The sequence below is a fragment of the Rhodococcus sp. IC4_135 genome (genome assembly GCF_011602025.1).
Classification (GTDB): Bacteria; Actinomycetota; Actinomycetes; order Mycobacteriales; family Mycobacteriaceae; genus Rhodococcus_F; species Rhodococcus_F baikonurensis.
In genome coordinates, this window is record NZ_JAAOLG010000005.1 from 113789 (window position 1) to 229131 (window position 115343).

A 115343-nucleotide genomic window follows, 5' to 3' on the forward strand; every position below is an offset into this window, starting at 1 on the left:
TCCCGGGCACTGTCGAGCCTGAAGTACGACGACCTGAGCCTGCAGCTGTGGGAACTCGCCGAAGCCGAGAACGCATTGACTTCCGTCGGCAAGGAATTCGGACCGGCGCTTCGCGATCTCATGGCCGCGAACAAGAAGCTGGGATACGGCAACCTCAGCGGACTCGGAGTCACCGAACATCGACAACTCGGAGCACGGGTCACCGAGCGCCTCCCCCAACTGTTCGACGCCATCGCAGCGCAACAGGGAACCATCACGTTGACCTCGTCGGGTGTCGACCGTGCCGTGGACAGCGCCGAGAACTTCGCCCAGGGCCTGACCGGTGCGTTTCCGGCCGTCGCCGGCGATGTTGCGCCGGTGACCACGGATGCCGACCTTCTCTACTTCCACGACTTGGATGCAAACGCCGACTACAAGGACTACGAGGATTCCGATCCGCGATTGAAGGCCGTCGACGATCAGATTGCCGATCTTCCCCGCACCCGCGAGGTCTCGCGGCACATGATGCTCAGGCTCTACTCCGAGGACTTCGTGAACCGCCTGAGCGCGGGCGAGTTCTCACTCGTCGACCGCGGCAAGGGTTCCAGCACGATCGACAACGAGGTCGACGCCGCGTACATGCTGTACAACACGTACATCATCACTCCGGGCATGGCCGAAGAAGGCAAGTGGAATTTCGAGCGGTTCATCGAACCTGCGGACGCGCAGTGGCTCGCATACACGAACGATGCCGAGGACTTCTACGCCAAGGGCCCGGGCTTCACCGGTGAAGACGTCACCTACCGGATGGCAACCGTCTTGCGCGACGAGTTCCTGCGCGGCTTACAAGAACACACCGGGGCCGCCGCCGTACCGGGAGCGGACTTCCGGTTTGCACACGCAGAAACGATCATCCCCTTCGCCGCGCTCTTGAAACTGCCGGGAAGCACCGTCTCACAGGCCGAGGGTGACCTGTACACCTATGCGAACAACCCCTGGCGCGGAGCGCAGGTCAGCCCGATGGCCGCCAACGTGCAGTGGGACGTGTTCGGCGGACCGGACGGTAAGCGCCTGGTCCGAATGCTCTACAACGAGCGCGAGACAGCGTTTGCTGCCCCGTGCGCTCCGGTGAGCGCCGGAAGTTTCTTCTACACGCCGGACGAACTGGCCCGCTGCCTACCGGAGATTTCACCGGCAGCCTGAGATCCGGACCGAGGTCGACGAGGGCGCGCCCATGCCTGGTGCAACGCCAGCATGCGCGCCTTTTCGTCGTCTTCCATCAACAAGGCGTCGCAGATACGAACGATGACGGGAGCCGAAACACCAACGGACGTACCCTGTTCCAGCCGTTGGTAGTGATTGAAACTGATGTCGGCGATCTGCGCGACATCACGCCGGCTGAGGCCGTGCATGCGGCGAGCACCCTCGCATCGCATGCCGACCTTCTCGGGCGCAAGACTGTTTCGTTTCTCGACGAGCATCTGGCTCATCAACTGACGCGCGCTCGACCCATTCACGTCGCCACCTTTTCCATCCCTGAAATATGCTTTCAAATAACATGTTTCAGAATATGGGATGACGCGGACACAGCGGTATCTCCGAGATGACAGATAATCACGCGATACCGCCAACCCTGTGCCCGTTCACGCCGTGAAGATCAGGCTGTGAAGATCAGGCTATGAACCTGCCGATCGTCGGATTCGACTGGCAGATGGGACTACTGCCCCAGTTGATCGAACCGAATGCCGTCGCAACGACATTGCCGACGCCGGTGTTCACCGTCGCGGACAAGTACGGGTAAGTACCGACCAGGTCGACGATTCCGGACTTGCCCGTGTCGGTGTTGACCCACGCAACGGTCACCTGACCCGCCGCCGGGATGGGCGCAGCTGCCGGGAACGAATCGAAGCGGATGTCACCCTTGGCGATGGGCGGATTGGACTCTGGCCCGGACTGGCCGGTGAGTCCGGTCAGCGATGCCAGCGACCCCTGATTCGGACACCCGATGGTGACGGCGGCGCCACCGAAAGGATGGGGCGGATCAGCCGAGGCGACTCCGGCGAACATGACGCTCGCGGCAATCGGTAGTCCGATGGCCGCGAAAACCCCGGCCGTGCGTGTGACGCTCATAGCTGCTCCTCGGGTCGACAACACTTTCCGGATACCCCTGGTACAACGCCCGAAACGATGGACAGTCGACTATTCACACCCCCTAGACAACGCGTGTTGTCAGAACTACAGTCGGTGGTGCAGCTCACACCTACCTCTGCCGCGCGCAGACCAGTCCCAGGGAGTGTTCAGATGAAGCGCTACGACCTCCGCAGTCGCACGGATCGACTCGATCCCGAAACCGATTACGAAGAGATGTCGCGCATTCTCGCGGCGCAAGAGTTTCCCTGGGACATCAATCAGGCGCTCAGCTTCGCCCTTTTTCGCACGTACGCCGTTCCCTCGATCGGCAAACTTCTCTTCTCCACCGGGGAGTTCACCGACAAGGTTCAGAAGCGCTACGACGACACCAGCCTGATCCTCGACGCCATCCTCGAGCACGGCCTCAGCAGCACCGAAGGCCGCAAGAGCGTGCGTCGAATGAACCAGATGCACGGTTCGTACGACATCTCCAACGACGACATGCTCTACGTTCTGGCCACCTTCGTCGTCACCCCGGTCAGATGGCTCGACGAGTACGGCTGGCGGAAGATGACCGAGAACGAGATCGTCGGGTCGACGAACTACTACCGCCACTTGGGCAGGTACATGAACATCAAGGACACGCCGGACACCTACGAGGGGTTCGTCAGACTTCTCGATGACTATGAGCGCAAACACTTTTCATTCGACCCCGGCGCTCGGGCGGTCGCCGACTCCACTCTCGACCTGATGTGCACCTTCCCGCCCAACAATCTGGCGCCGAAGTCTCTGGTCAAGGGATTCGCCTTCGCCCTCATGGACGATCACCTACTCGACGCCTTCCACTACAAGCACCCGAGCACCGCGATGCGCGTCGTCTCACGCGGCGCGCTGAAAGTCCGCGCGCGTCTGCTGCGGTTCTTCCCGGTGCGCACGAAGCGGAAATTCGCCCGCGAGCTGCCCAACATCCGCAGCTACCCGAGCGGTTACAAGGTCGAAGACCTCGGCACCTTCCCCACGGGGTGCCCGGTCAAGCACCTGCAGGCAGACCAGCAAGCCCAAGCGTAGACGCGTTGGGATACTCGAACGGTGGCGCAACTCTGGATGCTCGAGGATCTCGAACCGTGGCGCGACACCCCCATGCCTGGCGATACTTGCGAACCGACGACCTACTGGGCCAGTCCCGAAATGCTGGACCTTCCTGCCGAGGTGTGCTGCGAAATCGATGCACGCATCGCGACCGTGACAATCGACGGCCGCACTGAGCACATAGCCCATCTCGGACACGGATTTACGACGCTGATCGGCGACGATGTCGGAAGCGTCGGCGAGGTGCGGTTGAGAGGTTGCCTGGTGTGGGATCGCTACCTCTGGACGCAATACCGCACAGAGCCCACCGGGCGCGTGCGGGTGAAAGCGCGGCCCGGCCACCTCGTTCAACACGAAACACTCTTGACGACAATACATTCCGGTCTCTTCAACGTCGTCTTCGACGGGCCGACGGTGTACTGCGAGACGGGTCAGGTCCCCACAAATTTCGGCGTCCGCTGGAACACGCTGGTCGTCGAACTCGAGACTTGGCCGTGATCGGTCGTCAGTGCCAATACGGCGGAACGATATCCGGGTCGTCGAGGACGGCATCGATCCGCGAATCGGCCACAATTCGAATGATCGCTTCCTCGGGGGCGGCGATGATCGCGAAATGTGGGTCGACATCATTGGTTATGCACCATGCATGATCCGCCGGCCAGATGAAGGCCGGATCAGGGGAAGAACCCCACGGCCAACGAGCTGAGTTCTCCACACTCCAATCGGCGTAGTCGGCAAGCGTTCCACGCAAGAGCCAGTAGTCACGATTTGGGATCTCGAACCGCGGAACGTCATCACCGACTGCCGACCCCCACCCGGTCCACATGCAGAAATAGCACTCGTCGGGTGTGGTTGTGTAACTGGACAACACATCCAGGGCAAAGCCGATCAGCACTTTCTCTTCCGGCCCGGTCTGATCGAAATCGACATCATTCGATTTCTGACCGGGAAAGCTCGGATCTGGGATGAACCGTAAGCGCGCATACTTCGGAAATCCGATCGGGCCGCGCCCTGCCAACTGATACCAAGGCAGATCCTGATCGACCAGCCATTCGGTAGCCGTCAGATCTGTGCACAATGTCAGGCCCGTGCTGGGCTCATCCGTATCCCTCATGGCCGAGTGACGGAGGAGTCTCGCGCCGTACGACGCAGGGTGATCAATTCATGGTTTGTCTCGTCGTCGAGTCGACGCCCCTCTTCTTCGAACTCCATCAGCGCATAGAACCTGCGGGCCCGATCGTTGAGTGTGTAAACCTCGAGTGTCACCTCGTCGTGCATGGTGGTGGCGTGTTCGACCAACGCCCTCCCGACTCCCAACCCCTGTGATGCCGGCGCGACGAACAGTCCCCCGATTTCGGAGCCGATCATTCCCAACAGGCCGACAACTTCGGAGTTGTGCTCAGCCACCCAATTATCGGCCTGGATCAGATAGACCTCTCGCATCTTCTGCTCCCGATCGCCCGTTCCCTCACCCACAAGGAACGGATGGGCTTCACGGGCAGCATTCGACCACAGGTCGACGACCACGTCCTCATCCGAGGGTAGGTAGCGGCGAATGATCAGATCCTGGTTCACAATCCGACCATACCCTCCGGCATCAGAGCGATAGCTGATGCTGGAAAGCACCGATTCTCGAATCACGCACGACGGCCTCGACATAAATCAGTGGGAATTCGATTCGTTGCCACCCCACAATTACCGCCTTGTGCAAGGGTTGTCCGATGACCGACGGTGATCCGACAACTGAGCGTGGAAGTCCGGCATCCTGGTGGAAGGTGACAGCGATTGTCACCGCAGCGCTTGTCGCTCTCACATGCGGCGTCATTGTGTGGTCCTTCATGCCGCCGGTTGTGTACTTTCCATTCTTTGCACTCGCCGCCTCAGTGTTGCTCGGTTTGGGTGGAGTGTGGTTGATACTCAGCCTGATTGGATGGATGAAGTACAAAACCTTGCGTTTGAGCACGATCGCGCCGGTGATAGTCCTCGTCACCGGCGCGCTCGTGACGTTGTCCGTCCCTTCGCATGTTGCGTTTGCACTTTCGAAAGACTCCCTCGAAGCAGTGGCCGCGGATTGCCAGAAGTCGTTGGAAAACCAAACAATTGGCGTCTACCGGGTCCTGCAGGTATGGCCCGTCGGCAACGGGTGCCGCTTCCATATCGAGGGTGGTCTGATCGATTCGATCGGATTGGCATACTTACCGGACGGCGCACCATATCTCGGCAAGCCCCGCCATGACGGCGACATCGGCTACCAGGAGTTCGACGGCGACTGGTACTCGTTCGTTCAACGGTTCTAGCAGCGTGAAACTAGCCGACTAGCTTGACCTTCAGAAGTGCGATCGTGTCCGGAGTGAGTCCCAGACCTTCGGTGAGGTAGCTGTCGACGGTTCCGTAATCGCTGGTTATCTGCGCGAGTCCCGCTTCCAAATACGACGCGTCGACACCGAGGGCCGGCTCGAGATTGGTCGCTACCTGCGGGCTCAGGGCCTGAGAGATCTGCGCAAGGATCTTCTCGTTGGTCGCCTGAAGGTAGGTGTTGCTCAACAGATAGTCGTCCATGATCGTCTGGGCGGGGACACCGGCAATGGACTGCAACAGCATCGCGGTCCAACCCGTGCGGTCCTTACCTGAAGTGCAATGGAACAACTGCACCCCGTCACCAGCAGCGATGTCCGAGAGAACCTGCTTGAAGCCGGCGCGGCGCACGGGATCGGTGACAAAACTGCGGTTGGTATCGACCAGGAACTGCTTGGCCTCCTCCGGCGACTTGATCGTCGTCGCGAGCTGGGTCAGATCCTTGAACTCGATCGGAATGTTCGTGTACGTCACGCCGTCCGGGAGCTTGTCCGCGCCACCGATGAACGGGTTGGAGATCTCGGTTGCACCACGCAGGTCATAGGCGTCGGCAAGTCCGAGGCCGGTGAGCGTCGCCTTGTCTGCGTCGCTGGTCGCGGTCAGCGCATTGGATCGGTAGATGACGCCGCGCTTGAGGTGTGAGCCGTCGACGGTGGCGTATCCCCTCCCGTCGTTGCCGGCGACGTCGCGAAAGTTGGCCACGGAGGCCAAGTTCGGCGTCGGCGCGAGGACAGGATCGAGCGAGCCGAGATCGACGGATCCGAGCGATCCCGTGTTCAGAGAACCCAGGTCGAGCGGGATGGCCGTGGCGGGAGCAGCAAACAACAGACCTCCGGTGACAACAAGGGCGGCGGCCTTCGCGGTGCGAGCGAACGACATTCGTGAGCGTATGAACATGTGGCAGTACCTCTCTTTGTGGATGGTGAGCTGTGGTTACGGTGCGACGTCACCGATTCCGGTGAACCCGTATCGCTGGTGGGGCCCAATGACTGCTACCTCGAACAAGCCTGTCCCGGTGCGAGTTACGCCGTCTTCCACAAGGGTGAACCGGGCCAAATTGTCGACCGGGCACAGCATCTTCTTCCACGGTTCGATGTCCGAAACTTTTTCTCGCAGGCCTTGAACCACCAGTTCGCCCTGCCACATCCCGTGGCGCCAATCCTGCTCGAGTCCGTAGCCCGTGCCGACACCGATGTAGTTGGGCAGAATCGGTTCGCAGGTGATCTCCAGGATGTGGTCGGATTCGCCTGGTGCACCGGGGCGCCGGAAGTACAGAGTTCCACTTTTCACCTCGCGGGTACCGGAAATGAAGGTGAGCTGGTGGTCCGGTCGACCCAACCACTCCGGCTCCCGCGAGCGATCTGCCCAGACGCGCGTCGCATCCTCCAGAATGCGGCGTCCCTGCTGATCTTCTTGAACGACCGTGACGACGGTGAAGTCACCGAATTGCATGATCGAGTAGATCCAGAAGAAGTTCTGGCTGCCGGCGATCGACGGATCCGCCTTGCGTCCAGGAGGTTCCGCTTCACCGACCGGTCGAACACCCCAGGATCGGTCGCGATTACCCCGCCACGTCTCCGGGGTGACCGGGATGACGTCGCCGTCGACGGTCAGGGATCCGGACCATGTTCCGGTCTGCACGAATCGTTGAGTGTCGAAGGTGACTCGTTCCAGCTGACGGTGGAAGTGCCTGGCCTCGAGATTGGCGGGGCCGTCGGACTCGAAGGTGAGGTCGAAGCTCAAGTCCGGCGCTTCGGGACTCGGGTCCAACACCACACGTAGGCGATGCAGACCCTCGATGATCTCGATCCTCAACGGGCCTACTGACAGGTCCACGCGGTCGTCACCCAAGGCACGGGATGCTCGGAAGACGATATGGTCGTCGCCGCGCCGAAGAACCGCAAAGCCATCGCACACACCGAGATTGGGGTACTGACCGAGACCGATGATGAGAAACAGCGGCTCGCTGTCGCCGTCGACGCCGGCATGACAGTTGAAGTAGTAGCGGTCGTAGAAGTTTCGATCCGAGGTGCCCACATGGCGGATGGTCTCGGCGATCTGATGTACGGGGTAGTCGTCGAGCGGGGACAGTGTCATCGTGCTTCTCCTGGTGCGACCGGGGCCGTAGCGAGCGATTCCCAATAGGTGCCGTCGAGCATGGCTTCGAGTGTCTTGTGGTGCAGGATCATCTCGTCCGGGTTGTCGGGGCGTTCGGCCTGACCGAAAGCCACTGCGCGGCTTTGTACTCGGAACATGATCACCGCGTGCCGCAGCGCGGCGTAAAGGATGTAGAAATCCAGATCCGCAACCTGGTGGCCGGAAAGCGAGCCGTAGGCATCGGCCACGTCCTCACGACGCAGGAAGTCCGGCATTCCGGGGAGGCCTGCCATGGCAGCGAGATCCTCGAAGAACCTGTGCTGGAAGATCATCCAGCCGAGGTCCAGCTCACGCGGCCCCAGTGTGGCCATCTCCCAGTCGAGGACCGCCGCCGGCTCGAAGTCGCGGTAGATGACGTTTCCGATCCGCGAGTCACCCCAGCAGAGCACTGCGGAGCCGGCATCGGTGGGAAAGTTCGCCTCGATCCAGTCGAAGCCGCGCTCGATCAACGGAGATCCTGGTCCGTCGGCGGTTGCCCACTCGTAGTAGAGTCTCTGTTCCTCGAGGTGCGCTCGAAGTGCTTCTGCCCCAGTCGGTTCGGCACCGACGCCGCACAACTCGGGGAGGGCCAGGTGCGGATCGGCCATAGCGTGCAACTCCGTGAGCACCCGGACCGATGACTGCTGGAGTCGAGAACAGTCGTCCTCTGAAGCCTCCGAGAGCCAGGATCCGAACGTGTACGGCATGACGTCTGGCGGAATTTCGCCGTCGCGCCGTTCCATTACGAAGAACTCACCGCCGAGCGCGTCCGGGTTGCTCTCGGACCAGTACACCCGCGGGACCGGCACCGATGTGTGAGCCGCGACGGCGCTCATGACCCGAAACTGCTGGTCCAGGTTGTACGACGGGAAGATCGGTACCGCACTGTCGCGCGGGGCGATGCGGGCGACCAGGCGATGCTCACCTCGAACCCCGTCCTCGATCCACGTCGCGTCGAAAAGCACAGTTTCGTTGGACATGCCGTTCGCTGCCGGTATCTCGACGGAGGTCACGGAAGGTTTCGAGCCTCGCCACAGCACGGTCGCGAGCCAGCCTTCGAGGCTGCGTCGCATCTCTGCCGGGTCGTTGCGGGATTCGCCGGGCCTGGCGAATTCGGCGTAGTCGGGATCTTCGCCTGAGGTTTCTGTTTCGGTTCGAAGGTTCATCACCACTCCTCGTGGTTCGGTGGCGCCGATGCGCACGTGCCGATAGTCGATACAATATGTATCGACTAAAGCCGTGACAGAATGTAACGGCCATCACAGCGATACCGCAAGGGATTTGCCCAAAATGTCCAAAGATTTTGAGACTCAGCACCGCCTGGGCCCGCAGCGAAACCCTGCAATCGACGACGCAGTACTGGACGCGACCAGGCAACTGTTGGAAGAAAAGGGGTACGCGGGCACGTCCATCGACGCCATCGCCACGCGTGCCGGAGTGGGGCGTCCGGCCATCTACCGTCGGTGGCCGTCGAAGGCACACATCGTCAACGACGCGATCTACCCGGTGCTCGACATCGAACAAGGCGCGGACATCGACACCGAACTCGGCACCGAGGGGACGATCGCGGATCAAATTCGCGCGCTTGTGCAAGGCGCGGTGGCACTATTCGCCGCTCCTGCCACCCGGGCCGCGGCGCCCGGATTGATGAGCGAGGTGCGGACGAACAGCGAGCTGCGTGAAGTTCTGGTGGTGCGGCAACTGGCCGGAGTCAGAGTCGAGCTGAACCGTCGACTGGAGGCGGCGAGGGAGCGCGGCGACATCCGAAGCGGCGTCGACGCCGACGCTCTTCTCGACATCATGGCGGGCGCGGCCATCTTTGCGATGTCGGTTCGCGACGTCTCGGACCCGGGACCGTTTGCCGATTCTCTCGCCGACATAGTGCTGAACGGCATACTCCCCGAGGCTCACTGAACCGTTGGTTTGCGCTGCCATACACGGCACGATGGGCACAGCCATGCTCAGGACCAACCGACAGCTCGCTCAGTGTTCATCCATCGAGTGGGACAGTCTGTCGCTGCCTCACTTCTGCGATGTATTCACGGATGGCGTCGCGGTTTTTCACAAGAAAGCTGATCTTCTCGTCAAGTCCCGACGCCTCCGCCTCGAGCATCGACAGCATCTCCGGTGTCACATCGCTCATGTGAATGACGCGTTCTTGGTCCAGGCAAGGAAGGATCTGCCGGATCACCCGCGTCGGGAAACCCATGTCCAACAATCCACGTATCTGAAATACCCTGTCAACCATTCGTTCGTCGTAGTCGCGGTAACTGTTTTCGGATCGTCTCGGAGCAATCAAGCTCTGTTCCTCGTAGTACCGCAAGAGGCGGCGGGACACCCGTGTCGCTTCTGACAGCTCGCCGATCTTCATTTGGTCGCCGATGTTTCGAGCGACGCTGCCTGGAGTCGCTCTCTCAACGTGCTCACCCGGGTGCTCGCCCCGAAGACAGCGGCAAGCTGTTCGAGGACAAGTGGGATGTCCCGGCCGTTGACCGCCGGCCGCAGTCGCACACCGTGTGCGCCAGCGGATACGAGTTCGTCGATCCGGTGGATCAGCTCATCTACCGAACCGACAAAGATGTCGGTGTCGGACGAGTACGGTGCGCCTGACAGCTCGTCGAGGGCACGCTTCTGCTGTACAGCCTCGCAGTGGGTCGTGCCGAGGAAAACCACGAGATCCACCAGGATCGCGAGCGGTTCATCGATCAAATTTCTTCGCACTGCATCACATTCAGCGTTGACGGCATCGAGTACATCGCCGATGGTGACGCCATTAGCACTCGGAGTGGGTGTCACCAGGATGGCATCAGCCGACGCAACCGCCAACCGATAAGGAACTTGGGCGTGATGTGCGAGCGCGAGAACGACAGGCTTCAAGCCTTCGACGACAGGGATGGCGAGTGGTCCGGCGACCTCGAAAGTCTTTGTCACAATCAACTTGTCAGAGATCTTGTCGATATCGACAAATCGGCCATCGGCGCCTTCTTGGAGTGCGCCTTCCGACCAGGTCGACCACAATCCTCGGAGTATTTCGATCGACTCGGTTGCGCTCGAGAAGACCGGTTCGAGTCTGGTTCCAATCCGTTCAGGGAAGTAGATGTCGGACTCTTTCAGCTCCGGCACCGGTTGCGGGCGAACGAAATGACGTCTGTCGATGCTTCGCGAAGTGACCTGGGCACGGAGGCCGACTCGGCCCCCGCTCAAGAGATTGAGCGATGCGATTTCGGTGGCGATACTGTATGGCTCACTGTGAGTCAGATTTCTCGTGGCGATCACGCCGAGTCTCTGCGTCTCGAAAACAGCCAGTGCCGTCAGCGCTACCGGCGACAACCGACCACGAACCTGGTCTTCCTTGTCATCGATTCTCCTGAAATCCGACGACTGCAACCCAATCGATTCTTCGAAAGTGACAAAATCGACAACAGATGAGTCAATGTCGCGCAACAACTCCGACCAGTAACGAGCACTGAAGAGTTCGGCGGGGGCAATTCCCTGCAATCTCCAGGCCGCTGGATGCCAGCCGGCTGGTTCCAGCGCGATGCCGATGATCGGTGACCGATGGATCGACGGCGTTGTGTTCATGCGTGTGCCTGACCTTCCTGATGGATTTGGGCCGGAGATCGGAACCCGTCTCCGCGGGCGGTCCACATGATCACCACGGATAGCAGCGCGAGTGCTACCGTCCACCACGGGAGAGATCGAGCACCGTTGAGAGACAAGAGAACTCCACCCATCACTGCACCTGCTGCCATGGCAGCGTTCCACAGCGTCGTGAGAACCGCCTGAGCCTCGTCTGCGTGTGAGCCCGCAGCAACCGCTGCTGAGGTTTGCAACAGAGTCGGAATTCCGCCCCACCCCAATCCCCATACGGCAGCTGCTATGTAGACGAGCACCGCATCCTCAGTGGTGACTGCCAGTGCGGTTGCGGCGACTGAAATCAGGACGGCGCCGACAAGAGCAAAAGTCCGTAGTCGCGCGTAGATTTTTTTGCCCACAACAACAATGCTGATTAGACATGCGACTCCGAAGGTCAACAGAACGAGGTCATTGTCATCTCCCATTCCTATCGATTCGAGAAACGGAGCGATGTACGCATACAGGATGGTGTGACCCAACACGACGGTGAACGTCACGATCAGAACTGCGTCGACACCGGGAATGCGTGCCGCCTCGAGCATGCTTCGACGTTTACGGTCGCGGGGCCGACCCGGACGATCGGGAACCGACACCGCGATTGCAACGAGAAGCGCAACAGCCAGTATCGACATGAGATAGAACGGTGCCCGCCACCCGGTAGCGTTGCCCAAGTATGTCCCGAACGGAACGCCGAGCGCGAGAGCGAGCGGAATTCCGGCCATCGCGAACGCGATGGCGCGACCCTCGAGATGTTTCGGGGCAAGACTTCTGGCGTATCCGGCGAGCAATGCCCAGGCGATACCTGCAGCAACTCCCGCAATGAACCGGGCGGTCATCGTCAGAAGGTAGTCGGAAGAAAATGCAGTGACCGTGTTGGCGAATGCAAACCCGAGAATCGAGTTCAGCAGTAACACCTTTCGCGACCACGACGCCGTCACTGCGACGAGGGGAATTGTCGTCAGAGCCGTCCCCAGCGCGTAGATCATGATCGTCTGCCCGGCGGCTGATTCACTGACATCGAGGCCTTCACTCATTGCCGGCAACACTCCCGCTGGGAGGGTCTCCGTCAGGCTGGTGATAAAGACGGACGCGAACAACGCCAGCAGGGGAACGAGTGGAAGTGCGTCCCCGCGATCCTGTTCCGCAAGAAACTGTTTCGCTCCTGATGTGTGGTGCTTTGAATCGATGTCGTCTGCCATGGAACGATTGTCAACCTTCACATCAATGTGAAGGTCAAGCCCTTCGCGAAGATCGGACCGCGAATCAATCAATCTGATGCCGTGCAAGTTTGGTCTATCCAGTCGAGGAACTGCCCATGTCCACCGACTAGCCCGTGAGGTGTGCCGTCAAGAGAAACAACGAACTTCCCACGGCGCGCCTCTGGTGATGCCGTCAACTTGGCATCGACTTCGGGCAGAACCCCGAGACCTTCGTTCGCTATCCAGCGACATGGCAAAGCGTGAACAGCTTCTGCGAATTCATCTCTGGCAGTTGGGATCAGATAGTTGAGTACTGCACTGTGAAAGACCACGATCGTTGTTTCCCGTGGCGCACGTTCGACGAGATCGGTAACAGCCGACGTGAGATCTCCGCGAACCAGATGAGGCGGATCCACACGAGCGAGTGCCGCTGCGTCGCGCAATCGCCGCCGGCGGTGGTCCTGTTCCGGCCACACAAGACTCTCCAACCATCTCATGTCGTCTGTGTCGCCTACATCGAGTGGGTTCAGGTCGATGCCCGCCCGGTACACCACGTCTGGGACTCTCTCCGGAATTGGCGGACTGCCGGTCGTCGCACACTCCAGCAGAACGGTGGACGGACCATCGACTGGATGCAGATACTTTGTGCCGTCGTAGAGGAAGCTGTAGCGGTCAGGGTAAAGGCACAGGCCCGCCGAAGCACCGACTTCGATGAGGGAGAGCGGGCCCTTCAACAACCCGAGGACGGGAAGCAACACGGCAGAGCGGCCAGCTTCATTCGTCTGTGTAGTCCTGGTCTGCGCGAGTTGTTCCACCTCGGACCAGTTGTCGCTCAGCCACCGGCGAAACAACGCATACGGCGCGACCGGGGCACCGAGGTGACGGCACGCCCCGAATATCAGGTTGGGTTGCCTGCGGGGTTCTGGGAGCCGATCTATCAGAGCGAGGACTGCTGGATCCTCCGATACGCCGGTGCCCCATTCCTCGTAGATCGCGGAGTTCCCTCGAGCCTCCACTTCCGCGAACGATCGGTACCAACGCGAAGTGTCCACCGTCGATGTCTACCGGATGGCGCGTGGTGCTGAAAGGTTTTCGATCAAGCCGTCGCGTAACTCGCAGACGTCCCCCACGTCAGGCGTACTAGCCTGAGAACCCTCCCCGAGGCCCACTAGGCCCGAACCCTGCCGACTATCCTGTGGGGCATGACCGAGCCTGTAGCGACCGCTGACCTTGCCGACGAGATCGGACCCGACATCCGTAGCTGCGACACGCAGTTCACCCAGTTCGGTGGACGTGAAGTGTTTGCCGGCCCCATCACCACCATCAAGTGCTTCCAGGACAACCTGCTCGTGAAGCAGACCCTCAGCGAACCGGGCAACGGCGGAGTCCTCGTCGTCGACGGTGACGCGAGCATCCACACCGCGCTGGTCGGCGACATCATCGCCGGCCGCGGCGTCGACAACGGCTGGGCCGGCGTCATCGTCAATGGAGCCGTCCGCGACTCGGCGATCCTGCGCACCCTCGACATCGGCGTCAAGGCTTTGGGGACCAACCCGCGCAAGAGCACGCAAACCGGTTCGGGCGAGAAGAACGTGCCGATCGAAATCGGCGGCGTCACGTTCAACCCCGGCGAGATCGTCTACAGCGACCACGACGGCGTCGTCGTTCGCGAAAGCTAGTCGGAAGTCGCGGGATCAGGCGGGGGCTTCCACTTTGGCGGCCATCCCGCCGATCTCGACGACATCGCCGTCACGAAGCTGACGGCCACGACGATCTTCGACCTCACCGTTGACCGACACCATGCCGTCGGCGATCACTTCCTTGGCCTCCGCGCCCGATTCGATGAGGTTCGCGAGCTTGAGAAACTGACCGAGCCGAATCATTTCGTCGCGGATGGGTACTGCTGGAATGTTGTCGGTCATGTCAATCATCTTCCTCCTCCCACAAAACTGGACACGACAGACCACACTTAGCGTGAGGATCTGATCGACCGGTAGGAGAGGAAGCTCGATGGCACCATTGACCGAGGTATCGGACACCACTGCAGAGTTGGTGGAATCGCCACCCGAAAATCCGCGCCAGGCGCGTCGATTCCGCAAAGGGCGGTTCAGCCAGGTTCCCCATATCTCGGGACTGATCCTCGGAGTCTTCTCCGTACTGGTCTTCCTGTGGAGCATCTCGCCGGTACTGCGGCACATCCTCCGCGTCCCACGCGAATACATCGACAGCTACTACTTCGACGCACCGGATACGAGCCTGTCGTGGGCGCTCGTCGTCGCCTTGCTCGCCGCCGCCCTCGCGAGCCGCAAGCGCATCGCCTGGTGGCTGTTGACGATCTACCTGTCGCTGATCACCCTCACCAACATCGCCTCCGCGATCGTCGACAAGAACCCGAACAACGCCGTGGCCGTTGTCGTTCTGCTTGTCGTGATCGGAATCCTCATCGCGGCGAGGCCCGAGTTCTACACACGCGTACGACGCGGCGCCGGCTGGAAAGCGCTCGGCGTACTGATCGGCGGCATGGCCGTCGCGACCGTGATCGGTTGGGGCCTTGTCGAACTCTTCCCAGGTGACCTACCGCAGAACCAACGATTCCTCTGGGCTTTGAACCGCGTCACCGCAGCCGCTTCGGTCGACAACGAGGTGTTCGACGGCCACCCGCGCGTCTTCGTCAACACGGTCCTCGGTCTGCTCGGCGCCATCGCGCTACTCGCCGCGGTCATGACGCTCTTCCGCGCGCAACGCTCCAACAACGCCCTCACCGGAAACGACGAGTCCGCGATCCGCGGGTTGATCCAGAACTTCGGTGCCGACGACTCCCTCGCTTACTTCGCCACCCGCCGCGACAAGGCCGTCATCTTCGCGCCGAGCGGCAAGGCAGCGATCACGTACCGCGTCGAGATCGGCGTCTGCCTCGCCAGTGGTGATCCCATCGGCGATCCCGAAGCATGGCCGCACGCGATTGAAGCGTGGCAGGGGCTCGCGTCGCAGTACGGCTGGGCGACGGCCGTCATGGGCGCCAGCGAAACCGGGGCGACGGCGTACAAGAAGGCAGGCTTGAGCGTCCTGCAACTCGGCGACGAAGCGATCCTGCGCACGCGCGAGTTCAACCTCAACGGACGCGACATGCGCCCGGTGCGTCAGGCCGTCACCCGCGTGAGGCGCCACGGCGTCACCGTCCGGATGCGACGCCATCGCGACATCCCGCCCGAGGACATGGCGGCCGTCATCATCCGCGCCGACGACTGGCGCGACACCGACACCGAGCGCGGCTTCTCAATGGCACTCGGCCGACTGGGCGATCACCTCGACGGCGACTGCCTCCTCGTCGAAGCCGTCATGGGTGAAGGCACCGAGGACGAAAGCGTCGTCGGCATGCTTTCGCTCGTGCCGTGGGGACCGAACGGCGTTTCGCTCGACCTGATGCGTCGCAAGCCGACGGCGCCAAACGGTGTCGTCGAATTGATGGTCTCGGAGTTGGCCACACGTTCGGACGAGATCGGCGTCGTGCGGGTCTCACTCAACTTCGCCGTGTTCCGCTCGGTGTTCGAGGAAGGTTCGCGCATCGGCGCCGGCCCGATCCTCCGCATCTGGCGCTCGGTGCTCGTCTTCTTCTCGCGCTGGTGGCAACTCGAAGCGCTGTATCGCTCGAACGTGAAGTACCAGCCGGATTGGGAGCCGCGCTTCCTCTGCTTCGAGGACAACCGTGAGCTGCCGCGGGTCGGATTCGCGTCGGCCATCGCCGAAGGCTTCGTGGTGCTGCCCAGTTTCGGGCGCAAGTCGAGCCAGGTCGTCAAGCACACCGGAACGCATGCGGCGGTCCCTGCAGCTCTGGTGACGTCCGAAGGACTGCATGCCGACGGCAGCCCACCGGACTCGGCGCCGTCGTTCACGACCAACGGTCCGCGTCGACCCGAGCAGGTTCGAGTGCGTATGAACAAGCTCGCGCAACTGGCCGACGAAGGGATCGCCGCCTACCCCGTCGCCTATCCGCCGACGCACACGATCGCTGCCGCAGCGAAGTCGCCGGAGGGCACCCGCGTACGCATCGCGGGACGCCTGCTGAGGGTTCGCGACTATGGCGGAGTCGTGTTCACGGACGTGCGCGACTGGTCCGGCGACATCCAGGTTCTGGTCGACCAGGACAACGTCGGCCGGGAGAAGCTGGCGGAGTTCGCAGCCGAGTTCGATCTCGGTGACCTGATCGAGGTCAGCGGAACCATCGGGCGCAGCCGCAAGGGCGAGCTGTCGCTCATCGCCGTCGAGTGGCGCATGAACGGCAAGTGCCTGCACCCGTTGCCCGACAAGTGGAAGGGCCTCTCGGATCCCGAGACTCGCGTCCGCCAGCGGTACCTCGACATCGCCCTCAACCCGAAGGCCCGCGAACTTCTCGAGGCTAGAAGCGCCGTCGTGAAGTCGCTGCGCGATTCACTCGGTGGGCGCGGATACCTCGAAGTCGAGACCCCGATTCTGCAGCAGGTGCACGGCGGCGCGAACGCCGCCCCGTTCCTGACACACATCAACGCCTACAACCTGGACCTCTATCTCCGCATCGCACCCGAGCTGTACCTGAAGCGCTTGTGCGTCGCAGGTATGGAGAAGGTGTTCGAGATCGGCCGCGTGTTCCGCAACGAGGGCGTCGACTTCAAACACAACCCCGAGTTCACGATCCTCGAGGCCTACGAAGCCCACAGCGATTACGAGGGCATGATGCGGATGTGCCGCGAGCTGATCCAGGCGGCGGCCGTCGCAGCCTTCGGTCGCGAGATCATCATGCGACCCGGCCCGGACGGCGAACTGGTCGAGGTCGACATCTCCGGCGAATGGCCGGTGAAGACGATGCACGGCGCCGTCGCGGAAAAACTTGGTGTCGACGTCTCCCCCGAGACAAGTCTCGAAGACCTGCAGAAGCTGTGCGACGCCAACGAGATCCCGTACCAGTCCAGCTGGGACACCGGTGCCATCGCGCAGGAAATGTACGAGCACCTGGTCGAGGACTACACCGAGTTCCCGACGTTCTACACCAACTTCCCCACCTCGATGTCGCCGCTCACCCGGCCGCATCGCAGCATCCCCGGCGTCGCCGAGAAGTGGGACCTGGTGGCGTGGGGCGTCGAACTCGGCACCGCGTACAGCGAGCTGACCGACCCGGTGGATCAGCGCAACCGGCTCACCGAGCAGTCGATGCTCGCGGCGGGCGGCGACCCCGAGGCGATGGAGTTGGACGAGGACTTCCTCCAAGCCCTCGAACACGCGATGCCGCCGACGGGTGGTCTCGGGATGGGCGTCGACCGAATCGTCATGCTGATCACGGGTGGCAGCATCCGCGAGACACTGGCCTTCCCCCTCGCGAAACCGCGTCAGTAGTCCGGATTCTCGCGTGCCGGAATTGTTCCACGTGAAACCACCGGGCGAGATCCTGCAGGTCGGCGAGAGCCGACTGCACGTTCTCGCCGAGGGCGACGGCCCCGTCGTCGTCCTGTGCGGCGGGCTGGCGGGCAACTGGTTCGACTGGGATGACTGCGCACGTCATCTTCAGTCGGACCACACCGTCGTCCGCTTCGATCGACCGGGCTTCGGCCTCAGCGAACCGTCGTCCGACGTGCCGACCGTCCGCGGCGAAGCTCAGCGGATCCGCGATGTCCTCGACACACTGGGACTGACTGGTCCGGCCGTCGTCGTCGGCCACTCCATCGCCGGCTTCTACGTCGAAGGCTTCGCCCGCTTGTTCCCGGACCGGGCAGCGGGCATGCTGCTTCTCGATTCGAGCGCCGAGAAAGAGCCGAAACGTCTCTTCCCCCGCGACCTTCTGCTGATCGCCTCCCGGGCTGCCGCGGCCTCCTTCAGCACCACCGGACTTCAACGCCTCCTCGGCACCACGACGCGCAAAATCCTCAACCAGTCCGTGCCGCCCAGCGGCTCGTCCGAAACCACCCTCGAGTGGGTCCGGAAGATCTACCGCGAACCGCACTACCTCGAAGCGGCGATGATCGAATACGTCGCGTACACCGATATGGCGCTGGAACTCACCGCTTTACGACGGTCGAGCAAGCACCCCTTGCCCGATATCGACCTCAGCGTCGTTGCCGCTCACACGGGCCACACCACTCCCTGGTCCATCGCGTGGATGGCAAAGCAGCAGAAACTCGCCACCTACCTCGGCGGGAGCTTTCACGTCCTACGCCCGGCGCATCACCACGCCATGATCGACCAACCCGAGGAGTTGGCGAACTTGATCCGGCACCTCACGCAGCCGAACCGTCGGGATGACACTTAAAGTTACAACTCGGACAGTAGCCGGATCATTGCTAGTCTCGGACAGCTTCTGCTTTCTACGACAGGCTGACCATGGACCGTTCGACACGTCAGGTGCGCTCGTGCCTGATTTTCGTGGCGATCCTCGTTGTCGCTCTGGCGGGCATCGCCGCCCGTCCGCCCGGGTTTCTCTCGACCTTCTGGCCCGCCAACGCGATCCTTCTGGGCATTCTCCTTCGTAACCCTCGCTCGTTCGCGCCGATCGGGCTGGCTGTCGGCGGTGCCGCGCTGATGACAGCGGATCTTGCGACCGGAAGCCCCGTACAGCGGGCCTTCGAACTGAATGCGATCAACCTGGTCGGAGTCACGACGGGATTGATCGCCGCGAACTTGCTCGGCTGCTTTCCACAGCGAGTCTCCGAAGCGAAGTACACCACCAGAATCTTTCTCGTTTCGGTTCTGGCATCTCTGACGGCCGGGTCCGCCAGCGCACTCCGCACTCAACTCCACGAAGGAAGCGGTGCGGCAACGGAATTGGTGGGGTGGTTCTTCGCCGACCTGTGTACGTATCTGATCGTGCTGCCGATCGTTCTTTCGGCACCGACGCTCGAACACATTCTTCGCACTCTCGGGCCCTCCGTACGTCAAAGCCTCCGGCTCAGGCGGCTCGCACAGATCCTCGCGCCGCTGGCCGCACTCCTGGTCTGTCTGCCGCTCGCGTTGGAGGTGCAGGGCGCCCTCGCGTTGCTGCTTCCGATGCCGGCGCTCCTGTGGTGCGCGATGCGCGTCTCGCTGTTCAGCACCTCGCTCCTGGCAGCCGGATGGAGTGCGTGGGCGCTGGTCATGGCGGGCAAGGGGCGCCTGGCATTGGCAGATCCGGTTCACCTGCTGAGCGAAGGCGTGACCACCAGAATCTCCGTCATCTTGATGGCACTCTCCCCCATCGCCGTAGCCGTCGCCACGGGAGCGCAGCGGCGCGCTGAGCGCGAACTCCAACGCATCGCCGAATGCGACGCCCTGACCGGAACACTGAGTCGGCACGCATTCTTGACCCGGTCGCAGGAACTCCTCGACACCCAGCACACAGCGCAACGATCGATCGCCGTCATGATGCTCGATCTCGACCACTTCAAATCGATCAACGACAACCTCGGCCACCTCACCGGCGATTCAGTCCTCGAACAATTCGGGAACACCCTCCTCGCCACCACCGAAGGGCTCGGGCTCTCCGGCCGCCTGGGCGGTGAGGAGTTTGCCGTCGCGATGGCCGATTGCACCTTCGAGGAAGCCATCCAGCTCGCGGAGCGTATCCGGCAGACCCAGGAGACCCACGCCCGTTCCATTCGCGGCTTCGCGGGGACGGTCAGTATCGGCGTCGCCTGGGTAGACCGGGCGATGCCGGGGATGGAGACCTTGCTCGACATCGCCGACAACGCGATGTACCAGGCGAAACGCGAAGGCCGAAACCTCGTGGTGGCGTTCGATCTCTACATGGCAAGGTGACGTGGGTGCAACTACTCCTGATCCGACACGCGCTCCCCGAACTGGCCGAGGTCACCGAAGGCCGCGCCGATCCCTCGCTCACCGACGAAGGCCGTGCCCAGGCACTTCGGCTGCCCGCAGCACTGGCGCCGTACCGGATCACCGGACTGTTCAGCAGCCCGCAGAAGCGTGCGCTCGAGACCGCGGCCCCGGTAGCGCAGGTATTGGAACTTCCGGTCACCCAGCTCGAAGGTCTGGCGGAATACGACTACGAGCAGCCCCACTACATCCCGATGCACGAGGTCTTGGAACGCGCACCGGAAACGTATGCGCGCATCAAAGCCGGCTGGCTACCCGAGTCGGTGGACGCCGACGCTTTTCGCGAGCGAGTACTCGGCGCGATCGACGACGTGGTCGCGGCGACCGACAACGACGCCACCGTGGCGATCTTCTGCCACGGCGGCGTCGTCAACATCGTTCTGCAGGAACTGCTCGGGCTGGAGCGTCCGTTGACCTTCCCGATCGAGTACGTCTCCGTCACTCGAATTCTTGTTTCCCGGAATGGAAGCCGAAGGGTCGGGTCGATCAACGAAACCGGTCACGTGCGAAACATGTTGCGCGTCTAGCTCAACTCACACGTTGTGGCACGCCACCTGGTGTCCACCCTCGACGAGACGAAGTTCGGGAACTTCCTCCGCGCAGAGATCGGTGGCCAGCGGGCACCGCGTGCGGAACCGGCAGCCACTGGGCGGATTGAGCGGCGACGGCAGTTCGATGACCTTCTGCTCGACGTTCTGCGCCGCGGTGACGGTGGCGTCAGGATCGGGAATCGACGACAGCAGTAGCTGCGTGTACGGGTGCAACGCACGGTTCTGCATGTCTTCCGCCGGAACGATTTCGCAGACCCGGCCCAAGTACATGATCATCACGCGGTCGCTGATGTTCTTCACGACGGCCATGTTGTGCGCAATGAACAGCAGCGACAGCCCGTGACGCTTCTTCGCGTCCTCGAGCAGGTTCAGAATCTGCGCCTGCACGGAGACGTCGAGGCTCGAGACCGGCTCGTCACAGATCAGGACCTTGGGGTCGAGCATCAATGCGCGGGCGATGCACACGCGCTGGCACTGTCCACCCGAGAGCTCGCGCGGGGTTCGGTCCCACACCATGTCCGGGTCCAACCCGACCTCGGCAAGAACCTCGCGCGCCCGAGCTTCGATGGCGGCCTTGTCTTTTCCGCCCCAGATCGACGGACCCTCGGTGATGAGAGCCTTGACCTTGCGTCGCGGGTTCAGCGAGGAGATCGGGTCCTGGAAGATCATCTGCAACTGAGTGCGACTGCGACGCAATTCCTCCGCGCCCAGTGCCGTCATTTCCGTCTCACCCAGGCGAATGGAACCCGACGTCGGTGAGGGCAGCTGCATGATCGCCCGGCCCGCCGTGGACTTGCCACAGCCGGATTCACCGACCACGCCCAAGGTTTCACCCGGAGCGACGGTGAAGCTGATCCCGGACACCGCGTGAACGGTCTGCCCTTTGCCGACGTTGAATTCGACGACCAGGTCCTCGACCGTCAGGGCCGCGTCCACCGTCTCGGGCTTTCTGGTATCGGTTGCTGCAGTCATCAGACCATCTCCTTCACCGCGAGCGAGAGGCCCGCTGCGGTAGTACCGGCCTTCTCGTTGGCGACCAATGCCGTTGTGCCTTCCGGGGTATCGACCGGGTAGTGGCACGCGAACGTGTGGCTTTCGGTTGTGTTGTCTCCCGGACCGCCGGGTGCCAGAGCCGGGTCGCCGGTCAGGCAGTCGTCCTGGGCGTAACGGCAACGGGCAGCGAAGCGGCAGCCGGTGATCGGCTTCGTCATGTCCGGGAGCCCACCCGGGATTGTCTGCAGCACTGTGTGCGTCGGCGATTCGAGTCGCGGAATCGCGGCCATCAGCGCTTCGGTGTACGGGTGACGCGGACGAGTGAACAGCTCTTCGGTTGCCGACGTCTCCACGACGGAACCCGCGTACATGACCGCGACGCGATCCGATCGACCCGACACCACTCCGAGGTCGTGACTGATCAGGATGACGGCCATGTTGAGCTTGTCGTTGAGCGAGGCGAGCAGGTCGAGGATCTGCTTCTGCACGGTCACGTCGAGAGCGGTGGTCGGCTCGTCGGCGATCAGCAGTTTCGGCTCGCAGGCCAGCGCCATCGCGATGACGACGCGCTGTCGCATACCGCCCGACAGTTCGTGTGGGTACTGATCGAGCCGACGCTTCGGCTCGGGGATACCCACCATCGACAGGAGTTCCGCAGCGCGATCGCGGGCCGCGTCCTTCTTCAGTCCCAGGTGGAACTTCAAGGATTCGGTGATGTGGGTACCGATGCGCTTGAACGGATTGAGCGAGGTCATCGGATCCTGGAAGACCATGGCGATCTCCGGCCCCCAGAAATGCTTCATCTCCGACTTCTTCATGGTCGACATGTCGCGGCCGGCAAACGTCACCGTTCCGGTGATGTCGAGAGCCGGACCCTTCTGGAGCAATCCCATGATGGTGCGTCCGAGAACCGACTTGCCGGAACCGGATTCACCGACGATGCCGAGAGTCTCGCCGGCGGAGACGTGGATCGAGACGCCGTCGACTGCTCGCAACTGGCCACGGGGAGTGGCGAATACGGTTCTGATGTTGTCCGCCTGCAGCAGCGGAACGCCGTGCTGAGCTGAAGTGGTCACAGCTTACTCCGATACTTCTCGCCGATGAGGTTGAAGGAGAACACCGTCAGGAAGAGGAAGACGCCTGGTACCAGGACGATGAACGGATGCTTCTCCACGATCCCGCCCTGACCTTCCGCAATCATGTTGCCCCACGTCGGATCAGGTTGTGCGATACCGAGTCCGAGGAAGCTGAGTGACGCTTCCGCGACGATCAGGCCGGAGACGGCCACCAGGCCGAGCGCGGCGACGGGGACGAGGACGTTGGGAACCAGCTCGCGCCAGATGACGCGCCATTTGGTGGCACCCATGGCCCTCGCGGCAAGCACGAACTCCCGTTGGGCGACGACGATGGTGTTGGCCCTGGCGATTCGAACCATGCTGGGAATGCAGAGAATCGAAAGTGCGAGGGTGATGTTGCGCAGGTTCGACGTGAGCACGGCGGCCAGTGCGATCAACAGCACCAGAGAAGGGATGGCCAGCAGGGAGTTGGTCAGGATTCCGACGACTGCGTCGACCTTGCCGCGGAAGTAACCGGCCATGACGCCGATGGTGCCCCCGATGATCATGCCGATCAGTACGGCGCAGATGGCCACGGTCAAGGATGCTCGAGCACCGAACAGAGCGCGGGCAAGCAGGTCGAGACCGAAGTTGTTGGTACCCAACGGGTGATCTGACAGCAGGCTCGGCGAGGCGAAGCCCGGCTCGGCCAAGGTCTTGACCGTGTCCTTGTACTCACCGAGCGGCAGCAGCGGTGCGAAGATCGCGGCCAGAATCAGTGCGACCAGCCAGATGCAAGCCAGCCAGTACGAGAGATCGAACTGACTGCCCCACTTGGACGTACCGAGTTTGCCGAGACCTTTGAAGAGGAAAACCAAGGCAACGAGCGCGAGCACGATGCGGACGGTCATCATGATGGCCGAACCGAAGAGTGCGGTGCCGAGCAGCGCAACGCCGATCACTGTGAGAATCGATCCGATCAGGACCAGATTCTTGGGCTGTTCCAACGTCTCGACGGGGCCGGGAGCCAGCAGGACTGTCTGCTGCCGGTATGTCATCACCTCGGACGGGGCCGGCGACGGGGCCGCTCCGTCTGGCGTCACTTCAGACATGGACACGACGACTCCTCGGGTCAAGATAGGTGTACAGAACATCGATCGCACTGTTGACGAGGACGTAGATGACCGCGATCACGACCACCGCGCCCAGCAGCATCGGCGAATCACCTTGCTGCGCTGCGCGGACGATGAGCGTGCCCATTCCGGGCAACGAGAAGAGCGTCTCGACGATCACGGTGCTGCCGATCATGCCGCCGAGAGCCAGACCCATCATCGTGATGAGCGAGAACGACGACGGGCGAAGCGCGTCACTGAAAAGCACTCGCAGCGTGGGCATTCCCTTGGCCTTCGACGCGAGGATGTAATCCTCACGGAGCGTCGTCACCAGGTCGGAGCGGAGAACGCGAGTGAACATCGCCATCTCGAGGAGGCTGATGGTGATCGCGGGAAGTATTGCGTGTGAGAGGTTTCCGGAGAGGCTGTCTCCGATGCGCACCCACTGTGATCGGGGGAACCAGCCGAGCCAGTTGACGGTGACCATGATCAGCAACAGACCGGCGAGGAAGCTCGGGACGGACAGAACACCGAACGTCGCGGCGCTGATGACGCGGTCGATGACGCCACCCTCGTGGTGCGCCGACCAGAGTGCGAGCGGAACTGCGACGACGAGGGCGATGACCAGACCCATCACTGCCAACTGAACGCTGACGGGGAGAGCGGAACTGATCGCGGTGAGGACGTCCTGCTGCGGGGGAACGAGCGAGTTGCCGAGGTCGCCCTGGAGAGCGCTGGTCAGCCAGTCCCAATAGCGAACCAGGAGTGGGTCGTTGAGCCCGAGCTGCTGGCGAACTTCCTCGTACTCGGCAGGCGTTCGACCTTCCCCGAGAACGGAGACAGCGGGATCGCCGGGGATCAGTGATGCCAGCACGAAGGTTCCGAAGCTGACGATCAGGATCACAATGACGAGCTGGCCCAATTTCTTACCTATTGCGCCGATGTTCATCGATTTCGTCTCCTTCGGACAGCGAGCTCGCAATACACAGCAGTTCCTCTGATTTCATTTCTTCGTTCGCAGCCGGCCCCGATCCGCTGCGATGTGGGCGCGGGGCCGGCCGTGAACTTCAGGCTCTCTAGGACTTCCAAGCTCCGTCGAAGAGCACGATTCCGTCGAGGCTCTGCTCGAGACCGTGAACGTTCTGGTTCCAGACATCGAGTGCGGCGACGTTGCCCCACACCTGCCACGGGACGGTCTCGTTGGCGCGCTCCTGGATCTGGGCCAGGACTGCCTTCTTGTCGTCGTCGGTCGTTGCGACGCCCAACTTGTCGAGGAGAGCGTCCATTTCGGCGTCGGAGTAGCCGGTCGCGTTGTTACGGCCGCCGGACTTGATGCCCGTGTACAGACGCTCGTAGGGATCGGCCTCGGCGAGGCTCAGTGCTGCGGTGCTCATGTCGTAGTCGTGATCGGCATACATCCGCTTGACCAGATCACCTGCACCGGTGACGTATTCGATCTGAGCGTCGAAGCCGACTGCGTTGAGCATCGCCTGGATCGCCAGTGCCGTTGCCTGCGCGGACGGTTCCTGGATGGAGAGGAAGGTGATCTTGCCGTCGTAGCCGTCGGCCTTGGCCTGATCGAGCAGTTCCTTCGCCTTCGCGGGGTCGACGCCGATCGGTGCGACGTCGTTGTGCCAGCGCGAGGTGTCCTGGAAGATCTCCTGGCCGGGCAGTCCCTTGCCGTTGTTGACGCGGGTGTTCAGCGTCTCCGGGTCGACGGCCAGCGCCATCGCCTGGCGGACACGGACATCCGATCCCGGGCGGCCCGGGGCCATGTTCACGTTCGCGATGTAGCCGAGCGACGGGATGTCGACGAAGCCGGGGTAACCCGACTCGATCAGATCCAGGATCGGAGTGAGCGTACGCATGTACGCGGCGTCGATGCCGCCCGTCTTGAGAGCTTCAGCGGTGGGCTGAGCGCCGACGATGCTGATCAGCTTGAGCTTGTCGATGTTCGGTGCGCCGTCGTAGTAGTCGGGGCGAGCAGCCAACAACAGTTCCTCGTTGGGAGCGAACTTCTCGAGGGTGAAGGCACCGGCACCGATCGGGGTGAACTGGTCACCCTGCTGGGCGCTCGGGGCGACGATCATGCCGGGTCCGGTGGCGAGCATCGACTGGATGCCCGTCCACGGATCAACGAGATTGAATACAACGGTCGTCGCATCGGGGGTGTCGATCGAGGCGACCTTGGAAGCCCACAGGCTCGACTGCGGTCCCTTGTTGGTGACGTAACGGTTGATGCTGTCCGCGACGGCCTTCGAATCGAAAGCCGTTCCGTCGCTGAACTTCACACCGTCGCGCAACTTCAGCGTCCAGGTCTTGCTGTCCGAACTCGCTTCGAGCGACTGGGCGAGCTTGGGCTCGAACTTCTGCGCGATGGGGTCGTAACGCATGAGCACGTCGTAGATGGCGCTGAGTTCGCTGCCACCGGTGGCGCCGGCAACCTGAGCCTTCGCGGGATCGAGAGTCGTGACTGCCGAGTAGCCGCTGAACGTCAGCGTGCCACCCTTGGTGGGAGTACCGGGATCGGCCTGCTCGTTGACCATGCCGATCTTCAGCGAGGAACCGGAATCAGCGGATTCGCCGCCGCCATTGCTCGAGCCGTTGTCGGCGCACGACGCCAGGAACATACTTGCGGTGATCGCCAGCGCAGCCGCAGCCAATCTGCGACTTCCGCGGCGGGAACTACGACTCATTCGAATGCCTCCAAGGCGGGGTAAGACCGTGACGTGATGTTGAACACGAAACAGTCTGTGACGGGAGGCACAGAAAATTGGATCGAGTCTCGCTCAGTGGAATCGGTTAAGTTGCAGGCCTCAACGGTCAGGTAAACCGACCCTGGCCAGCGAATACCCTCACCGACATCAGACCAGCCGGTCTAGTCCCGGTCGAGCGTGGCTTCCTCGAGATCGAGCTCTCGAAGCACCTTCCGAAGAACCTCGTCGTCGATCCGGCCGGCATCGCGCTCGGCGATGAACACACCTCGCTCGGCGTCGATCATCTCGAGGCGCAGCGAGCGGAAGGCATTCGACGGGCTCTCCCCCAGATCCTCGTCGCTGCGTCCGAGCCGCTCCCACGCCGAGTTCGCGCGGTGAGTGTTCCAGCTTCGCAAGATGTCGGCGGCGCGATTCCGGACCTGAGGGACATCGTCGGCGTCGGCTCCGACCAACTCGTCCAGCCTCGCCGCAGCCGCGCGGGCAGCCTTGTCCTGAGCCGCCGCCTCGGCGCGTGCGTCGGACTGCTCCTCGTCTCCTTGCACACCGAGGACACGGATGACCCACGGCAACGTCAGGCCGTGCAGCAACAGCGTGCCGACCACGACGACAAACGTCAGGAACAGGATCAGCGAACGGCCCGGGAAGTCTTCACCACTGTTGACCGTCAACGGAATGGCGAAGGCAGCAGCCAGCGACACGACCCCTCGCATACCGGCCCATGACACGACGAACACCGCCCGCGCGGAAATCTCCGGTTCTCTCGCTCGGATGCGGGGAGACAGCCAGCGCGGTACGTACGTGAACGGGAACACCCAGGCGATCCGGACCACCACGACGGTCACGAGAACGGCAACCGATGCCCAGACGACGATCGAGGTGCTGTACCCCTGCAATCCGTTGACGACACTGGGCAATTGGAGCCCGATCAACAGGAAGACGAAAGACTCCAGGATCAGGTCGACGGCCCTCCACACTGCCGTGTCCTGCAGACGCGTCGCATAGCTCGCACGGGTGGAGCGCTGGCCGAGGAACAATCCGGCTACGACGACGGCGATGACGCCCGACGCGTGGACCTCTTCCGCAGCCAGGTAGGTGAAGAACGGCACCACCAATCCGATTCCGCTCTCCATCACCGGATCCTGGAGTTTGCCGCGAACCTTCGAGATGACGAAGCCCACCGCCAGGCCGATCACCGTTCCACCGACCGCTGCGACGAGGAAGGTCTCGAAGCCGCCGATCAGCGTCGCACCAGTACCCACGGCGGCAGCGAGAGCAACCTTGTACGCCGTCAGAGCGGTGGCGTCGTTGAGCAGGCTCTCGCCGCCCAGCAGGGTCATGATTCGGCGCGGCAGACCGAGCTTGCGTCCGATTGCGCTCGCGGACACCGCGTCCGGCGGCGCCACGATGGCGCCGAGAACCAGAGCAGCCGCTATCGAGAACTCCGGCACGATCAGGTAGGCGACAAAGCCCACCGCTGCCGTCGTCGCGAGGGGCAGCCCCACCGCGAGAAATCCGATCGGACGCAGATTCGAGCGCAAAGCCAGGTATGAACTGTCCAGTGCTGCCGAGTACAGAAGTGGAGGCAACACGACGAACAGGACGAGGTCGGGATCGAGTTCCAATTCCGGAACACCCGGTATCTGACAAGCGATCAAACCGACCAGGACGAGGATCAGCGGCGAAGACAGCCCGAACCTTCGCGCGACCGCCGCCACCAGCAACGCCGCTACTACAACCCCCAGTAATATGCCGTTCACCCTGGCAGCATGCAGTATGGAAGGCGATGAAGAAAATCCTGAAGCGAGCAGCAGCTCGCACACAGCAGCCCGCACCCGCTCCGACCGGTTGCGAGGAACTAACCAATGCGCCCGAAACGGACCCGGCGGCGCTGACGCCCGGCGTCTGCCAGGAGTGCGCCGAGTTGGGCGAGGATAACTGGTCTCACCTGCGTATTTGCCTGTCCTGCGGCCACGTCGGATGCTGCGATTCCAGCCCTCATCAGCACGCCACAAACCACTACCGCGAAACCGGGCATCCGGTCATGCGCTCGCACGAGCCCGGCGAATCCTGGCGCTGGTGCTACGTCCACGACCTGATGGATTGACCGCGCGCGACTCGCAGTGCACTGCGCATAGTGCCCACCTGTCACGGCGCACAGCCCTCGGTGTTGCGCACATTGCTCAATCCGTCGGGTAGCTATTGCCCAATCTGTATGCCGATGATGGACTTTGACGCAGAATCTGCACAACAGATCGACAGGTGCGGCTGGACTTTGCCGCACCGAACGGTTCGGCCTCAGGAAGTCCTGCCAAACATCACAACCACATCGTCGGCCCCACGATCTGGGGTACAGGCGGTGCGGTGATCGATGTCAACTATTGAAGGCAGGACCGGCCGTGAACAGCCCCAGCATCAACCAGAACGCTCCCGAATCACTTGCGGAGATCGAGAAGCGCGTTCTGTGGTTGTCGACCGCGATGATCCATCACGCCAACCGGGTTCGGCCGAATCCCAGCGGGCTCAAGGTCGGCGGTCATCAGGCCTCGTGCGCGTCGATGGTCTCGATCATGACGTCCCTGTGGTTCGGCCAACTTCGTTCCGGCGACCGGGTTTCCGTCAAGCCGCACGCGGCTCCGGTGCTCCACGGCATCAACTATCTGCTCGGTGAACTCGACGAGTCCTACCTGACAACGCTGCGCGAGTTCGGGGGCCTGCAGAGCTACCCGAGTCGATCAAAAGATCCTGATCCGGTGGACTATTCGACCGGTTCGGTGGGTATCGGCGCGACGGCTCCCATCTGGGGCGCCATCGCACGCCGATACGTCGACGCCTCCCTCGGCGGCGCCGGAACCGGACGTCAGTACTCCCTCGTCGGTGACGCCGAACTCGACGAGGGCGCTGTGTGGGAAGCAGTTCTCGATCATTCGGTTGCCGAACTGGGTGAGATCGTGTGGATCGTCGACCTCAACCGCCAATCACTGGACCGGGTGGTCCCGAACATCGCGGCAACCCGCCTGGAGCGCATGTTCTCGGGCGCCGGCTGGCAGGTCGTCACCGTCAAGTTCGGCGCACTGCTGGAATCACTGTTCACCCGGCCAGGCGGCAGCGCGTTGCGCGAACGAATCCTGGACATGCCCAATCCGGAGTACCAGCGTCTGCTGCGATGCACGGCAGACGAGGTACGTCTGAGACTGCCCGGCGACGCGGCGGACGCCGACGCGATCACGTCGCTGATCAACGACCTCGACGACGCGACGGTGCTCGCGGCCATCCGCAATCTCGGTGGCCACGACCTCGACGCCCTGCGAGAGGCGTACGCGCAGATCGACGACACCCGTCCCACCGTGATCATCGCGTACACGATCAAGGGCCGGGGCCTGCCGACGCAGGGTCATCCACAGAATCACTCGTCGCTGCTCACCATCGAGCAGTACGAGCACCTGGCGGCGGAACTCGGCATGAATCCGTCGAAGCCCTGGGAACGGTTCGAGGCCGACAGCCCGTCGGGCCGCATCTGCGCCGAAACCGCTGGGCGCCTGGCTCGCCCCAAGGTGGAGCACCTGGTGCCTCCGGCAGTTCCGAAAGATATCGGCCGCACTCCCTCCGGCACGTCCACCACTCAGGCAGCTCTCGGTCGGGTGCTGCTCGACCTCAGCCGCGAAGCGCCGGACGCCGCGAAACGTGTTGTCACACTGAGTCCGGACGTCAGTTCCACCACGAACCTGGCAGGCTGGCTGAACAAGGTCGGGGTGTGGTCCCCCAACGAGCGGCACAACTGGTTTGCCGACGACGCCGAAACGATCATGCACTGGCGTGAGAAGCCCACCGGGCAGCACATGGAACTCGGTATCGCCGAGACCAACCTGGTCGGACTGATGGGCGAACTCGGTGCAACCTGGAGTCGCTGGGGCCAGCCGCTCTTCCCCATCGGCGTGATGTACGACCCGTTCATCGAGCGGGCTCTCGAACCGTGGTCGTACGGCATCTACGCCGGTGGACAGTCGATCATGGTCGGCACTCCGTCAGGCGTGACCCTGGCTGCCGAAGGTGGTGCGCACCAGTCGATCAAGACCCCCTCCATCGGACTGGAACAGCCGGGTTGCGTCAGTTTCGAACCGGCGTTCGCCGTCGACGTGGAGTGGACGCTCCTCGACAGCATCGGACGCCTCGGCCGCCCCGACGGCAGCTCGTCGTATCTGCGTCTGTCGACCCGTCCGGTCGATCAGGCCCTGGCCGCGGTACCGACCGATCCGGCTGCGCGAGAACGCCGTCGACGTCAGGTGGTCGCCGGGGCATACATACTGCGACACAACCCTGATCCTGCCGTCACTCTGGTCGGCATGGGTGCCACTGTCACCGAAACGCTGGTTGCAGCCGAAAGACTCGGCGAGCAGGGCATTTCCGCCGACGTGGTGTGCGTGACCAGCCCGGGCTTGCTCTTCGAAGCACTCCAGTCTCGGCGCGGCCTCGCGGACGGTCCATCGTGGATCCTGGATCAGGTCTTTCCGAGTAGCCGGTCCGCGCCGATGGTGACCGTTCTCGACGGACACCCGCACACCCTCGCGTTCCTGACGGGAATCAACAACGTTCCGGGTGCTGCGCTCGGAGTGAGCCGGTTCGGTCAGGTCGGTTCACTCGAGGACGTCTACCGGTACCACGGCCTCGACTCCGACAGCATCGTCCGCGCTGCCCTCGATCTCACTTCTTGACCAATCACACTCTCCGATGCCGAGAAGCGTCCCCGCAGGGACGCTTCTCGGGTCTGGTCAGTTCTTCAGGTTTCTAGTTCTTCCAGGCCTTGTCGAAGAACATGATTCCGTCGAGGCTCTGCTGAATGCCGTGGACGTTCTGTCCCCACACACCGAGCCACGGAGTGTTGCCGTAAACCTGCCACGGCACAACCTCATTGGCGCGCTCCTGAATCTTGGCGAGCACCTCGATCTTCGCGTCGTTCGACGTCGCTACACCCAGCTGGTCGAGCAGCGTATCCATCTCGGGGTCGGAGAAACTCGCGGCGTTGTTTCGCCCACCGGTCTTGAGGTTCGAGTACAGACGCTCGAACGGATCAGCTTCCGCGAGGTTGGCGGAACCTGTTGCCATGTCGAAGTCGCGGTCGGCGTACAAACGCTTGACGACGTCGGCAACCGAGTTGACGTACTCGATCTGGAAGTCGAAACCGACGGCGTTGGCCATCGACTGCAGAGCCAGAGCCATCGCCTGCGCCGAATTCTCCTGCAGCGTCAGGTAAGTGATCTTGCCGTCGAAACCGTCGGCCTTGGCCTCGTCGAGAAGCTGCTTCGCCTTGGCGGTGTCGACTCCCATCGGAGCGACGTCGTTGTGCCAGCGAGAGGTGTCCTGGAAGATGACCTGCCCAGGCAGACCCTTACCTTCGTTGAGTCGGTTGTCGAGCGCGACGGGATCGGTTGCGAGGGCCAAGGCCTGGCGTACTCGCACGTCGGCACCGGGACGACCGGGAGCCGTGTTGACCAGCGAGAGGTACGACAGCGACGGGATGTCGACGAAGCCCGGGTAGCCGGAATCGATCAGATCCAGCACGTTCGGTAGCGACCGCATGTACGCGACGTCCGTGCCGCCGCTCTTGAGCGATTCGGTGGTGGACTGCGAACCGACGATGCTGATCAACCGCAGCTTGTCCACGTTCGGGGCGCCGTCGAAGTAGTCCTCCCGAGCGTCGAGGATCAATTCCTCGTTGGGAGCGAACTTCTCGAGAGTAAACGCACCGGCACCGATCGGGGTGAACTGATCGCCCTGCTGGGCGCTCGGCGCGACGATCATGCCGGGACCGGTGGAGAGCAGTGACTCGATACCGGTCCAGGGGTCGACGAGATTGAAGACGACCTTCGACGGTTCCGGAGTGTCTACCGACGCGACCTTCGACGCGTACAGACTCGACTGCGGTCCCTTGTTGGTGACGTAACGATTGAGGCTCGCCGAGACGGCCGCCGAATCCACCGGGGTGCCGTCGCTGAACTTCACGCCGTCGCGCAGTTCGAGGGTCCATGTCTTGAAGTCCGAACTCGGCTCCATCGATTCGGCGAGCTTCGGAACGAATTCCTTGGACGCCGGGTCGTACCGCAGGAGCGTGTCGTAGATCGCGCCCAACTCCGAACCGGCGACCGAACCGGCGATCTGAGTCTTCGCGGGGTCGAGATTCGTGACGGCGGAGTACCCGCTGAACGTGAGCGTGCCACCCTTGACCGGGTCACCCTCGCCGGATTGCTCGTTGACCGGGCCGATGGACAATCCTGAACCGGAGTCCGGTGCGTCGCCGCTCCCACCCCCGTTCCCGCTGTCAGCGCACGACGAGACGAACAGGCCGGCGGAGACTGCCAGCGCGACGGCGGCAACCTTGCGGTGACCGCGCCGAGAACTGCGACTCATTCAAAACCTCCAGGTCAGAAACTGTGATGTGAAGCATTGTCGAGACAGTTTGTGACTTAAGGCACAGGTATTAGTCGCAGGTCCCGCTCAGTGGAATGAAGCGCGACAATTGGTCAGTTTTCGAGCGACATTCGCAGGTCAGACCCTTAGCGAAGGTCAGGAATTCATTCTGATTCAGGCGCCTTTCAACGGATGAATCGCCGGAGCGCCGTCGAGGAGCGGACCAGCAGCGGCAAGCGCTGCCTGCAAATGCGGGGACTGCATATGGGCATCCAACTCCTCTTGCCCGCGCCAAGTTTCGATCGTGACGAAGGTGCCGGGCGCAGCCGCTGACTCGAACAGTTCGTACGACACACAGCCGTCCTCGGACCGACTCGCCTCCGCGAGAGTTGTCAGAGCCGATCGGACGTCGTCCTCGGAACCGGACTTGGCCGGGATGGTTGCAACTACACGAAGCTCGCTCATCGGATACCTTTCGCAGAGAGGAAGTCAGCTAGAGACGCACGCCACAAACGTACACACGAAAAGGGCAACCAATGGGGCTACTGAAGGACGTCACCGGCTGGCGACGCGGATCGAAGTTGCAGCGTCGACTGCGCGATCTCACCGGCACGCTGGTGGTGATCACCGGTGCGGGCAGCGGCATCGGGCGTGAAACGGCCCTCGCCTTCGCGGCCCAGGGAGCTATCGTCGTCGTCTCCGACATCAACCTCGAAAGCGCGCAGGACACTGCGGCGCTCATCAACACACCCACTCAGGCCAGCGGGGCCGAAGCGGTGTTCGGTGGCGGTTCGCACGCCTACCAGGTGGACGTGTCCGACGAACAGGCCGTGATCCGGTTCGCGGAGACCGTCGCGGCGCATCACGGCGTGCCGGACATCGTCGTCAACAATGCCGGGATCGGGTTCTCAGGGACGTTCGCCGACACCGAGCAACGCCAGTTCGAGCGCGTCATGGACATCAATTTCTGGGGAGTTGTCTACGGCTGCCGGGCATTCACCCCGATGATGATCGACCGGGGAACCGGCGGACACGTCGTCAACCTGTCCTCGGCTGCCGCGTACACACCCCAGAAGGCCCTCACCGCATATTCGACAAGCAAGGCAGCAGTATTCATGCTCTCGGATTGCCTACGGGCAGAGCTGCTTCCACACGGCATCGGCGTCAGCACCATCTGCCCCGGCCTCGTGCACACGAACATTCTCAAGACCACCGAGTTCGCCGGGACCACCGCCGAAGAACAACTCGAGAATCAGACCAAGGTCGACAACTTCTACCGCAAACGCAACTTCACCCCCGACCGGGTGGCCAGTGCGATCGTGAAAGCAGTTCGCACGAACAAGGCTGTGGTGCCCGTGACCGTCGAAGCCAAGCTCGGACGCACGATCAGCCGGTTGTCTCCCGGGTCGATGCGCGTCGGAGCTCGGTTCGAGATCTAGATCAGCTTCCGAAACTCAGGCTGCCCGTGAAACCCTGCTGCACATCGGCTTCCGAACGGGGAAGAACCTCGTAGGTGCTGGCGTACTGGCCGCTGAAACCGGTGACGGTGATCGGGCGTCCGACCGCAATGGCGTCGACGTCGATGCCGGTCTGGGTGTTGACGAAGATGACGGTGTTTCCTTCGACGCCGGACACCAGGATCTTGTGGCCGTACGGCAGATCGTCGACGACGGGTCCGCTCACGATCCCGGACACCGTCACGAGACGACCTTCGCTGCCCTCACCGATTGCATTGAGGGGCACTCGCGCCGGGCTGATCTGGGTGGTCGTGCCGATTACCTCGACGGCAGTCGGGCGGACGACGAGCAGGCCTTCCTGATCCGCGAGGACTCCGGTGACCTGAACCTGATCGCCGAGAGCAATCCCGGAGTTGTTCGGATCGCTGATGTAAATGCCCGAATTGCCGCTCTGGAGACCAAAGCCCTTGTCGTAGAAGCTGGATTCGAATACTCCGGACGGCGTAGTCGCGGTTCCCACGACGGTGACCGTCGTTCCGATGGCCTGCGCACGGGCTGCCGCGATGGAGTCCGCGGACACCTCACCGACAACTGCTGCCGGCTCCGCCGTTGCTGCGGTGCCGACAAACATGGTGGCCGCGGCTGCAACTGCCAGCGCCGTCACACCTCGACGCAGGACCGGACCGGCAAGAACGCTGTCTCGAAACATGTTTGAGGACTCCCCTGTGATTTCGTGGCCGCGCAGGTCCTCCTGATGGAGTGCCGCCTTCGCCCACCCTGAGGCACAGGTTATTACAGGTCGGACGCCGCAGCGGTGGTGACATTCCGCCACCACCGCTGCTTCAAGGCATCCGATTTTTCAGGAACCGGAGCTTCCGGACGAACCGCTCGAGCCACTGGAACCGCTGGATCCTGTTCCGCCACCGAGATCGTCGAGAGGATCGCTACCGGTGAGGCCGCCCGGGTACAGGTAGGCGTCGGAGATCGTGCTGAGCGAGGTTCCGGACGTGGCCGGTACCTTTGCTCGCCAGTTGACGATCGGGTTCAGCACTCCGAACGGTCCGCAACCACTGGCGGCGGGCAGCGCGAAGCCGGTTGCCTGGTTCCCGACCGGGCTCACCTTCAGCGCATTGTCCGGGAGCACCGTGTAGGTCGGCACCACCGACGGGTCAGGCGCGAGACGAAGATTCACCGGCGCAGCCGCGGAGCCCAGGTAGCAGTTGTCACCGAGGAACGCGTTGTTGATCTTCATCCGCACCGGGATGCTCAGATCCATGTCGGTGATGATGCCGTTGAGGGTCGGCGCAGCCGTCGCCTCCACCTCGGCGGTGACTGCGGCGAGGCCGAACAGATTGCCGAACGGCAGGTCGATTCCGAGGACTCCACCCGGAACGGTCAACGGCTTGGAGTAGACACCGTGGTGTCCGTCGTCGCGCGGGAGAAGAACGGTGGACTCACCTTCACCGGAGCCGGCCTCGGCGGCGATGATCATGTCGCCTTTTCCGATCGGGAGGTTGAAGCCGTTGTTGTCGAAGGTTCCACTCTGAACCACTACCGACACACAGGATTCGGCCGTGGGCGGGCACACCGCGGCACCGGGTATCGAATTGTCGACCGGATCCTGAGCCGAGGCCATCGGCGCCGCGAACGCGAGGACCGCACCTGCGGTACCTGCAATGACGGCCACGCGCGTGCCGAGACGTCTGTTGCCGTTCTTGTGAGATTTCTGCACTGATTTCTCCCTGCCGTTTATGTGATGGGGGACGAAACTCGCAGTCATTGCTTGTGTTTCGACCGCCGCCGACAAGGTCTTTGCGGTGTGCTTCTACTCACAAGTAACAACTGAACAGATGTATATCACAGGACTTCGACTTAAAAACAGGGCAAAAGGGAGTTTCCTTAAAACGGACAAACTAAGCGGTACGGTGTGTAACACTCACGGGTGATGAACACGAACAGACTGGTCCTCTGCGTCGCGGCAGCGGGCCTACTCCTCAGCGGCTGCAGCAGCCAATCCGACAGCGACGCATCGGAATCCACTTCTGCGGCCACCAGCACGTCGGTTGCGGCGACGTCGAGTTCGACTGCCCCCAGTACGCTTTCCGAGCTGCCGACCAGCCCGCTCGCCGCACCTGCGGAAGCAGCGCCGAGCGTCGTCGAATCGACTCCGCCGGCGGTGTCACTACCGGTAGCGCCTCCGGCGAACGCACCGATCGACGCACGCTCACCGGAAGAGATCGTCGCGAACGCGGGCGAGAAGGGACAGCGGTACATCGCCGCTCTGCGTCTGGCCGGGATCCCGCCCGCCGGAATGGATTCCGCAGAGATCCTCTACGCCGACGGCACCTGCAAGGCTCTTGCCGACGGCATGGCGCGGTCCGACGTACTCGCGGAATTCAACTCCGTCGGCGAGGTGTACTCACAGATCACGCCGATGTCCTCGCAGCGCATCGCCGAGATCTACGTCGACACCGCGGAGCAGACGTACTGCTGATCAGGCTTTGCCGGCCAACCAGTTGTGCAGCCAGGACGTCGCCGAATTGCCCGCGCCGTCAACGACGTAACGCGTGTAGTCGGTGTGGACCTGTGAGCCGTAGAAGTCGACCAACTGATCGATGCGCCGCGAGTTCGCGCCCGGATCGAGCTGGGCCATCAGAGCGGGGAGTCCGCCTGCGGTGATCAGATCGTTGACGATCACGGCGGCTTCGTCGCGCAGCGCGAGCGCACTGGCCGGAGTGGGATCGGACGCCTGAGCCATGAATCCGGCCAGACGCATCACGAAGTCATCCTTGGGCGTCGAGCAGTACAGGTCACCGACCGCGCACAGCGTCACCGTTTTGCCTGACAGCCAACCGAATCCACCGATGCGCGGGCCACTGGCACCGTTACCGCCGACAGCGGGGCCGATCAGGACGTCGGACTCGGAACGACGGGGATCGGACAGCAAGCCGACGCCCTCCACGCGAGTCGGGGGAACAACGCCGATGCCGGTTCCGATCTCGGCGGCGAGATCGCCTGCCGCGTCGGCACCCTGGCTGTATCCGACGATCGCGAAGCGAGTGTCTCCGCACGAGGCAGCCATGGCACCGATCATGCCGCGGGCATTGTCGACTGCCTGCTGCTTCGACTTGGCGTAGACGTTGGACTCCCACGGGAAGGCCGTGGCCGAGTAGGTGACGTAATCGGTCCGCACGGAGCCCGGAAGCCCGTTGGTCACCGGGGCGAGCATGCCGGCGCCGGGCCTGGTGCCCGAGGGCTCCCACGTTCCCGGGATGGCCACGACGTACAGGCTGGGGCAGGGATCAGCCGACGCCACGGGAGAACTGACAACCGGTACCACTACTGCTGCAGCTAGTGCCGACAACACCGCAACGAGACGCCTCGCACGCATGAAACTCCCCTGATTTACCTTCAGCAACCCATACACCACTATCGGTGCTCCGGAATCATACTGTCTGGGCGTTGTGTCTGTCCGATGCACGATTGATGAAGGTTTGTTACAGATCGTGCGAATTGCTTGCAGAAACAAAGCCGCACCCCACCGAATGCGGTGGGGTGCGGCTTTGTGAGAGCCTCTAGCGCTGCGGAGCCGCTGTCGGGTGGATCGGTGACGGAAGGGCCGTGACGCCCTCGAGGTAGGTGTCCACAGCGGCTGCTGCGGAACGTCCCTCGGCGATGGCCCAGACGATCAGGGACTGTCCGCGGCCCATGTCGCCGGCCACGAACACACCGTCGACGTTGGTGTTCCACTGGGACGTGCGGGCGACGTTGCCACGCTCGTTCAAGTCGACACCGAGATCGGTGAGCAGACCCGGCTTCTCGGGACCGACGAAGCCCATGGCCAGGAGCACGAGATCGGCTTCGAGCTCGAAGTCCGAGCCCTCGACCTTCTCGAAGCGACCCGACTTCATCTCGACCTCGTGAGCCTTGAGACCGGTGACCTTGCCGTTTTCACCGACGAAGTTCTCGGTGTTGACGGAGAACAGACGCTCGCCGCCTTCCTCGTGAGCGGAAGCCACGCGGAACATGAGCGGGTACGTCGGCCACGGAGTCTGCTCGGCGCGAGTCTCCGGCGGACGCGGCATGATCTCGAACTGGTGGACGCTGGTCGCGCCCTGACGGTGCGAGGTGCCGAGGCAGTCGGCTCCGGTGTCGCCGCCGCCGATGATGACAACCTTCTTGCCCTCAGCGGTGATGGTGGGAGCGTCGAGGTCACCCAACTGCACGCGGTTGGCGATCGGCAGGAACTCCATCGCCTGGTGGATGCCGTCCAGTTCGCGGCCCGGGATCGGCAGATCGCGAGCTGCGGTGGCGCCGCCGGCCAGAACCACTGCGTCGAACTGCTCGCGCAGCTCGTCCGCGGTGATGTCCACGCCGACATTGACGTTGGTCTTGAAGACGGTGCCTTCGGCTTCCATCTGCTCGAGACGGCGGTCGATGTGCCGCTTCTCCATCTTGAACTCGGGGATGCCGTAGCGCAGCAGGCCGCCGATGCGGTCTGCCCGCTCGAAGACCGTCACTGCGTGACCGGCGCGGGTCAGCTGCTGCGCTGCAGCCAGACCGGCCGGACCACTGCCGACAACTGCGACCTTCTTGTTGGTGGCGTGCGCGGCGCGAACCGGCTTGACCCACCCTTCGTCGAAGGCCTTGTCGATGATCTCGACCTCGACCTGCTTGATGGTGACCGGATCCTGGTTGATGCCCAGGACACAGGACGCCTCACAGGGTGCGGGGCACAGACGACCGGTGAACTCCGGGAAGTTGTTGGTCGCGTGCAGACGCTCGATGGCGTCGTGCCAGTGGTCCTTGTAGACCAGGTCGTTCCACTCGGGAATCAAGTTTCCGAGAGGGCAACCGTTGTGGCAGAAAGGAATTCCGCAGTCCATGCAACGGCTGGCCTGGGTCTTGAGGGTTTCCTTCGGGAACTCCTCGTAGACCTCTTTCCAGTCGAGCAGGCGCAACGGCACCGGCCGGCGAACCGGAAGTTCGCGCGACGTGTGCTTCAGGAAGCCGCTTGGATCACCCACGAGCTGCCTCCATAACTGCCTCGTCCACGTTCTTGCCATCCTTCTCTGCGGCCGCGATGGCCAAAAGAACCTTCTTGTAGTCGCGGGGCATCACCTTTGCGAAGTGACCCACCTGCTGCGACCAGTCAGCGAGGATGCGCGTGGCAACCTCGGAGCCGGTTTCGTCGCGATGACGTTCGATGGCGCCCTTCAACCAGGTGAAGTCGTCGCCCGAAAGATCCTCGAGGTCCACCAGTTCGGTGTTGAGGTTCTTCTCGAAAGCCTTGTCGGGGTTGTAGATGTACGCGACGCCACCGGACATGCCGGCGCCGAAGTTACGTCCGGTGGCTCCGAGGATGACCACCTTTCCACCCGTCATGTACTCGCAACCATGATCGCCCACACCCTCGACGACGGCAGTGGCGCCGGAGTTACGGACTGCGAAGCGTTCGCCGACGACACCGCGAAGCAGAGCCTCGCCACTGGTGGCGCCGAACAGGATGACGTTGCCACCGATGATGTTGTCCTCGGCGACAAAGCCTTCCGCTGCATCGAGCGGCGGGCGTACGACGATGCGTCCACCCGAAAGGCCCTTGCCGACGAAGTCGTTGGCGTCGCCGTGCAGGCGCAGGGTCATACCGCTGGGCACGAAAGCACCGAAGCTGTTACCGGCGGAACCGGTGAACGTGATGTCGATGGTGCCCTCGGGCAAGCCCTCTCCACCGAACGCCTTGGTGACCTCGTGGCCGAGCATGGTGCCGACCGTGCGGTTGACGTTGGTGATCGCGGACTCGAAGGAGACCGCCTCACCCTTGTCGAGTGCGTTGCGGGCCGAAACGATCAACTGCTGATCGAGTGCCTTGTCGAGACCGTGATCCTGCGTGCCGGTGCAGTGGACGTCCTGGTCCATGAACGCGGACTCGACCTGGGTGAGGATCGGCGACAGATCGAGATTGCCTGCCTTGCTTCCCTTCCAGTGATCGAGAGCGCGTGTGGTGTCCAGCATGTCGACCTGGCCGACGGCTTCGAGCAGCGTGCGGAACCCGAGTTCCGCGAGAAGCTCGCGAACCTCTTCGGCGATGAACATGAAGAAGTTCTCGACGAATTCCGGCTTGCCGCTGAAACGCTGACGCAGCAACGGGTTCTGCGTCGCGACACCGACGGGGCAGGTGTCGAGGTGGCAGACGCGCATCATGATGCAGCCCGAGACCACCAGCGGTGCGGTGGCGAAACCGAACTCCTCGCCGCCGAGCAGGGCAGCGACGACGACGTCGCGACCCGTCTTGAGCTGGCCGTCGACCTGCACGACGATGCGGTCACGGAGACCGTTGAGCAGCAACGTCTGCTGGGTCTCGGCGAGGCCGAGTTCCCACGGTGCGCCCGCGTGCTTGACGGAGGTCAGCGGGGTGGCGCCGGTGCCACCGTCGTGACCGGAGATCAGAACGACGTCGGCATGCGCCTTGGAGACACCGGCCGCGACGGTTCCGACGCCGACCTCGGAGACCAGCTTCACGTGGATGCGGGCCTGCGGGTTGGCGTTCTTCAGGTCGTGGATCAGCTGAGCGAGATCCTCGATCGAATAGATGTCGTGGTGCGGCGGCGGCGAAATCAGCCCGACGCCAGGCGTGGAGTGCCGAACCTCGGCCACCCACGGGTACACCTTGTGAGCCGGAAGCTGGCCGCCCTCACCGGGCTTGGCTCCCTGCGCCATCTTGATCTGGATGTCGGTGCAGTTGCTCAGGTAGTGCGAGGTGACACCGAAGCGTCCCGACGCGACCTGCTTGATGGCACTGCGTCGCAGATCGCCGTTCTCGTCCGGCGTGAAGCGCGACGGATGTTCGCCGCCCTCACCGGAATTGGAGCGGGCGCCCAGACGGTTCATCGCGATGGCGAGAGTCTCGTGAGCCTCGGCGGAGATGGAGCCGTAGCTCATCGCACCCGTCGAGAATCGCTTGACGATCTCGCTGGCCGGCTCGACCTCGTCGATCGAGATCGACGGCCGCTTGCCGATGTTGAAGTCGAACAGACCACGCAGAGCGGCAAGGCGCTCCGACTGGTCGTTGACCATGGTCGTGTACTCCTTGAACACCTCGTACTGACCTGTGCGAGTTGCGTGCTGGAGCTTGAAGACCGTGTCCGGGTTGAACAGGTGGTACTCGCCTTCACGACGCCACTGGTACTCGCCGCCGACCTCGAGCTCGCGGTGAGCGCGCTCTTCGGGGCGATCGAGGTACGCGATGCGGTGACGTGCTTCGACGTCGGCTGCGATCTGGTCGAGGCCGATGCCACCGAGCTGCGACTGCAGACCGGTGAAGTACTCGTCCGTCAGCTCCTGCGAGAGGCCGATGACCTGGAACAGCTGAGCACCGGTGTACGACGCGAGCGTCGAGATGCCCATCTTGGACATCACCTTCAGGACACCCTTGCCGGCTGCCTTGATGTAGTTCGCGATGCCCTTCTCGAGGGTCAGACCCTCGAGCTCGCCGTTCTGCAGGAACTCGTCGATGGTCTCGAAAGCCATGTACGGGTTGACCGCTGCGGCACCGAAGCCGATGAGGAGCGCCATGTGGTGCACCTCGCGGGCGTCGCCGGCCTCGACGATGAGTCCGACCTTGGTGCGCGACTTCTCGCGAACCAGGTGGTGGTGCACGGCCGAGGTGAGGAGCAGCGACGGGATCGGCGCGTAGTCCTCGGTGGACTCCCGGTCCGAGAGCACGACGATGCGTGCGCCACCCTCGATTGCCTGCGAGACCTGGTACTTGATGCCCTCGAGCGCACGACGGATACCGTCGCCGCCTTCCTTGACGGGGTACAGGCCGCGGATCACGACGCTGCGGAAGCCCGGGAATTCGCCGTCGTCGTTGACGTGAACGAGCTTCGACAGGTCGTCGTTGTGCAGGATCGGCTGCGGGAGCGCAATCTGCTTGCAGGAGTCCGCATTCGGGTGCAGCAGGTCGCCCTCGGGGCCGATGGTCGCGCCGAGGCTGGTGACAACCTCTTCACGAATCGCGTCGAGAGGCGGGTTGGTGACCTGAGCGAAGAGCTGCGAGAAGTAGTCGAACAGCATCCGGGGACGTGACGAGAGCACGGCGATCGGAGTGTCGGTACCCATCGAGCCCAGTGCCTCGGCACCGGAAAGTGCCATCGGCTTGACCAGCAGGTTGACCTCTTCGTTGGTGAAACCGAAGAGCTGCTGACGCAGCACGACGCGCTCGTGCGACATGTACGTGTACGGACGGTCCGGCAGGTCGTCCATGTGGATCAGACCTTCGTCGATCCACTGCTGGTACGGGTGCTCGGCAGCGAGTTCGTTCTTCAGTTCCTCGTCGCTGATGACCCGGCCCTGCGCAGTGTCCACGAGGAACATGCGGCCCGGCTGGAGGCGGACCTTGCGGACCACGGTGGACGGATCGATCGGCAGAACGCCGACCTCCGACGCCATGACGACGAGGCCGTCTTCGGTGATCCACAGACGCGACGGACGCAGACCGTTGCGGTCCAGCACGGCGCCGATGACGGTGCCGTCGGTGAAGCACACCGACGCCGGTCCGTCCCAGGGCTCCATGAGTGCCGAGTGGTACTCGTAGAACGCCCGACGAGCGGGGTCCATGCTCTCGTGCTTCTCCCAGGCTTCCGGGATCATCATGAGAACTGCGTGCGGCAAGCTGCGGCCGGCGAGGTGCAGCATCTCGAGCACCTCGTCGAAACGAGCGGTGTCACTGGCGCCCTGGGTGCAGATCGGGAAGATCTTGTCCAGGTTCTCGCGGCCACCGAAGACGTCGCTGTCGATGAGGGACTCGCGAGCGCGCATCCAGTTCTCGTTGCCGGTGACGGTGTTGATCTCACCGTTGTGAGCGACCCGGCGGAACGGGTGCGCCAGCGGCCACGACGGGAACGTGTTGGTGGAGAAGCGCGAGTGGACCAGGCCCAGTGCGCTCTCGACACGATCGTCCTGCAGGTCGAGGTAGAAACCCTTGAGCTGCGGGGTGGTGAGCATGCCCTTGTAGACGAACGTCTGGCCGGACAGGCTGGGGAAGTACACGGTCTCGCTACCCGGGCCACCCTTGCCGGCGCCTTCGGAGCCGAGTTCGTGCTCGGTGCGCTTACGCACCACGTATGCACGACGCTCGAGATCCATGCCGGTGTACTTGTCACCCTCGGAGCCGATGAAGATCTGACGGAACGTCGGCATCGCGTCGCGCGCCAGTGCGCCCAGCGATGAGTCGTCGGTTCCGACCTCGCGCCAGCCGAGAACCTTCAGGCCCTCTTCGACGACGATCTTCTCGACTGCAGCAGCAGCCTCGTGTGCATCGGCGTCGCCCTGCGGGAGGAATGCGATACCGGTTGCGTACGCGCCTTCGGCGGGCAGCGCGAAGTCCACGACAGCTCGGAAGAACTTGTCGGGAACCTGCAGCAGAATGCCCGCACCGTCACCCGTGTTGGGTTCTGATCCGGCAGCGCCGCGATGCTCGAGGTTGACCAGAGCGGTGATCGCCTTTTCGACGATGTCCCTGCTGCGGCGACCATGCATGTCGACAACAAATGCGACTCCACAGGAGTCGTGCTCATTGGACGGGTGATAGAGGCCCTGGGGGCCTGGAAGTTGCTTCATACCCAGCCTTCGTATGCCATAAAGATGCACCGACGACCAGCAGCGCTGATGGCCATCAACTTGCAATGCAAGTCCTTCAAAGCACCGACACGACGATGTGTTCGGTACCACCGAAGTAGCCGCCCTGCGCAGACGCGATGGTGTGCGTTCTGGCACCCGGCGACGTGAGTCTTCGGTCGGTTGAAACTTTTGTGAGTCAACCGTGTAACGAAAACGATAATTCAGAACCCCGGCACGGGCGCAACTAAGGTAGCCCTATAATTGCTCTGAACTGCGGCGATGCAGGGAGCCAGAAGGCCCCTCGACAGATTTCGGAGCTGCGTCTGTGCAGAGAAGTTCCGATTCACAGGATACCGAATCCGCAGGAAACAGGCGCGATGGGCGATGAATGCAACAACTGGCCGCAGCGATAAGAATCAGCTGCGGCCAGTGCGCCTCGAACTGTAACAAAAGTTGATCGATCAACCAAGGTCTAGGCCTGAATTGTTTGCTCGCAGAATGCCATCGCTGTAATTTCCGTAGGCTCACCCTTGAGAAGACGGGTGGCTAAGAGCAAATGACAACAGCAGTAGTGGTGGGCAGTGGCCCCAACGGTCTCGCGGCGGCGATCGAACTCGCCCGCGCCGGAATCGACGTCCATGTCATCGAGGGTGCGGACAAGATCGGCGGCGGTACCCGCAGTAGCGAATACATAGTCGACGGACTCGTCCACGACGATTGCTCCGCCTTCCATCCCACCGCTTTGGCTTCTCCCTACTTCAAGGCCCTCGACCGCGAATTCGGGCTCGCCAAGCATGGCCTGACGTGGCTGTGGCCCGAGATCGATCTGGTCCATCCACTCGACGACGGCACCGCCGGGGTTCTGTGGCGTGACATCAACCGGACCGCTGAAGGACTGGGTGTCGACGGTAAGCGCTGGCTCGACGTCTTCGGATACCTATCCGAGAACTTCGACGAGTTGGTGCAGGACGTCTTCCAACCCATCGTCCACGTCCCGAAGCACCCGCTGATGCTCGCGCGTTTCGGGACGGGCGCTCTGCTTCCCGCGACGGGTTTCGCTCGGATGTTCAAGACCCCACAGGCCCGGGCGCTGTTCGGTGGCGTCGCGGCGCACATGTTCGGGACGCTCACCCTTCCTCTCTCCAGTGCTGTCGGCTCGATGCTCACTGCGGCCGCTCATGCTCACGGTTGGCCTGTGGCGCAGGGTGGTTCAGGATCAATTGCTGCGGCGCTCGCGTCGATTCTGCGCAGCCTCGGTGGCACCATCGAAACCGGGAACTGGGTGACCAACTACTCCCAGATCGCCGGTTACGACATCGTCATGCTCGACATCGCCCCCGACGCTGCCGGTCGTCTGCTCGACGGCCGGCAGCCCGACCGCATTGCCCGGGCCTACCGCAAATTCCGCTACGGCACCGCCGCCTACAAGGTCGACTACGCCGTGCGTGGTGATTCCGACGGAAGCGTCGTGCCGTGGACGAATCCGCATGCCCGCAAGGCCGGCACCCTGCATCTGTCCGGCACGATTTCGGAAACTGCTGCTGTCGAACGCCAGACCGTACGGGGTCAGATGCCGGACAAGCCCTTCATTCTGTTGGGCCAGCAGTTCTTGGCCGACCCCTCCAGATCTGTAGGAGACATCCACCCAGTGTGGGCGTATGCGCATGTGCCGCATGACTATCCGGGTGACGCCACCGATGCGATCACGCGTCAGATCGAGCGGTTCGCGCCGGGGTTCCGGGACCGGATCGTGGGCGTTCACGTGCGCAATGTGCCGCAGATGCAGGCGTACAACCCCAACTACGTGGGTGGCGACATCTCTGCCGGGGCGAACACTGCGCGGCAGATCATCGCGCGCCCCCGGTTCGGGCTGGACCCCTATGCCACCGGCGCCCCGGGCGTGTACCTCTGCTCGTCCGCAACTCCCCCGGGCGGCGGGGTTCACGGGATGGGTGGGTTCAATGCCGCGCGGGCGGCGCTGAAAGCGCGGGGTTGAGGCGTCCCCGATGGGGACGACATTTCGGACAAACGCCTTCGGAGGAGTCCCTAACCCAGCCGGCCAACACGGACGAGGCGGAGATGCCCGGCCCAGTGGCCGAAGCGAACCCGCGACAGAGCAACTATTGGCATGAGACGCAGAACATGCATTGCTGGTCAGGCGCCTCGCCGGTGGTGTCGAACCACTCCGCTCCGATTTCGATTCCGCGACAAGAGTGCGGATGCTGCGGGACGAGGTGTGAGGTCAGTCCCGCAGGAGCCGCGCATAGTGTGGCCAATCGAGGGACGCCCCCATCCCAGGAACCAGCACGGTGGCGGCTTTAGGGCCGCGCAACCTGCCTAGGATTGTCTGACGTCGCCCGTACGGTGAGCGGCATCAAGATGGGAAAGAAGGACAGCATGGCGCCGATGACTACGTCCCTTCGTGGCCGAGTCAAGAACACCGGTCTGCCAAAGAGCCACGCGCTGCTCCCGCTACTGGAAGCTGCCGTCAATGGCATACAGGCCATCGACGCGAGATTCGAGGACGACAGCTCTCAAGGGCGTCTCGACGTGAAAATCGTGCGTAGCACGGAAACCGGGCTCGACCTCGAATTCACCGGCCCCGGGCGGGCTCCGCTGGAGCCCATCGTCGGATTCGTAGTCACCGACAACGGGGTGGGGTTCACCGCGGAGAACATGAAGTCGTTCGAGACGCTGGACAGCGACTACAAGTCGGCCGCCGGATGCCGAGGTGTGGGTCGGCTGTTGTGGCTGAAGGCGTTCAGCAAGGTGATGGTGAAGAGCACCTACCAGGTCGCACCGGACATCCTCCATGGTCGGGAGTTCAGGTTCTCGGTCGAGCGAGAGGTGGAGCCCATCGAACCGGCCGAGACGCTCGGCGATACCGGGACAATCGTCGAGTTGGACGGCTTCGGTGCCGCTTATCAAAAAAGTGCGCCCAAGACTGCAGCGGCAATAGCGAGAGAGGTATTCGAGCACTGCATCTGGTACTTTTTGCGGCCCGGTGGCGCGCCTGAGATACGGGTGATCGACGACGGCGAAGTGGTCCTGCTCAGAGAGCTGATGGACGAGTTCATGTTCTCGGAAATGCCGAGAAAGACGATCGAGGTCGAGGGCCAAAAGTTCGACATGGTCAACCTCTGCCTGAAGTCGTCGACTCGTAACCAGACCCCGAGACTCTTCTGGTGCGCGGCTAGCCGCGTAGTGACCGAGGAGAACATCACCGGGAAGATTTCCGGACTCTACGGTCGACTCAAAGACGAGAACGGCGCGGACTTCACCTACGTCTGCTATCTCTCCTCGGAATACCTCGACGCTAACGTCCGCGCTGACAGAACGGCGTTCGACATCGACGAGACCATCGAGGGCGACACGCTCGAGGGCGAGATCACACTCGACAACGTGCGGAAAGCGGTGCTCGCCGAGATGGAAGTACTGCTCGCAGACGCGCTGGCGGCTGCACGGGACGAAGGCAAATTGCGGGTCAATGACTACGTCAGCAATCGTGCGCCGCGGTACCGGCCGCTGCTCAAGCGAATGGAATCGTTAGGGCTGACAGTTGACCCGTCAATGAAGGACACGGAGCTGGAAGTGCTCCTTCACCGCGAACTTCAGAAGCTCGAAGCCGAGACCCTGGCGGAGACCCAGCATATCTTCGCAGAAGACGGCGCCGAGCGGCCCGCGGACTACCAGGCGCGGCTCGACGACTACCTCGCAAAGATCACTGACATCAACCAGTCGGACTTGGCGGCGTACGTGGCCCGGCGCCGGGTGATCCTTGAGGTTCTGGCAAAGCTCATCCGCGCGAACGACGAGGGCAAGTACTGCCGCGAGGATGAGATCCACAACCTGCTGATCCCGATGCGTAAGGACTCGAATGAGATCGGCACCGACGCATCGAACCTGTGGATCATCGACGAGAGACTGGCCTTCCACGACTACCTCGCGTCGGACAAGACGTTCAACAGCATGCCCATCACCGACTCGAAGTCGACGAAGGAGCCGGACATCATCGCCACGCGGCTCGCCGGCCGCGCCGTGCTCGCAGCTGAGCGCCAGACGGTCCCGCTCAGTTCGATCGTCGTAGTCGAGATCAAGCGCCCGATGCGGACTGATGCCTCCGAAGACAACAACCCGATCGACCAGTGTCTCGGCTACGTGAAGAAGATCCGCGAAGGCAGCGCCAAGACGAGCGATGGCCGGCTGATCCCGAGATCGGAAGAGGCGCCAGCATTCTGCTACATAATTGCTGACCTGACTCCCAAAATGATCGACCGCTGCGAACTCGCGAGTTTGCGTCCGACCCAGGACGGTCTCTCCTATTTCGGGTTTAACGATGCGCGACGCGTGTACATCGAGGTCATGAGTTTCGATGGTCTCGTTAACGGAGCCTCACAACGGAATCGTGCGTTCTTCGACAAGCTGGGACTGCCTGCGAGCAGATAGTCCTTGGGCCCCGGACAGATCTGGAATCGCGGGCAGGAGTGGACGCGCACTGATTGGATCGCGCAGCGAGTGCCGTCGATCCGCAAAGGACGAGCGTCCTACAGGTAGCGGAGTCTTTCTGCCGATTTTCGCATCCTGCTCGCCTCCCTTTCAGCTGCCCGCTCCGCCGCCGCTTGCTCACGATCATATGGAACTAGAAAGGTCCGCGTCTCCGGGTCGAAAGGCTGATAAGTCCCGCGCTCCCCGTCATATGCAAAACACGTTCGCTTGGAATCGTATTTGAACGGCATACCGTTGAAATGAGTTAAATAAATCGGGTTCAGCGGCGTCTCGACACTACAATTTATTCTCTGCTCCGGAGATATAGGTTGATAAACGGATCCGACATACTTCCCGAAGGGATTATCGCGCGAACTCCGTGGCACGATGGCCTTATATTTTTCACTCGAGTACGAGGGACCAGTCCCCGACACAGCCGTGGGTGTTTTCACAGTCCAATCGTAAGGATCTTCCGGGCGTCCATACTTCGCAATTCGACGCATCTCTTCGAATTTTTCTGCCAAAGCACGGTTGTTGAATTTTTCTCTCAAATTCTCAGTGATTACGATTGCAGACCTATAGGATCTGCACACTTCGATCAATTGTTCATTATTCAATGAATTGAATTTCTCTATGGAAAGTTCGCTTATTATCGCCACTATCTCTGCGGCAGATTCCTCGGCGGTCGGCGCCACCGGCGGGACCGACTTCTCGGCATCGGCTGGCTCAGTCGTATCACCAGCGATTAGGTAGGTCTGCACAATTTTGTGAGCCAGGCGATTCTGTGCGGTCGGCGTTCCGGATGGGTCGTAGACGAACAGTGCGATTTCTAGATCATCGGCATAGTCAACGGCCGCCTGACTGAAGCCGGATGCAGCGAAGAAGAACAATGCCAAATGGTTTTTCCGTCCCCGAGCGCCGACCAAGCGTTGGAGGTCGGGGCGTCCCACGACGGCGCCTTTCCATTTCACCTGGGCAACTGCTGAGGCCGATACGATATCGATGCCCGCGTCAGGGCCCACGTCCGTAACACGAGCATCCCGGAATCCAAGCACTCGCATGGTTTCCGCTGCGCTCTCTTCAGCCTCTCTAGCTGTAGTGATGAACTTCATCGAACCAGTCCTTCTTTCAAGCAAGACTTCCGGAGAACGCTGACCGAGCAATATTTACATGATCAGTCCGACAAATAGAGGTACTACGGGACACCTCGTAGCACTCGATTACCACCTACCGCCGACGATGACCGCCACGGTGGTGTGCATGGAGCCGTCCCAAGCCGTTCAGGGCCGAAGGGCGGACGATCGGGGCTCGGCGAATGCGAGCTGTCCGGTCGTGATTCTCTCGGCGCCGGCGGGAGTGCCGACCGGCGCTCTGCAGCCATTGACGGATCTATGGCCTAAGCAGTGAGAATGGTTCAAATTTCCAAGGACAGGAGTAGTAGTGGGGCGAGCGACGAATCATCTCACCGTGACCCAGTTCGACCTGTTGAAATGGGTCGCCGACGGATGCAAAGAAGGCGTCTACGAAGGTCCATCGCATCGTGTGTCAGCTCGTTCGCTCCACAACCGCGGGTTCCTTCGTGTCTCCGGTAGCGGGAAGACTTGGGCCGCGCGGATCACTCCGGACGGCACCCGCCGTCTCGAGGAGGAAGCCCACCGCATCGAAGCAGAACGCAGGCGCACTCTTCGGGAGAAACAGGATCGGCTGAAGCGAGAACACGAGCAACAGCAACTCCGCGAGAAGGCTGCGGCGTTGCTGCGCGATGTCGTCGCAGCCGGGGGACGTCTCGATCTGGGGCCCGATGTCGACTCCCAGGATGTCCAGCGCCTACAGAACTCTCTCGCGTCACAATCGCGTCTGCTGCCCGACGGGCAGCGTATGGCCCAGGAACCAACGCGCATGGACCCTGTCCTGGGCGTGACCGTCTACCTGGAGCCAGATTTCGAGGTGTTGACTGCCGTGCGCGAGTTCTCCGTGCCCCGTCAGCTTCGAAACCCCCACCCCACCGTTGCTGCATTTCAGGACAAGAAGGCATTGGTCTCCAAAGCACAGATCGCTCGCGCTGCGCGTTTCCTGCAGGCCCTCGTGACAGCGGCAACTGAGCTCGGTTGGACGGTTCCGACGAAGGTGCCACACCGGGGGCGGGGTGAGTCCGGCCCCGATCTGACACTCCGGTTTCCGTCGAGGGAACTTGTCGTCACGATCCGCGAACTCGACCAACGCGGAGGACGACGCCACGTGCAGGCGTATACGACCGAGACTGACTACTACACCCGAGCTGAGAGAACGACGGCGAACAAGTATTTCCAAGCATCCGGAAAGCTGGAAGTGACGCTCACCAAAACCTGGGAAGACCAGGTCATCGCTTCGCTCCAAGATACCGACACCGCCACGATCGAAGAACAATTACCGACCCTTGTCCGCAAACTCGAGATCGCTGAAGCCGAAGCCGACTGGTCACGTCAGGAGGAAGTACGACGCTCCGAGATCCGCGAAACGCGATGGGAGGAAGTCAAGCAGGAGGCGTTCACGAAACTCAGCTACGAACGCAACGCCGACCGGCTCCGCGACGAACTGGACCGCCGGCAGTCCGCCGCAGCGATGCGTACCTACGCCGAGGAAGTGGCAGAACGGGCCGAACAACTCGACGACGAGAACGGTGAGGAGGCACGAAAATGGGCCGCCTGGATTCAGGAACATGCCGAGCGCATCGACCCCATATACGGACCTCTACGCCTCCTCCGCACCACATCCTGCAGTCATGACGAACTACAACCCCATATGCCTGGGTGGAGCACCCACGGCCCCTATCGCCGGTAGTGGCTCAGCGCCGGAGCTGTTATCAGCCGATTGCGGCGTGGACCTCTCCGTGGTGACCCGCCCGACTGGTCGTCAGTACCAGCCAGGCGGGTCGAGTACACCCAACCTGGGAGGGTCGGGCGCACGATCAGGGAGCAGCTCGACGGAAAGTGTGTGACGACATCCCGGCGAACCCCTATCCGTCACCGTCTCGGAACTAGAGACGACGCGGAAAAGGGATGTAGCGCACCCGGTTCCGCTGATCCGCCACCGGCCTGCGACTTACAGCGGCCACGTCCCTCCCACAGTTCGGCCGATCTAAGCTCACCTGAACAACCAAAGCCACACACAGGAGCAGCGATGAGTCCTCGGCCCACCTGGCTCCACGCCCGATCTACCGAATTCCGGGCCGCCCTGCTCGATCTCGGGCTCACGATCACCGACGCCGAAGCCCGGAATATCCTCGACGACAAAGTCTCCGAGTACGCGGCGCTCATGAGAGTCACCCGCCAGACCGCACAGCGAGACTTCACCGACGAACGTCTCCTCGCGTTCGCGCAGTCCCTCGCTGTGTCCCTCTCCGACGAGGCCCCCGGCGTAGATCTGATCGAATTCGAGCGCGCCGTCTCCATGCCCGTTGCCGCCGTCGGGTTGACCACCGCGGCGCTGGCCGAAGCTTTGAAAGTTGCGCACATCAACCTCGACGACAAAGAAGCCGTCGCCGGCCTGTCTCTGCTGTCGACTCTCGGCATGATCACCGCCGACGCGGGTGCTTTCCTCGTCCCCACCCCACGCCCACTGCTCCTGCGCATCGCCCGCTACCTCGACGGGGCCGCAACATCCATCACCAAAGGTGCGAACCTGCCCGACGGACTCGACGACACCCACAGACAGCACTTCGCGGACATCCTCGCCCAGGATGCCGACGGAATCCGGGCCCTCGCCAACATCGCGAAGACGGCGACACCCCGCGCCTGTGGCGCATCCCCAACCCACGATGACCGCCGGCGCAGCGAAAAACGCAGTCTTCGCGCCGAAACCTGCGGGACGGCTCGCCCGCCGATAGACCAGGGGTGGCTACCGGCGGAGCGTTCGCCATACCCGTTGGGGACCGGGTGATGCCGCCTCCGAAAATTTACGTGTCACCCACCCTGGTTACCAGTCTTCGCACAGTTACAGCTACTCGAGAATTGAACTACCGAAGGGAGTGTCTCGCCGCCTACAGGTGAACCGGTACCGAGTTAGTTGATCGCCACCCCTGGGTGCGCCGTCACTTACCTCCCGCGTACCGACCGGCCAGCAATGACGCAGTAACATCACACACCGTGGTGCGCTGCTTTCCGCCTCGGTTCCAGCGCACCACCCCGTTACCGCCGCGCAGGCAGTCGCCGCTTTCGTTCGGCCTGCATAATCCACCCGTGCAGGAGCTACTCATGGCCTCCCCCGACGAGCGTCTAACCGCCAAACTCGAGCAACTCCCCATCAGCGACGACGCCCCCATGTGTTCACTCCTGCGCACGACGCTGCTCAAACACGCGCAACAAGGCAGCGACATCACCGAACCGACCGTGCTCGGACTGCTCGCTATCACCGGTGTTCTCGAAGAACGACTCACCAGGCTCGAAGCCATGATCCAACCCGCCACCACCACATGACCCCAGCATCGCCTCGCACCCACCGACCAAAGCTGCACGAACGACTCGGCACATCAGTCGAAACTTCCTTCATTCTCGACTGCGCCCTCACCGCCATCGTCATCGCCTGGTGAGGCAGCCTGAAAAACGCGTGTCGAAAAGGTAAGGCCAACGGTTTATTCGCCATAGATTTCCGACACGAGTTCTCGACACCTCACCCTCAGTACGAGCTGGGGGTATACGTGCTTCACGGAAGCGTCGAATACCGATCGATTTTCGACAGGCATTATGAAAATTCAGTGTTTCTGGGTTCACGTTTCGATACCCACCTGTTTCGTACGGCCAAATTTTGCTGACCTGCACCGGCGGCCGGACAGAAAACACTCACCGACAATCCGCTCGCTTAGGGGAAATTCGTGTCGGTGCCTTCCTGCAGGATTGGTGCATGGAAGACGCGCAGCAACTCGCAGAAGCCGTTTTCGAGTCATTACGCCGACACGTGATGATGGCTCGGCTGGCGCCGTCAGGTGGAGCAGTCATGGCCCTTCTAAAAGTTCGTCAGTCCTACTCGGTGAGTCGCCATCGGCCAATCTACTTGGATTTTGCCCACAGAGACGGTGTCCAACTGGTTGTCGAACCGACGCTGACGACTGAACAGATCGACAACCAGCTCACGACCTTTGGGCCTGGAACCGAGATCTTTCGCTGGTTCAACCGTGCGTGGATACCGTCGTTCTACGAAGAGTGGGACGGGGATTACCGACATCGGTTGGCGGTACTGTTGGAGAAGAAGGCAGACCAGGTAAAGGTCGGCTATTTCGGAGATCTTCGGCTGATTCGGAACGACATAATTCACCACAAAGCCCAGGTCACTGAGGCAGATCGCAGCAAGTGCAGCGTACTGCAGTGGTTCGATCGTGGGAATGAAATTGAGCTCAATAACAGTCACTACACCGAACTGTTCGACAAATTTCCGTGGAATAAGTTCGGTGCGACGACCCCCGAACCAGCGTCACCGACGCCAGTCAATACGACGATCCCGGCCTCTCCACTTGCAGCACTGCAGTGGCTTCAACGAAATGGTGGCTTCGTTCGATGAATAAATAGTTGTGCTGAATCTTTTGGCGAGCTCCCCCCGAGTATTAGCCACCTGGGTTATCGACCGGCGGAGCGGAGAATAAGCGTTCACGCTCAGCCGCGATGACATCACGCGCAAGCTCGGCTTCGGAGATGTCGTACGCTTCGGGCGCGCTTTGAGCGGTATCGCTGACGCGGGCGAATTCGTCGAACACTTCACGCTTTTTGGCCAGGATTTCGGTGATGCGCGGGTCAACCCCTTCTTCGGTGAGAAGCCGGTGAACTTGAACAGATTCCAGCTGTCCCATGCGACGTGCTCGCGCGATGGCCTGCCATTCGGTGGTCGGTTTGAGTTGCGGCTCGCAGATCACCACCACCGATGCTGCTTGAATGTTCAGGCCTACACCGCCGGCCACGATCTGTGACACCAGCGCGGCGCCGTGACCAGCGGCGGAGAACTGATCGACCATTGTCTGCCGCGTCGCTGCGGGGACGGACCCGGTCAACGGCCCGAATACCTTGCCCGGCAACGCGCGAACAATTTGTTCGAGCACTCCGCGGAAGTGGGAGAAGACGATCACTCGGCGGCCGTTTTCCTCGGCTTCCGCGACGATCTCGAGGAGCCGTTCCATCTTTTGCGATCGCTTGCCCTGGGACATGGCGGCTTGGCGCATTGCCATGAAGTTTCCTGCCGCCACGGCGTCCCGGTAGGCACTGGCATCAGCGGTCGAGAATGGTAGCCATTCCTCGACTTCGACCAGGTCCGGCAGCTCGGTGAGCACGTCCTCCTGATTCCGGCGGAGGTAGGCCGGGGCGACTTGCTTCCGGAACAGGCGGGGAGACAGTTCAGTGGCATCGACCACGAGGTCTGGCCGGAGGTAGCCGACAAGGTTGCGGAACTCGTCGATGCGGTTCTCCAGCGGTGTGCCGGTCAAAAGGATCGCCCGCTCTACCGAGTCGAGTAGTCGGGTGGTGCGTTGGGTGCGCTGCGCGTCGGGGTTCTTGATGTAGTGCGCCTCGTCTACCACGACGCAACCCACCTCGGAGACTGTGCTGGTCTGGTTTTCGAACCATGCAAGAGTCTCGAATGTTGTCACGGCGACACCGCCGTTGCGACGCCAGTTCTGAGCGGCGCTCTCTCGCCCGGGGCCGTGGACACGGTGGGGACGCAGGCCGGACTTGGACGAGACTTCTCGGATCCAGTTGGTCACGACTGCGGCGGGGCAGATCACCAGGGTGTGGTGAGAGCCTTTCGCTCGCAGGTGGGCGAGTACGGCGAGAGCTTCGACGGTTTTTCCGAGGCCCATCTCGTCTCCGATGATGACTTTCCGTTGGACGAGGGCGAACCGTGCCCCGAAACTCTGGTAGCCGCGCAGGGAAGCGGCAAGGTGCTCCGTGTCCAGTTCCAGGGCCCGGACTGCCTCGATGATGTCGCCGGAGAGGTCGCCGTGAGCCTTTTCCTCATCTTCGGTGATGAAGCCGAGTTCGGCGAGTAAGGCAAAGTAGTCGGCCGGCCTCGTGAGGAAGTCGTCCCACGGGTCGACTGCCCCTGTCCCTTTAGGACTGCTTGTCTCGGAAATGATGTGGGCGCGTCGAATTACCGTTGCGACGTCGTCGTACAGCCCGGACAAAGGCTCGGTTTTATTGCGGAAGACAGCGACGTGGGTGACCTTCCAGTCCAAGGCTCGGGCGAGGGGGGTGAGTTCTTCCACGCGAGCGAGGTCGGCCGTGGCCCCTTTTGTCTTTCTGACGGCGTCCCACGCGGACAGACAGCGTAGGAGCTCGGTGGTGTGACTTGTTCGGTTCTTGATGTCGATCCGCGTTGGCATCTCGTCGTACGTTGTCTGCCAGAGCGTCTGAGCGGCACCGCGTATGCGGGTGGCGGTCGTTGCTCCAATCCCGGGCACCTGTTGAAGGCGGTCTCCCAGTTCCAACACCGACTGGACTGTCGTGATGCCTGCGTCGGTGAGTGGCCCGAAGCGAAGCCTGTCGCGGGTGGCCTCTTTGAGTCGTTCGACCGACATTTCCGTGAGGAGGGCGCGGGTTTCGGCGCGTCGGACTTCGTTTCCGGCGTTCACGGCATTGCTGCGGGACTGAGCCTCGTCCTTGAGTGCTCGCTCGATGGTCGTGATGGCCTTGGGGAGACCGACGAAGCCGGTAACCGGTACGACTTCGGCTTTCGAGCCGAAGTCTTTGAGGTGTGAACGCAATCCGACCCGCTCGGCCAAGGCATCGGAAAGGTCGATCTGGTCCACCACGACCGACTGGCTGTCGAGTCGATCAAGAAGAGTATGTAGCCCTGCGCTGGTCGATTTCTCGTGGAACTCCACCAGGAAATCGGCAGCGGCACGGCCGGTGTCGCGCTTCTTACCGCCGCGGAAGAACCGGCGCATCCCGAAGGTGAGATGGACGTCCTGCGTCGCGGTAGCGGCTTCACCTTGGAGTCGCTTGAGAGCTAACTTGTCGGCGGACGTTAATGGAATCAATCGCGACTGCCGCGCTATCTCTCCGAGCAAGGCACTATCCGTCTGCCGTAGCGGGATCATCCGCCAAATCGCGCTTCCGTTCCGCCGGATGTCCACGACGGAACGGCGCAGCGTAGCGATGGCGTCGGTAGCGGCTTGCTCGATTTTCGCGCGTCGCTCCGTGACGGAGTTCGCCTGGTTGACCCAGCCGGTTACCTCGTCGGTGATTACGCGTACTCGTTGTTGGTCGTGTTGTTCCATCTGCCTGATCACTGGGTGGTGGTTGCTGAGAAGATTAGCCCGGCCGCGGAGATCACGGCCGCGGACATGCTGTGTCGGATCCCTCCGCTAGCGTTGGCCGACTGTCGACCAGGAGGTTCAACGTGCAGCTCGAGGAACTGAAGCCGGGATTACGCATCAACGGGCTCATCCCCGCCGAGGTAGTCACCGTCATCGCCGTGCAGTGGCATGGCAGCGACGCTCTCGAGCTGACCTACAAGACGACCGTCGGGGGGCTCGGTCAACAAGTCATTTTCCGGAAGAACGAAGCTCAGCTCGACATCGCGCAGACCGGCAGCCGCCCTTTCGATGCGCCGGCCTCGGACTTCAAGCTCGTCGCCGAAGCGCAGCGCATCGGCCTCGCCGGCTTGTTCGACCCGATGCTCGCCGTCGCGACCAGCGACGTCCAACCGCTTCCTCACCAGATCAGAGCGGTCTACGGGGAGCTACTTCCGCGCACTCCGCTACGGTTTCTCCTCGCCGACGATCCGGGTGCCGGCAAGACGATCATGGCCGGGCTCTACATCAAGGAGCTGATCCTGCGTGATGACGTTCGCAAATGTCTGATCGTCGCTCCGGGCGGCCTCGTCGAGCAGTGGCAGGACGAATTGTTCTTCAAGTTCGGGCTCCGGTTCGACCTACTGACGAACCAGTTGATCGACGCCAACATCAATCTCAACGTCTTCGACTCCAACCCGCTGTTGATCGCTCGCATGGACCAACTTTCCCGCAACGAGCAGCTGCAGAATCAGCTCGGGGAAACCGAATGGGACCTGGTGATCGTCGACGAGGCGCACCGCATGGGCGCCCACTATTTCGGCGGGAAGTTGAACAAAACCAAAAGGTTCCTGCTGGGTGAAGCACTCGGCGAGATAACCCGTCACTTGCTGTTGATGACGGCGACCCCGCACTCGGGGAAGGAAGAGGACTTTCAACTGTTCCTCACCCTGCTCGACAAAGACCGGTTCGAGGGCAAGTACAAAGTCACCGCCGACACCAGCGGCATCATGCGCCGCATGGTCAAAGAAGACCTACTCACCTTCGAAGGCAAGAAACTCTTTCCCGAGCGCATCGCCGAGACCGTCCCGTACGAGCTGACCGCGCTCGAGTACGACCTCTACGAACAAGTCACCTCCTATGTCCGCGAAGGGATGAACCGCGCCGAACGCGTCGGCGGAAAGCGAAAGAACACCGTCGGGTTCGCCCTCACCGTCCTCCAACGCCGGCTCGCCTCCAGCCCCGAAGCGATCTACAAAAGCCTCGTTCGCCGCACCGAACGACTCGAACGTAAGAAACAGGACATCCTCAACGGCACCTACACCGAGACGGAACCGAGCCTCGATCTGGCCGACCTCGACACCGACGACTACAACGCCGCCGAGATCGAAGAATTCGAAGAAGAACTCCTCGACGCCGCGACAGCCGCGCAGACCGTGGAGGAACTCAACACCGAACTCCTCGAACTCGCTGACCTGACACGGCTCGCCAAACAAGTTCGCGACGCCGGCACCGACCGCAAGTGGACCGAACTGTCCACGATCTTGCAGGACCATGCTCTCACCACCGACCGCAACGGGTGGCCCCGCAAGTTCATCATTTTCACCGAACACCGCGACACCCTCGACTACCTCCGAGCTCGGATCGGTTCCCTCCTCGGCCGCCCCGACACGGTCAAAGCCATCCATGGCGGCGTGCGCCGCGGTGAACGCCGCCAGATCACCGAAGAATTCACCAAGAACCACGCCTGCCAGATCCTGCTCGCCACGGATGCGGCGGGGGAAGGTCTCAACCTGCAGGCGGCGCACCTGATGGTCAACTACGACCTGCCGTGGAATCCGAACCGCATCGAGCAGCGCTTCGGCCGCATCCATCGCATCGGGCAAGAAGAGGTCTGCCGGCTGTGGAACCTCGTCGCAGCTAACACCCGCGAAGGTGAAGTCTTTACCAGGCTGCTCGGCAAGATCGAGGAGCAGCGAAAAGCTTATGGCGGCAAGGTCTTCGATGTGCTGGGTGAGGCGTTCGCGGATACTCCCCTGCGCGATCTTTTGATGAATGCCATCCAGTACGGCGAGTTGCCGGAGGTGAAAGCCAAGATGCACGAGGTCATCGACCGCTCGGTCGGCGACGGGCTCAAGGAGCTGCTCGACGAACGCGCCCTCGCTTCCGAGCATCTCGCCGACTCCGACCTCGCCGCGCTCCGAGCTGCGATGGACGATGCCCGCGCCCGTCGCCTGCAGCCGCATTACATCGAGCTGGCGTTCAAGGCCGCCTTCACCCGGCTCGGTGGCCGCATCGCGAAACGGGAAAAGGGCCGCTACGAGATCCCCAACGTGCCCGCCCACCTTCGCGCCAGCAAGCACGGACCCATCGCAACCCGCTATGACCGGGTGGCTTTCGATCTGCCCCACGTCCAACACGATGACCTCGCCCGCGCCGATCTGCTCGCCCCCGGCCATCCGCTGCACGACGCCGTGATGGACGAAGCACTGCGACAGTTCGGGGGCACTCTCACCGCCGGCACCGTTCTGGTGTCCTCCACGCTGGAGGAACCGCAACTGCTCGTCGGAGTGACCGAGGAAGTCGCCGACGCGACCGGGGCCTCGGTGGCCCGCCGCTTCGGCTACGCCTTTGTCGATCACTACGGCGCCGTCACCCCTGCCGGACCGGCACCGTATCTGGATTGTGTGGCGGCCCCTGACGTGCCGGCTGTCACCGCGGCCCGCTCGCTCCCGTGGCTGGCCGACGCGGAAGACAAAGCGGCGAGCTGGATCATCTCCCATCAGCTCCCCGAGTATCTCGCCGAGGTCCAACCCCAGCGGGCAGCTGAACTGCACAAGACCCGCGAACTCGTCACCACACGCCTCCAAAGCGAGACCGAAAGACTCCTCCTCGATGCCGCCGTCGCAGCAGAGAAGGAACAAGCCGGCGACAAGGCCAAGGAGTCGTCAGAAAGCCTGAACCGCAAGGCCGTCGAGCTCGACCACCGCCTCCGCCTACGCCTGGAACTGCTCGACCAACAAGCCCTCATGTCCACCAAACCGCCGCTCATCCTGACCGCAGCCCTCGTACTGCCTATCGGGATGATCGACGACGCGGACCTGCCCGCTACCGCACCGATCCACGCCAAGGAAACCAAAGAAGTCGAACGCCGCGGCGTCGACCTCGTCCTGGCATGCGAGCAGAAGGTCGGCCGACAGCCAGTCGAGCAGGCCTTCAACAACAAAGGCTTCGACATTCTCTCCACCGCCCCCAACGGCGACACCTACCGCATCGAGGTCAAGGCACGGCTCGACGGCGCCAAGGACTTCTTCGTCACCCACAACGAGGTCATGACCGGCAAAAACGCTGTCCCGCGCTACAGGCTCACTCTCGTCCGCGTCGACCCCCGCGGCGCACAGTTCGACGAGGTTCGCTACCTCGACGACCCCTTCGCTTCCACCGACCTCGGCGATTTCGACGCCACAGGGATTCGGGGTAGCTGGGACAAGATGTGGGCTAAAGGCAAGAGGCCATTCTGATGCGTTGCAGAGGGCACAGGCCGCTTCGCTGAGGAGCACCACTAGGTTAGAAAGAAAAGTTGGTGCCACATCCGTGGCACTTTGCCCAACCGAAAGGTCGGGCTGCGAGAGGTCGAGGAAACAAGTGACGAAGCGCAAATTAATCGAGGTAGCGCTACCTCTAGCGGCGATCAATCGGGAGTCTGCCCGCGAAAAGTCGATCCGTCACGGCCACCCATCGACACTGCACCTGTGGTGGGCACGTCGACCCTTGGCTGCTGCGCGTGCAATCCTATTCGCCCAACTTGTCGATGACCCCTCCTCACTGCCAGAGGAATTCCCGACCGAGGAGCTACAGCGAAAAGAGCGAGAGCGACTTCACAAGTTGATTGAGCGGCTCGTCGTTTGGGAGAACATCCGCGATGAAGGATTGTTTGAGGAGGCTCGCGCCGAAATAATAAAGTCGGCAGGCAGTACGCTTCCACCGGTACTTGATCCTTTCGCTGGCGGCGGGACAATCCCATTGGAAGCACAGCGACTTGGACTTGAGGCATTGGCCTCTGACCTTAACCCGGTTCCTGTTCTCATCAACAAGGCTCTGATCGAGTTCCCTGCTGTCTTCTCAGGCAGACCACCAGTGTTTCCGGGGCTGGCGGAGTCTCAGATCAGAAATTGGCGTGGTGCAGAAGGACTTGCGGCGGACGTTCGCGCCTACGGCCTATGGATGCGCAACGAGGCTCAGCGACGACTGGCTTTGCACTACCCGTCGGCTAAGGGCAAGACTCCGATTGCATGGATATGGGCGCGAGCTGTCACGTGCCCAAACCCCGCCTGCGGTATCGAGACACCGCTCGTGAACTCTTTCACCGTTTGCACGCGCAAAGACAAAGAGGCGCAAATCGTGCCCTCCGTCGTCGATGGTGTGGTTCGCTACTCAGTGTCCAGACAGCTTGCATCGATACCCGGAACTGTTGGCCGAACCGGTGCACGTTGCCTCGCTTGCGATTCCCTCATCCCGCTTGACTATGTGCGGTCTGAGGGGAAGGCGAAGCGCCTCGGACGTCATCTGCTGTGCACTGTCGCCGAAGGCCATCGCAGCCGGAGCTACGAGGAACCTGATCACGTGGCTGTCGAGGCGGCCGATGTCTTCCCGCCTGATGACTTCCCTGAGGTCCCACTACCGACGAAGGCACTCGGCTTTCGCATCCAAGCTTACGGCCTGACCTCGCAAAGTGACTTCTACACTGCACGCCAACAATCGTTACTCATGGAACTCGTCCGACTAGCACGCGAGGCGCGGGAACTCGTTCTCCAGGAATCGGGAGATACGGCCTACGCAAATGCACTTGCAGCCTACTTAGCACTCTTCGTGGGACGAGTGGCCAACCGCGCTTCCAGCCAGAGTTTTTGGCATCCTGGTCGAGAGACTGTCGAGCAAGTCTTCGCACGCAATGCCATGCCGATGATCTGGGTGTATGCCGAGTCGAATCCCTTTTCAGCGTCTTCAGGCAACATTGAGGGCCAACTCGACTACCTCGTTAAGGCGCTTGAGCGAGTTCCAGCAAAAGGTAAAGGATCTGCGACTCAGAGAAACGCAGTCGATATCCCCGCTGGACCCCTGGTGATCAGCACTGATCCTCCTTACTACGACAACGTCCCCTATGCAGATCTATCCGATTTCTTCTATCTATGGCATAGACAGGTTCTTCGCGACTACATACCGGACCTTTATGGGACTCGAGTAACTCCGAAAGCCGAGGAACTCATTGCGGAGCCAGCCCGCCATGAGAATGCAGCCGCAGCAGCGCAGTTTTTCGAGCAAGGCCTGCGCGAAGTTTTCGATTCAGCCCTCGCCGCACAACATAGTGCGTTTCCGATGTCTATCTACTATGCCTTCAAACAGTCAGAGACTGATGATCTCGGAACCGCCTCTACCGGCTGGGAGACAATGCTTCAAGCGTTGATCGACGCTGGAGGTCAAGTAACCGCAACCTGGCCGGTCCGTACCGAACTTAGTGGGGGGCTTCGAGAGCTTGGTAGGAACGCACTCGCCTCGTCCGTCGTTCTGGCTGTTCGACGCCGCGAGGCGACAGATGCTGTGACAGACCGTCGAGGATTCATCGCCGCGCTTGAGCAGGAACTACCCGACGCCTTGCGCAAACTCCAGCAAGGCGATGTCGCTCCGGTCGATCTACCTCAGGCTGCGATCGGGCCCGGAATGGCGGTATTCAGCAGATATGGCTCCGTACTAGAGAGCGATGGCACTCGAATGAAGGTTCGATCGGCCCTTGGGAGGATAAACGAGGTTCTCGACGCAGTATTGAACGAACAGGAGGGGAACTTTGACTCCACGTCAAGATTCGCCGTTGCTTGGTATCGCCATACCGGCTATGGAGTTGGCAAGTTTGGCGATGCCGACAGCTTGGCTCGTGCACGAAACACGAGTGTTGATGTAGTAGCCAGAGACGGAATTCTGTCTTCTCGAGCAGGCAATGTCCGGCTTGTCAAACCAAGTGACCTGTCGTCGGAGTACGACGTACTGAAGGATTCCCACATCAGCAACTGGGAAGCACTTCACCATCTGATCAAGGTGCTAGAGCGCGACGGTATCGAACCGGCTGGCGGATTCCTACAGAAAGCCCTGGTCCGCCCCGACGGTGCGATTGACGCCGACCTCGTGAAGGAATTGGCTCATCTATTATTCCGCATCGCGGAGGGCAATGGCTGGACGAAAGACGCTCTGAGCTTCAATACCCTGGTGACGAGCTGGTCCGAAATTCTTGAAGTCGCCCGCACTCCTAAGAAGGTGCCTGCCACGCAGGGTGCCTTCGACTTCGAGCGGGAGCTGAACTGACATGGCAGTGAGTAACCGTGACCGGATCGATCAAATGTTCCAGGTGCTGGCGCCCGCTCTCGACGACTTCATATCCTTGGTAGTCGGGCAGGTCGATCCGGCGCTGGGCGCGGATTGGGTCAAGCTGGTGCGAGGCAAGGACTTGAAGAATGGGGCACCGGCAGGCAAGTCGTACGACCCCCTCGACCCCCAAGTTCAATTCCGAATGCTGACCGAGAGCAACATCACCGCCAACTACCAACCTCGTTGGTATCCGTTCAGCCAAGCGATCGGCCGGGCAGGAGAGACCTTCGCCAACGAGTTACGCGAAGTGCGCAACACATGGGCGCACAATGGCTCCTTCAGCGACGACGACGCTTACCGTGCACTGGATACCGGTGAACGCCTGCTCAAACTGATCGGCGCGGCCGCTGAGGCCGAGCAGGTCACGAGCATCCGACTGAACCTACGCCGTGTCACCTCTGACAAGGCCGACAAGAAGGTACTCAAGTCGGCCGTCGACAACCCCGAAGCCACGGGGCTCAAGCCGTGGCGCGAGGTCCTGCCTCCCCACGAGGACGTGGCTACGGGCAACTTCCACGCCTCCGAGTTCGCCGCTGACCTCTTCAAGGTCGCCAACGGCGGCGAGGTAGACGCCGACTATGCCGACCCGGTGGAGTTCTTCAAACGAACCTTTCTCACCGAGGGACTGCGCGATCTGATCGGGCGGGCGGTGCGTCGCATTTCGGGCGACGGTAATGCCTCACCGGTCATCAACCTGCAGACCAACTTCGGTGGCGGCAAGACCCATTCAATGTTGTCGCTCTGGCACATTGCGGCGGGACTGCCGGTGGGCCAGTTCCCGCAGGAGACCCAAGAGCTAATGAACAGCAGCGGTTACACCGGCGACAAGATTAACCGGGTCGCTATCGTCGGTAACCACCTGAGCCCTTCCGGTGCCGCAAAGCTAGACGGCACCCAGGTGAACACGGTGTGGGGTGAGCTGGCGTGGCAACTCGGCGGCACGGAAGGCTATGCGCTGGTAGCGAAAGCAGACGCCGACCGAACACCGCCGGGACAAGCCCTGCACGACCTATTGGCGGCATACTCGCCAGCGGTGATCCTGATCGACGAGTGGGTGGCCTATGCCCGCTCCCTCGTGGGGCGAGACGATCTGGCGGGCGGCACGTTCGACGACCAGTTCACCTTCGCTCAATCTTTGACGGAGGCTGTAAAAGGAACCCCGGGTGTGCTGCTGGCGATCTCCATCCCTGCCTCAGAAACGGGCGACGACGCGAACAACACCGTCGCTGGTAACGCCGAGGAAGTCGGTGGTGCCCACGGCCTGGAGGCACTCAAGCGACTCCAAAATGTCGTGCGGCGGATAGCCGATCAGTGGCGCCCGGCCTCCTCGGACGAGGCTTATCACATCGTCAAACAGCGCCTGTTCACCCAGCCGGACGCCGCAGCACTGGCCGCGATCGGTGCGTCAGCGCGGGCGTATGTCGAGATGTACCGCAAGTACACCGACGACTTCCCTCGCGAAGCCCGGGACTCGGCGTACGAAGACCGAATCAAGCAGACTTACCCGATTCATCCAGAACTGTTCGACACGCTTTACGAGGAGTGGTCGTCGCTAGAGCGGTTCCAGCGCACCCGCGGCGTACTGCGCTTGATGTCGACGGTGATTCACGCACTGTGGACCGGTGAGGATGCCTCGCCGCTCATCATGCCCGGTTCGATCCCACTGGCGACCGCGAATGTGAACTCCGAGCTGACGCAGTACCTTCAGGATTCCTGGAAGGCAATCATCGACGCCGATGTCGATGGAACTAACTCCGAACCGGCACGAATAGACAAGGAGAAGCCCCTATTCGGGCAGCGGTCGCTGACCAAGCGTCTCGCCCGCACCGTGTTCTTCGGTGCGGCGCCGACTGTCGCGCCCGGCGCGGCCAGCAAGGGCATCGGCACCCAGCGGGTATTCCTCGGTACCGCCGTCCCCGGCGATGTGCCAGGGAACTTCCACGCGGCCCTGACTCAACTCGGCGACCGGGCGACGTACTTCTACTCGGGCTCCGGGAAATATTGGTACGACTTGCAGGCGAATATCAGCCGGACTGCGAAGGATCAGGCCGAGCGGCTTCACAAGGAAGATGTGTGGGCCGAGATCGCCCGCAGGTTGCAGGGGCAAAGCCGCACCAGGGCGGACTTCGCCGGCGTGCACGTCAGCCCCGAATCCAACGCGGACATCCCCGATGTCGATGAAGCCCGGTTGGTCATCTTGCACCCCAAGGTGTCCCACAAACGCGGCACCGAGTCCGCTGCCAAGGAGTTCGCCCGTAAGGCCACCGAGCAGCGCGGCAGCGCAAACCGGACCCACCGCAACATGCTCATCTTCCTGGCTGCCGACGAAGCTCGACTCGAGGAACTCGACCACGCCACCCGCGACTACCTCGGCTGGAGCCATGTCCTCAGTGATGGGGCCGACCTGGACCTGACCCAGAACCAGAAGAACCAGGCTGCACAGAAGCAAGCCCAGGCCGATCAGACCGTTACATCGCGGCTGTTGCAGACCTTCACCTGGGCACTTGTCCCCGCCCAACCTGATCCCGGCGCTCCGTTCCTGATTCGCGAGGTCAAGGTCGAGGGTCAGTCCACCTCGCTGGCCGAGCGGGCCTCACGCCGACTCTGCAACGACGGCGACCTCTCCACCCGACAAGCCGCCGCCACCATTCGCCTAGCCATCAGCAAAGTCCCCCAGATCTGGAAAGACGGTCACGTCTCCCTCGGTACCCTTTGGAGCCTCTACAGCCAATACCCCTACATGCCTCGACTCCGCGACCGAGGCGTATTAGACGAAGGCATCATCGACCTGCCAATGATCTGGCAAACCGACGCCTTCGCCCTGGCTACCGGCTACGACGAGACCAACGCCCGCTACATCGGACTGTGGATTCCCGACGACAAAGGCGCCGCCCCCGCAGCTACCGACTCCCTGCTACTCGTTCGCCCCGACATTGCTACCAAACAACACGACGCCGAGTCTTCGGCTCCGGTGGAGCAGGACGGCGAAGAATCAAAGCAGACGGAAGAAGGCTCGTCGTCGACCAAGAAACCACCGCGGCTCGACATCGTCTTCCCCGATGCCAAAACCAAGACACGTTTCTACGGTGTCAAAACCCTCAATGCCGACAAGATCGCACTCGACTTCAAGAATATTGCTGACGAAGTGCTAGCCCACCTGCGTGCTGATCCGAACACCGCCCTCACCGTGCGAATCGAAATCGAAGCCAGTAACAATCCCGGTTTCGACGAGAGCAGGATCCGCACTGTTTCCGAAAATGCACGCACGCTTAAATTCGACCAGTCTGGCTTCGAAGAGAATTGAACTAAGAGCGAATCGCCGGGTTCAAAACATCTCATCGCAAGCTATCTACCCGATAGGACTGCGAAAGGTTGCACCACTTAGTGGTGCAACCTTTCGTATAACACTCAATTTCTTGAGTGCGTACTCACCGATCCGGCTCGAACACCGCCCAGACCATCTCGGACGTGATCGCGGGCTCCGCACTCGATCACGCCGAATTTTCGGCGTCTGTCAGTTTCAGAAGACCACTGCACGCTAGCGATTCCGCCAATTTTCCGTGTCCCGAAAATGACCTAGACTCGCTGGGTCCGAACGGGTTGGCGTTCGTCGTGAGGGCAGCCAAGCCAAGGTGATAGTTCGCCGTCCGCGAGTCGCAATTGTACGTCGCACCGATCGCCGAAAACCCCCACAGGGCTGACGGATTCGATGGTCACCCATTCGTAAGTTTCGGCACTCTCAAACTGGCCGAGGTAGCGAGGTACTTCGTCGCCCGGCCGTAAGTTGCTTACGATCTTGCTCGGCCACCACCGTCGAGCTCCGTCGATCATGCATTCCGCGTCTTCGGCGCGCTCACGCAAGTCCGGTACGGATCCCTCTTGGACACCCATCACGATCATTCGAGAAAGGTCCAGGTTATCGATCCCAGGAAACCTGCGGACGGCATCTCGAATCTGCGTGTCGATCGGAATCTGCGCGCGGAGCAACCCGTCAAGAAGTTCATCGCGTTCAAACTCGTCGATGAATCCCGCCTCGTATTGCGCCTCAGGCGATGCCGCCTGGTGCCGGCCGACCTTGATCCATACTGAGTCGAGGTACTTCCGTTTGAGGTCTGCGACCTGACCGCTTACTGCGGGCGCAGCATTGTGCCCTTTCCGTAGCGTGCGGGCCAAGGTGCTACGGGGAATGCCGAGTTCTTTCGAAGTCTCTCGAAGCGACATACCGAGCATGTCCAGGCACGAACTTGTAGCTGAGTCCGCGATGTGATCGCGGACTGCTGTCCATGCTTCCGCCTCACGTCGAGCAATCGCATGTGCCGCAAGATTTGCTTGTGCGATTTGTTGCTGCTCATCAGGGTTCACCTGTCTCACGATAGACCAAAAGTCAAGATATGCCCCAAGTGGGACACTTTATGACTTTTGGCGCTCGCTGGGACGTCCATACCGCTCTCGACCTATTGAGCCCAAGACTGCTTTCGGAACACTGCCGGGTGCGCCGGCAACGGTCAGGGGACTGCCGGGCGATACCCCGGTGTGACACGAGCGCGGGTACTGATTGTCGTCGCCACGGTAGGCCTGGCACTGTTCCTTAGCAGCGGGATCGCGGCCGCCTCTCCTGGTAGACCGGACCCGTACTGGTGGATGGGCCCGCAGATCCGGCCGTGGCTCGAGCCGATTTTCGTCAGCCTGGCAAACTGGTTCTTCAACCTGCCGCTGGTGCCGTACCTGTCTTAGCCGTGCCGCGGACACAAATCACGTGCTGGTACGTCGCGATGAGGAGTCATAGTGGACGAAATGGCGCGCTGCCATCCTTCCCAGCATGACCATGAACTGACGCTACCGTGCGGCGTAATACCAACGCAGTTAGATCAGTGCATCCTACGAGTTCTCCACTCGTAGGATGCACTGTGCGTCTGACCATTCCGACCCACAATCCTCTTCGCCGCAGCGGAATCGGTTGACTACATCATCAACGCAGCGAGAACACGTGCTGCTGACTGGATCTCAAATGTCTAGAGGGTGATCACAGCCGCCGAACCACCTGCAATGACCAAGCCGACAAGGAACACGACGGACCAAAATTTCACGTTAGCGACTTTCTGCACCTGCTTCTTCGCGTAGCTTTCCTCCGACTCGAAAAATCCTTGCCCCGGAAAATTGGCAATCGTTTGAATGACACCTGTGATTCCAGTTAGAACCACGACCACACCGATAAAAGCGGTGATCACAAAAAACCACGTCATTGTGGAGCTTTACCACGACGCCCTGTCAGCAACATCCATCCCTGCAGGTCCGTGACGATTTCGCACTCAGGTCGACACCTTGGTTGGTAGTTTCAAGCCTCGTTTGCGGCGTGATTGATTGTCTCAAATTCGAAACAGGCAAACGCCCATGGCGATATCGACGGTGAGCCTGTCGGATTCTCTGCCAGAATCAGGCCTATGTCCGATTCTGACGCTCAACGCACTGCACCCATTGCTGTCGGGTCCCGAGCCACGGTAATCCCGACCTCCAGATCACAGGCCGGCGATACCAAACCCCAGGTCGGTACCGTGGTCGAAGACTACGGCGATACCGTCATCGGCAACTCTGACCTGGGGCGGACTGGGCGCCAGTGCAGCGGTGGGCGATCGCCCTCGACGACGGCCGTTTGGTCTTCGCCGCCGAAGGCGGTCTCGAACTCGCCTGAACCTTTCCCTCTTTCACCGAGACCGAGAAAAATCACGGGATAGAAGTACGACACTCGTTGATGTCAGTGAGAAAAGATGCTGTTCACAAGCCTCAATGCGCGGCGTCAAAAGCCTCGATGACGTCGGCCTTGATCCTTCCGCGCGGGGAAACGACGAATCCGTTCTTGGCGGCCCAGTCCCGGATCGCTTTCAGTTGCTCGGCGGATCGACCAGACCCCGACATCTTGATCGCAGTCGAAGTATTCGCACGCGCCTTGCCGGCAGAGGAGACCTTCTCGGCCACCTTTATATACGGCGCGAACACCGCCTCGATCTTGTCGGCATTCGCGGGTCGCAAATCAATCCGATAATCGGCACCCTGATACGAAAAGGCGACTTCGTGCCCCAATCCGGCGTCGATGGGCTTTCGGTCGAGATCGTCGATAAGTTGGCGAATAAATACTTCGGCCACAGGGAATCCTCTTCGTTACATTCTGGATGAATATCGCGTTCATGTTATCCGAAGTATCAAATAATCGTGGCCATCCTGCTGTCGCCCGCGGATCATCACCTCGCACGCGAGCTCGAGCGTCCCCAGGCGGTCTCGGCAGTCGATCGGTCCCGATTTTCGGCGTTACCGAACCGTGTTTCATAAACGCTCGTATTTGAAACGTCGAAGACAATTTTCTGTGAGCTGGTCGAAGATCTGTTCCGAAACTCGTGTCCAAAACCGATGGTTCAATATGTAGCCTGTCGGTGAGTTCTGGAACACTGCTGCCTCATGGGTGAACTTTTGGGTTGTCAGTTTCAGAAGACGACTGCACTGTGTCAGAAGTGGACTGCACTGGACGGTCGACTAAGTCGCCATAGCTTAGAGAGTGATGTCCACAATTTCGCTGACGAAGCCAGCAGCCGTCTCACCGACAAACGGAATCAGAGTGAGCGGCGTGAGCGAGTGCTACGGAATCCTCCGATAAGAGGGCGCGTCACCCCCGGGGCGCGGTTCGGGTTCGTTCGATCTTTCGAATAACTGAGCACGGGTTTCATACACCGTCACTATGGCTGGATGTGGATCGCACATAGCGTCGCTTGACGTCCGAATCCACCGAACCGGCCATGCCGTTCGGATAGGTGACGGGCCGCGGAGCAGAGGCAGCTGCGGTCGTTGTGGTCGCGCCCTTCCGCTCAATCTGACGTGGGGTCGCCGCGGATGAAGGTCTCTTCGTGTTCGCGGGACAGCCGAGCGGCCCTTTCTGCATCGCCCGCACCGAGCGCTTCGAGTATTACTTGGTGCTGTTCCGTGCTGGCACCCATGTCGAATCCTGGTGCCAATACGAGTTGAGCGGTTCGACCTTCGATCGACAGATGCTCCCACGTCGACAGCAGTGTGCTGTTGCCGGAGGCCGCGACGATGAGCCGATGGAATGCCATAGCGTGCGCGACCCATGCTCGACCGTTCGCGGCGACGGCGGCGGAGCGCATACCGTCGACTTCATCGGCAATGCGGTCCACCGCCATGCCGCGACCGGCTGCAAGTCGTGCTGCTGTCTCTTCCAGTGCTGCGCGCACCACTGACACCTCATCGAGCTCGTCCTGGTCGACCCGTCTGACTCGGCACCCGCGGTGGGCTTCGAAGACCACCAGGCCCATTCCGGCCAACTGCCGAAGAGCTTCACGGACGGGACCTTGGCTCACGCCAAGCTCACGAGCGATCCGCGTCTCGATCAACCGATCTCCTGGCGAGTACGTGCCATCGGCTATTCGTTCCCACAGCAGATCTTTGATCTGTTCGGGCAGACCGGTCACCGTGACGCCCTGCCCTGTCTTTGACCGAGCATCCGTCGACTTCGAGGGGACTTTCACATGTACGATCATAAATGATCGATCATTTTTGATCTACCGATAATTGAAAGGACGCACCGATGAGTATTCGATTGGGCGATACAGCTCCGGATTTCACCGCCGCCACCACCACAGGAACGATCTCCTTCCACGAATGGCTGGGAGACTCGTGGGGAATGCTGTTCTCCCACCCCGGTGACTTCACGCCCGTATGCACAACCGAACTCGGTGCGGCAGCGCGGCTGAAACCTGAGTTCGACCGACGTGGAGTCAAGCTACTCGGCCTCTCTGTGGACTCGGTGGATTCGCATCTGGCATGGGAAGGCGATGTCGGTCAAACGCAAGGCACAGCAGTGAATTTCCCGATGATCGCAGACACCGATCGCGCAGTCTCCGAGCTCTACGACATGATTCACCCGAGCGCCAGTGCGGCGGCCACCGTACGTTCGGTGTTCGTCATCGCACCGGACAAGTCGATACAGCTGATCCTCACTTACCCGATGTCCACCGGCCGCAACTTCACGGAAATTCTGCGCGCGATCGACAGCTTGCAACTGACCTACGGTCAGCCAGTGGCTACGCCCGCCGACTGGCAGCCGGGTCAAGACGTGATCATCGGACTGGGCGTTTCCGACGACGAGGCAACAACACGGTTCCCCGGATATCGAACCTTGAAGCCTTATCTGCGGTTGACCGCGCAGCCCTGACCAGGGCACCCGTTCACACTGTTACCCCCCGGGGTACAGTGAAGTGAGTCACAGCTTCGTCGCAGCGTCGGGTTGCCCGACCCTGCGGTGGTCAGCGGTGGTCAACAGTGGAAAGGCGTGAATCAGTGAATTCGTCGGACTGGGATGCTCGGTACAGCAGCGTCGAGCATCCGTGGGGGTCGGCCCCGGCGGCTGCCCTCTCTGCGCGGTTTGCGGAGCTGACCCCTGGCCGGGCGGTCGATCTGGGGTGCGGGGACGGGCGCCACGCTCGATGGTTGGGCGACGCGGGGTGGACGGTGAATGCTGTCGATTTTTCTTCTGTGGCAATCGAACTCGCACGCAGCGGCGGGGAGGACCGGTCGATCGACTACACCGTCGCCGACGTCCGGGCCTGGGAGCCGCCCGGCCCGGTGGATCTGGTGGCCATCGGCTTCCTGCATCTACCGGTCGACGAGTTGGTTGCCGTCCTTGCCGGTGCAGGAAGTTGGCTCGCACCGGGTGGACGGCTGTTGTATCTCGGTCATGCGCTCGAGAACTTCACTCACGGAGTCGGAGGCCCGCCGGATCCGTCGATCCTGCCCGCCATCGACGACCTCGCCCGCGCCGCGAGCGGATTGCAGGTCCACGAGCTGGAACATCTGGTCCGCCCTGTCGGTGAGGGTCGGGCCATCGATGTTCTTCTCCATGCACAGCCGTGGGGCACCGCAGCTCACCGTGATCTGAAGAACGGAACTTTCACGTGACCGATCATCTGACTCCCCTGCGTGTGGTGTTCGCCGTGAACACCACACCCACCGTGGTGGTGCGGGCGATCCACAATCTTCTCGATGCTGCGACCGAGCCGGTGACGATCGAAGTCGTGTGTTTCGGACCGGGTCTCGATGCGGCCTTGCGGTGTTCGGATATTTCCCTGGAGATGCGGGCGTTGATCGATTCGGCCTCCATCACGGTGAAAGCATGCCGCAACAGTCTGGAGGGCAGAGGGCTCGGTGACGACGATCTGCTGATGGGTGTCGAAGTGGTTCCCGCTGCAGTGCTCCATCTCGCTCGACGTCAGCGAGATGGGTGGTCACAGCTCTACACCTGACATCACATCCCCGCTCCAGTGTCGTAGGCACACCGTCTCAGAGAGTTCGGTCCTCGCGTTCACCGAGCTCGGAGGACTCGGCTGCGGTGTCGCGGTCTCGACCACGGACGATGCGCACCGTCAGGACTGCGATGATCACCAGCACTGCGATCAGGAGCACTGCGGTGTTCGGTACCGCGTCGGCCACGTCGCTGATCCAGACCTGCAGCGAGTACTGACTGTCGACCCCCATGACGCCGCCGAGGTTCGCTGTGCCCTCCGTGAGCAGGAACAGCACTCCGATACCGATGAAAAGCACCCCCGATATCAGAGACGTCGTGTGCGTTTTCAGCGGTCCTATGCTGATTTCCTTGCCGCGCAGCCACGTTCGTGATCCGAGCGAGAATCGGTCCCAGACCAGCGCGAGGACGAACAGGGGTACCACCATCCCCGCTGCGTAGAGTGCCATGAGCACTCCGCCGTATACGGCCTGACCGCCGGCGACGGCAACGGTCAGGACCGCGCCGAGCAGGGGTCCCGAGCAGAACCCTGCGAGCCCGTAGACCGCGCCGAGGGCGAACACCGATCCGGTGGAGGAGACGTCGATGCGCGCGGCTGCTCTCTGAGCGGACCCCAGCGCAAAGCCGCGACCGACGATGATCATCACTCCGAGAACGATGATGACCACACCGCCGATCATCGTGGTGACCTCGCGATACCGGGTGATCGCCGAGCCGATGGCACCGACTCCGGCACCGAGAGGAACCAAGACCGCTGCCAGCCCGAGGTAGAAGATCCCGGTGCGGCCGGCGAGCTTGCCGGCCCCGTCGAAGGCGTACGCGAAGAAAGAAGGCAGCAGCAAGGCCGAGCATGGACTGAGAAGTGCCAGCAGCCCGCCGAGAAATGCTCCGAGAAGTCCGATCTGCGACATCGTGGGCCGCCCTACGCGCCGGCTGCGGTGTCGATCAGATCGACGAATTCCGAGAACGGTTGCGCGCCCAGAACCGGATCACCGTTGACCGAGAACGCCGGAGTGGCCGGGATACCCAGCGACTGCGCTTCGGTGGAGTCGGCGGTGATCGCGGCATCGAATGCGGTGCCGGTGGCGTCGGCGGTGAACCGAGCCAGATCCGGTACCCCGGCCTGTTGCGCGTAGCTTTGCAGCGACTCCAGTGTCAGGTCCGCGTGACCGGTCTCGGGTGCATCGGCGTAGACGGCGCGGGTGAACTCCCAGAACTTGCCCTGGGCGGCGGCAGCGCGTCCGGCCCGGGCAGCATCGAATGATTGTTGCCCGAAAATGGGTAGATCTCGCCATTCGATGCGCAGGGTGCCGGTATCGACGTATCGATCGATGAGCTGCGGCTCGGTTTCCCGGCTGAACTGGGCGCAGAACGGACACCGAAAGTCCGAGAAGGCGATCATCACCACCGGGGCGTCGACGTCGCCGAGGGCCATCGGATCATCGGGCTCGCGGTGCGCCAGATCGCCGAGCGGTCCCATCACCGGCGGGCCGCTCGCGCTGCTCGACCCGGCGTCCGGTGCCGCCTCCGACTGCTCGCCGTCACCTGTCGTTCCGAGCACGAGAGCTCCCACGAGCACGGCCGCCACCACCACGGCGATGGCCAGGAGCACGATGTCTCGTCGGCGAGTGGAGCGAGATGTCGAAGTCATGCAATACCTTTCGGCAGTCGGCAATACTGGCAGCGATACCCATCTGGGTATAGCCTCACAGTGTCACCCTACTCACACAACTACAACCCGTAGGAGATCCTCGCTGATGACCGAGCCCGCCACGTCCGATCGCCTCGACGTCGAAACCGCAGGCCGTTCCGACGACGAGGTGATCGCTCAGCCCGCTCGGCACGGGCGTTGGGGGATGCGGGCGGCACGCGGCACCGTCGCCGGTGTGATCACGGTGTTGGTAGTGGGCATTCCCACCGACATCATCGACACGCCGGTGTTCGGCCGTGAGGTGCCGGTGCGGGCGTGGGAGCTTCCGGTTCTGCTGGCCACGGCCCTGTTGACCGCACTGTGGTTCGGGATCGATAAACCCGCGCGGGTCGAGCGGACCGGCACACCCGCCGCTCTCGGTGTCGTACTGACCTTCTTCGCCGTCGGATGTCCGGTGTGCAACAAGCTGGTACTTCTTGCACTCGGCACCTCGGGCGCACTGGGTTTGTGGGCACCGATACAACCCATCCTCGCCGGGGTGTCCCTGGCGATGCTGACGGCAGCGGTGATCGTCCGATGGCGCAAACGCGACTGCACCTCCGCGTCCTGCGCAGCATGACCGGGCGACGCCTGCTCAGCCGCGCACCGACCATCGAGTGACCGACACCCGAACCGATCGAAAGGAACCGAACGAACTATGACCGAACTGGCCATCGGCACCCGCGTGGACATGCCGTTCGAGGAAACCGTGGACGCAACCCGTGAGGCGCTCGCCGAACAGGGATTCGGAGTGCTCACCGAGATCGACATGCAGTCGACGTTGAAGAGCAAGATCGACGCCGACATCGAACGCTACGTCATCCTCGGAGCATGCAATCCGCAGCTGGCGAAGGCTGCGATCGACACCGATCGGCAGGTGGGGTTGCTGCTGCCGTGCAACGTGGTGGTGCGAGCCGACGGCAGCAGCACCATCGTCGAAGCAATGAACCCCCAAGTGATGGTGGGGCTCTCGGATGCAGCGGGCCTGGCCGAGGTCGCCGACCGGGCCACTGCACTGCTGCAGAGCGCAATCATGGCACTCGGCGGAGACAGCACCACCACCTAGATGGGTTCGCACCGTATCGGCAGAGCGGCGGTGATCGGGACCGTTGCACTGTGCTCAGTCGCGCTGGCGTCGGGGTGCAGTTCCTCGCCTACTCGAGACGCCACGGGCACCGATCCGGCGGCGCACCCGTCGTCGCCGTCCGCGCCGCCGGCGGGCTTCGGAGACACGGCACTGTGGTCGATCCCGTTCCTGTCGCAGCCTCACATCGTCGAGGACGGGTTCGTCGGAGTCGTCGACTCCTCGGACGCATCCGGTTCGCACCGGGTGCAGGTACTCGACGACACCGGCACACCACGATTCGGCGTGGACGTACCCGCCGATCGCGACGAGTTCGCGGTCACCAGCACACACAACCGTGAGCTGTTGATCACCGAGGACATCGATGATCCCGGTTCGCGTGCACCGGCCACGATGACCGCCCGCGATACCCGCACCGGCGACCTCGTATGGGGTCCGGTCTCCGCTGCAGGCTGCCTGACCGGGTCCGGACTGCTGATCGACGCCGACTGCTCGCAGACAGCAAAGCCCGCGGCCGTGGCCGCCATCTCGGCAACCGACGGACACCGCACCGACCTGACGGGTGCGATCTCCGAATCCGGTGGATACGCGGTCACCGTCGACGGCGACACAGCGCGCATCGTGACCGCCGACACCGGCAACACCGCCTGGTCCACCGACACCCTCACCCCGCCCCCCGCAGCGATCCCCGGGACCGCACGATTCGTCGCCACCGCCGGCAATGCAGTGGTCGTGGCCTGGACGATCCCGACCCGTCCCGAACCGATCCAGGCGGTCTATCGACTCTCCGATGCCGAGATCCGATGGATCAGCGGTAGCCGCAGTCCGATGGTAGTGACCGCCGACAGCAGTAGCGGGGCGACGATGATCACCACCGCAGACCTCACCGACGACGGCATCGCTGTCCTGTTCGAGCAGTACGGCACCCGAGGTTTCACCGCCGATCAATTTCCCGCCGCCGACCGCTTCGCTCTGGTCGGCGGCATCGTCTACGGCACGTCGGACTCGGGGGTGACTGCCATCGATGCGACCTCCGGCCGCGTCACCGGCACATCACCGAGTGCCGCACCGACAGCAGTGACCTCGAACGGTGTCGCATTGGCCCAGAACAGCGACGGCTACACCGCATTCAAGGTGATCCCCCATTTCTGAGCTGCCCGCCCGCGCACCCCGTTCAGGACGTCTTGGGCCGACCTCGAAGATCGACGGAGAACAACGGGCCGAGCAGACACACGTTGATCACCCCGGTCAGCACGAAGACACCGCCGATCACTCCCACCACGATGCCCCCGACACCGCCGAGCACGACGGCGACCACGATCAGAGCGATTCCCACCACGATGCGCAGTGCGCGTCCGGCAGTACTGCGCATGAATTCGACGAACGACATGATGATTCCAGTTCTGTAGAGGGACTTTCACTGTTGGACGGGCGAGAACGCCGAAGTGGACCAATCCACGGCTCCTCGCGCGAACAGCCCAGCCCCGACCTCGACCTCGCGGCATACGACGAGCGCTTCGCGCGCGATCTGATCGACCAGGGCACGACTCTTCGTCGCTTCGCAGCCGCGATGACACGATCACCGGCCGATACCGACGATCTGGTGCAGGACGTCCTCGAACGCGCATGGCGCAACCGGAGAACGTTTCGATCCGAATCGGCGCTGACGACGTGGCTCTACCGGATCACGATCAACCGTGCCCGCGATGTGGCCGCACGCGCGGAGAATCAGCGCACCGAACCATCGGGCACGGGCGACATCGATGTACCGATCAGCGACCTCGAGCACCCCGAGACGGTCGCGCAGGCGCTCAGCGATCGGTCCACGGTGCGAGCAGCGCTGGCGACGTTGACCGTCGAGGATCGAATGGTCCTGGCACTGCACGACGGCGAGGGCTGGACGGCGACACAGATCGGTGCGGTCGGCGCGCTCACCACCGCAGCGGTGTACAAGCGCATCCACCGCGCACGGGTGAAACTGCTACACGCCCTCGACAACGGTCCCGCACACCCCCGAAACGACTCCCAGGCATGCCGGAGCACACTCGCCGCGGCATCGGACTACCTGGACGGGCGTCTCGATGTCGACGCGTCGGCCCGCATCGATACGCACCTGCGCCAGTGTCGCCGGTGCCCACCCATCGCACAGGCCCTGATCGGCATCAAGACCGCACTCGGCCTGCGTCCATGGACCAGCGCGGTGCCCGAACAGTTCGTCTACGACGTCGCCCACCTGGGAGGACCCTGCCCGCCGCGATGACCGATCATCCCCGACACCCAAAATCAGATACCCCATAGGGTATATTGAAAGTGAATTGTCGACCAAGGGAGAGACTCATGTGCAGGGCTGTCACGTGCAAGAAGTGCGGAAAAACGACGTGGGCGGGATGTGGTCAACACGTCGATCAGGTGATGCGGGGCGTTCCGGCGTCCAATCGCTGCAAGGGGCACGACTCCGATCCGAAGTCACCGGGATTGTTCTCCCGCATGTTCTCCAAGAAGTAGATCGCGGTCCGCAGCCCTGGTCCTGCCAGGGCTGCGATCCGAGTCGTCTTTCTTCGTGGTCTCGCCCGTCGCGGCGTCGACCGGCCAGACCGTGCATGCGCAGGTCCGCATCGTAGTGAACGAACAGCCCCCACCCGATCAGGTGCAACACCACGACCACACTCGCCATCGCCGGCAAGCGGGGGCTCCGTCGCGGGAAAATCGATGTCGCGCAGGCGCACTCACGTCGGCCACCGGCGCAGCCAGCCGTCCGGAGGGCAGTCGAGGGTAGTTGCGAGCGACGTCTGCGACCCCGGAGTGGCTTTCGCCGCCGCGGGGTGCGGGCGGGGTTGCTCGATCAGCAATGCCCGTTCCCGGAGGTATCGTCGCCGATGCTCGGACCGACCCCGACCAAGGTCAACGACCGACGATGATGAGGATCGACCCAGACCGAAATGGTGGCACCGGTCACCAGTGCGCGGACGGTCGACCGTTCTGCTTGCACATCGCACCGGTACGTTCCGGACCCGGGCACCGTCACTTCCAGTTCCACCCGTCGTGAATCGATATCGATGCTCAGGACCACCGCCCACCCTTCGACGATGTCGTCCTCTCGCTCCGCCGCCGTGTCGCGGACCGGAGACACCGCTGCGGGATGCAGCGGTGTGCGGGCTGCGAACATCATCGCCGTCATCAGCAGCACCGCGAAGCCGGCCACCACGGCAGCGGTGACAGCGGTCGCTGACCCGGGTGAGAGTCGAGGGACGAGGAAGGTGAACACCAGGATCAGCGCGAGCACGTAGAACCCCATGGCGACCGCGATCGCGTACGACACTCGCCCCGGTACCAGGACAGCGGCACCTGTCGAGCGCAGTCTCCGCGTGCTCGTCACCGTCTGTCCTCTGGGGTCCCGCTGGCGGTGCCCTCTTCGACGCCGTCGGCGATGATTTCGGAGGGTGCCCGCACGTCGGCGGTGTGGCCCGTCAGCCCGACGTGGGCTTCGGTGCGCATGCGTTCGACCATGTGAGGGTAGTGCAGCTCGAACGCCGGCCGCTCGGAGCGGATCCGGGGTATTTCGGTGAAATTGTGGCGGGGCGGTGGGCAGGTGGTGGCCCATTCGAGAGAGTTGCCGTAGCCCCAGGGATCGTCGACGGTGGCGACCTCGCCGTATCGGTAGGACTTGAACACGTTCCACACGAACGGCAGCGTGGACAGCCCGAGGATGAACGCTCCGATCGAGGAGATCAGGTTCAAGGTGGTGAATCCGTCGGAGGGCAGGTAGTCGGCGTAGCGGCGCGGCATCCCTTCGTTGCCGAGCCAGTGCTGGACCAGGAACGTCATGTGGAAGCCGACGAACGTCGTCCAGAAGTGCCACTTGCCGAGGCGTTCGTCGAGCATGCGTCCGGTGATCTTGGGAAACCAGAAGTACACCCCGGCGTAGGTGGCGAAGACGATGGTCCCGAACAGCACGTAGTGGAAGTGCGCCACCACGAAGTAGGTGTCGGTGACGTGGAAATCGATCGGGGGGCTGGCCAGCAGCACACCGGTCAGTCCGCCGAACAGGAACGTGATCAGAAATCCGATGCTGAACAGCATTGGGGTTTCCAGGGTGACCTGTCCTCGCCACATGGTGCCGATCCAGTTGAACAACTTCACCCCGGTCGGCACGGCGATGAGGAAGGACATGAACGAAAAGAACGGCAGCAGAACAGCTCCGGTGGCGTACATGTGGTGCGCCCACACCGTGATCGAGAGCGCTGCGATGCCGAGGGTGGCGAAGATCAGACCCTTGTAGCCGAAGATGGGTTTGCGGCTGAAGACCGGGAAGATTTCGGAGACGATGCCGAAGAACGGGAGCGCGACGATGTAGACCTCGGGATGGCCGAAGAACCAGAACAGGTGCTGCCAGAGCACCGCTCCCCCGGTCGCCGGGTCGAACACGTGACCACCGAAGTGTCGATCGAATGCCAGCCCGGCCAACGCGGCCGCGAAGGTCGGGAACGCCAGCAGTACCAGCACCGAGGTCACGAGCATGTTCCAGGTGAAGACCGGCATCCGGAACATCGTCATGCCGGGTGCGCGCAGGCACACCACGGTGGTGATGAAGTTGACCGCACCCAAGATCGTGCCCAAGCCGGACAGGATCAGGCCCAGTACCCACAGGTCGGCACCGACGCCGGGGGAATGCAGTGCGCTCGTCAGCGGCGTATAGGCGGTCCACCCGAAGTCCGCGGCACCTCCCGGTGTGATGAACCCGGCGAGCACGATCAGCGATCCGAAGACATACAGCCAGTACGCGAACGCGTTGAGTCGCGGGAACGCGACGTCGGGTGCCCCGATCTGCAGCGGCAGAATGTAATTGGCGAATCCGTATGCGACAGGGACGGCGTAGAGCAGCAGCATGATCGTGCCGTGCATGGTGAACAGCTGGTTGTACTGTTCGTTGGACAGGAACTGCAACCCCGGTACGGCGAGTTCGGTGCGCATGAGCAGCGCCATCAACCCGCCGATGAGGAACAATCCGAACGAGGTGACCAGATACATCTTGCCGATCGTCTTGTGATCGGTGGTGGTCACCAATTGGAACAGCGTCGAGCCCTTCGGCTCGTGACGCATCGGATACGGCCGGCCGCCTCAGGGCGGGGAATCAGTGCGGTCATCGACGATCTCCTCGATCCAGGTGTGCGATGCGCCGCATTTGCGTGCGCAGAAATAGGCTGTGATGCACAACGATGTGCGTTACAGGGCCATGGAGGCCTGGACGGTGACGTAGACGGCCACGGCGAGCAACAGGGCGGCGAAGCTACGGGTGAGTGTGGTGGCAGAGACTCTGTCACTGATGGCTTTTCCTGCGAACGAGCCTGCAATTGCCGCGAGGGTGAACGGTACGACGATCTCCCACGGGATGGTGGCACCCGTGCCGAGGCGTTCGGTGAAGGCCCCCGCGCTGGTGATCGAGATGATCACCAGTGACGTTCCGACCGCGACGGGCATCGAATAGCCCAGTGCCAGAACCAGAGCGGGGACGATGAGGAAGCCGCCGCCCACTCCCAGAAAACCGGTGAGGAAGCCGACGACGAGCGCGGAGGCGACCAGCTTGACTACCTGCGACGTGGTGATCTTCACTTTCGCGGGCTTGGTGGCGACCGCGACGGCGCTCGGGCGTGTTCCCGGGGTCTCGGCCGGGTTCGGTGTCGGTAGGTCGGTATCGTGTCCGCGCCGGGTGCGGCGCAGCATCGCGCCGGCGGCGACGATCATCAGTGCCGCGAACGCGAGCAGCAAGATCTGCGGGTCGACCGATCGGTTGAGGATCGATCCACCGAAGGCGGTGACCGAGCCCAGGATTCCGAATACTGCCGCTGCCCGCCACCGAACGTGCCGTGCTCGCGCATGGCTGATGGCCGCGATGATCGAGGTGATTCCGACGATGATCAGCGAGGCGCTCGTTGCCGATTGCGGTTCGACCGCCAGGAGATACACCAGGGCAGGAACAGTCAGTATCGATCCCCCACCACCGAGTGCGCCGAGGGAGAGCCCGATGAGAATCCCTGCGGCGACTGCGATCGCGAGGGTGGCGATCATGTCAGATCACTGCGCCGGGGGTGCCGTCATCGCGGACCACAGCGCGGCCGTCTTCGTGCCACGCTTTCATTCCGCCCGACAGATTGTGCGCTGTGCGACCGGCATCGGTGAGGGCCGCAACAGCTGTGCTCGACCGAGCGCCCGAGCGGCACACCACGACCAATTTCTGATCAGGAGGGTAGGCAGCAGGATCGAGATCGCCGAGGCGTACATGGACGGCGTCCGGGGCGTGGCCAGCTGCCCATTCGTCGTCCTCGCGGACATCGATCAGGATGGCTCCTGATTCGGCGATCAGTGCGTGTGCGGCGGCCGGATCGGCTTCCGGTGGTGCTTCAGTCATGAATAACGCTCCTTGGATCAGTGGGTGCTTACAGGGCGTGCAGCGGCGTGGCCGGCACGAAGCGATAGCCCTCGCTCGGTGAGAACGTGGCCGAGACGGTGAACCGATCTCCTCGAATCACTGTGTGCCGCAACTCCACCGGCCGGGAATTCATGCAACCCAAGCGGCGGATCGACAGCGCGGCGGTCTTCGAATCGAGTTCGAGTGCTGCCGCATCCTCCGGATCCGGGACGACGGCAGTGACGTCCTCGCGGCCACCGGTCAGGCGGATGCCGCAGCGTTTCTCGAGCTCGATGTAGAGAGCCGTGTGAGTGAAGTCCGCATCCAGGAGGTCGCGTGCCAGATCCCCCGGCAACCAGGCATAGTCGAGCGCCAACGGCATGGTCCCTGCCATACGGATGCGCTCCAGGTAGAGCAGCGGAGCCTTGGGACCGACCTGCAAGGTAGCGGCCACCGCGGGGTCGGTCCGCAGTTCGAGTGCACGCACCACGCTGTGCTGAGCAACACCCGTAGCTTCCACGGCAGCGAAGAGACTGTAGAGCGCACCGAGTGGCTGCTCGATCACCGGCGGAGCCGCCAACCGAGAAGGCCGGCCACGCTCTGCAATCAAGATTCCTTCGTTCCGCAGGTGCCGCAGGGCCTCGCGGGTGGTGTGACGGCTCACCCCGTAGCTCGTCGTCAACGCATGCTCGCCCGGGAACTCGGAGCCGGCGAATTCGTCGTCACCGATTCGGCGGACCAGATCGGCATGCAGTTGCGCCCACAGCGGCATCGCACTGGAGCGGTCGAGCGCGGCACTGCGATCGGGTTCAACCATCAGAGGCCCTCCTGTCGATCTGTGTCGGAATCCGAATTCGAGCCGCCTGCTACTGGCCCTCGGGGCTACTGTACAACAAATGTACGTACATCCGTACGGACGGCAGTGATACTCTCCACGCGTCGAAGCGATGTCGACCGAGGATCTCCGGTGACCGCAGCTCCCCCGTCCCCCGACGAACCATCCGTCGGCATCGTCGACACGCAACGAGACGACCCTCGCATCGAGAAAAGTTCTCGCCGAGCACGAACGAGCTCCTGGTGGAGATCTCACCTGGGGAATCCGTCCGCGTAGCGAGCGGCATCACGTCGCTTCCCAGTCGGTGCCGGAGCAGGAGTGTCGCCCGGGGTCTGTTCTACCGTCGGTGGCGCGGCGAGCCGACAGGGCGAGCACCAGACCGAACCGGGGGCGGACTGCACAACCGCCTCCGATTCGGGCGGGTTCGATCAGACTGTTTCGAGGTTGTGCGCGGCCCAGGCGGCGTAGCTGCCCTCGAGTTCGACAACTCGGTAGCCGGCGCGGCGCAGGGCGCTGGCTGCGACCGCGTTACGGACGCCGCTCTGGCAATAGGTCACGATCGGACCGCCCGTGGGCAGTCCGTCGAGATTCCACAGCAATCGGCCACCGCTGAGCTGTTCGGAGCCAGGTATGTGGCCGTCGGCGTGTTCGGTCTTGTTGCGCACGTCCAGGACCATTGCCGGGTCGAACGAATCCAGCTCGTCCGCGCCGATCGTCTCGGGCGTCGTCATGGGGAGGCCTCGTAGACTTGTGACGTACCCGGTCACCGTATCGATGCCGATCCGCAGCAGGTGATCACGGAGCTCGTCGGCGACGGCGCGGTCCTCGGCGAGCACCACCAGTGGAGTGTCCTCTCGCTCGGGGTCGTAGACCCAGGCACCGAACGAGGCTGCCTTGCCGATGCCGGGGATGTTGAGCGCTCCGGGGACAGCGCCGGCGTGCACCTCATCGTGGCTGCGGGTGTCGAGGAGGACGACCTCGTCGGAGTCGAGGGCACGTGCCAATTCGGTGGAGTCGTACTCGTGCAGCGGAGAGAGTGGCCCGAGAACGACCGGGCCCTGCTTGTTCTGACGCTTCATCCGGCCGAAGTAGGCGTGTGCATCCGGTTGGCCGTCGAGCATCTCATCGACGAAGCCCTGCTCGTCGTCGCGCTCGACATACCCGGCCCACCAAGCGAAACGGCGTTCGTAGCCGACGCTGGTCGACGGGAGCGCGCCGAGAGCTTTTCCGCAGGCGCTGCCCGAACCGTGACCCGGAAAGACCTGAATATGATCCGGCTGCGTGACGAACGATCGCTTCAGGCTGCGGAAGATCTGTTTGGCACCCTCGAACCGGGTGTCGACACCGTCTGCAGCTTCGTCGAGTAGGTCCGGCCGGCCGAGATCGCCGGCAAAGACGAAGTCGCCCGTCAACATGTATCCCGGAGCATCGGCGAAGGCACCGTCGGTCACCAGGAACGAGAGGTGCTCCGGGGTATGACCGGGCGTGTGAACGGCTTGCACGGTGATGTTACCCAGAGCCAGCGTGTCACCATCGTGGAGGCGTTCGGCCTCGAAGCCGTACTGCCAGTCGTCGCCGCCCTCTCCTGAGACGTAGGTGACCGCCCCGGTGGCCTTGGCAAGCTCGCGAGTGCCGGACAGGTAGTCGGCATGGATGTGGGTCTCGGTCACGGCGGTGATGGTCATGCCATGCCGAGCGGCCAGGTCCAGATACACACCGATGTCGCGGCGGGCGTCGACCACCACTGCCTCCCCCTTGGCCTGACAGCCGATGAAGTATCCGGCTTGGGCGAGGTCCTCGTCGTAGATGCGTTCGAGAAGCATCGAAATCTCCTTGTCGATCGTGGGGGCGTTCGTACAGGTGTCAAGATTCATGGTACCCCGTGGGGTATTTTCAAGAGGTCCTGTGCGGCGAGGCGCACGCTCCCGATCTCACGGGGTGGAGGTGGATTGGGTCGGCATACCAACGGACACCCAGGGGCGTGGGAACCGGCCGATCCAGCGAGCCGCGACGACTTACAGCGACACCGCAGCGGTTGCCGACCATCACGTCCTCCTCAGCCGTCCGGCACTCGCCGACTCGGGATGGACGAGGAAACTTCATTCGTCCCGAGTGTGGCGTTTGCCGGAATCGGCGACTAGCCTCATCCATAATGTACGTACATCCGTACGATCAATCAAGGAGAGGGCGACGTACACCTCGGCACGTGTCCTTGCACCACCTGCTCGAACGCCGGAATGACCTTCCAGCACGACTGCTGTGGATGCAGTGCACCTGGCCTCAATGACCACCAATGTCGTGACCACTCAGCTCGCGCCCACACCGACGTCGAGCTGAACTACCCCGGCACCAACCGAAATCGAGACAGCTCACCGAGCTCGTGTCTCGAACAGGAGGACCACATGTCCGCGCACACCATCGACCACAAAGTCGCGATCATCGGCGGAGGTAACGCCGGTATTTCGCTCGCGGCACGTCTGCGGCGAGCAGGAATGACCGACATCGGCATCATCGAGCCGGCAGAGACCCACTATTACCAACCTTTGTGGACGCTCGTCGGTGGAGGCCGCGCCCCGGCCGCGGAAAGTGCGCGTAGCGAGGCGTCGGTGATGCCCCAGGGCGTCGGCTGGATCAAGGATCGCGCCGAGGGGGTCGACCCGGATGCCCAGACGGTCAGCACCTCCTCGGGAACTACGATCCATTACGACCACCTGGTGGTGTGCCCCGGCATCCAGCTCGACTGGGACTCCGTGCCCGGTATGGCCGAATCGATCGACACCCCGCAGGTCTCGAGCAACTACCGCTACGATCTCGCACCCAAGACGTGGCAGATGATTCAGAAGATGCGGTCGGGCACCGCCGTGTTCACGATGCCGTCCGGCCCCATCAAATGCGCGGGTGCTCCGCAGAAGATCGCGTACCTTGCGGCCGACTACTGGCGAGAGCAGGGCGTGCTCGACGCCATCCGAGTTGTCCTCGTCCTACCCACACCCGGAATGTTCGGGGTACCGGTGTTCGCCGAGGAGCTCGAACGAGTCGTGGCGCGCTACGGCATCGAGGTGCGCAAGAACAGCGAAGTCACCGCTGTCGACCCGGACGGCCGATCGGTGACGATCACTGATAACAGTGCAGGTACCACTGACGAGCTACCCTACGACCTGCTCCACGTCGTACCGCGCCAATCCGCACCGGACTGGATCAAGGCCAGCCCCATAGCGGACCCCGAGAATCCAGCCGGATACGTCCAGATCGACAAGAACACACTGCGGCACAGTCGATTCGACAACGTCTTCGCCCTCGGTGACGCCGGATCGTCACCGAACTCCAAGACCGGTGCCGCCATCCGCAAGCAAGCACCCGTGGTCGCCGAGAACCTGCAGGCGAGCATCGCCTGCCGTCCACTGACCGCACAGTACGGCGGGTACGCCTCCTGCCCCTTGACCACCTCTCGCAAGACGATGCTTCTGGCCGAGTTCGACTACACGATGCAGCTGGCTCCCTCGATACCGCTGATCGACACCACCCGCGAACGCCGCGACATGTGGTTCCTCAAGAGACGCGGACTGCCGGCGTTGTACTGGAATGCCATTCTCACCGGCCGAGCGTGAACGGTCGACCGCCGCACAGCTACGACCGCGAGGGCGACCTGAGCCACTACCGGTCGGTGTTCGAGGCCATCGAACGGCGCGTGATACCGGAGGTCGTGGTCACCCGGCTCACCCCGTATCTGCTCGTTCTGGTGTCGGCGGCCGTGCTCGGAGTGGTGCTTCCGCACACCGGCGGCGCACACGGGTACGACGTTCTTCTGCGCACCGAAAGCGCCGACGCGGAATCAGCGGGCGTGTTGGCGACACTGTTCACCGCATTCACTCTCACGTTCACCGTCGTAGCGGCCTCGATCGCGCGTCTGGTTCGGCGTTTTCGGTGGGCCGCTCTGGCATTGGCGGGCAACGGTGTCACCACGGTGTTCGGTGTGCTCGCGATCTGGGCGCGGCAGTCACTGGCACCGACCGCGACGGTGGCGGGTCCATCGATCGGCCTGTATCTGGGCGCGGTGGCAGCCCTGCTGTCCACCGTCCTCTGGGCACGTGTGGTGTTCACCCGCCCACCCGAGCAGCCCGGTCCAGCGCACAGGGGCTGACACGTCGCGGGCCCGATCACCCCACCTCGAACCGGCTGTCCTGCCTCGCTCCGATCACCCCCGTGCATCGATGCGGGGGTGATCGGACCGTTGTCAGGCGAGGGCGAGAAAGAGCTTCTCGAGCTCCGCTTCGCTCATCTTCTCCCCTGTTTCCGCCCCGGTGATGCACTCACGCAGTCCGGTGGCGACGATCTTGAAGCCTGCCCGGTCGAGAGCCTTCGACACCGCGGCCAGCTGGGTGACGACATCCTTGCAGTCACGGCCGCTCTCGATCATCGAGATCACTCCTGCGAGCTGACCCTGCGCACGCCGCAGACGGTTCAGTACCAACGAGATGCTTTCGGTGTCACCGGTCATGTCGTTCAATCCTTCGTTCGATGAAGCTCCAGGTTACCCCTAGGGGTAACAGTGGTCGTGGTGGCCGACGCCGGACGGTATCGGCCACCACTGTGTTGTTCGAGATCGGTGACACTCAGCTGTGCGAGAAGCCGATCTTGGGTAGTACTGCTCGTAGCCACGTGGGTGACCACCATGCGGCGTGGCCGGTCAGGCGCAGCAACACCGGCAGCAGAACCAAGCGGATGAGAATGGCGTCCAGCAGTACGGCGACGCCGAGGATGATGCCCATCTCCTTGGGTGGCAGTGGTTCGGCGAGCGCGAACGAGAAGAACACTGCGATCATCACCGCGGCCGCCGCGAAGATCACTCGTCCCGAGTGCGCCATTCCGTCGACCTGAGAACCGTGTGGATCACCGGTGTTCTCGTAGTGTTCCTTGACGCTCGACAGCAGAAACACCGTGTAGTCCATCGCGATTGCGAAGATCATCGCGAAGAAGAACACCGGTCCCCAGCCGTTCAGGAATCCCTGCGGCGTGAATCCGAGCAACGACGCCCCGTGACCGTCCTGGAAGATCAGCTTCGCCACACCGAATGCCGCTCCGGTGGACAGCAGGCTGACCACGGTCCCCAGCAGGGCGATCAGCGGTGCCTGTAGCGCGATCAGCAACAGCAGGAACCCGAGCACGAGGATCACCGACACCACGATCGGCAGATACTCGTTCAACGCGGTCTGCAGGTCCAGGTTCTCCGCGGGTGCACCGCCGACGATCGCTCCCTCGGGCAGCTCGGCACGCAAGGCGTCGAGTGTGGTCTCGAGTGCGGGGTCCGACGGGTCCACGTTCGGGATGGCCTGCAGCATGACGAAGTCGGATCCGTCCATGGCGGGCATGGGCGGCGTCACCATCGACACACCGTCCACGCCTGCCGCAATTTGCGCGGTCTGCTCCGCCTCCGCCGTGGGAGCGATGATCTGCAGCATGCCTGGTGCACCTTCACCCATCTGAGCCTGCACCAATTCGTAGCCTTGGCGGACCGGAGCGTCCTCGGGCACAACCGAAATGGACGGCATGGCGACCTTGAGACCCAGCGCCGGAATCGACAGCGCCACCAGAATCAACAACGAGCCGATGGCGAACGGCCACGGATGCTTGTGCAGCAACTGACCCCAGGACGCGAATTTCGGCGAGCGGTGCACCTGTCGCTTCGCGTACGGGAGGGAGCCGGCATTGACCTTCGGTCCGAGCTTGCCCAGCACTGCGGGGAGCAGTGTGAGGGTGGCAGCGAGAACGAACACCACCGCGAGCATGATGCCCACGGCCATCGTGCGAACCGCAGGTGCAGGTACCAGAAGTACAGCGGACAGGCTGATCAGCACGGTCAGGCCGGACAGCAGGACTGCTTTGCCTGCCGTGTCCATCGTTTCTGCCACTGCACGCTGCGGGTCGATCCGTCCGGCGTCGATGGTCTTGCGGAGCGCATCCCGGAAACGAACGACGAGGAAGAGCGCGTAGTCGATACCGAGCGCCAGCGCGAACATCATCGCAAAGTTCATGGCCCACACCGAGATCGGCGTGATCTCGTTCAGCAGAACCAAGCCACCCGCAGATGCGACCAGACCGGCCAGCGTCAACAGCAGGGGCAGACCTGCCGCGACGAGCGATCCGAACGCGAGCACCATGATCGCCAATGTGACGGGCCAGGAGATGATTTCGGCCTTGATCATCGCGTCGTGGTTGGCCTTGTTGAAGTCACTCCACAGTGCCGATGCTCCGGTCGGGTAGACCTCGATCGAGTCCGTGGAGGCTGCGGTCAAGTCGCCCTTGAGATCGTCGACGGCCTTCACCATCTCGTCGGTCGTCCCGTTCGCTCCACCGATGAGGATTCCGGTGTGCCCGTCGGGGCTGATCGACATCCCCGGTTGCGGGGGGATCACCTCGGAAATCCGCGAGTCAGCGGCCAGAATGTCGGTGACCTCGGAAATGACCGCCGCGACAGCGGGATCCGTCACCTGCTCGGTGTCCGAGTGCACGACCACCTGTATCGCGGCAGAAGAGTTGCCGCCGAAGTGCTCCTGTGCGAGTTCGCGAACCTGGACCGACTCCGATCCGTTGGATTGCCAACCGGCACCGGCGAGAGAGCCGAACACCGACGGGGCAAACGCTCCCAATCCGATGATGACCACGAGCCACGCGGTGACCACCCATTTGAAGTTGCCTGCCATGCGCGCACCGAATCGCGCCAGCGGCCCGCCGGTGATCCCTGGCGGCGAGCTGTCTGCAGAACTCTCGTCGGTTCGAACGTCCGTAGAACTCACATCGTGTCCTTACTGGTCGGGATGATGAAGGAACCGTAACACAGTACCCCCAGGGGTATGCTGGTATCATCGCATCTACCCCCTAGGGTATGCACGGACGACCGCACCACACGCAGAGAAGCGAGGATCTACCGCATGTCATGCACCGACACTCCCACCGGTCCCGGCGGACCGAGTATCGAACGCACAGTCCCCGCGCTGGCGGGCACCATGGTCCTCGCCAGCCTCGCCGCCGGATCCCTTCACGACCGCCGCTGGCATGCCCTGACAGCATTCGTCGGCGGGAATCTGCTGCTGTACTCGGCAGTCGGATGGTGCCCGGCCAGCTTGGCAATGCGGCGGCTGGGGATGCGCCAGAGCACAATGACGCCGACCCGGTGAACCGCGACAGGACCCGCCCTACGCCGTGGCAGTGGGTCAGCTACGCCTTCGGCCGCACTCTGCCCTCGACCATGACGGACTGGGTGGCCCACGATCTGACGGGCGATCACGCCGTGGTTCGGCACCTGATTCGCGGCCAGGTTCCGTTTCTTCCCATCTATGCCGTGTTCATGTTCTTTCCGGGTGAACTGTGGCTGCGTGGTGCCATGGTGCTCCTGGCGGTCCTGCTCTCGGTGTTCTTCACCGCCTCGTATATGGAAGAGAATCGGCAACGACGCCTCGTGCGACACATGCTGCCCCGCGATCTCACGAACCCCCGCAAAGCGCAGGAATCGGAACTGGTCAAGAAGCGTTATCTCGCGGCGCACCCCGAGTCCGAGGCCTCACGCACCGCCGCGGCACCCATCGCTCGCGGCCGGGAGTACTGAGCGATGGTCGGCGATTCGACGCACCGCCTCGCCCGATGGCAGCGATTCTGGGACAAGCAAGCGGCCGGTTACGACAAGCACATGACCTTCCTCGACCGAGTCCTCTTCCGCGACACCAGGTCCTGGATCTGTGGTCGCGCGCGGGGCCAGGTTCTCGAGGTCGCAGTGGGAACGGGGCTCAATCTCGAGCACTACCCGGCAGGGACATCATTGACCGGAATCGAGCTGAGCCCGGACATGCTCGCACAGGCGCACACTCGCGCCGCCGACGTCAGACCGGATGCGCACCTGACGCTCGGGGACGCTCACGCTCTGGACTTCCCCGATGCATCCTTCGACACGGTGGTGTGCACATTCTCGCTCTGCGCCATCCCCGCCACGGACATCGCGCTCGCGGAAATGTCGCGAGTGCTGCGTCCGGGTGGAACGTTGCTCCTCGCCGATCACGTCGCCTCGTCGATCAGGCCGGTTCGATGGATCCAACGCGCCCTGGAACTGGTGAGCATCCCGATCGGTGGCGAGCACTTTCTGCGCCGGCCCTCGATCGCGATCACCGGTGACGAGAGCTTCTCTATCGAGGACATCGACCGGTTCACTCTCGGTCTCGTCGAGCGTCTTCACGCCCGAAAGGTGTCCTGAACGGGCAAGGACGATGGCCGCGGCACGAGCGGCCGACCATATTTCGGCACTTCTGCCTCGACGAACTCGAGAAGCCGCTTCAGCAGTGCATCCGCACGGTCTTCGACGTCGTCGAGCGTTGAATCGACGCCACCGAGTAGCTCGTGTGCGTCCCGGCGTGCCCGGGTCCCGTGTTCGTAGTATCCGGGGTCGAGTACCGAAGCCGAGGCGGGCTGCGGGACGAGATGTGCGCTCGGTTGCCGTGCCTGCACCGAGTGGAGTCGGTGCACAGGTGCTCGCCCGTCCAGGTGGGCACGAACGATGTCGGCGACCGCACGGAACGTCAGTGGGGTCGCAGTCAACGGGGTGTGGCCCCACCGGTCGATGGCAGTCGACAGCGGCTGTCGATCGGCCGGATCGACGTACCGGTCGAATCCGCTGAGCCCGGTACCGCCCACGCCATCGAGAGCGTCGGCGAGCATTCGGGTGCTCGGATACCGCGTGTGATGGCCCAGCACCTCCAACCAGCGCTGATACACCATCCGCGGCGAGATACCCGCCCCCGTCAGCGCGGGGGAAGTGACAGTGTGGACGCCGCGGCCTGTGTCGATACGAAGGGCGTCGATCCTCGGATCGGCGGTGACGTCGCAGTGCCGCAGGGCCGCGATCTGGGTGTACGGCAGACCGGTCGAAGCGAGGATCAGGACGAGGGCGTCTCGCCGCGCGAACAGTTCTGACGGCCAACCGGATTCGGGGAGGCGGGCGACGATACCGCCGATCACGGCTGCCAGCTCGTGCAGGCGCGCCGTACGCGCCACGTCCAGCGCAGCCCGAACTATCTCCGCACGCCCCGGAGGAGGTAACAGCTGCCGAGAATGGGCGGCGTCGATCACCGCGATCCGGCGGCGTTGGGTCGTCGACGCGGCGGGGTGCGCGTGGAGGAACCGAGCAAGCGAATCCGAAGAGGCCGTCAGTGGTGGTTCGTCATGGGCGGTGCACCAGTCCTCGAACAGAGACCACGTGTGCCGATCACGCTTCGGCACCGCCACGTTCGCGATATCCGCTGGTCGTATCGAACCGGCGCGGTCGTCGTGGCCAGCATCTGCCCCGGTCGACCCGCCGCCGCTCACGGATGCAGTCACGCGCCCGGTCATAGACCGAGTTCGGTGACCGCGTTGCCGACCAGAGGGGCGTGCTCGCGGGCATATGTTTCGACCATTGCGGGTGTGGTGTGCCCGGTCTGGCGCATGATCGCATGTGCATCGGCACCGTTGCGAAACGCTTGCGTGACGAATCCTGCACGCAGCGAGTGCCCGCCGAGTTGGGCGACGGTGTCGGGATCGTATCCAGCTCGAGTAGCTCGTCGACGGATCGCCGCATGCACCGCAGCTCCGGACAGGGCTGAGTCGGAAAGGTTGCCGTTCTTGCGAACAGATCGAAACAGTGACGATCGTCTGTCGGCCGTAGGTAGAGTTTCCCGGCAGACATGAGAGTCGAAGTCTGTTGCGCGAGAGAGCAGTCGGATGACGGCGACTCTGCCGCCGGTGTCGAACGCAGCGACGACCTGCAGCCAACGTACCCACGCGCAGACCGGGCAGGATTCGTGGCGGCCGGTGAACGGTAGGGCTTTGACTGCCCCGACGCCGTCCTGATCGGTCTTCGACGCCCGAATCCGTACGTGCGCGCCATCGAGACGGTCGCGGCGGACATCGCGGCATTCGAGCGCCACGAGTTCACTGCGACGAAACGCGCCGGTGAAACCCATCAACAGCAGCGCAGTGTCGCGGCGCTCGAGCACCTCAGACGCCCACCCGACAGCACTGCGGCGCGCGTGGTCGACGATCGTGGTGATGTCGGAGGTCAGCAGCGGCGCCCGCGGGTTGCGGGGCCGCTCCCCCGCCGACGCATAGTCCCGACGAACACCTGCCAGAGTCGCTTTCACCATTTCGTGTCCGCACGGGTTGTCGCAGCCAGCGCTGCGGTGGCGGTCGGCGATCGCTGCAATCCATTTGCCGAATGTCGACGGCGCATACGCCCGCGTGCCGTCGACGGTGAGTGTGTCGGCCGCGGCGACGAGGTATGACGCCACCGTCGCGGGGTGCGCCGGTAGCGGGATCTGTCCGGTGGTGGTGCACCAGGTTTCGAAGCGTCGCCACGCCGAGCTGTAAGCCCGGCGAGTACCCACCGAGCGCGACGCGGCCATCGACCGCTCGATCCGAGCCGCAACGTCGGGCGAGAGGTCAGGAAACACTGCGGCACCACCCGGAGGGGTGGGCGAAACAGTGATCGAGGCACCTGCGAGCTGCCGTTCTGTCATGGGAGGACTGTATCGGGCATCTCCGACACATTTCTGGATCCGAGACCACGCTCACCTGGCGATTTACGAAAGATGGTGCGGGAAGGAAAATTCTCGTCGGTCACCGCACAAATAACGTGGGTGACTACAGGCAGCGATCGATTTCCGCGTAGAAACCAAGGTAGAGATGCGTGTGGTGATCACGCGCGCTTCAGTCCCAGTCCAGTCGAATACCGAGCTCGACGAAGGCATAGGCCAGCTCATCGACGTCACCTTCGGTCCGGCACCCCGTTCGAGCGAATCCGAACAAAGATCGGGCGGCATCGCTGTCGACGCGGGCGGCGACGACCGCCGCATCGATCGCCGCCACCACACCGTCCCAGGCGCTGCGGACCGGTACCGCACTACGAGACCTCGTCGGAGCGGTCCCCGGATCGACCGGCTCGTACCGTCGCGGCCGCAGCAGGCAGGCATCAGCTCCGCTCGCGGCTATCTCATCGTTCTCGACCGCGATGATCGCGGTCGCCGCTGCGAGAAGGACTTTTGCTTGCTCGTCCCACCTCAGGTCCTCGAACGGAACCCACGATGTCCGCAGCGGGCGAGGATGCCCTGTCGATTTCCAGATCGCGCTCAGTGGCTTCGCCCACCATCCGGTGCGGACCAGCGGTGTAGACACTTCGTCGACGACGGTGCGCAGCAGCCTGAACCACACCGCTGCATGAACACGGCCTCCGCCGAGCTCGACCGACCCGCTCGTCAACGCGGCAATGGAGCGTCTGTCGATTTCCGCGACGGCCGCCGCGACCGGTATCGGTGCTGCGTGTTCGTCCGAACCTGCTGGTGTCCTGTCCCAGAAGACCAGGCTGCCGGGTACGACAGCGCAGAATTCGAGCCCACAGTGATGCTTCGTGCAGCTGGACAGCATCGGGTATTGCTGAGCCATCATGACCGCGATATCGGCGTCTGTGTCGAGGTCGTCGATACAGAGAGGGCATGCCCGCGTCGTCAACGTGCTCACCCAGGGAAGCCATGTGCCGGCGGGCGGTGCGCGTCGACGTCGATCGGCCATTGCCAGACCCGGTGGCAATAGAACCGAGAACTGGTGGACGTAGGTGTCGAAGTCGCATTCGGCGGGGTCGGTGCTGTCGAGCAGCCAGGGCGTGCAGCCCGCCAACGTCATCTCCCGCAGCCGTTCCGCCGTACAGGAGCTTCTCTGGGCAAGCGCGGATAGCACCGGCTCAGGTGTGTGCCGGTCCAGGTCCACGCCCGAGGTGTCGACGCTGAGCCCGTCGAGAAGGTCCGCTGTATTGAACAACGAATACAGTTCGCTGGTCCGGGCCAGCCACGACATCAGAGTCTCACCAGGTAGTGGTTTCGGGTGCAGTGGCCACCGCGGATGCGCACTGTGGCCGAGCGCTGTGCGTGCTGCGGGGGCATCGGCTGGTGTCATGCCAGGTGCCGTTCGAATTGGCGGCGGCGTTCGGTGGGCCCGGAGTAGGCGGTCTGCGTCAACACCTGTGAGGTGATCGATTCCTCTCCGGCTTCGAGTGCGGTCACTGCGGCCGCGGTCAACAGCATGGCCAGTTCGCCGATAGTTCCTTCGCAACGGGTGAGGAGGTAATCGGTCATCTCCGCCGATGTCAGGTGCGAGGGCACACGCAACGGAAAGCTGGCGGTGAAGCTCGCCAGCAGGGAGCGGGTGTCGGTGTCGTTGGTCCAGATCGGCAGCGTCATGGGGTGAAAACGGTTCTCCAACTGTGCATCACTGCGGATCGCGAGGTACGCCTCTCGGGTACCGACTCCGACGAGAGGGATCCGCAGTTCGTTGCCCATAAACCGCAACAGGTTCAGGAATTCTCGGCGCACGTTGTCGCGGCCGGCGAGGACGTTGTGGAGCTCGTCGATGATCAGCATCCGAACCCCGGTCGCTCGCAGCAGCGTGATCGCTTGCTGTTCGAGTTCGTGGACTCGGCTCCGTGGCCGGATCGGCGTTCCAAGGGCAGCAAGCATCGCCAGGTAGAACCGTGCGGGTGCCGGGTCCGGAGGCATCTGCATACACAACACCGGTATCTGCTCGCGATCGGACAAGCTGACAGTGGGGTGTGCACGGCGGAACTTCTCAACGATCATCGACTTGCCGTTGTTCGTCGGTCCGATCAGAAGCATGTTCGGCATTCGTTGTCGATCCGGCCACCCCAGCAGCGTCTCGAGGTGCTCGATGACCGACTGTGCACGCGGATACCCGATCCACCGTTCGGCCCGAATGTGTTTGATGCGTTGTGCAGCAGGCAGAATCGCGATCGATCTGACCGAAATTCGCAGGTGGGTGAGGTCCGCGCGATCGACGTCGATGTCGTCGTCGCTACGGTCGTCATCGTCGCCTTCGGGAGCGCTGCGGGCGTCGCTGTTCATCGATTCACCATTCTTCGATGTCGTCGAAGATCGGAACCGACACGTCGTCGGTGCCTGGATCATGCTCGGGCGGGCTCTGCGTGTTCGGTGGTGTGGCGATGCTGCTCAGGTGGGCACGGCGAGTGCGATTACGTCGGGCTCGTTTGGTGTCCCTCTGCGCGGACGTGGCTATCTGACGCATCTGCTCGATCATCGCGAACAGAGCGTGTTCGTCGATGCTCGCTCGGCCGTGTTCTCGAAGGCGCGTGACCGCTGCGCGGTGTTCCCACGATGTCACCGCCGGATGCGACATAGTCCGGTACGGCACCTCGACATACCCGCCGCCGCTGTCGGGGTCCAGGACCCACACCCTGCTCAGATCTCGTGGATCACGCCGGATCACGAACTGCCCCAACTTCTCTCGCCTGGCGATCCACGGTTTCAAAGCATTGGAGAAGTACTGGATGTGGTCGATGACGAACCCTGTCCGGGTCAGGCGGCGCCGCATGACCGGAAGGAAGTCCACCAGGAATGCGGTCTCGTCCACCACTGTCGACGTCGGCAGAGCAGGGTCGGCGTCGATGCTGCTGGCCCACTGCGCAGCCGGGCTCCGGCTCAGGCCGGCGTGCACGTCCGCGTGATACGCCGCGATCGCCAGGATCAGCCAGCGTTCCAATTCTTGTAAGGCCAGTGCTGCTGTGCCCTCCGAGTCGTAGCTGCCCCGCTGCGTTGGGTTCGAGAACGTGGTGCCGGGGAGTTCGTGGACCTGGGTCATGACGGTGCCGATGATGCGTTCGACGATCCCGCCGTAATGCGGCCGGCCGGGTGGTCGGTAGCCGAGGTCGATGCCGTGCTGCTCGCAACCACGCTGGAGCGCTTCGCTTTTGAACTCGGCGGCGTTGTCGACGTACAAGCGGTGCGGCTTTCCGCCCATCGGCCACCGCACATCCGCGCCAAGGCCCAAAGCGTCGATCCGTACGCTCTTGTCCGAGCACACCCTGCCCAGACACAACCCGACCGACACTGCGGACGGCGGATCGAGTGTGACGACGAACCCTGGCACACAGCGGCTGAAGACATCGATGGCAATCGTGAGATACGGACGTCCGATCGGTGCCCGGTCGTATTCGTCGACGATCATCAGATCGACCACGGTGTGATCGATCTGGACTTGTTGCAGAACGGCCGTCACCGGCGGCGGGACGTCGCCAGCGGATTGCCGCGATCGGGCCGCGTCCGGTCCGCCACGTGAGCGTGCGACGCGGCCCGGGTGCATTGCTGCGATCCGCGCGTTGACTGTGTTGCGGGCTGGGATCGGGAGTCCGGCGCGGCGGCAGGCGAGCGCGATACGACGATGCAGCGCAGCGACACTGAGCTTCTGGCGAGCCAGAAAGTCACGGTTGATGTGCTCGGCGATTACCACTTCCACCTCGGTCGGCACGCGGGAGCGTCCGCGCCCGCCTGACGGTGCGGAGACCAACAGATCGGTGACCGCCCCTCCCCCATTCCGGAGCCTGGACAGCAGCACGTACACACGCCGCGGCGAGACCCCCAACTGCTGCGCTGCATCCTCGACCACTGCGGTACCAATCGAGGATCGATCCGCTAGTTCGCTGAGCACTGCAAACCGCGTCCGTGCCTGCTCCCACTGCTCGGCCGACGCGGTCAGCACACCGGTCTCGGCGACGTCGAACTTGTCCGCGTCCATCGCAGCCTCCGAACGCCCAGCCTGGGTGACCGATTGTGCAGTGCACTTCTGCACTCAGAATGTCAGAAGACGACTGCAATCGGAGGTGAAACCCCAGGAAAGCATGACGCGCACTCCTGAAACTGACATGGGTTATGCGAGGGTCTCGACTACCGCTCAGAGCGTCAATCCGCAGAGCGACGCTCTGAGCGCTGCCGGCTGTTTCAAGGTCTGGACCGAGACCGCGTCGGGTGCAACCACCACCCGGCCGCAACTGACGGACCTCCTGTCGCATCTTCGCGACGGAGACCCCCTGGTCGTCTGGCGCCTCGACAGGTTGGGGGGCTCACTCCCCCACCTGCTGCAAACCGTCGAAGATCTCGCTGCCCGCGGAGTCGGCTTCAAATCATTGACCGAAGCGATCGACACCACCACCTCCGGCGGCAAACTAATCTTCTCCATCTTCGGCGCACTCGCAGAATTCGAACGCAACCTGATCCGAGAACGCACCCAAGTCAGCCTCGCCGCCGCACGAGCCCGCGGCCGCACCGGCGGCCGGCCCCCGAAGATGACATCGACGAAACTCGCACAGGCACAACGGATGCGGGAGAACGGAATGCATCTCACCGACATCGCCGAAATCATCGGCGTCGGACGAACCACTCTGTACCGACACCTCAAGTAGATACGCGCACTTTCAGCCGGACGGTTCGACGGACTGAAACATCAAAGGCTTTGTCCCCCAGCGGCGTTGGGAACCTGGTCCTCGCCCTCGCGGGGGCATGATTGCGATTTTTTCGTTCGTTGTCGTAGCTGGCGGGTCGGTGCGGCCCTTAGCAGTGAAATGACCACATCAGGTCGGGCATTCAATGCCTCCGCAGCGTTTGTGATCGCTGCTCTTCTCTGCCTTCTGGCGTACAAAATGATTAGGCGTGGTCACCGTTGAGGAATACTGGCCGGCCCTCGGCACCCAGCAGGCTCCATGGAATACATCGATTTTGGAGCGGTGGCACAGTTAGCTCGATTGCTCGGTGGCGAACTTGGGTTGTTGTCGCTCAGATGTCGGAGTCGCGGTGTATAAGTGGATTTCACTTATCAGGAGGCGCTTGTCGTGACTTCGCTCTCTCATCAACAAGCTGAATTGGCGATGGCTTCGGCCATGCGAAAGATGGGGTTCAATGACGCACGAGCACATCCCGGAGGACCGGATGGTGGTATCGACGTGCTGTCGTCACGAGCGATAGCTCAAGTGAAGATGCACAGGTCCCAGGTTGGCCGGCCAGACCTTCAGCGTCTATATGGTGCACGAGGCCGTGACCTGCGAAGGTCGATGCTTTTCTTCTCTTTGAGTGGGTACTCGTCCCATGCTGTGAAATATGCAGCGGACGTCGAGATTGCGCTTTTCACCTTTGATTCGAAAGGCGCTGTTCAGCCGTACAATTCGGCGGCCCGGTCGATATCGAAAGGGGCTAAAGGTCTCGGTTCGCCCAGCCTTATTGTCGACGAGCACCTTGCATGGTTCCTCAAGGGCATCGTGCTCATAACCCCGACTTCACTCTTCCTGTTGTTCGATCTTTCTGTGCCGGTGCTGGATACCATTTTCGCTTTGGCAGGGGCTCTCGGGGTCCTGTTCATCGTGGCCGCTATCGGCGGGTTCATGAAGAAATGAAGCTAGTGGTTAGCGCTGGCCCTGACTTGCAAGGCCGAGAACTCTGACACTGGAGAAGACGACTGCACGATCAGCGGCAATAACTGGGTCCCGTGGGATGCCGCTAATCGGTAGTTCGGCCTAGAGAGGCTCGCCACAGCTCCCGCAGGTGTCCTCGCCAGCTTCGTATATGGCCCCGCAGCAGTATGTGGAACTTGCGCCCACCTCGGAGCACCCCGGGCACAACTCACACTCCTCGTCCCAGTCCGCCTCGTCCTCGACAACCTGCTCACACGACGTACATACGAGCTCCACCAGAACCTCCTAGAGTCGGAACGCGGAAACTTTACCGAGAGGTCACCCGTCAAAAGAGCTGGCTATGTCGGGGGCGCGGCCAAGATGATGCCGGAGAAAAATCGCCACATCTCGTTACCGAATCGTATCCTGTCTCAGAAACCTGTCTCACCTTCTGTAGTGCCCGCTGGAGCACGGGAGATTCTGAGACAGTCATCCGTGATCACGACTTTCAGGTCCTCGATTTGCAGAGGTACGCTCATAGCGGCCATTCGATGCGAGCGGCGTGGGAAGAAGTTGCGAGTGGCGCCAAGAATGATCGCCCGTTTGATACTCGATCTACTGCCGCATTTCGTCCTCATACTCGCACCAATGGTCGCCATCGTGTCCGGTATCCAGACGGCAAAATACCCCTCCCATCTTTTTCCGGCCGTACGGGAAGTACAGAGCGTTGCACCACTTATCCGAATCGGCCATGAGTTTCCCTCGTTTCCGAACCTGTGCCGGTAAGCACCGTCAGCGTCCCAAAGCCTAGCCTTGGGCTTTCGCTATGAGTGGGCGTGCCAAATCGTTTCGTGAAATCCTATGGAGCAATGGCCTGCTTGACTCATCGTTGTGATGGAAACGCAGATCCCTGAGGATCCAACAGACCTCGATGCGGCGTTGAAGCTCGTCAGTCAGGCTGTACCCGAACCGATCCGAGAACACTGGGCCGACATCGACGGCGTTCGTTATCCCCCGAATCAGACATATCAGCTGATCAGCAACCTCCCACGATCGAGCTTCACCTCTCATACCGCCCCGGCGCGTCTCCGTAAAATCGGTTTCACCACTAGTATCTACAAGGCCAAGAACGGTGTGCAGCGGCTCGAAACAGGCGGTAACCTCACCGTCGCACTGTGTGACTACACGCATCTGTCGGCATCATTCGCTACTCTGCTGGAGTTCCTCACTACGAACGAGCTCACCAAGCACCTGTCCTCCGCTGAGTCGGTGTTCGATGGTTCGGACATGACCGGGTTTGCTGACGCCGTCGAACATTTTCACTTCAGCGAGGATCTTCTCGACGCAGCCCTGGCCATTCGTCAGCATGTAGGTCGGCTCAACGACGTCATTCATGCCACAGTCATTGCGCGGCGCCTTCCCCTGATCCTCGAACCTGGTGAGACCGTCACTGTCAGGCCATCACTCGGCGCCGGCAACGACCCCAGCAGGCCGTTTGATGTCGAGACCGATCGGCGTATCGCCGAGTTCAAGGTTTCGCAGTGCAAGAGTGCCGACACCATGCGCAAGCGAGGCGTCTTTGCTGATCTGGTTCATCTGGCGCTGGACCCTACGAAGCGGCGTGCGCAGCTGTTCGTCGTCGGGGCGCTTCGAAGAAATTCTTGGTGGCCTCACGATCAACCGCCGAGTGGGCCTTGGGCCGCACCTCTCCCCATACTCGACGCCGGTTCGAAGAGAAGTTCGGACCTGCCGGACAGTTCACCGTCGCCGACTTCACCACCGGACCGGCTGCACATATCGAGATCATCGACATCGCGACCTTGGTGCCGTCTCTTGGCCTGGCAGATGAACTGCTCTAGGCCAGGTCGGTCCACTTCCTGATAGCTTGCGGCCGGGACCACAGGATGCCGTTGCCACGATCGTCGAAGAGGTCTGTTCCTTACGGTGCAGCACGAGGTTGATGCACCGGTAACGGCCTGGGCCTGAGAACTGATCGGGTCGCCACGTGTGACCGATCTGCACGGTTCGCTGCAGGTCAGGACTTCGGCTTTCGCTTCGGTCTGGTCAGTGTGGCGACCTGATGCTCGTCGCGGTGTTGATGGTAGGTCGGAGTCTGACAAATTGCGCAGTGCTTGTGGTGGTCGAATCTCTCCAGGCCGCAGTAACGCCGACAACACGCACGTTCAGAAATCTGGACGAACCGGTCCGCAAGATAAAAGATCGAACAAAGTTCGATACTTCGTCGATACTTCTTATATAGCTTGATACTGTTGCGTCATGCCCAGCACAGAGAACACAGTCACCGTATTCACCGGCAAGAGCTTCGATACGATCATCCGAGAAGGCGGATCTCAGTCGTGGAAACTCGACGCCGCCCGCGCAAAGAAGTGCGAGTATTTGGTGTGCACTCAAAACGCTCATAATCCAGAGCCCTACGCAGATGGCGCCGAACCGCACGGCAGCGCATTTCTAGTTGGCCGAATCTCCCGCATCAGTCCAGCCACTGGCGCTGAAGACGGGCGATGGAAGATCGAGTTCAGTGAGTATGCCCGCATCAGTCAGCCAGCCGTATGGACCGGTGACCGAAATCCGGTCCGCTACACCACTCTCGATGATCTCGAAATCAATCTGGACGCCGCGAACTTCGTGAAATTTGAAGACAGCACTGCGACACCGCCGCTTAATGCCGGCGGTCTCACGATCCGGCAGGCGAAGGCTGGACTCGCACAAACCTATGACGTCGATGTCGATTCCATCGAGATCGTAATCCGCGGATAGTTAGCGGCAGAGTGATTCTGTGGGTTTCAGCGTGCGTTTTGTCCATCACCGGACCGGATGACTCTCCCAGGATATCGAAAAGCTTTGCAAGAAAACGGGTTTGAAGCATTCTGCGTTGTACGCGAACATCGAACTTGCTCGGACGGAACGGGAGTCGAAGACCTGAACGACGAGAATGCTGATCACGACAACGCTGACGGCGAGTGCGATGTAGAAGCCTCTGTCGCGTTTGTTCATGTTGAGCTTGCTGATGATGACGATGGCGATCGTGGCGCCGAGGATGGCGCTGTCGACAATCGCCGGGAAGATCCAGGTCAGATGTTCGGGGATCAGTGCTTGCCGTGCGAGGTCGCGTTATACGGCGAAGGAAAGTACGAATGCGCCGGTGGTGATGCCGAGTGCAATGACGATCGCGAATGCGAGTGCCAGTGCCGCGAGCAAAGCGCCTAGCTGAATACGAGCTGCCCGGAGGCTAAAAGTCGGTCATGATCAGGTTTTTCCTTCCAGAGGTCCCGGTCTGGAGCCTCGCCGGGTTGCCTCCCGGTGGGGCTCCATTAGCTTTCGCGTATGTCCGCATCTACGGATATACGTAAATACGAAGGGTCAGCGTCGAGCGAGAACGTCACGTTTCACCCGGTTACTGAGAGTTTCGTCGGCCAACCGACGTTCAACCAAGACGACAAGAATCTCCTGGGCAGTCACCCGGGCAACTCCCAAGTCTCTGGCTGTTGGGAACGACGAAGCACTTCGTGCCGAACCACCCCGCAATGGCGGGAATGTCCGTTATCTTCCTCGATAGTGGTTGCAATCTCCTGGCTGCTTGGCATCCCGCGCACGGATGCTGTCACCACGAAAGGGAGCACATCTGTGAATGGACTCGAAACGCCCACTCGTTTGTCCCGGACCACCGCCGCCCTCGGTGTTGGCGCGCTCGCTGCCGCGATCACCTTCGGCAGTGCAGTTGGTACTGCATCGGCCGACACTCCGGTCGCCGACTTCGGCAGTCTCTCGTTCTCGGTGACCAACGGTCCCGACAACACCATCTACGACATCAACGCCGTCATCAATCTCCCACCCGGGACACTGCCGCCAGGGATGATGAACCCTCAGATCACTGCGCCCGCCGCGGCCCCTCAAACAGTCAACGACTCGTTTGCAGGCACCGCATTGGACTTCGTTCTGAGCTTCATTCAGGCTGCGGCCAGATAGCCGACAACAAAAAACGAGGCCACCAACTCTTATGAGTTCGTGGCCTCGTCTTGTGGTGGGCGAAGGGGGACTTGAACCCCCACGTCCCGAAGGACACTGGCACCTGAAGCCAGCGCGTCTGCCATTCCGCCACTCGCCCGAGCAACGCCGAAACATTATCACGACAAACTTTGAAAGTTCTATTCGTGCAGTTCAGGGCACGAATCGATGAACACCGAGCACCCGAAAGCCCAGAACCGATACCATGCTGAAACAGCGGCCAGGTACTGCCGAAGCGACATTTGACAGTACCGTGGAACCTGTACAGCAGTTTGGACGACACGCGACAAGGCGGTGCCGGCGCTACTTGCCGAGCATTTTGCCGTCGTAGATGCGAGGCGAGAGGAGGGCCCGATGGGCATCGTGCAGCGTTTCGAACGAAAGCTCCAAGGAGCTGTCGGCGACGCATTCGCGCGGGTCTTCGGTGGTGGTGTTGTGCCGCAGGAAGTAGAGGCGGCGCTCCAGCAGGAGGCACGTGACCGCGTCGAGCACCTCGGCGGCGGAATCCTTCTCGCCCCCAACAACTACGTGATCACCATCAACAACTCCGATCACGAAGAGTTGGCAGCTGATCGCGAACTCACGACCAAAGCTTTCAGCCGACACCTGCAGGATTTCATCCGCGATCAGGGTTGGCAGACGTACGGCGACATCTCGGTCACTTTCGAGCCTTCGCCTACGCTCCACACCGGTCAGTTCCGCACCCGCGGGACCGTCGACCCGGATGGTGACGCCGAGCAGGCATCGCCGCCGTCGCATGTTCCGCAGGTTTCGTCGCGGCCTCCACAACGGCCGCCTCAGCGACCCGCACCGATTGTTCCCCCTGTTTCCAATCCAGTCCCGTCACAACCAGGAGCCGGCCCCATGACGCAGAACTCAGGCTACGAACCAAGCCGCGAACCGGCGGGTCGCCAGCCCGAACCGCAGCAGCCGGCACGGAACGGGTACTCCCACGACGACGGCGGTTACGCCGCTCCGCAGGGCCAGGAAGCCCCGTACCAGAACGGTTACGACCGCGGCGACGGTTACCGCACAGGCGACGACCAGCAGGGCTACAACCAGCAGCAGGGCGGCTACGACCAGCAGGCGTACCCCAACCAGCAGCAGCCGTACGAGCAGGCCGGTTACGACCAGCAGGGTTATGACCAGCAGGGCGGCGGCTACGACCAGCAGGGCTACCAGCAGCAGCCGTACGACCAGCAGGGCTACGGCCAGCAGGCGTACCAGGGTGGGTACGACCAGCAGGGCTACCAGCAGGGCGGCTACGACCAGCAGGGTTACCAGCAGCCGTACAACGGCCAGTCCTACGATCAGCCGGGCTACGACCAGCAGAGCTACCAGCAGGGCGGCTACGACCAGCAGGCGTACACACAGCAGCCGTACGAGCAGGCCGGCTACGAGCAGGGTGGCAACTTCGAGCAGACGCAGGCCTACCCGCAGCAGGGCTATGCCCAGCCGCAGGGCGGTTACGCACCGACGGCCCAGAGCCTGACGGCAACCCTGCAGCTCGAGGACGGCAGCGGACGCCACTTCCAGCTTCGCGACGGCAGCAATGTCATCGGCCGCGGCCAGGAAGCTCAGTTCCGCCTCCCGGACACGGGCGTCTCACGTCGCCACATCGACATCCGTTGGGACGGCCGCACCGCGATGCTGTCCGATTTGGGATCCACGAACGGCACCACCGTCAACGGAGCACCGGTCCAGGACTGGCAGCTGGCAGACGGTGACATCATTCGTGCAGGTCACTCGGAGATTCTGGTTCGCATTCTCTGAGCTGAGAAACGGACGCCAGGATTTTTCCGATAACAATCGAACATTCGGCGGTCCGTCGGCGCGCCGCCGTCACGCGGCTGTCAGTATCGTGATCTTCGGGGCCCAGAGCCCCCTATGATGCTGCCAGTCGACAATGCTCGAACCCCGCTGCGGCGGGGCTCGAGCCATAGAAGGAGGTGGACAGCCGTGCAGGGCCTGATTCTGCAACTCACACGGGCGGGCTTCCTGCTCCTACTGTGGCTGTTCGTCTGGGCAGTCCTCCGCACTCTCCGCTCCGACATCTATGCCGGCTCCGGGGTCAGGGTTCCGCCGCGGTACACCCGCGCCGGAAAGGTCCTGCCCTCGCTGGGCAAGGCGAAGGTGCCTCGGTACCTGGTGGTCACGCAGGGCGCCCTCGCCGGCACCCGCATCACCCTGGGTTCTCAGCCGGTCATGATCGGCCGCGCCGACGATTCGACGCTCGTTCTCACCGACGATTACGCGTCGACGCGCCATGCGCGGCTCTCGCAGCGCGGAGCTGACTGGTACGTCGAGGATCTCGGTTCGACCAATGGCACCTATCTGGACCGCGCCAAGGTCACGACTGCAGTACGCGTCCCGCTGGGCACTCCGGTTCGCGTCGGCAAGACGGTAATCGAGCTACGCCCGTGACCCTTGTTCTCCGCTACGCGGCGCGCAGCGACCGCGGTCTCGTGCGCTCCAACAACGAAGATTCCGTGTACGCCGGTGCACGCCTGCTGGCCTTGGCCGACGGTATGGGCGGGCACGCGGCCGGTGAGGTCGCGTCGCAGTTGATGATTGCCGCTCTGGCGCATCTCGACGACGACGAGCCCGGCGAGGATCTGCTCGGAAAGCTCGAGGCAGCCACCCGCGAGGGCAACGATTCCATCGCCGATCACGTCGAGGAAGAACCCGAACTCGACGGCATGGGCACCACGCTCACCGCGATCCTCTTCTCCGGCAGCAAGCTCGGTCTCGTGCACATCGGCGACTCGCGCGCCTACCTGCTGCGCGACGACCACCTGACGCAGATCACCCGCGACGACACGTTCGTGCAGTCGTTGGTCGACGAGGGCCGGATCACCGCCGAACAGGCACACACGCACCCGCAGCGATCCCTGATCATGCGGGCGTTGACCGGCAACGAGATCGAGCCGACGCTCACCGTGCGCGAAGCCCGCGCCGGTGATCGCTACTTGCTGTGCTCCGACGGCCTCTCCGACGTGGTCAGCGACGAGACCATCGAGAACACGATGCGCGAGGGCTCGCAGGAGCAGTGCGCCGACCGTCTCATCGAATTGGCTCTGCGCAGCGGCGGTCCCGACAACGTCACCGTCGTCGTCGCCGATGTCATCGACCTCGACTACGGCCAGTCGCATCCCATCGTCGCGGGCGCCGCGTCGACGGAAGAGGAAGAGGACTCCCCTCCCCCCAACACCGCAGCCGGCCGCGCCGCTGCCATGCGTCCGCCGCGCGCGACGCCCAAGCGAGTTGTCTCACAACCCGAACCGGAACCGAAGAAGAAGCGGAACCGGTTATGGTGGGTGGTCCTCGCCGTGGTGCTGATCGCACTGGTCGGCGTCGGCGCCGTGATCGGCCGCGCCGTCATCCGCAACAACTACTACGTCGGCGAAGACAACGGCCGCGTGACGGTGCTGCGCGGAATCCCCGGTTCGGTGCTCGGCTACTCGCTGCAAGACGCGGATCTGGTGGGTTGCGTCGGCGACGACGACGTCCTGACCCTCGTCTCCCCCGACGCGATTCCCAGCAACTGCAACATCCTCGAAGTGACGGATCTGCAGCCGTCGGCGCAGGAACAGGTGCGCGCCGGGCTGCCGTCCGGCAAGCGTGAAGATGCGCAGAGCCAGATGATCCGTCTCATCGGCGGCGATCTGCTGCCTCGTTGTGAGCCGGTTCCGACGACGACGGCCACGCCCACTCCCCCGCCGGCACCGGAGACCACGCCGCCCCCCGCACCGCCCGGGGAGCCTGCTGCGCCGACGACGGCGGCACCCACGACTACGCCTACGCCGACCGAAGTTCCCGGTCAGACTTGCAGGACGGTCAACTGATGTCGTCCAACGCAGCTGCGGGGACGGCTTTTCCGAGTCCGCCCGGAGGTTTTGCCCCGGCGCCGGTCCAGTCGACCCGTCGAAACATGGAGCTACTGCTCCTGGGCTTTGCCGTCATCATCACGACGGTCTCGCTTCTGCTCGTCGAGGCGAGCCAGGAACAGAAGATCACTCTCGATCTGGCCAAGTACGCGCTCGCGTACACGGGCTTGTTCCTGATCGCGCACTTGGCAATTCGGCGGTATGCGCCGTACGCCGATCCGCTGCTGCTGCCGATCGTCGCCCTGCTCAACGGCCTGGGGTTGGTGCTCATCCACCGACTCGACCTCGCCGACGAACAGACAGCGCTCTACAACGGCGTCGAGGCACCGTCTCCGGATGCTAACCAGCAGGTCATGTGGACTGCACTGGCGATCACCGGTTTCGTGCTGCTGCTCGTGTTCTTGAAGGACTACCGCCTGATGGCGCGGTTCAGCTACACGCTCGGCCTCGCAGGTCTGGTGTTCTTGGCGATTCCTGCGATCCTGCCGGCGAAGTTCTCGAGCGTGAACGGCGCGAAGATCTGGATTCGCCTGCCCGGATTCAGCATTCAGCCAGGTGAGTTCGCGAAGATCCTGCTCATCATCTTCTTCGCGTCGGTACTCGTCGCCAAGCGCGACCTGTTCACCTCGGCCGGCAAACACTTCCTGGGCATGGACTTTCCGCGTGCCCGCGACCTGGGCCCGATCCTGCTCGCCTGGATCGTCTCGGTGGGTGTGCTCGTCTTCGAAACCGACCTCGGCACGTCGTTGCTGCTCTTCAGCACCGTGCTGGTGATGCTCTACATCGCGACCGAACGTGTGGGCTGGCTGGTGATCGGCGGCGGACTGCTCGCCATCGGATTCTTCTTCGCCTACAAGATGTTCGGCCACGTACGCGTGCGCGTCGACACCTGGCTGGACCCGCTCGGCGACTACGCCAACACCGGTTATCAGATCTCGCAATCGCTGTTCGGCCTGGCCACCGGCGGTATCGCCGGAACAGGTCTGGGCAGCGGCCGCCCCAACCAGGTGCCGTTCGCGAAGACGGACTTCATCATCGCGACCATCGGCGAAGAGCTCGGCCTGATCGGCCTGGCCGCTGTGCTGATGCTGTTCCTGCTTCTCATCGTGCGCGGCCTGCGTACGGCGTTGGCGGTGCGCGACAGCTTCGGCAAACTGCTCGCCGCCGGTCTGTCGTTCACCATTGCGATCCAGATCTTTGTCGTCGTCGGCGGCGTCACCAAGCTGATCCCGCTGACGGGTCTGACAACACCGTTCATGTCGTACGGCGGCTCGTCGCTGCTCGCGAATTATCTACTGCTGGCCATCCTCGTCCGGATCTCGGACGCGGCTCGTGCGCCGGTAGTGACGAAGAAGAAAGGTCCGCCCCCAATCGCTGACGCCAACACCGAGATGATGCCGCGCGTATGAACACTCCACTGCGCCGCGTCGCGATGGCCGTCATGGTGATGGTCGTCGCGCTCCTCGCCAACGCCACGTACGTACAGGTCATCAAGGCTGACGACCTGCGAGCCGACCCGCGCAACTCGCGGGTGCTGCTCGACGAGTACTCACGCCAGCGAGGTCAGATCTCGGCTTCCGGTCAGGTGCTTGCCGCCTCCCGCGCCACCGACGACCGGTACAAGTATCTGCGCGAGTATCCGAATCCGTACCCGTACGCACCGGTCACGGGCTTCTACTCGATGCAGTACGGCAGCGCCGGCCTCGAGCGCACCGAGGATCCGATTCTGAACGGCTCGGACAACCGGTTGTTCAGTCAGCGCTTCTTCGACCTGGTGTCCGGACGCGATCCGCGCGGCGGCAACGTCGTCACGACGCTCAATCCGGCGATGCAGCAGGTGGCGTACGACCAGCTGACCAGCAAGGGTTACACCGGCTCCGTCGTCGCGATCGAGCCGAGCACCGGACGCATCCTGACGATGGTCAGCACCCCGAGCTACGACCCGAACCTGCTTGCCAGCCACGACGGCGCCGAAACCACCAAGGCGTGGGACGAGCTCAATGCCGATCCCAACGATCCGTTGGTCAACCGCGCGATCTCGCAGACCTACCCGCCCGGCTCGACGTTCAAGGTGCTCACCACTGCCGCAGCTCTTGGCAACGGTGCGACCCCGGACGACCAGCTGACCGCGGCTCCGCAGATCACGCTGCCCGGCACCAGCACGACCCTCGAGAATTACAACGGCAGCACCTGCGGCCCCAACCCGACGGCGTCGTTGCGCGACGCGTTTGCGCGCTCGTGCAACACGGCTTTCGTCGAACTGGGCATCAAGGACGGCGCCGACGCCATCAAGGACGAAGCCAGCGCCTTCGGCATCGGACCCAACACTCCCGCGATCCCGCTGCCCGTTGCGGACAGCACCGTCGGCGACATCTCCGACGACGCGGCTCTCGGTCAGACCAGCATCGGCCAGCGCGACGTCGCAGTGACCCCGCTGGAGAATGCAGTGATCGCCGCGACCGTCGCCAACGGCGGTGTGCGCATGCAGCCCAACCTGATCTCCCAGCTGCAGGCACCGGATCTGACCGATCTCAGTACGCCGTCACCGGTGTCGATGGGTCAGGCCATCTCGCCGGCAGTGGCCGCAACGCTGACCGATCTGATGATCGGCTCGGAGAACTTCACCGGCGGCGACGGCAAGATCCCCGGGGTTCAGATCGCGTCCAAGACCGGTACCGCCGAGCACGGCGTGAACCCGCGGGAAACCCCGCCGCACGCCTGGTACATCGCTTTTGCACCGGCGCAGAATCCGACGGTCGCCGTGGCCGTCATCGTCGAGAACGGTGGTGACCGCGGACTTGCCGCTACCGGTGGCTCGGTTGCTGCGCCGATCGGTCGTGCAGTCATCGCAGCCGGAATCCAAGGGGGCTGAACCGTGGCGTTGAACAACGGCGCTTTGATCGCCGATCGTTACCGATTGATCCGTCTCATCGCCACCGGTGGGATGGGTCAGGTGTGGGAAGCCACCGACTCCCGCCTCAACCGTCGCGTCGCCGTCAAGGTACTCAAGTCCGAGTTCTCTTCCGATCCGGAGTTCTTGGAGCGCTTCCGCTTCGAGGCCCGCACCACCGCGCAGCTCAACCACCCCGGTATCGCCGGAATCTACGACTACGGCGAGACCCGCGACAGCTCGGGCGATTCCACGGCGTACCTGGTGATGGAACTCGTCAATGGTGAACCGCTCAACGCCGTCCTGGCACGCGTCGGCCGCCTGGCGGTTCCGCATGCCCTCGACATGCTCGAGCAGACCGGCCGCGCTCTGAAGGTCGCACACGACGCCGGTGTCGTGCACCGCGACGTGAAGCCGGGCAACATCCTCATCACGCCGACGGGCCAGGTGAAGATCACGGACTTCGGCATCGCCAAGGCCGTCGAGAACTCGCCCGTCACGCGTACGGGAATGGTGATGGGCACCGCCCAGTACATCGCGCCCGAGCAGGCCCTCGGTCAGGACGCGACCGCGGCGAGTGACGTGTACTCGCTGGGAATCGTCGGATACGAAGCACTTTCGGGTCGACGCCCGTTCACCGGTGACGGAGCGCTGACCGTCGCGATGAAGCACGTGCAGGAAACCCCGGCACCGATGCCGGCCGACCTGCCGCCGAACATCCGCGAGCTCATCGACATCACGTTGACCAAGGATCCGGCCGGCCGCTACGCCAGTGGCGGTGAGTTCGCCGACGCCGTTGCAGCCGTTCGGGCAGGCAGGCGTCCACCGCCTCCTGGCGTACTCGCCACCGGTGCCGCGAGCGCGATGCCGGCCACGGGTGCCACGCAGGTCATGCCGCCGACGTACGCGGGCCCGGTGACGGGCGCAACTGCAGCGGACGACGCGGCAGCCGGCGGAATGACCAGTGGGCAGAAGGCCGTGGCATGGGCCGGCGGCGGATTGATCTTGTTGGCGTTGATCATCGGCGGAGTCTGGATCGCGACCGACGGTCCGAGCGACCCGACGCCGCCCGTCGTCACGTCCACGACGTTGCCGACCACCACGACGACCAAGCCCACCACGACGACAACTCGGCCGACGACGACGACCACCGAGCCGACAACAACGACGACTCGGCCGACGACAACCACGACCGAGCCGACAACCACCACGACAACGCCGACCACGACAACAACAACTCCGACGACCACAACCACCACCACGACGACAACGACGACCACAACGACCACTGAGCCGTTGGCGGATCCCGGAGACGCTGAAGAACCGCTAGGACAAGACCAATGACGACACCCCGCAATCTCTCCTCCCGCTACGAGCTGGGTGAGATTCTCGGCTTCGGCGGAATGTCCGAGGTTCACCTGGCGCGCGACCTCCGACTCAGCCGCGACGTCGCGATCAAGGTGCTGCGTGCAGACCTCGCGCGCGACCCCACGTTCTACTTGCGGTTCCGTCGTGAGGCGCAGAACGCTGCCGCGCTGAACCATCCGGCGATCGTGGCCGTCTACGACACCGGTGAAGCCGAGACCGACGCCGGGCCGCTGCCGTACATCGTCATGGAGTACGTCGACGGCGACACGTTGCGTGACATCGTGCGCAGCACCGGGCCGATGGCTCCGCGCAAGGCGATGGAAGTGATCGCGGACGTCTGTGCCGCTTTGGACTTCAGCCACCGCAACGGCATCGTGCACCGCGACGTCAAGCCCGCCAACATCATGATCAACCGTGCCGGCGCCGTGAAGGTGATGGACTTCGGTATCGCCCGTGCCATTTCCGACGCGTCGAGCCCGATGACGCAGACGGCCGCCGTGATCGGCACCGCTCAGTACCTGTCGCCGGAGCAGGCGCGAGGTGAGCAGGTGGACGCGCGTTCGGACGTGTACTCGCTCGGTTGTGTGCTGTTCGAGATTCTGACGGGCGAGCCGCCCTTCAAGGGTGATTCACCGGTCGCCGTGGCGTACCAGCACGTTCGTGAAGATCCGCAGACGCCGTCGGAGATCAATCCCGATATTCCGCGCGAGCTGGATTCGATCATTCTCAAGGCGATGAGCAAGAACCCGGCCAACCGCTACCAGAGCGCCGGCGACATGCGCAGCGACTTGGTACGCGTTCTGGGCGGTCAGCGTCCGAGTGCGCCGATGGTGATGAACGACGAGGATCGCACCACCATCCTCGGCGCCGTCGGCTCCGACACCGGGAACTACCGCACTGCGCCTGATCCGGTCGAGCCGGTTCCTGCGCGGACTACTCGCGCCGCCGAGCCGCCTGCCAAGAAGAAGGGCGGACGCTACGCCCTGATGGGCATCGCGGCGCTTCTGGTGATCGGTCTGGTGACGTTCTTCCTCATTCGGGTGAACTCGCCGAAGGTCGAGATGGTGACCGTTCCGGGTGACCTGACCAACCAGCCCGCCGACGTCGCCGAGGCGACGCTGACCAACGCCGGATTCCAGGTGGAGCGTCAGCAGAAGACGGACAAGGTGATCGCTGCCGGAAACGTCATCACGACGCGTCCGGTTGCCGGGGTGCGCATCGAGAAGGGCAGCACCGTCACCATCGACGTGTCCACCGGACCCGAGCAGGTCGCGATCCCGCGCCTGACCGGGCTGAGCCAGGACGACGCCGAGAAGAAGCTCAACTCCGTCGGTCTCCGACTTGATCCGACCATCGGCAAGGCGGCATCGACCGTCGCCGAGGTCGACAAGATCGTCAATCAGGATCCTGCCGTCGGCGTATCGGTGGTTCTCGATTCCGCGGTCTCGATCACCGTCGGCACCGGACCGGAGCAGGTTCGTGTCCCGGATGTCACCGGTCAGCGTGAAGAGGTGGCGAGGCCCAACATCGAAGGTGCCGGGTTCGTCGTCCAGATCACGGAGATCGATTCGGGACTGCCGAAGGGACAGGTCGTTTCGACCGACCCGACCGGTGGCACGTCGGCCACCAAGGGTTCGACCGTGACGCTGCGAGTATCCAACGGCAACCAGGTCGCGATGCCTGATCTGACCAACAAGACGGTGTCCGAGGCGTTGACCACGCTTCGCGCAGCCGGTTGGGCGGGAACTGCATCGCAGCTGGTGCAGAACCAGAGCACGACGCTCACCCCGGAGATGGTGGGCAAGATCGTCTCGCAGACGCAGCCTCCGGGATCGGAGATCTCCAAGGACGCGGTGATCACCGTCAGCGTCGGAGCGCTCGGAATCCCCGGCCGCTAGCAAACTGAAAAAGTGCCTCCCGGAGATTTCCGGGAGGCACTTTTTTGTGGACAGATGTCAGAGAATTGCGGGCAATGCGCCGCCGAGCGCCGACGCGACCTCGGCCTCGAGGGCTGCGACGAGTCCTTCTGGAGGCGCCTCACCGCAGACTGCGAGCCAGTTCGCGAGCATCCGGTGCCCACCCTGGGTGAGTACGGACTCGGGGTGGAATTGGACGCCGTGAATCGGCAGTTCGCGGTGACGCATCGCCATCACGACGCCGCTCTCGGTGTGTGCAGTCACCTCGAGTTCCTCGGGAATGGTGTCCTCGAGAACCGTCAGCGAGTGGTATCGGGTAGCGGTGAACGGATCGGGTAGCCCGGCCAGGACGCCGACGTCCTTGTGGTGAACCAGACTCGTCTTGCCGTGGAGCAGTTCGGGAGCGCGGTCGACGGTTCCGCCGAAAGCCGCACCGATCGCCTGGTGTCCGAGGCAGACGCCGAGCAGCGGGGTCTTGGTGTCGGCGCAGACCTTCACCAGATCCATCGTCGCTCCCGCACGCTGCGGGGTTCCGGGGCCAGGGCTCAAGAGAATGCCGTCGAACTGAGCTACTGCACCCTCGAGGTCGGCCGTCAGTTGTGGATCGTCGTTGCGCCAGACCACGGCTTCGGTTCCGAGCTGGCCGAGGTACTGCACCAGGTTGAACACAAAGCTGTCGTAGTTGTCGACGACGAGAATCCTCATGAGAGCAGGGTAAACGCCCGTGCTATCCGCCGGTATAGGCGGGGACCGTGATCTGCGACGGCGTCGCCTGCGTGTACCCGAGGCCGAAGCGGGTCGCGTACTGCTTGTAGATCCGAATGCCCGGTTCGGCAGCGAGTGCCGCCTCGAGGCGCGCAACATCGCCGATCGCGCTCATCACGTACGGCGGACTGTAGGTACGGCCGTGAAGAAGGAGGGTGTTTCCGATGCACCGTGGCGCCGACGTACTGATGATCCGTTGGTCCTGCATGCCCACCGCTTCGGCCCCACCGGCCCACAGTGCGTTCAGGACGCTCTGGACGTCCTGCTGATGCACGACGAGGTCGTCCGGGGTGGCGTCGACCGGATACTTGCCGTCGGCGTTGCGCGGGGCGTCCGTCATGGTGACCACGACACCGGGGCCGGTCATCTCCGTCAGTCCTGCGTCGGCAGAGATGTTCTTGATGTCACCGAGAGCCGCTGCCACGCCGGCGTCGGACCGAGCGGCGTCTTCCTGCAGCGAATCGAGCTGAGCGGCAAGTTCGTCCCGGTCGGCCGAAACTTTCTCGGCATTGGCCTGGGCGCTGCGGACCAGATCGGAGAGCCTGGTGCTTTCGGTGACCTGGAGCTGATTTTCCTCGGCGGATCTCTGCGCCGTGGCGACCATCAGACCGGCTACCAGGCAGACGGCAAGTACACCGATGTGCCAGACGGTTCGTGAAGATTCACCCGAAGACACGTGGCTCCTCCCGGATTGTGCAGGTCGGCCGGTGACCAACTGGACACAGCTACGTTAGCGTGTAGGTAACACATGCAGGTCACACCGTAGAGCGAGGACGTCATGCCCAAGTCGAAGGTCCGTAAGAAGAACGACTACACAGTCAACCCGGCAAACCGCACTCCGGTGAAGGTGAAGATGGGTCCGTCGAGCACGTTGTACGTCTCGGTGATGCTCGGATTCATGCTTGTCGGCCTGGCGTGGCTGATTGTGTACTACTTGGCCGCGGATTCGATCACGTGGATGAACGACTTGGGAAACTATAACTTCCTCGTCGGCTTCGGCTTCATGGTTGTGGGCCTTGTGATGACCATGAGATGGCGCTGACCAGCGAGTATCTGATTCGACCCGGATCGTGACCGTCATTCAATTACATGGGTGTCATTCATCCCCATTGTGGATAACTCCTGTGGACAACCTAGGAAGTTATCCACATGCTCGAGGATGAATTTCATCCACAGCCTCGTGACAACGCCACGGAGGTCGTCTCGTGGGCCACTCCGATGGGTGTTGTCTACGCGATGTTCGGCGGCGGAATTGCCCTCGCGATCGCCTCGATAATCGCGCCCACCGAGCCTGCCGGACGCTTCCTGCTCGCCCTCGCGGTGATCGGGCTGTTCGTGATGGGCGGACTCGCCCTGCGTCAGCGTCCCCGCCTGGCAGTGATCGAAGACGCGGGAATCAAGTCGATCGCGGTGCAGCGATTGCGCGCCCGCCACGAGTTCACCCGCGAACAGATCGACCGCGTGCGGCTTGTCCGCTACCCGCGTCTGGGCCG

The 115343-nt window shown here is 62.7% G+C and carries 101 protein-coding genes, 1 tRNA gene and 2 pseudogenes (2 of these 104 running past the window's edge); 51 read left to right on the forward strand and 53 right to left on the reverse strand.

All coding sequences use genetic code 11. The features are described 5' to 3' along the window. A protein-coding gene (locus G8767_RS12510) for a histidine-type phosphatase (RefSeq protein WP_166810324.1) crosses the window boundary here: on the forward strand, positions 1–1182 show its 3' portion. The gene continues 267 nt to the left of window position 1, outside the view; only the last 1182 of its 1449 coding nucleotides appear in the window; its start codon lies off the left edge, out of view; the stop codon is at positions 1180–1182. Here the strand turns inward: G8767_RS12510 and G8767_RS12515 are convergent. Together G8767_RS12515 and G8767_RS12520 are read right to left on the reverse strand one after the other, a co-directional pair. After that, entirely contained in the window at positions 1128–1496 is a 369-nt protein-coding gene (locus G8767_RS12515; protein WP_124566939.1) for a helix-turn-helix transcriptional regulator, read from the reverse strand. The two genes, G8767_RS12510 and G8767_RS12515, sit on opposite strands and share 55 nt — an antisense overlap. A gap of 154 nt (positions 1497–1650) precedes the next feature. Then, on the reverse strand, positions 1651–2109 hold the full coding sequence (locus G8767_RS12520) for a hypothetical protein (RefSeq protein WP_003943607.1): 459 nt from the start codon (positions 2107–2109) through the stop codon (positions 1651–1653). A gap of 171 nt (positions 2110–2280) precedes the next feature. Between G8767_RS12520 and G8767_RS12525 the strand changes: the two genes are divergently transcribed. After that, positions 2281–3177 carry an oxygenase MpaB family protein gene (locus tag G8767_RS12525; RefSeq protein ID WP_166810325.1) on the forward strand — a complete coding sequence of 299 codons (897 nt, stop codon included), beginning with the start codon at positions 2281–2283 and terminating at the stop codon, positions 3175–3177. Positions 3178–3198: 21 nt separating this feature from the next. Further along, complete coding sequence (locus G8767_RS12530; RefSeq protein ID WP_166810326.1) at positions 3199–3696, forward strand: hypothetical protein; 498 nt, start codon at positions 3199–3201, stop codon at positions 3694–3696. 7 nt (positions 3697–3703) lie between these two features. On the opposite strand, the gene G8767_RS12535 is transcribed toward G8767_RS12530, so the two are convergent. Further along, positions 3704–4312, reverse strand: a complete 609-nt coding sequence (locus G8767_RS12535; protein WP_166810327.1) for a hypothetical protein — start codon at positions 4310–4312, stop codon at positions 3704–3706. Continuing rightward, positions 4309–4773: a GNAT family N-acetyltransferase gene (locus tag G8767_RS12540; protein WP_166810328.1), complete on the reverse strand. Its 465-nt coding sequence runs from the start codon at positions 4771–4773 to the stop codon at positions 4309–4311. Before G8767_RS12540 ends, G8767_RS12535 begins: the two co-directional genes overlap by 4 nt. Positions 4774–4919: 146 nt before the next feature. On the opposite strand from G8767_RS12540, the gene G8767_RS12545 reads away from it, so the two are divergent. Next, on the forward strand, positions 4920–5495 hold the full coding sequence (locus G8767_RS12545; RefSeq protein WP_206029271.1) for a hypothetical protein: 576 nt from the start codon (positions 4920–4922) through the stop codon (positions 5493–5495). Between the two features lie 10 nt (positions 5496–5505). Here G8767_RS12545 and G8767_RS12550 read toward each other — a convergent pair whose 3' ends face one another. From G8767_RS12550 to G8767_RS12560, 3 genes are read right to left on the reverse strand one after another with little or no spacing between them, the layout of a single operon-like run. Beyond that, complete coding sequence (locus tag G8767_RS12550; protein ID WP_206029272.1) at positions 5506–6450, reverse strand: tyrosine-protein phosphatase; 945 nt, start codon at positions 6448–6450, stop codon at positions 5506–5508. A 36-nt stretch (positions 6451–6486) separates the two neighbouring features. Next, positions 6487–7650 (reverse strand): hypothetical protein, encoded by a 1164-nt coding sequence (locus G8767_RS12555; RefSeq protein ID WP_166810329.1) that lies wholly within the window; start codon positions 7648–7650, stop codon positions 6487–6489. Continuing rightward, positions 7647–8855 carry a phosphotransferase family protein gene (locus G8767_RS12560; RefSeq protein ID WP_166810330.1) on the reverse strand — a complete coding sequence of 403 codons (1209 nt, stop codon included), beginning with the start codon at positions 8853–8855 and terminating at the stop codon, positions 7647–7649. The genes G8767_RS12555 and G8767_RS12560 overlap by 4 nt, the downstream gene beginning before the upstream one ends. Positions 8856–8979: 124 nt before the next feature. On the opposite strand from G8767_RS12560, the gene G8767_RS12565 reads away from it, so the two are divergent. Beyond that, positions 8980–9603: a TetR/AcrR family transcriptional regulator gene (locus G8767_RS12565; RefSeq protein ID WP_095969366.1), complete on the forward strand. Its 624-nt coding sequence runs from the start codon at positions 8980–8982 to the stop codon at positions 9601–9603. Positions 9604–9679: 76 nt separating this feature from the next. Here G8767_RS12565 and G8767_RS12570 read toward each other — a convergent pair whose 3' ends face one another. From G8767_RS12570 to G8767_RS12585, 4 genes are all read right to left on the reverse strand, one after another. After that, on the reverse strand, positions 9680–10060 hold the full coding sequence (locus tag G8767_RS12570) for a MerR family transcriptional regulator (protein WP_007735825.1): 381 nt from the start codon (positions 10058–10060) through the stop codon (positions 9680–9682). Next, the gene (locus G8767_RS12575; protein ID WP_021332644.1) at positions 10057–11271 is read right to left on the reverse strand and encodes an LLM class flavin-dependent oxidoreductase; all 1215 of its coding nucleotides are present in this window, start codon (positions 11269–11271) and stop codon (positions 10057–10059) included. Before G8767_RS12575 ends, G8767_RS12570 begins: the two co-directional genes overlap by 4 nt. Further along, entirely contained in the window at positions 11268–12524 is a 1257-nt protein-coding gene (locus G8767_RS12580) for an MFS transporter (protein ID WP_206029273.1), read from the reverse strand. Before G8767_RS12580 ends, G8767_RS12575 begins: the two co-directional genes overlap by 4 nt. Positions 12525–12592: 68 nt before the next feature. Then, positions 12593–13576 (reverse strand): DUF2332 domain-containing protein, encoded by a 984-nt coding sequence (locus G8767_RS12585; protein ID WP_166810332.1) that lies wholly within the window; start codon positions 13574–13576, stop codon positions 12593–12595. 150 nt (positions 13577–13726) lie between these two features. Here G8767_RS12585 and rraA point away from each other — a divergent pair, with 150 nt between their 5' ends. Next, positions 13727–14203, forward strand: a complete 477-nt coding sequence (gene rraA / locus G8767_RS12590; RefSeq protein ID WP_166810333.1) for a ribonuclease E activity regulator RraA — start codon at positions 13727–13729, stop codon at positions 14201–14203. A 15-nt stretch (positions 14204–14218) separates the two neighbouring features. On the opposite strand, the gene G8767_RS12595 is transcribed toward rraA, so the two are convergent. Further along, positions 14219–14446 (reverse strand): RNA-binding S4 domain-containing protein, encoded by a 228-nt coding sequence (locus G8767_RS12595; protein WP_003943569.1) that lies wholly within the window; start codon positions 14444–14446, stop codon positions 14219–14221. Positions 14447–14534: 88 nt separating this feature from the next. Here G8767_RS12595 and lysX point away from each other — a divergent pair, with 88 nt between their 5' ends. From lysX to G8767_RS12615, 4 genes are all read left to right on the forward strand, one after another. Next, positions 14535–17891, forward strand: a complete 3357-nt coding sequence (lysX, locus tag G8767_RS12600) for a bifunctional lysylphosphatidylglycerol synthetase/lysine--tRNA ligase LysX (protein WP_124566952.1) — start codon at positions 14535–14537, stop codon at positions 17889–17891. A 13-nt stretch (positions 17892–17904) separates the two neighbouring features. Further along, on the forward strand, positions 17905–18801 hold the full coding sequence (locus tag G8767_RS12605) for an alpha/beta hydrolase (protein ID WP_166810334.1): 897 nt from the start codon (positions 17905–17907) through the stop codon (positions 18799–18801). A gap of 71 nt (positions 18802–18872) precedes the next feature. Next, complete coding sequence (locus tag G8767_RS12610) at positions 18873–20282, forward strand: diguanylate cyclase (protein WP_166810335.1); 1410 nt, start codon at positions 18873–18875, stop codon at positions 20280–20282. 5 nt (positions 20283–20287) lie between these two features. Next, positions 20288–20887 carry a histidine phosphatase family protein gene (locus G8767_RS12615; RefSeq protein WP_095969672.1) on the forward strand — a complete coding sequence of 200 codons (600 nt, stop codon included), beginning with the start codon at positions 20288–20290 and terminating at the stop codon, positions 20885–20887. 6 nt (positions 20888–20893) lie between these two features. Here G8767_RS12615 and G8767_RS12620 read toward each other — a convergent pair whose 3' ends face one another. The 6 genes from G8767_RS12620 to G8767_RS12645 form a co-directional block, all read right to left on the reverse strand. After that, a complete protein-coding gene (locus G8767_RS12620; RefSeq protein ID WP_095969359.1) occupies positions 20894–21883 on the reverse strand; it encodes an oligopeptide/dipeptide ABC transporter ATP-binding protein in 990 nt (329 codons plus the stop codon). Continuing rightward, positions 21883–22980 carry an ABC transporter ATP-binding protein gene (locus G8767_RS12625; RefSeq protein WP_095969358.1) on the reverse strand — a complete coding sequence of 366 codons (1098 nt, stop codon included), beginning with the start codon at positions 22978–22980 and terminating at the stop codon, positions 21883–21885. Before G8767_RS12625 ends, G8767_RS12620 begins: the two co-directional genes overlap by 1 nt. Next, positions 22977–24071 carry an ABC transporter permease gene (locus G8767_RS12630; RefSeq protein ID WP_206029308.1) on the reverse strand — a complete coding sequence of 365 codons (1095 nt, stop codon included), beginning with the start codon at positions 24069–24071 and terminating at the stop codon, positions 22977–22979. The genes G8767_RS12625 and G8767_RS12630 overlap by 4 nt, the downstream gene beginning before the upstream one ends. Continuing rightward, complete coding sequence (locus G8767_RS12635) at positions 24064–25020, reverse strand: ABC transporter permease (protein ID WP_003943571.1); 957 nt, start codon at positions 25018–25020, stop codon at positions 24064–24066. The genes G8767_RS12630 and G8767_RS12635 overlap by 8 nt, the downstream gene beginning before the upstream one ends. A 127-nt stretch (positions 25021–25147) precedes the next feature. After that, positions 25148–26767: an ABC transporter substrate-binding protein gene (locus G8767_RS12640; protein ID WP_124566957.1), complete on the reverse strand. Its 1620-nt coding sequence runs from the start codon at positions 26765–26767 to the stop codon at positions 25148–25150. Between the two features lie 182 nt (positions 26768–26949). Beyond that, positions 26950–28545, reverse strand: a complete 1596-nt coding sequence (locus tag G8767_RS12645; protein ID WP_030536674.1) for a Na+/H+ antiporter — start codon at positions 28543–28545, stop codon at positions 26950–26952. A gap of 26 nt (positions 28546–28571) precedes the next feature. Here G8767_RS12645 and G8767_RS12650 point away from each other — a divergent pair, with 26 nt between their 5' ends. Both G8767_RS12650 and G8767_RS12655 read left to right on the forward strand, forming a co-directional pair. Continuing rightward, complete coding sequence (locus G8767_RS12650) at positions 28572–28892, forward strand: UBP-type zinc finger domain-containing protein (RefSeq protein WP_166810337.1); 321 nt, start codon at positions 28572–28574, stop codon at positions 28890–28892. Positions 28893–29184: 292 nt separating this feature from the next. After that, a complete protein-coding gene (locus G8767_RS12655; protein ID WP_166810338.1) occupies positions 29185–31497 on the forward strand; it encodes a pyruvate dehydrogenase in 2313 nt (770 codons plus the stop codon). A gap of 73 nt (positions 31498–31570) precedes the next feature. Here the strand turns inward: G8767_RS12655 and G8767_RS12660 are convergent, their stop codons facing one another. Together G8767_RS12660 and G8767_RS12665 are read right to left on the reverse strand one after the other, a co-directional pair. After that, positions 31571–33190, reverse strand: coding sequence for an ABC transporter substrate-binding protein (locus G8767_RS12660; RefSeq protein WP_166810339.1), 1620 nt, complete (start codon positions 33188–33190; stop codon positions 31571–31573). Positions 33191–33364: 174 nt separating this feature from the next. After that, positions 33365–33655 (reverse strand): putative quinol monooxygenase, encoded by a 291-nt coding sequence (locus G8767_RS12665; protein WP_003943546.1) that lies wholly within the window; start codon positions 33653–33655, stop codon positions 33365–33367. A gap of 71 nt (positions 33656–33726) precedes the next feature. Between G8767_RS12665 and G8767_RS12670 the strand changes: the two genes are divergently transcribed. Further along, positions 33727–34629: an SDR family NAD(P)-dependent oxidoreductase gene (locus G8767_RS12670; protein ID WP_124566961.1), complete on the forward strand. Its 903-nt coding sequence runs from the start codon at positions 33727–33729 to the stop codon at positions 34627–34629. A gap of 1 nt (position 34630) precedes the next feature. On the opposite strand, the gene G8767_RS12675 is transcribed toward G8767_RS12670, so the two are convergent. Together G8767_RS12675 and G8767_RS12680 are read right to left on the reverse strand one after the other, a co-directional pair. Continuing rightward, complete coding sequence (locus G8767_RS12675) at positions 34631–35356, reverse strand: hypothetical protein (protein WP_166810340.1); 726 nt, start codon at positions 35354–35356, stop codon at positions 34631–34633. A gap of 150 nt (positions 35357–35506) precedes the next feature. After that, complete coding sequence (locus G8767_RS12680; protein ID WP_166810341.1) at positions 35507–36379, reverse strand: hypothetical protein; 873 nt, start codon at positions 36377–36379, stop codon at positions 35507–35509. A gap of 213 nt (positions 36380–36592) precedes the next feature. On the opposite strand from G8767_RS12680, the gene G8767_RS12685 reads away from it, so the two are divergent. After that, positions 36593–37141: a DUF732 domain-containing protein gene (locus G8767_RS12685; protein WP_166810342.1), complete on the forward strand. Its 549-nt coding sequence runs from the start codon at positions 36593–36595 to the stop codon at positions 37139–37141. On the opposite strand, the gene G8767_RS12690 is transcribed toward G8767_RS12685, so the two are convergent. From G8767_RS12690 to gltB, 3 genes are all read right to left on the reverse strand, one after another. After that, positions 37142–38038 carry a cutinase family protein gene (locus tag G8767_RS12690; protein ID WP_172436506.1) on the reverse strand — a complete coding sequence of 299 codons (897 nt, stop codon included), beginning with the start codon at positions 38036–38038 and terminating at the stop codon, positions 37142–37144. It abuts the gene before it with no gap. A 184-nt stretch (positions 38039–38222) separates the two neighbouring features. Next, positions 38223–39674 (reverse strand): glutamate synthase subunit beta, encoded by a 1452-nt coding sequence (locus G8767_RS12695; RefSeq protein WP_166810343.1) that lies wholly within the window; start codon positions 39672–39674, stop codon positions 38223–38225. Continuing rightward, a complete protein-coding gene (gene gltB / locus G8767_RS12700) occupies positions 39667–44265 on the reverse strand; it encodes a glutamate synthase large subunit (protein ID WP_083058061.1) in 4599 nt (1532 codons plus the stop codon). The genes G8767_RS12695 and gltB overlap by 8 nt, the downstream gene beginning before the upstream one ends. A 556-nt stretch (positions 44266–44821) precedes the next feature. On the opposite strand from gltB, the gene G8767_RS12705 reads away from it, so the two are divergent. After that, positions 44822–46261 (forward strand): NAD(P)/FAD-dependent oxidoreductase, encoded by a 1440-nt coding sequence (locus G8767_RS12705; protein ID WP_166810344.1) that lies wholly within the window; start codon positions 44822–44824, stop codon positions 46259–46261. Between the two features lie 410 nt (positions 46262–46671). Next, positions 46672–48711 carry an ATP-binding protein gene (locus G8767_RS12710; RefSeq protein ID WP_166810345.1) on the forward strand — a complete coding sequence of 680 codons (2040 nt, stop codon included), beginning with the start codon at positions 46672–46674 and terminating at the stop codon, positions 48709–48711. A gap of 98 nt (positions 48712–48809) precedes the next feature. On the opposite strand, the gene G8767_RS12715 is transcribed toward G8767_RS12710, so the two are convergent. Continuing rightward, the gene (locus tag G8767_RS12715) at positions 48810–49862 is read right to left on the reverse strand and encodes a restriction endonuclease (RefSeq protein ID WP_166810346.1); all 1053 of its coding nucleotides are present in this window, start codon (positions 49860–49862) and stop codon (positions 48810–48812) included. A gap of 355 nt (positions 49863–50217) precedes the next feature. Here G8767_RS12715 and G8767_RS12720 point away from each other — a divergent pair, with 355 nt between their 5' ends. From G8767_RS12720 to G8767_RS12735, 4 genes are all read left to right on the forward strand, one after another. Further along, positions 50218–51570: a hypothetical protein gene (locus G8767_RS12720; protein WP_346842984.1), complete on the forward strand. Its 1353-nt coding sequence runs from the start codon at positions 50218–50220 to the stop codon at positions 51568–51570. Positions 51571–51909: 339 nt separating this feature from the next. After that, positions 51910–52668: a hypothetical protein gene (locus G8767_RS12725; RefSeq protein ID WP_240952209.1), complete on the forward strand. Its 759-nt coding sequence runs from the start codon at positions 51910–51912 to the stop codon at positions 52666–52668. Positions 52669–52982: 314 nt separating this feature from the next. Next, on the forward strand, positions 52983–53204 hold the full coding sequence (locus tag G8767_RS12730; RefSeq protein WP_166810348.1) for a hypothetical protein: 222 nt from the start codon (positions 52983–52985) through the stop codon (positions 53202–53204). A 424-nt stretch (positions 53205–53628) separates the two neighbouring features. Further along, positions 53629–54282 (forward strand): hypothetical protein, encoded by a 654-nt coding sequence (locus tag G8767_RS12735; RefSeq protein WP_166810349.1) that lies wholly within the window; start codon positions 53629–53631, stop codon positions 54280–54282. A 43-nt stretch (positions 54283–54325) separates the two neighbouring features. Here the strand turns inward: G8767_RS12735 and G8767_RS12740 are convergent, their stop codons facing one another. Then, positions 54326–56986, reverse strand: a complete 2661-nt coding sequence (locus G8767_RS12740) for a DEAD/DEAH box helicase (protein ID WP_166810350.1) — start codon at positions 56984–56986, stop codon at positions 54326–54328. 122 nt (positions 56987–57108) lie between these two features. Here G8767_RS12740 and G8767_RS12745 point away from each other — a divergent pair, with 122 nt between their 5' ends. From G8767_RS12745 to G8767_RS12755, 3 genes are all read left to right on the forward strand, one after another. Beyond that, entirely contained in the window at positions 57109–60522 is a 3414-nt protein-coding gene (locus G8767_RS12745) for a helicase-related protein (RefSeq protein ID WP_166810351.1), read from the forward strand. A 124-nt stretch (positions 60523–60646) separates the two neighbouring features. Beyond that, entirely contained in the window at positions 60647–63355 is a 2709-nt protein-coding gene (locus tag G8767_RS12750; RefSeq protein WP_166810352.1) for a DUF1156 domain-containing protein, read from the forward strand. Between the two features lies 1 nt (position 63356). Further along, on the forward strand, positions 63357–66722 hold the full coding sequence (locus G8767_RS12755; RefSeq protein ID WP_166810353.1) for a Swt1 family HEPN domain-containing protein: 3366 nt from the start codon (positions 63357–63359) through the stop codon (positions 66720–66722). 272 nt (positions 66723–66994) lie between these two features. Here the strand turns inward: G8767_RS12755 and G8767_RS12760 are convergent, their stop codons facing one another. Beyond that, entirely contained in the window at positions 66995–67639 is a 645-nt protein-coding gene (locus G8767_RS12760; RefSeq protein ID WP_166810354.1) for a hypothetical protein, read from the reverse strand. A gap of 312 nt (positions 67640–67951) precedes the next feature. Here G8767_RS12760 and G8767_RS12765 point away from each other — a divergent pair, with 312 nt between their 5' ends. Beyond that, complete coding sequence (locus tag G8767_RS12765; RefSeq protein ID WP_166810355.1) at positions 67952–68152, forward strand: hypothetical protein; 201 nt, start codon at positions 67952–67954, stop codon at positions 68150–68152. Between the two features lie 278 nt (positions 68153–68430). On the opposite strand, the gene G8767_RS12770 is transcribed toward G8767_RS12765, so the two are convergent. Further along, positions 68431–68661, reverse strand: coding sequence for a hypothetical protein (locus G8767_RS12770; protein WP_166810356.1), 231 nt, complete (start codon positions 68659–68661; stop codon positions 68431–68433). 198 nt (positions 68662–68859) lie between these two features. Here G8767_RS12770 and G8767_RS35800 point away from each other — a divergent pair. Then, positions 68860–69107, forward strand: a pseudogene (locus G8767_RS35800) (hypothetical protein). A gap of 92 nt (positions 69108–69199) precedes the next feature. Here G8767_RS35800 and G8767_RS12780 read toward each other — a convergent pair. Next, a complete protein-coding gene (locus G8767_RS12780; protein ID WP_166810357.1) occupies positions 69200–69559 on the reverse strand; it encodes an Lsr2 family protein in 360 nt (119 codons plus the stop codon). A 713-nt stretch (positions 69560–70272) separates the two neighbouring features. After that, complete coding sequence (locus tag G8767_RS12785; RefSeq protein ID WP_166810358.1) at positions 70273–70950, reverse strand: GntR family transcriptional regulator; 678 nt, start codon at positions 70948–70950, stop codon at positions 70273–70275. Between the two features lie 59 nt (positions 70951–71009). On the opposite strand from G8767_RS12785, the gene G8767_RS12790 reads away from it, so the two are divergent. The 3 genes from G8767_RS12790 to G8767_RS12800 all read left to right on the forward strand — a co-directional run bounded on the left by G8767_RS12790 (position 71010) and on the right by G8767_RS12800 (position 72723). Then, a complete protein-coding gene (locus G8767_RS12790; RefSeq protein WP_166810359.1) occupies positions 71010–71636 on the forward strand; it encodes a peroxiredoxin in 627 nt (208 codons plus the stop codon). A 125-nt stretch (positions 71637–71761) separates the two neighbouring features. After that, a complete protein-coding gene (locus G8767_RS12795; RefSeq protein WP_166810360.1) occupies positions 71762–72379 on the forward strand; it encodes a class I SAM-dependent methyltransferase in 618 nt (205 codons plus the stop codon). Then, positions 72376–72723 carry a DsrE family protein gene (locus tag G8767_RS12800; RefSeq protein ID WP_166810361.1) on the forward strand — a complete coding sequence of 116 codons (348 nt, stop codon included), beginning with the start codon at positions 72376–72378 and terminating at the stop codon, positions 72721–72723. Before G8767_RS12795 ends, G8767_RS12800 begins: the two co-directional genes overlap by 4 nt. Positions 72724–72760: 37 nt before the next feature. Here the strand turns inward: G8767_RS12800 and G8767_RS12805 are convergent, their stop codons facing one another. Both G8767_RS12805 and G8767_RS12810 read right to left on the reverse strand, forming a co-directional pair. Further along, the gene (locus tag G8767_RS12805) at positions 72761–73633 is read right to left on the reverse strand and encodes a cytochrome c biogenesis CcdA family protein (protein WP_166810362.1); all 873 of its coding nucleotides are present in this window, start codon (positions 73631–73633) and stop codon (positions 72761–72763) included. Positions 73634–73644: 11 nt separating this feature from the next. Then, entirely contained in the window at positions 73645–74373 is a 729-nt protein-coding gene (locus G8767_RS12810; protein ID WP_166810363.1) for a thioredoxin domain-containing protein, read from the reverse strand. Between the two features lie 106 nt (positions 74374–74479). Here G8767_RS12810 and G8767_RS12815 point away from each other — a divergent pair, with 106 nt between their 5' ends. From G8767_RS12815 to G8767_RS12825, 3 genes are all read left to right on the forward strand, one after another. Continuing rightward, positions 74480–74992, forward strand: coding sequence for a hypothetical protein (locus tag G8767_RS12815; protein ID WP_166810364.1), 513 nt, complete (start codon positions 74480–74482; stop codon positions 74990–74992). A gap of 78 nt (positions 74993–75070) precedes the next feature. Further along, complete coding sequence (locus tag G8767_RS12820) at positions 75071–75478, forward strand: DUF302 domain-containing protein (protein ID WP_058253875.1); 408 nt, start codon at positions 75071–75073, stop codon at positions 75476–75478. Beyond that, positions 75479–76648, forward strand: a complete 1170-nt coding sequence (locus G8767_RS12825; protein ID WP_166810365.1) for a hypothetical protein — start codon at positions 75479–75481, stop codon at positions 76646–76648. A gap of 22 nt (positions 76649–76670) precedes the next feature. On the opposite strand, the gene G8767_RS12830 is transcribed toward G8767_RS12825, so the two are convergent. Next, entirely contained in the window at positions 76671–76886 is a 216-nt protein-coding gene (locus G8767_RS12830) for a YgaP-like transmembrane domain (RefSeq protein WP_006898201.1), read from the reverse strand. Between the two features lie 33 nt (positions 76887–76919). Between G8767_RS12830 and G8767_RS12835 the strand changes: the two genes are divergently transcribed. Continuing rightward, positions 76920–77756 carry a sigma-70 family RNA polymerase sigma factor gene (locus G8767_RS12835; protein ID WP_166810366.1) on the forward strand — a complete coding sequence of 279 codons (837 nt, stop codon included), beginning with the start codon at positions 76920–76922 and terminating at the stop codon, positions 77754–77756. Between the two features lie 582 nt (positions 77757–78338). Here G8767_RS12835 and G8767_RS12840 read toward each other — a convergent pair. The 6 genes from G8767_RS12840 to G8767_RS12865 all read right to left on the reverse strand — a co-directional run bounded on the left by G8767_RS12840 (position 78339) and on the right by G8767_RS12865 (position 84560). Then, positions 78339–78872 (reverse strand): hypothetical protein, encoded by a 534-nt coding sequence (locus G8767_RS12840; protein ID WP_166810367.1) that lies wholly within the window; start codon positions 78870–78872, stop codon positions 78339–78341. Further along, complete coding sequence (ctaD, locus tag G8767_RS12845; RefSeq protein ID WP_166810368.1) at positions 78869–80596, reverse strand: cytochrome c oxidase subunit I; 1728 nt, start codon at positions 80594–80596, stop codon at positions 78869–78871. The genes G8767_RS12840 and ctaD overlap by 4 nt, the downstream gene beginning before the upstream one ends. Positions 80597–80719: 123 nt before the next feature. Beyond that, positions 80720–81562, reverse strand: a complete 843-nt coding sequence (locus tag G8767_RS12850; RefSeq protein ID WP_166810369.1) for a sulfite exporter TauE/SafE family protein — start codon at positions 81560–81562, stop codon at positions 80720–80722. A gap of 1 nt (position 81563) precedes the next feature. After that, entirely contained in the window at positions 81564–81902 is a 339-nt protein-coding gene (locus tag G8767_RS12855) for a rhodanese-like domain-containing protein (RefSeq protein WP_166810370.1), read from the reverse strand. Between the two features lie 28 nt (positions 81903–81930). After that, positions 81931–82719: a GntR family transcriptional regulator gene (locus G8767_RS12860; protein WP_058253868.1), complete on the reverse strand. Its 789-nt coding sequence runs from the start codon at positions 82717–82719 to the stop codon at positions 81931–81933. Between the two features lie 446 nt (positions 82720–83165). Continuing rightward, positions 83166–84560, reverse strand: coding sequence for an MBL fold metallo-hydrolase (locus tag G8767_RS12865; protein WP_166810371.1), 1395 nt, complete (start codon positions 84558–84560; stop codon positions 83166–83168). Between the two features lie 579 nt (positions 84561–85139). On the opposite strand from G8767_RS12865, the gene G8767_RS12870 reads away from it, so the two are divergent. Both G8767_RS12870 and G8767_RS12875 read left to right on the forward strand, forming a co-directional pair. After that, positions 85140–86345: an FAD/NAD(P)-binding oxidoreductase gene (locus G8767_RS12870; protein ID WP_166810372.1), complete on the forward strand. Its 1206-nt coding sequence runs from the start codon at positions 85140–85142 to the stop codon at positions 86343–86345. Further along, complete coding sequence (locus tag G8767_RS12875) at positions 86342–86878, forward strand: hypothetical protein (RefSeq protein WP_166810373.1); 537 nt, start codon at positions 86342–86344, stop codon at positions 86876–86878. The genes G8767_RS12870 and G8767_RS12875 overlap by 4 nt, the downstream gene beginning before the upstream one ends. Before the next feature lie 93 nt (positions 86879–86971). Here G8767_RS12875 and G8767_RS12880 read toward each other — a convergent pair whose 3' ends face one another. Both G8767_RS12880 and G8767_RS12885 read right to left on the reverse strand, forming a co-directional pair. Then, complete coding sequence (locus tag G8767_RS12880) at positions 86972–87235, reverse strand: metal-sensitive transcriptional regulator (RefSeq protein ID WP_166810374.1); 264 nt, start codon at positions 87233–87235, stop codon at positions 86972–86974. A gap of 115 nt (positions 87236–87350) precedes the next feature. Next, entirely contained in the window at positions 87351–89531 is a 2181-nt protein-coding gene (locus G8767_RS12885; protein ID WP_166810375.1) for an MMPL family transporter, read from the reverse strand. A 135-nt stretch (positions 89532–89666) separates the two neighbouring features. On the opposite strand from G8767_RS12885, the gene G8767_RS12890 reads away from it, so the two are divergent. Genes G8767_RS12890 through G8767_RS12900 form a run of 3 tightly spaced genes read left to right on the forward strand, consistent with a single transcriptional unit; the run spans position 89667 to position 90979 of the window. Continuing rightward, entirely contained in the window at positions 89667–89912 is a 246-nt protein-coding gene (locus tag G8767_RS12890) for a DUF2892 domain-containing protein (protein ID WP_166810376.1), read from the forward strand. Then, positions 89909–90340, forward strand: a complete 432-nt coding sequence (locus G8767_RS12895) for a DUF5313 family protein (protein WP_166810377.1) — start codon at positions 89909–89911, stop codon at positions 90338–90340. Before G8767_RS12890 ends, G8767_RS12895 begins: the two co-directional genes overlap by 4 nt. A gap of 3 nt (positions 90341–90343) precedes the next feature. Next, positions 90344–90979, forward strand: a complete 636-nt coding sequence (locus G8767_RS12900) for a class I SAM-dependent methyltransferase (RefSeq protein WP_166810378.1) — start codon at positions 90344–90346, stop codon at positions 90977–90979. Here the strand turns inward: G8767_RS12900 and G8767_RS12905 are convergent. The 5 genes from G8767_RS12905 to G8767_RS12925 form a co-directional block, all read right to left on the reverse strand. Further along, positions 90958–92100 (reverse strand): recombinase, encoded by a 1143-nt coding sequence (locus tag G8767_RS12905; RefSeq protein ID WP_206029277.1) that lies wholly within the window; start codon positions 92098–92100, stop codon positions 90958–90960. The genes G8767_RS12900 and G8767_RS12905 overlap by 22 nt on opposite strands. Before the next feature lie 8 nt (positions 92101–92108). After that, complete coding sequence (locus G8767_RS12910; protein WP_166810379.1) at positions 92109–93275, reverse strand: site-specific integrase; 1167 nt, start codon at positions 93273–93275, stop codon at positions 92109–92111. Between the two features lie 190 nt (positions 93276–93465). Then, positions 93466–94704, reverse strand: a complete 1239-nt coding sequence (locus tag G8767_RS12915) for a TniQ family protein (protein WP_030537355.1) — start codon at positions 94702–94704, stop codon at positions 93466–93468. Beyond that, a complete protein-coding gene (locus tag G8767_RS12920; RefSeq protein ID WP_225320204.1) occupies positions 94701–95666 on the reverse strand; it encodes a TniB family NTP-binding protein in 966 nt (321 codons plus the stop codon). The genes G8767_RS12915 and G8767_RS12920 overlap by 4 nt, the downstream gene beginning before the upstream one ends. Positions 95667–95670: 4 nt before the next feature. Beyond that, complete coding sequence (locus G8767_RS12925) at positions 95671–97353, reverse strand: Mu transposase C-terminal domain-containing protein (RefSeq protein WP_030537353.1); 1683 nt, start codon at positions 97351–97353, stop codon at positions 95671–95673. Positions 97354–97456: 103 nt separating this feature from the next. Here G8767_RS12925 and G8767_RS12930 point away from each other — a divergent pair, with 103 nt between their 5' ends. Then, positions 97457–98017, forward strand: a complete 561-nt coding sequence (locus G8767_RS12930; protein WP_240952211.1) for a recombinase family protein — start codon at positions 97457–97459, stop codon at positions 98015–98017. Between the two features lie 426 nt (positions 98018–98443). After that, positions 98444–99001 (forward strand): restriction endonuclease, encoded by a 558-nt coding sequence (locus G8767_RS12935; protein WP_206029278.1) that lies wholly within the window; start codon positions 98444–98446, stop codon positions 98999–99001. Between the two features lie 1197 nt (positions 99002–100198). Here the strand turns inward: G8767_RS12935 and G8767_RS12940 are convergent. Then, the gene (locus G8767_RS12940) at positions 100199–100393 is read right to left on the reverse strand and encodes a hypothetical protein (RefSeq protein ID WP_128636489.1); all 195 of its coding nucleotides are present in this window, start codon (positions 100391–100393) and stop codon (positions 100199–100201) included. A 66-nt stretch (positions 100394–100459) separates the two neighbouring features. Beyond that, a complete protein-coding gene (locus G8767_RS36305) occupies positions 100460–100594 on the reverse strand; it encodes a hypothetical protein (protein WP_277346879.1) in 135 nt (44 codons plus the stop codon). Between the two features lie 68 nt (positions 100595–100662). Between G8767_RS36305 and G8767_RS12945 the strand changes: the two genes are divergently transcribed. After that, positions 100663–100857 (forward strand): hypothetical protein, encoded by a 195-nt coding sequence (locus G8767_RS12945; RefSeq protein WP_166810380.1) that lies wholly within the window; start codon positions 100663–100665, stop codon positions 100855–100857. 418 nt (positions 100858–101275) lie between these two features. Beyond that, positions 101276–101776, forward strand: a complete 501-nt coding sequence (locus G8767_RS12950; protein ID WP_166810381.1) for a hypothetical protein — start codon at positions 101276–101278, stop codon at positions 101774–101776. Between the two features lie 171 nt (positions 101777–101947). Here G8767_RS12950 and G8767_RS12955 read toward each other — a convergent pair. Then, positions 101948–102217 (reverse strand): annotated as a pseudogene (locus G8767_RS12955) (DUF2637 domain-containing protein); the annotation flags it as partial. A 426-nt stretch (positions 102218–102643) separates the two neighbouring features. Here G8767_RS12955 and G8767_RS12960 point away from each other — a divergent pair. After that, the gene (locus G8767_RS12960) at positions 102644–102985 is read left to right on the forward strand and encodes a hypothetical protein (RefSeq protein ID WP_166810382.1); all 342 of its coding nucleotides are present in this window, start codon (positions 102644–102646) and stop codon (positions 102983–102985) included. Between the two features lie 53 nt (positions 102986–103038). Here G8767_RS12960 and G8767_RS12965 read toward each other — a convergent pair. Further along, positions 103039–103124 (reverse strand) — tRNA-Leu (locus tag G8767_RS12965). Between the two features lie 254 nt (positions 103125–103378). Between G8767_RS12965 and G8767_RS12970 the strand changes: the two genes are divergently transcribed. The 7 genes from G8767_RS12970 to pknB all read left to right on the forward strand — a co-directional run bounded on the left by G8767_RS12970 (position 103379) and on the right by pknB (position 113067). Then, the gene (locus G8767_RS12970; RefSeq protein WP_020905627.1) at positions 103379–104797 is read left to right on the forward strand and encodes a DUF3662 and FHA domain-containing protein; all 1419 of its coding nucleotides are present in this window, start codon (positions 103379–103381) and stop codon (positions 104795–104797) included. A 186-nt stretch (positions 104798–104983) separates the two neighbouring features. After that, positions 104984–105448: an FHA domain-containing protein gene (locus G8767_RS12975; protein WP_003943418.1), complete on the forward strand. Its 465-nt coding sequence runs from the start codon at positions 104984–104986 to the stop codon at positions 105446–105448. Continuing rightward, complete coding sequence (locus G8767_RS12980) at positions 105445–106869, forward strand: PP2C family serine/threonine-protein phosphatase (RefSeq protein ID WP_116057577.1); 1425 nt, start codon at positions 105445–105447, stop codon at positions 106867–106869. Before G8767_RS12975 ends, G8767_RS12980 begins: the two co-directional genes overlap by 4 nt. Then, positions 106869–108320 carry an FtsW/RodA/SpoVE family cell cycle protein gene (locus G8767_RS12985; protein WP_007735775.1) on the forward strand — a complete coding sequence of 484 codons (1452 nt, stop codon included), beginning with the start codon at positions 106869–106871 and terminating at the stop codon, positions 108318–108320. Before G8767_RS12980 ends, G8767_RS12985 begins: the two co-directional genes overlap by 1 nt. Beyond that, positions 108317–109783, forward strand: a complete 1467-nt coding sequence (locus G8767_RS12990) for a penicillin-binding protein 2 (RefSeq protein WP_007735774.1) — start codon at positions 108317–108319, stop codon at positions 109781–109783. Before G8767_RS12985 ends, G8767_RS12990 begins: the two co-directional genes overlap by 4 nt. A 3-nt stretch (positions 109784–109786) precedes the next feature. Continuing rightward, the gene (locus G8767_RS12995; protein WP_166810383.1) at positions 109787–111145 is read left to right on the forward strand and encodes a protein kinase; all 1359 of its coding nucleotides are present in this window, start codon (positions 109787–109789) and stop codon (positions 111143–111145) included. Beyond that, on the forward strand, positions 111142–113067 hold the full coding sequence (gene pknB / locus G8767_RS13000) for a Stk1 family PASTA domain-containing Ser/Thr kinase (RefSeq protein ID WP_166810384.1): 1926 nt from the start codon (positions 111142–111144) through the stop codon (positions 113065–113067). The genes G8767_RS12995 and pknB overlap by 4 nt, the downstream gene beginning before the upstream one ends. Before the next feature lie 57 nt (positions 113068–113124). Here the strand turns inward: pknB and G8767_RS13005 are convergent, their stop codons facing one another. Beyond that, a complete protein-coding gene (locus tag G8767_RS13005; protein WP_003942537.1) occupies positions 113125–113790 on the reverse strand; it encodes an aminodeoxychorismate/anthranilate synthase component II in 666 nt (221 codons plus the stop codon). 22 nt (positions 113791–113812) lie between these two features. Next, on the reverse strand, positions 113813–114454 hold the full coding sequence (locus G8767_RS13010; RefSeq protein ID WP_230091228.1) for a DUF881 domain-containing protein: 642 nt from the start codon (positions 114452–114454) through the stop codon (positions 113813–113815). 174 nt (positions 114455–114628) lie between these two features. Between G8767_RS13010 and crgA the strand changes: the two genes are divergently transcribed. Together crgA and G8767_RS13020 are read left to right on the forward strand one after the other, a co-directional pair. Beyond that, on the forward strand, positions 114629–114892 hold the full coding sequence (gene crgA, locus G8767_RS13015) for a cell division protein CrgA (RefSeq protein WP_003942576.1): 264 nt from the start codon (positions 114629–114631) through the stop codon (positions 114890–114892). 107 nt (positions 114893–114999) lie between these two features. After that, positions 115000–115343: the 5' portion of a PH domain-containing protein gene (locus tag G8767_RS13020; protein WP_166810385.1), read on the forward strand. 148 nt of this gene lie beyond the right edge of the window; only the first 344 of its 492 coding nucleotides appear in the window; it begins with the start codon at positions 115000–115002; its stop codon lies off the right edge, out of view.

Bases quoted from the DNA above. Each gene is read 5' to 3' on its own strand.
- G8767_RS12620 (WP_095969359.1), bottom strand. From the start codon at position 21,883: ATGACTGCAGCAACCGATACCAGAAAGCCCGAGACGGTGGACGCGGCC.
- G8767_RS12850 (WP_166810369.1), bottom strand. From the start codon at position 81,562: ATGATCGCCACCCTCGCGATCGCAGTCGCCGCAGGGATTCTCATCGGG.
- G8767_RS12730 (WP_166810348.1), top strand. From the start codon at position 52,983: ATGGCCTCCCCCGACGAGCGTCTAACCGCCAAACTCGAGCAACTCCCC.
- pknB (WP_166810384.1), top strand. From the start codon at position 111,142: ATGACGACACCCCGCAATCTCTCCTCCCGCTACGAGCTGGGTGAGATT.
- G8767_RS12580 (WP_206029273.1), bottom strand. From the start codon at position 12,524: ATGGCAGACGACATCGATTCAAAGCACCACACATCAGGAGCGAAACAG.
- G8767_RS12925 (WP_030537353.1), bottom strand. From the start codon at position 97,353: ATGGACGCGGACAAGTTCGACGTCGCCGAGACCGGTGTGCTGACCGCG.
- G8767_RS12870 (WP_166810372.1), top strand. From the start codon at position 85,140: ATGTCCGCGCACACCATCGACCACAAAGTCGCGATCATCGGCGGAGGT.
- G8767_RS13005 (WP_003942537.1), bottom strand. From the start codon at position 113,790: ATGAGGATTCTCGTCGTCGACAACTACGACAGCTTTGTGTTCAACCTG.
- crgA (WP_003942576.1), top strand. From the start codon at position 114,629: ATGCCCAAGTCGAAGGTCCGTAAGAAGAACGACTACACAGTCAACCCG.
- G8767_RS12990 (WP_007735774.1), top strand. From the start codon at position 108,317: ATGAACACTCCACTGCGCCGCGTCGCGATGGCCGTCATGGTGATGGTC.
- G8767_RS12610 (WP_166810335.1), top strand. From the start codon at position 18,873: ATGGACCGTTCGACACGTCAGGTGCGCTCGTGCCTGATTTTCGTGGCG.
- G8767_RS12820 (WP_058253875.1), top strand. From the start codon at position 75,071: ATGACCGAACTGGCCATCGGCACCCGCGTGGACATGCCGTTCGAGGAA.
- G8767_RS12865 (WP_166810371.1), bottom strand. From the start codon at position 84,560: ATGCTTCTCGAACGCATCTACGACGAGGACCTCGCCCAAGCCGGATAC.
- G8767_RS12640 (WP_124566957.1), bottom strand. From the start codon at position 26,767: ATGAGTCGTAGTTCCCGCCGCGGAAGTCGCAGATTGGCTGCGGCTGCG.
- G8767_RS13010 (WP_230091228.1), bottom strand. From the start codon at position 114,454: ATGGTCGCCACGGCGCAGAGATCCGCCGAGGAAAATCAGCTCCAGGTC.
- G8767_RS12790 (WP_166810359.1), top strand. From the start codon at position 71,010: ATGAGTATTCGATTGGGCGATACAGCTCCGGATTTCACCGCCGCCACC.
- G8767_RS12830 (WP_006898201.1), bottom strand. From the start codon at position 76,886: ATGTCGTTCGTCGAATTCATGCGCAGTACTGCCGGACGCGCACTGCGC.
- G8767_RS12705 (WP_166810344.1), top strand. From the start codon at position 44,822: ATGACAACAGCAGTAGTGGTGGGCAGTGGCCCCAACGGTCTCGCGGCG.
- G8767_RS12755 (WP_166810353.1), top strand. From the start codon at position 63,357: ATGGCAGTGAGTAACCGTGACCGGATCGATCAAATGTTCCAGGTGCTG.
- G8767_RS12595 (WP_003943569.1), bottom strand. From the start codon at position 14,446: ATGACCGACAACATTCCAGCAGTACCCATCCGCGACGAAATGATTCGG.
- G8767_RS12525 (WP_166810325.1), top strand. From the start codon at position 2,281: ATGAAGCGCTACGACCTCCGCAGTCGCACGGATCGACTCGATCCCGAA.
- G8767_RS12815 (WP_166810364.1), top strand. From the start codon at position 74,480: ATGACCGAGCCCGCCACGTCCGATCGCCTCGACGTCGAAACCGCAGGC.
- G8767_RS12715 (WP_166810346.1), bottom strand. From the start codon at position 49,862: ATGAAGTTCATCACTACAGCTAGAGAGGCTGAAGAGAGCGCAGCGGAA.
- G8767_RS12665 (WP_003943546.1), bottom strand. From the start codon at position 33,655: ATGAGCGAGCTTCGTGTAGTTGCAACCATCCCGGCCAAGTCCGGTTCC.
- G8767_RS12855 (WP_166810370.1), bottom strand. From the start codon at position 81,902: ATGACTGAAGCACCACCGGAAGCCGATCCGGCCGCCGCACACGCACTG.
- G8767_RS12570 (WP_007735825.1), bottom strand. From the start codon at position 10,060: ATGAAGATCGGCGAGCTGTCAGAAGCGACACGGGTGTCCCGCCGCCTC.
- G8767_RS12670 (WP_124566961.1), top strand. From the start codon at position 33,727: ATGGGGCTACTGAAGGACGTCACCGGCTGGCGACGCGGATCGAAGTTG.
- G8767_RS12650 (WP_166810337.1), top strand. From the start codon at position 28,572: ATGAAGAAAATCCTGAAGCGAGCAGCAGCTCGCACACAGCAGCCCGCA.
- G8767_RS12910 (WP_166810379.1), bottom strand. From the start codon at position 93,275: ATGACAGAACGGCAGCTCGCAGGTGCCTCGATCACTGTTTCGCCCACC.
- G8767_RS12950 (WP_166810381.1), top strand. From the start codon at position 101,276: ATGCCCAGCACAGAGAACACAGTCACCGTATTCACCGGCAAGAGCTTC.
- G8767_RS12985 (WP_007735775.1), top strand. From the start codon at position 106,869: ATGTCGTCCAACGCAGCTGCGGGGACGGCTTTTCCGAGTCCGCCCGGA.
- G8767_RS12635 (WP_003943571.1), bottom strand. From the start codon at position 25,020: ATGAACATCGGCGCAATAGGTAAGAAATTGGGCCAGCTCGTCATTGTG.
- G8767_RS12565 (WP_095969366.1), top strand. From the start codon at position 8,980: ATGTCCAAAGATTTTGAGACTCAGCACCGCCTGGGCCCGCAGCGAAAC.
- G8767_RS12520 (WP_003943607.1), bottom strand. From the start codon at position 2,109: ATGAGCGTCACACGCACGGCCGGGGTTTTCGCGGCCATCGGACTACCG.
- G8767_RS12550 (WP_206029272.1), bottom strand. From the start codon at position 6,450: ATGTTCATACGCTCACGAATGTCGTTCGCTCGCACCGCGAAGGCCGCC.
- G8767_RS12560 (WP_166810330.1), bottom strand. From the start codon at position 8,855: ATGAACCTTCGAACCGAAACAGAAACCTCAGGCGAAGATCCCGACTAC.
- G8767_RS12725 (WP_240952209.1), top strand. From the start codon at position 51,910: ATGAGTCCTCGGCCCACCTGGCTCCACGCCCGATCTACCGAATTCCGG.
- G8767_RS12920 (WP_225320204.1), bottom strand. From the start codon at position 95,666: ATGAACAGCGACGCCCGCAGCGCTCCCGAAGGCGACGATGACGACCGT.
- G8767_RS12740 (WP_166810350.1), bottom strand. From the start codon at position 56,986: ATGGAACAACACGACCAACAACGAGTACGCGTAATCACCGACGAGGTA.
- G8767_RS12545 (WP_206029271.1), top strand. From the start codon at position 4,920: ATGACCGACGGTGATCCGACAACTGAGCGTGGAAGTCCGGCATCCTGG.
- ctaD (WP_166810368.1), bottom strand. From the start codon at position 80,596: ATGCGTCACGAGCCGAAGGGCTCGACGCTGTTCCAATTGGTGACCACC.
- lysX (WP_124566952.1), top strand. From the start codon at position 14,535: ATGGCACCATTGACCGAGGTATCGGACACCACTGCAGAGTTGGTGGAA.
- G8767_RS36305 (WP_277346879.1), bottom strand. From the start codon at position 100,594: ATGAACCAGATCAGCAAAGACGCCTCGCTTGCGCATGGTGTCGGCACT.
- G8767_RS12760 (WP_166810354.1), bottom strand. From the start codon at position 67,639: ATGTCGCTTCGAGAGACTTCGAAAGAACTCGGCATTCCCCGTAGCACC.
- G8767_RS12915 (WP_030537355.1), bottom strand. From the start codon at position 94,704: ATGACACCAGCCGATGCCCCCGCAGCACGCACAGCGCTCGGCCACAGT.
- G8767_RS12770 (WP_166810356.1), bottom strand. From the start codon at position 68,661: ATGACGTGGTTTTTTGTGATCACCGCTTTTATCGGTGTGGTCGTGGTT.
- G8767_RS12940 (WP_128636489.1), bottom strand. From the start codon at position 100,393: ATGAATGACGTCGTTGAGCCGACCTACATGCTGACGAATGGCCAGGGC.
- rraA (WP_166810333.1), top strand. From the start codon at position 13,727: ATGACCGAGCCTGTAGCGACCGCTGACCTTGCCGACGAGATCGGACCC.
- G8767_RS12535 (WP_166810327.1), bottom strand. From the start codon at position 4,312: ATGAGGGATACGGATGAGCCCAGCACGGGCCTGACATTGTGCACAGAT.
- G8767_RS12890 (WP_166810376.1), top strand. From the start codon at position 89,667: ATGTCATGCACCGACACTCCCACCGGTCCCGGCGGACCGAGTATCGAA.
- G8767_RS12675 (WP_166810340.1), bottom strand. From the start codon at position 35,356: ATGTTTCGAGACAGCGTTCTTGCCGGTCCGGTCCTGCGTCGAGGTGTG.
- G8767_RS12860 (WP_058253868.1), bottom strand. From the start codon at position 82,719: ATGGTTGAACCCGATCGCAGTGCCGCGCTCGACCGCTCCAGTGCGATG.
- G8767_RS12880 (WP_166810374.1), bottom strand. From the start codon at position 87,235: ATGACCGGTGACACCGAAAGCATCTCGTTGGTACTGAACCGTCTGCGG.
- G8767_RS12970 (WP_020905627.1), top strand. From the start codon at position 103,379: ATGGGCATCGTGCAGCGTTTCGAACGAAAGCTCCAAGGAGCTGTCGGC.
- G8767_RS12660 (WP_166810339.1), bottom strand. From the start codon at position 33,190: ATGAGTCGCAGTTCTCGGCGCGGTCACCGCAAGGTTGCCGCCGTCGCG.
- G8767_RS12555 (WP_166810329.1), bottom strand. From the start codon at position 7,650: ATGACACTGTCCCCGCTCGACGACTACCCCGTACATCAGATCGCCGAG.
- G8767_RS12710 (WP_166810345.1), top strand. From the start codon at position 46,672: ATGACTACGTCCCTTCGTGGCCGAGTCAAGAACACCGGTCTGCCAAAG.
- G8767_RS12575 (WP_021332644.1), bottom strand. From the start codon at position 11,271: ATGAACACAACGCCGTCGATCCATCGGTCACCGATCATCGGCATCGCG.
- G8767_RS12630 (WP_206029308.1), bottom strand. From the start codon at position 24,071: ATGTCTGAAGTGACGCCAGACGGAGCGGCCCCGTCGCCGGCCCCGTCC.
- G8767_RS12735 (WP_166810349.1), top strand. From the start codon at position 53,629: ATGGAAGACGCGCAGCAACTCGCAGAAGCCGTTTTCGAGTCATTACGC.
- G8767_RS12930 (WP_240952211.1), top strand. From the start codon at position 97,457: ATGACGCGCACTCCTGAAACTGACATGGGTTATGCGAGGGTCTCGACT.
- G8767_RS12810 (WP_166810363.1), bottom strand. From the start codon at position 74,373: ATGACTTCGACATCTCGCTCCACTCGCCGACGAGACATCGTGCTCCTG.
- gltB (WP_083058061.1), bottom strand. From the start codon at position 44,265: ATGAAGCAACTTCCAGGCCCCCAGGGCCTCTATCACCCGTCCAATGAG.
- G8767_RS12805 (WP_166810362.1), bottom strand. From the start codon at position 73,633: ATGTCGCAGATCGGACTTCTCGGAGCATTTCTCGGCGGGCTGCTGGCA.
- G8767_RS12900 (WP_166810378.1), top strand. From the start codon at position 90,344: ATGGTCGGCGATTCGACGCACCGCCTCGCCCGATGGCAGCGATTCTGG.
- G8767_RS12690 (WP_172436506.1), bottom strand. From the start codon at position 38,038: ATGCGTGCGAGGCGTCTCGTTGCGGTGTTGTCGGCACTAGCTGCAGCA.
- G8767_RS12825 (WP_166810365.1), top strand. From the start codon at position 75,479: ATGGGTTCGCACCGTATCGGCAGAGCGGCGGTGATCGGGACCGTTGCA.
- G8767_RS12685 (WP_166810342.1), top strand. From the start codon at position 36,593: ATGAACACGAACAGACTGGTCCTCTGCGTCGCGGCAGCGGGCCTACTC.